Annotated in this window: 99 protein-coding genes and 4 pseudogenes; 55 read left to right on the top strand and 48 right to left on the bottom strand. The window is 68.8% G+C overall.

The window, feature by feature from the left end:
* The first annotated feature begins 37 nt into the window (after positions 1-37).
* Complete coding sequence (locus ABZV58_RS17180; protein ID WP_355001075.1) at positions 38-430, top strand: nitroreductase/quinone reductase family protein; 393 nt, start codon at positions 38-40, stop codon at positions 428-430.
* Between the two features lie 3 nt (positions 431-433).
* Positions 434-643 (top strand): annotated as a pseudogene (locus tag ABZV58_RS17175) (NUDIX domain-containing protein); the annotation flags it as partial.
* Positions 644-673: 30 nt separating this feature from the next.
* On the opposite strand, the gene ABZV58_RS17170 reads toward ABZV58_RS17175, so the two are convergent.
* Positions 674-889 carry a DUF4377 domain-containing protein gene (locus tag ABZV58_RS17170; RefSeq protein WP_355001166.1) on the bottom strand — a complete coding sequence of 72 codons (216 nt, stop codon included), beginning with the start codon at positions 887-889 and terminating at the stop codon, positions 674-676.
* Positions 890-1,107: 218 nt separating this feature from the next.
* On the opposite strand from ABZV58_RS17170, the gene ABZV58_RS17165 reads away from it, so the two are divergent.
* The 11 genes and pseudogenes from ABZV58_RS17165 to ABZV58_RS17115 all read left to right on the top strand — a co-directional run.
* Entirely contained in the window at positions 1,108-2,199 is a 1,092-nt protein-coding gene (locus ABZV58_RS17165) for an ionic transporter y4hA (RefSeq protein WP_355001074.1), read from the top strand.
* 197 nt (positions 2,200-2,396) lie between these two features.
* Positions 2,397-3,242: an ABC transporter permease gene (locus ABZV58_RS17160; protein WP_355001073.1), complete on the top strand. Its 846-nt coding sequence runs from the start codon at positions 2,397-2,399 to the stop codon at positions 3,240-3,242.
* The gene (locus ABZV58_RS17155; protein ID WP_355001072.1) at positions 3,243-4,109 is read left to right on the top strand and encodes an ABC transporter permease; all 867 of its coding nucleotides are present in this window, start codon (positions 3,243-3,245) and stop codon (positions 4,107-4,109) included.
* Positions 4,110-4,112: 3 nt separating this feature from the next.
* The gene (locus ABZV58_RS17150) at positions 4,113-5,147 is read left to right on the top strand and encodes a mammalian cell entry protein (protein ID WP_355001071.1); all 1,035 of its coding nucleotides are present in this window, start codon (positions 4,113-4,115) and stop codon (positions 5,145-5,147) included.
* Positions 5,144-6,148, top strand: coding sequence for an MCE family protein (locus tag ABZV58_RS17145; protein WP_355001070.1), 1,005 nt, complete (start codon positions 5,144-5,146; stop codon positions 6,146-6,148). Before ABZV58_RS17150 ends, ABZV58_RS17145 begins: the two co-directional genes overlap by 4 nt.
* Positions 6,136-7,179, top strand: coding sequence for an MCE family protein (locus ABZV58_RS17140; protein ID WP_355001069.1), 1,044 nt, complete (start codon positions 6,136-6,138; stop codon positions 7,177-7,179). The genes ABZV58_RS17145 and ABZV58_RS17140 overlap by 13 nt, the downstream gene beginning before the upstream one ends.
* Positions 7,179-8,282, top strand: coding sequence for an MlaD family protein (locus tag ABZV58_RS17135; RefSeq protein WP_355001068.1), 1,104 nt, complete (start codon positions 7,179-7,181; stop codon positions 8,280-8,282). The genes ABZV58_RS17140 and ABZV58_RS17135 overlap by 1 nt, the downstream gene beginning before the upstream one ends.
* Positions 8,279-9,352: an MlaD family protein gene (locus ABZV58_RS17130; protein WP_355001067.1), complete on the top strand. Its 1,074-nt coding sequence runs from the start codon at positions 8,279-8,281 to the stop codon at positions 9,350-9,352. Before ABZV58_RS17135 ends, ABZV58_RS17130 begins: the two co-directional genes overlap by 4 nt.
* On the top strand, positions 9,349-10,305 hold the full coding sequence (locus ABZV58_RS17125; RefSeq protein WP_355001066.1) for an MlaD family protein: 957 nt from the start codon (positions 9,349-9,351) through the stop codon (positions 10,303-10,305). The genes ABZV58_RS17130 and ABZV58_RS17125 overlap by 4 nt, the downstream gene beginning before the upstream one ends.
* 226 nt (positions 10,306-10,531) lie before the next feature.
* The gene (locus tag ABZV58_RS17120; protein ID WP_355001065.1) at positions 10,532-11,326 is read left to right on the top strand and encodes a hypothetical protein; all 795 of its coding nucleotides are present in this window, start codon (positions 10,532-10,534) and stop codon (positions 11,324-11,326) included.
* 480 nt (positions 11,327-11,806) lie between these two features.
* A pseudogene (locus tag ABZV58_RS17115) lies at positions 11,807-12,199 on the top strand (cytochrome P450); the annotation flags it as partial.
* 253 nt (positions 12,200-12,452) lie between these two features.
* On the opposite strand, the gene ABZV58_RS17110 reads toward ABZV58_RS17115, so the two are convergent.
* Positions 12,453-12,833, bottom strand: a complete 381-nt coding sequence (locus ABZV58_RS17110; RefSeq protein ID WP_355001064.1) for a DUF5313 family protein — start codon at positions 12,831-12,833, stop codon at positions 12,453-12,455.
* Positions 12,830-13,312 (bottom strand): MarR family transcriptional regulator, encoded by a 483-nt coding sequence (locus ABZV58_RS17105; RefSeq protein ID WP_355001063.1) that lies wholly within the window; start codon positions 13,310-13,312, stop codon positions 12,830-12,832. The genes ABZV58_RS17110 and ABZV58_RS17105 overlap by 4 nt, the downstream gene beginning before the upstream one ends.
* 255 nt (positions 13,313-13,567) lie before the next feature.
* On the opposite strand from ABZV58_RS17105, the gene ABZV58_RS17100 reads away from it, so the two are divergent.
* Positions 13,568-14,590 (top strand): DUF418 domain-containing protein, encoded by a 1,023-nt coding sequence (locus ABZV58_RS17100; protein ID WP_355001062.1) that lies wholly within the window; start codon positions 13,568-13,570, stop codon positions 14,588-14,590.
* A gap of 10 nt (positions 14,591-14,600) precedes the next feature.
* Here the strand turns inward: ABZV58_RS17100 and ABZV58_RS17095 are convergent, their stop codons facing one another.
* Positions 14,601-15,764, bottom strand: a complete 1,164-nt coding sequence (locus ABZV58_RS17095; protein WP_355001061.1) for a cytochrome P450 — start codon at positions 15,762-15,764, stop codon at positions 14,601-14,603.
* A gap of 985 nt (positions 15,765-16,749) precedes the next feature.
* Between ABZV58_RS17095 and ABZV58_RS17090 the strand changes: the two genes are divergently transcribed.
* Positions 16,750-16,887: a hypothetical protein gene (locus ABZV58_RS17090; RefSeq protein ID WP_355001060.1), complete on the top strand. Its 138-nt coding sequence runs from the start codon at positions 16,750-16,752 to the stop codon at positions 16,885-16,887.
* Between the two features lies 1 nt (position 16,888).
* Here the strand turns inward: ABZV58_RS17090 and ABZV58_RS17085 are convergent, their stop codons facing one another.
* Positions 16,889-17,083 carry a hypothetical protein gene (locus tag ABZV58_RS17085; RefSeq protein WP_355001059.1) on the bottom strand — a complete coding sequence of 65 codons (195 nt, stop codon included), beginning with the start codon at positions 17,081-17,083 and terminating at the stop codon, positions 16,889-16,891.
* Between the two features lie 158 nt (positions 17,084-17,241).
* On the opposite strand from ABZV58_RS17085, the gene ABZV58_RS17080 reads away from it, so the two are divergent.
* The 3 genes from ABZV58_RS17080 to ABZV58_RS17070 are packed head-to-tail and all read left to right on the top strand — an operon-like array spanning position 17,242 to position 18,069.
* On the top strand, positions 17,242-17,679 hold the full coding sequence (locus ABZV58_RS17080; RefSeq protein WP_355001058.1) for a hypothetical protein: 438 nt from the start codon (positions 17,242-17,244) through the stop codon (positions 17,677-17,679).
* Positions 17,680-17,716: 37 nt separating this feature from the next.
* Entirely contained in the window at positions 17,717-17,872 is a 156-nt protein-coding gene (locus ABZV58_RS17075) for a DUF6131 family protein (RefSeq protein ID WP_221639457.1), read from the top strand.
* 8 nt (positions 17,873-17,880) lie between these two features.
* Positions 17,881-18,069 carry a CsbD family protein gene (locus ABZV58_RS17070; protein ID WP_355001057.1) on the top strand — a complete coding sequence of 63 codons (189 nt, stop codon included), beginning with the start codon at positions 17,881-17,883 and terminating at the stop codon, positions 18,067-18,069.
* 60 nt (positions 18,070-18,129) lie between these two features.
* Here ABZV58_RS17070 and ABZV58_RS17065 read toward each other — a convergent pair whose 3' ends face one another.
* The 4 genes from ABZV58_RS17065 to ABZV58_RS17050 all read right to left on the bottom strand — a co-directional run bounded on the left by ABZV58_RS17065 (position 18,130) and on the right by ABZV58_RS17050 (position 21,782).
* On the bottom strand, positions 18,130-18,795 hold the full coding sequence (locus ABZV58_RS17065) for a phosphoribosyltransferase family protein (RefSeq protein WP_355001056.1): 666 nt from the start codon (positions 18,793-18,795) through the stop codon (positions 18,130-18,132).
* Between the two features lie 87 nt (positions 18,796-18,882).
* A complete protein-coding gene (locus tag ABZV58_RS17060) occupies positions 18,883-19,608 on the bottom strand; it encodes a VIT family protein (protein ID WP_355001055.1) in 726 nt (241 codons plus the stop codon).
* Between the two features lie 60 nt (positions 19,609-19,668).
* The gene (locus ABZV58_RS17055; RefSeq protein WP_355001054.1) at positions 19,669-21,273 is read right to left on the bottom strand and encodes a GMC family oxidoreductase; all 1,605 of its coding nucleotides are present in this window, start codon (positions 21,271-21,273) and stop codon (positions 19,669-19,671) included.
* A 131-nt stretch (positions 21,274-21,404) separates the two neighbouring features.
* Positions 21,405-21,782 (bottom strand): hypothetical protein, encoded by a 378-nt coding sequence (locus tag ABZV58_RS17050; RefSeq protein ID WP_355001053.1) that lies wholly within the window; start codon positions 21,780-21,782, stop codon positions 21,405-21,407.
* A 184-nt stretch (positions 21,783-21,966) separates the two neighbouring features.
* Here ABZV58_RS17050 and ABZV58_RS17045 point away from each other — a divergent pair, with 184 nt between their 5' ends.
* Complete coding sequence (locus ABZV58_RS17045; protein ID WP_355001052.1) at positions 21,967-22,683, top strand: hypothetical protein; 717 nt, start codon at positions 21,967-21,969, stop codon at positions 22,681-22,683.
* Here ABZV58_RS17045 and ABZV58_RS17040 read toward each other — a convergent pair whose 3' ends face one another.
* Positions 22,684-23,685: an AraC family transcriptional regulator ligand-binding domain-containing protein gene (locus ABZV58_RS17040; protein WP_355001051.1), complete on the bottom strand. Its 1,002-nt coding sequence runs from the start codon at positions 23,683-23,685 to the stop codon at positions 22,684-22,686.
* 70 nt (positions 23,686-23,755) lie between these two features.
* Between ABZV58_RS17040 and ABZV58_RS17035 the strand changes: the two genes are divergently transcribed.
* From ABZV58_RS17035 to ABZV58_RS17015, 5 genes are all read left to right on the top strand, one after another.
* Positions 23,756-25,264: an NAD(P)/FAD-dependent oxidoreductase gene (locus tag ABZV58_RS17035; protein ID WP_355001050.1), complete on the top strand. Its 1,509-nt coding sequence runs from the start codon at positions 23,756-23,758 to the stop codon at positions 25,262-25,264.
* A gap of 86 nt (positions 25,265-25,350) precedes the next feature.
* On the top strand, positions 25,351-25,764 hold the full coding sequence (locus ABZV58_RS17030) for a hypothetical protein (RefSeq protein WP_355001049.1): 414 nt from the start codon (positions 25,351-25,353) through the stop codon (positions 25,762-25,764).
* 24 nt (positions 25,765-25,788) lie between these two features.
* Positions 25,789-26,895 (top strand): crosslink repair DNA glycosylase YcaQ family protein, encoded by a 1,107-nt coding sequence (locus ABZV58_RS17025; protein ID WP_355001048.1) that lies wholly within the window; start codon positions 25,789-25,791, stop codon positions 26,893-26,895.
* Positions 26,896-26,941: 46 nt separating this feature from the next.
* Entirely contained in the window at positions 26,942-28,006 is a 1,065-nt protein-coding gene (locus ABZV58_RS17020; RefSeq protein WP_355001047.1) for a MerR family transcriptional regulator, read from the top strand.
* Positions 28,003-28,494 (top strand): hypothetical protein, encoded by a 492-nt coding sequence (locus tag ABZV58_RS17015; RefSeq protein WP_355001046.1) that lies wholly within the window; start codon positions 28,003-28,005, stop codon positions 28,492-28,494. Before ABZV58_RS17020 ends, ABZV58_RS17015 begins: the two co-directional genes overlap by 4 nt.
* Before the next feature lie 54 nt (positions 28,495-28,548).
* Here ABZV58_RS17015 and ABZV58_RS17010 read toward each other — a convergent pair whose 3' ends face one another.
* On the bottom strand, positions 28,549-28,923 hold the full coding sequence (locus tag ABZV58_RS17010; RefSeq protein ID WP_355001045.1) for a MerR family transcriptional regulator: 375 nt from the start codon (positions 28,921-28,923) through the stop codon (positions 28,549-28,551).
* Positions 28,924-28,989: 66 nt separating this feature from the next.
* On the opposite strand from ABZV58_RS17010, the gene ABZV58_RS17005 reads away from it, so the two are divergent.
* Together ABZV58_RS17005 and ABZV58_RS17000 are read left to right on the top strand one after the other, a co-directional pair.
* The gene (locus tag ABZV58_RS17005; RefSeq protein WP_355001044.1) at positions 28,990-29,448 is read left to right on the top strand and encodes an SRPBCC family protein; all 459 of its coding nucleotides are present in this window, start codon (positions 28,990-28,992) and stop codon (positions 29,446-29,448) included.
* On the top strand, positions 29,352-30,041 hold the full coding sequence (locus ABZV58_RS17000) for a carotenoid oxygenase family protein (RefSeq protein WP_355001043.1): 690 nt from the start codon (positions 29,352-29,354) through the stop codon (positions 30,039-30,041). The genes ABZV58_RS17005 and ABZV58_RS17000 overlap by 97 nt, the downstream gene beginning before the upstream one ends.
* 80 nt (positions 30,042-30,121) lie before the next feature.
* Here the strand turns inward: ABZV58_RS17000 and ABZV58_RS16995 are convergent, their stop codons facing one another.
* Complete coding sequence (locus tag ABZV58_RS16995) at positions 30,122-31,030, bottom strand: cation diffusion facilitator family transporter (RefSeq protein WP_355001165.1); 909 nt, start codon at positions 31,028-31,030, stop codon at positions 30,122-30,124.
* 403 nt (positions 31,031-31,433) lie between these two features.
* On the opposite strand from ABZV58_RS16995, the gene ABZV58_RS16990 reads away from it, so the two are divergent.
* Positions 31,434-32,243, top strand: a complete 810-nt coding sequence (locus ABZV58_RS16990; RefSeq protein WP_355001042.1) for an SAM-dependent methyltransferase — start codon at positions 31,434-31,436, stop codon at positions 32,241-32,243.
* Between the two features lie 13 nt (positions 32,244-32,256).
* Positions 32,257-33,540, top strand: coding sequence for a sensor domain-containing diguanylate cyclase (locus ABZV58_RS16985; RefSeq protein WP_355001041.1), 1,284 nt, complete (start codon positions 32,257-32,259; stop codon positions 33,538-33,540).
* 4 nt (positions 33,541-33,544) lie between these two features.
* On the opposite strand, the gene ABZV58_RS16980 is transcribed toward ABZV58_RS16985, so the two are convergent.
* Complete coding sequence (locus ABZV58_RS16980) at positions 33,545-33,709, bottom strand: hypothetical protein (RefSeq protein ID WP_355001040.1); 165 nt, start codon at positions 33,707-33,709, stop codon at positions 33,545-33,547.
* Between the two features lie 25 nt (positions 33,710-33,734).
* Between ABZV58_RS16980 and ABZV58_RS16975 the strand changes: the two genes are divergently transcribed.
* A complete protein-coding gene (locus ABZV58_RS16975) occupies positions 33,735-34,235 on the top strand; it encodes a CGNR zinc finger domain-containing protein (RefSeq protein WP_355001039.1) in 501 nt (166 codons plus the stop codon).
* Positions 34,236-34,252: 17 nt separating this feature from the next.
* Here ABZV58_RS16975 and ABZV58_RS16970 read toward each other — a convergent pair whose 3' ends face one another.
* Positions 34,253-34,681 (bottom strand): hypothetical protein, encoded by a 429-nt coding sequence (locus ABZV58_RS16970; RefSeq protein ID WP_355001038.1) that lies wholly within the window; start codon positions 34,679-34,681, stop codon positions 34,253-34,255.
* Between the two features lie 353 nt (positions 34,682-35,034).
* Positions 35,035-35,691, bottom strand: coding sequence for a TetR/AcrR family transcriptional regulator (locus tag ABZV58_RS16965; protein WP_355001037.1), 657 nt, complete (start codon positions 35,689-35,691; stop codon positions 35,035-35,037).
* A gap of 99 nt (positions 35,692-35,790) precedes the next feature.
* Here ABZV58_RS16965 and ABZV58_RS16960 point away from each other — a divergent pair, with 99 nt between their 5' ends.
* The 4 genes from ABZV58_RS16960 (at position 35,791) to ABZV58_RS16945 (ending at position 40,080) form a co-directional block, all read left to right on the top strand.
* A complete protein-coding gene (locus ABZV58_RS16960) occupies positions 35,791-37,260 on the top strand; it encodes a cytochrome P450 (protein ID WP_355001036.1) in 1,470 nt (489 codons plus the stop codon).
* Positions 37,257-37,451, top strand: coding sequence for a ferredoxin (locus ABZV58_RS16955; RefSeq protein ID WP_355001035.1), 195 nt, complete (start codon positions 37,257-37,259; stop codon positions 37,449-37,451). The genes ABZV58_RS16960 and ABZV58_RS16955 overlap by 4 nt, the downstream gene beginning before the upstream one ends.
* A gap of 2 nt (positions 37,452-37,453) precedes the next feature.
* Entirely contained in the window at positions 37,454-38,884 is a 1,431-nt protein-coding gene (locus ABZV58_RS16950; RefSeq protein ID WP_355001034.1) for a DUF1254 domain-containing protein, read from the top strand.
* A gap of 71 nt (positions 38,885-38,955) precedes the next feature.
* A complete protein-coding gene (locus ABZV58_RS16945; protein WP_355001033.1) occupies positions 38,956-40,080 on the top strand; it encodes an acyl-CoA dehydrogenase family protein in 1,125 nt (374 codons plus the stop codon).
* Between the two features lie 6 nt (positions 40,081-40,086).
* On the opposite strand, the gene ABZV58_RS16940 is transcribed toward ABZV58_RS16945, so the two are convergent.
* Positions 40,087-42,132, bottom strand: coding sequence for an alkyl sulfatase dimerization domain-containing protein (locus ABZV58_RS16940; protein WP_355001032.1), 2,046 nt, complete (start codon positions 42,130-42,132; stop codon positions 40,087-40,089).
* A 171-nt stretch (positions 42,133-42,303) separates the two neighbouring features.
* Between ABZV58_RS16940 and ABZV58_RS16935 the strand changes: the two genes are divergently transcribed.
* The gene (locus ABZV58_RS16935) at positions 42,304-42,921 is read left to right on the top strand and encodes a TetR/AcrR family transcriptional regulator (RefSeq protein ID WP_355001031.1); all 618 of its coding nucleotides are present in this window, start codon (positions 42,304-42,306) and stop codon (positions 42,919-42,921) included.
* A 75-nt stretch (positions 42,922-42,996) separates the two neighbouring features.
* Positions 42,997-43,500: an Rv3235 family protein gene (locus ABZV58_RS16930; protein WP_355001030.1), complete on the top strand. Its 504-nt coding sequence runs from the start codon at positions 42,997-42,999 to the stop codon at positions 43,498-43,500.
* Positions 43,501-43,654: 154 nt separating this feature from the next.
* Here the strand turns inward: ABZV58_RS16930 and ABZV58_RS16925 are convergent, their stop codons facing one another.
* Positions 43,655-44,674 carry a pyridoxal-phosphate dependent enzyme gene (locus tag ABZV58_RS16925; RefSeq protein WP_355001029.1) on the bottom strand — a complete coding sequence of 340 codons (1,020 nt, stop codon included), beginning with the start codon at positions 44,672-44,674 and terminating at the stop codon, positions 43,655-43,657.
* A gap of 112 nt (positions 44,675-44,786) precedes the next feature.
* On the opposite strand from ABZV58_RS16925, the gene ABZV58_RS16920 reads away from it, so the two are divergent.
* Positions 44,787-46,100 (top strand): hypothetical protein, encoded by a 1,314-nt coding sequence (locus ABZV58_RS16920; RefSeq protein ID WP_355001028.1) that lies wholly within the window; start codon positions 44,787-44,789, stop codon positions 46,098-46,100.
* Positions 46,101-46,110: 10 nt separating this feature from the next.
* The gene (locus ABZV58_RS16915) at positions 46,111-46,950 is read left to right on the top strand and encodes a DUF72 domain-containing protein (protein WP_355001027.1); all 840 of its coding nucleotides are present in this window, start codon (positions 46,111-46,113) and stop codon (positions 46,948-46,950) included.
* 97 nt (positions 46,951-47,047) lie between these two features.
* Here the strand turns inward: ABZV58_RS16915 and ABZV58_RS16910 are convergent, their stop codons facing one another.
* Complete coding sequence (locus ABZV58_RS16910; RefSeq protein WP_355001026.1) at positions 47,048-47,599, bottom strand: TetR/AcrR family transcriptional regulator; 552 nt, start codon at positions 47,597-47,599, stop codon at positions 47,048-47,050.
* A gap of 309 nt (positions 47,600-47,908) precedes the next feature.
* On the opposite strand from ABZV58_RS16910, the gene ABZV58_RS16905 reads away from it, so the two are divergent.
* The 3 genes from ABZV58_RS16905 to ABZV58_RS16895 all read left to right on the top strand — a co-directional run bounded on the left by ABZV58_RS16905 (position 47,909) and on the right by ABZV58_RS16895 (position 51,037).
* Entirely contained in the window at positions 47,909-48,598 is a 690-nt protein-coding gene (locus ABZV58_RS16905) for a hypothetical protein (protein WP_355001025.1), read from the top strand.
* Between the two features lie 112 nt (positions 48,599-48,710).
* A complete protein-coding gene (locus ABZV58_RS16900; RefSeq protein WP_355001024.1) occupies positions 48,711-49,349 on the top strand; it encodes a TetR/AcrR family transcriptional regulator in 639 nt (212 codons plus the stop codon).
* Complete coding sequence (locus tag ABZV58_RS16895) at positions 49,346-51,037, top strand: FAD-binding dehydrogenase (protein WP_355001023.1); 1,692 nt, start codon at positions 49,346-49,348, stop codon at positions 51,035-51,037. The genes ABZV58_RS16900 and ABZV58_RS16895 overlap by 4 nt, the downstream gene beginning before the upstream one ends.
* A gap of 31 nt (positions 51,038-51,068) precedes the next feature.
* Here the strand turns inward: ABZV58_RS16895 and ABZV58_RS16890 are convergent, their stop codons facing one another.
* Positions 51,069-52,787, bottom strand: coding sequence for a GMC family oxidoreductase (locus tag ABZV58_RS16890; protein WP_355001022.1), 1,719 nt, complete (start codon positions 52,785-52,787; stop codon positions 51,069-51,071).
* 121 nt (positions 52,788-52,908) lie between these two features.
* Positions 52,909-53,517, bottom strand: coding sequence for a TetR family transcriptional regulator (locus ABZV58_RS16885; protein WP_355001021.1), 609 nt, complete (start codon positions 53,515-53,517; stop codon positions 52,909-52,911).
* A gap of 103 nt (positions 53,518-53,620) precedes the next feature.
* Between ABZV58_RS16885 and ABZV58_RS16880 the strand changes: the two genes are divergently transcribed.
* Complete coding sequence (locus ABZV58_RS16880) at positions 53,621-54,760, top strand: acyl-CoA dehydrogenase family protein (RefSeq protein WP_355001020.1); 1,140 nt, start codon at positions 53,621-53,623, stop codon at positions 54,758-54,760.
* A gap of 13 nt (positions 54,761-54,773) precedes the next feature.
* On the opposite strand, the gene ABZV58_RS16875 is transcribed toward ABZV58_RS16880, so the two are convergent.
* A complete protein-coding gene (locus ABZV58_RS16875) occupies positions 54,774-55,913 on the bottom strand; it encodes an alpha/beta fold hydrolase (protein ID WP_355001019.1) in 1,140 nt (379 codons plus the stop codon).
* A 270-nt stretch (positions 55,914-56,183) separates the two neighbouring features.
* Between ABZV58_RS16875 and ABZV58_RS16870 the strand changes: the two genes are divergently transcribed.
* Positions 56,184-57,422: a helix-turn-helix domain-containing protein gene (locus tag ABZV58_RS16870; RefSeq protein ID WP_355001018.1), complete on the top strand. Its 1,239-nt coding sequence runs from the start codon at positions 56,184-56,186 to the stop codon at positions 57,420-57,422.
* 124 nt (positions 57,423-57,546) lie between these two features.
* On the opposite strand, the gene ABZV58_RS16865 is transcribed toward ABZV58_RS16870, so the two are convergent.
* Positions 57,547-58,845, bottom strand: coding sequence for a diguanylate cyclase (locus tag ABZV58_RS16865; RefSeq protein ID WP_355001017.1), 1,299 nt, complete (start codon positions 58,843-58,845; stop codon positions 57,547-57,549).
* Between the two features lie 386 nt (positions 58,846-59,231).
* Here ABZV58_RS16865 and ABZV58_RS16860 point away from each other — a divergent pair, with 386 nt between their 5' ends.
* Positions 59,232-61,712, top strand: coding sequence for an MFS transporter (locus tag ABZV58_RS16860; RefSeq protein ID WP_355001016.1), 2,481 nt, complete (start codon positions 59,232-59,234; stop codon positions 61,710-61,712).
* A 10-nt stretch (positions 61,713-61,722) separates the two neighbouring features.
* Here the strand turns inward: ABZV58_RS16860 and ABZV58_RS16855 are convergent, their stop codons facing one another.
* From ABZV58_RS16855 to dpgA, 10 genes and pseudogenes are all read right to left on the bottom strand, one after another.
* Complete coding sequence (locus ABZV58_RS16855; RefSeq protein WP_355001015.1) at positions 61,723-62,622, bottom strand: STAS domain-containing protein; 900 nt, start codon at positions 62,620-62,622, stop codon at positions 61,723-61,725.
* Positions 62,623-62,739: 117 nt separating this feature from the next.
* Positions 62,740-62,892 (bottom strand): annotated as a pseudogene (locus ABZV58_RS16850) (metallophosphoesterase); the annotation flags it as partial.
* 48 nt (positions 62,893-62,940) lie between these two features.
* The gene (locus ABZV58_RS16845; RefSeq protein WP_355001014.1) at positions 62,941-64,089 is read right to left on the bottom strand and encodes an MFS transporter; all 1,149 of its coding nucleotides are present in this window, start codon (positions 64,087-64,089) and stop codon (positions 62,941-62,943) included.
* Positions 64,090-64,644: a cytochrome b gene (locus ABZV58_RS16840; RefSeq protein ID WP_355001013.1), complete on the bottom strand. Its 555-nt coding sequence runs from the start codon at positions 64,642-64,644 to the stop codon at positions 64,090-64,092. It lies immediately after the preceding gene.
* Positions 64,645-64,649: 5 nt separating this feature from the next.
* The gene (locus tag ABZV58_RS16835) at positions 64,650-65,723 is read right to left on the bottom strand and encodes a catalase family peroxidase (RefSeq protein ID WP_355001012.1); all 1,074 of its coding nucleotides are present in this window, start codon (positions 65,721-65,723) and stop codon (positions 64,650-64,652) included.
* A 52-nt stretch (positions 65,724-65,775) separates the two neighbouring features.
* Positions 65,776-67,578 carry a thiamine pyrophosphate-binding protein gene (locus ABZV58_RS16830; RefSeq protein WP_355001011.1) on the bottom strand — a complete coding sequence of 601 codons (1,803 nt, stop codon included), beginning with the start codon at positions 67,576-67,578 and terminating at the stop codon, positions 65,776-65,778.
* Positions 67,579-67,623: 45 nt separating this feature from the next.
* On the bottom strand, positions 67,624-68,430 hold the full coding sequence (gene dpgD, locus ABZV58_RS16825; RefSeq protein ID WP_355001010.1) for an enoyl-CoA-hydratase DpgD: 807 nt from the start codon (positions 68,428-68,430) through the stop codon (positions 67,624-67,626).
* Positions 68,427-69,755: a (3,5-dihydroxyphenyl)acetyl-CoA 1,2-dioxygenase DpgC gene (gene dpgC, locus ABZV58_RS16820; RefSeq protein WP_355001009.1), complete on the bottom strand. Its 1,329-nt coding sequence runs from the start codon at positions 69,753-69,755 to the stop codon at positions 68,427-68,429. Before dpgC ends, dpgD begins: the two co-directional genes overlap by 4 nt.
* On the bottom strand, positions 69,752-70,453 hold the full coding sequence (gene dpgB, locus ABZV58_RS16815) for an enoyl-CoA-hydratase DpgB (RefSeq protein ID WP_355001008.1): 702 nt from the start codon (positions 70,451-70,453) through the stop codon (positions 69,752-69,754). The genes dpgC and dpgB overlap by 4 nt, the downstream gene beginning before the upstream one ends.
* A 36-nt stretch (positions 70,454-70,489) precedes the next feature.
* On the bottom strand, positions 70,490-71,635 hold the full coding sequence (dpgA, locus tag ABZV58_RS16810; RefSeq protein WP_355001007.1) for a 3,5-dihydroxyphenylacetyl-CoA synthase DpgA: 1,146 nt from the start codon (positions 71,633-71,635) through the stop codon (positions 70,490-70,492).
* A 512-nt stretch (positions 71,636-72,147) separates the two neighbouring features.
* Between dpgA and ABZV58_RS16805 the strand changes: the two genes are divergently transcribed.
* The gene (locus ABZV58_RS16805; RefSeq protein WP_355001006.1) at positions 72,148-72,621 is read left to right on the top strand and encodes a MarR family transcriptional regulator; all 474 of its coding nucleotides are present in this window, start codon (positions 72,148-72,150) and stop codon (positions 72,619-72,621) included.
* Between the two features lie 32 nt (positions 72,622-72,653).
* Here ABZV58_RS16805 and ABZV58_RS16800 read toward each other — a convergent pair whose 3' ends face one another.
* On the bottom strand, positions 72,654-74,033 hold the full coding sequence (locus tag ABZV58_RS16800; RefSeq protein ID WP_355001005.1) for a metallophosphoesterase: 1,380 nt from the start codon (positions 74,031-74,033) through the stop codon (positions 72,654-72,656).
* A 168-nt stretch (positions 74,034-74,201) separates the two neighbouring features.
* On the opposite strand from ABZV58_RS16800, the gene ABZV58_RS16795 reads away from it, so the two are divergent.
* Positions 74,202-74,471, top strand: coding sequence for a DUF2277 domain-containing protein (locus tag ABZV58_RS16795; RefSeq protein ID WP_067788783.1), 270 nt, complete (start codon positions 74,202-74,204; stop codon positions 74,469-74,471).
* 113 nt (positions 74,472-74,584) lie between these two features.
* On the top strand, positions 74,585-75,226 hold the full coding sequence (locus ABZV58_RS16790; protein ID WP_355001164.1) for a class I SAM-dependent methyltransferase: 642 nt from the start codon (positions 74,585-74,587) through the stop codon (positions 75,224-75,226).
* A 137-nt stretch (positions 75,227-75,363) separates the two neighbouring features.
* Here ABZV58_RS16790 and ABZV58_RS16785 read toward each other — a convergent pair whose 3' ends face one another.
* The gene (locus tag ABZV58_RS16785; protein WP_355001004.1) at positions 75,364-76,509 is read right to left on the bottom strand and encodes an acyl-CoA dehydrogenase family protein; all 1,146 of its coding nucleotides are present in this window, start codon (positions 76,507-76,509) and stop codon (positions 75,364-75,366) included.
* Between the two features lie 154 nt (positions 76,510-76,663).
* On the opposite strand from ABZV58_RS16785, the gene ABZV58_RS16780 reads away from it, so the two are divergent.
* Positions 76,664-77,371, top strand: a complete 708-nt coding sequence (locus ABZV58_RS16780) for a TetR/AcrR family transcriptional regulator (protein WP_355001003.1) — start codon at positions 76,664-76,666, stop codon at positions 77,369-77,371.
* Positions 77,372-77,383: 12 nt separating this feature from the next.
* Here the strand turns inward: ABZV58_RS16780 and ABZV58_RS16775 are convergent, their stop codons facing one another.
* Together ABZV58_RS16775 and ABZV58_RS16770 are read right to left on the bottom strand one after the other, a co-directional pair.
* A complete protein-coding gene (locus tag ABZV58_RS16775) occupies positions 77,384-78,106 on the bottom strand; it encodes a Mut7-C RNAse domain-containing protein (protein WP_355001002.1) in 723 nt (240 codons plus the stop codon).
* Between the two features lie 211 nt (positions 78,107-78,317).
* Positions 78,318-79,070, bottom strand: coding sequence for a PaaX family transcriptional regulator C-terminal domain-containing protein (locus tag ABZV58_RS16770; RefSeq protein ID WP_355001001.1), 753 nt, complete (start codon positions 79,068-79,070; stop codon positions 78,318-78,320).
* A 109-nt stretch (positions 79,071-79,179) separates the two neighbouring features.
* On the opposite strand from ABZV58_RS16770, the gene ABZV58_RS16765 reads away from it, so the two are divergent.
* Both ABZV58_RS16765 and ABZV58_RS16760 read left to right on the top strand, forming a co-directional pair.
* The gene (locus ABZV58_RS16765) at positions 79,180-80,808 is read left to right on the top strand and encodes an acyl-CoA dehydrogenase family protein (RefSeq protein WP_355001000.1); all 1,629 of its coding nucleotides are present in this window, start codon (positions 79,180-79,182) and stop codon (positions 80,806-80,808) included.
* A 27-nt stretch (positions 80,809-80,835) separates the two neighbouring features.
* Complete coding sequence (locus ABZV58_RS16760; RefSeq protein ID WP_355000999.1) at positions 80,836-81,876, top strand: crotonase/enoyl-CoA hydratase family protein; 1,041 nt, start codon at positions 80,836-80,838, stop codon at positions 81,874-81,876.
* Positions 81,877-81,880: 4 nt separating this feature from the next.
* Here the strand turns inward: ABZV58_RS16760 and ABZV58_RS16755 are convergent, their stop codons facing one another.
* The 3 genes from ABZV58_RS16755 to ABZV58_RS16745 form a co-directional block, all read right to left on the bottom strand.
* On the bottom strand, positions 81,881-82,093 hold the full coding sequence (locus ABZV58_RS16755) for a hypothetical protein (RefSeq protein WP_355000998.1): 213 nt from the start codon (positions 82,091-82,093) through the stop codon (positions 81,881-81,883).
* A 97-nt stretch (positions 82,094-82,190) separates the two neighbouring features.
* Positions 82,191-84,827 carry a LuxR C-terminal-related transcriptional regulator gene (locus ABZV58_RS16750; RefSeq protein ID WP_355000997.1) on the bottom strand — a complete coding sequence of 879 codons (2,637 nt, stop codon included), beginning with the start codon at positions 84,825-84,827 and terminating at the stop codon, positions 82,191-82,193.
* Between the two features lie 253 nt (positions 84,828-85,080).
* Positions 85,081-85,512: a GAF domain-containing protein gene (locus ABZV58_RS16745; RefSeq protein ID WP_355000996.1), complete on the bottom strand. Its 432-nt coding sequence runs from the start codon at positions 85,510-85,512 to the stop codon at positions 85,081-85,083.
* 769 nt (positions 85,513-86,281) lie between these two features.
* Between ABZV58_RS16745 and ABZV58_RS16740 the strand changes: the two genes are divergently transcribed.
* Positions 86,282-86,488, top strand: a complete 207-nt coding sequence (locus ABZV58_RS16740) for a hypothetical protein (protein ID WP_355000995.1) — start codon at positions 86,282-86,284, stop codon at positions 86,486-86,488.
* A 7-nt stretch (positions 86,489-86,495) separates the two neighbouring features.
* On the opposite strand, the gene ABZV58_RS16735 is transcribed toward ABZV58_RS16740, so the two are convergent.
* The 3 genes from ABZV58_RS16735 to ABZV58_RS16725 form a co-directional block, all read right to left on the bottom strand.
* Positions 86,496-87,224, bottom strand: a complete 729-nt coding sequence (locus ABZV58_RS16735; RefSeq protein ID WP_355000994.1) for a hypothetical protein — start codon at positions 87,222-87,224, stop codon at positions 86,496-86,498.
* Positions 87,225-87,396: 172 nt separating this feature from the next.
* Complete coding sequence (locus ABZV58_RS16730; protein ID WP_355000993.1) at positions 87,397-87,687, bottom strand: M3 family metallopeptidase; 291 nt, start codon at positions 87,685-87,687, stop codon at positions 87,397-87,399.
* A gap of 16 nt (positions 87,688-87,703) precedes the next feature.
* Positions 87,704-88,852: a transposase gene (locus ABZV58_RS16725; RefSeq protein WP_355000992.1), complete on the bottom strand. Its 1,149-nt coding sequence runs from the start codon at positions 88,850-88,852 to the stop codon at positions 87,704-87,706.
* Positions 88,853-88,887: 35 nt separating this feature from the next.
* On the opposite strand from ABZV58_RS16725, the pseudogene tnpA reads away from it, so the two are divergent.
* The 3 genes and pseudogenes from tnpA to ABZV58_RS16710 all read left to right on the top strand — a co-directional run bounded on the left by tnpA (position 88,888) and on the right by ABZV58_RS16710 (position 91,869).
* Positions 88,888-89,293: pseudogene (gene tnpA / locus ABZV58_RS16720) on the top strand (IS200/IS605 family transposase).
* 325 nt (positions 89,294-89,618) lie between these two features.
* On the top strand, positions 89,619-91,649 hold the full coding sequence (locus ABZV58_RS16715) for a TerD family protein (protein WP_355000991.1): 2,031 nt from the start codon (positions 89,619-89,621) through the stop codon (positions 91,647-91,649).
* A gap of 61 nt (positions 91,650-91,710) precedes the next feature.
* Positions 91,711-91,869, top strand: a complete 159-nt coding sequence (locus tag ABZV58_RS16710) for a hypothetical protein (RefSeq protein WP_355000990.1) — start codon at positions 91,711-91,713, stop codon at positions 91,867-91,869.
* A gap of 354 nt (positions 91,870-92,223) precedes the next feature.
* Here the strand turns inward: ABZV58_RS16710 and ABZV58_RS16705 are convergent, their stop codons facing one another.
* Positions 92,224-93,108 carry a bile acid:sodium symporter family protein gene (locus ABZV58_RS16705; protein ID WP_355000989.1) on the bottom strand — a complete coding sequence of 295 codons (885 nt, stop codon included), beginning with the start codon at positions 93,106-93,108 and terminating at the stop codon, positions 92,224-92,226.
* 194 nt (positions 93,109-93,302) lie between these two features.
* Positions 93,303-93,509: a hypothetical protein gene (locus ABZV58_RS16700; RefSeq protein ID WP_355000988.1), complete on the bottom strand. Its 207-nt coding sequence runs from the start codon at positions 93,507-93,509 to the stop codon at positions 93,303-93,305.
* Positions 93,510-93,664: 155 nt separating this feature from the next.
* On the opposite strand from ABZV58_RS16700, the gene ABZV58_RS16695 reads away from it, so the two are divergent.
* Together ABZV58_RS16695 and ABZV58_RS16690 are read left to right on the top strand one after the other, a co-directional pair.
* On the top strand, positions 93,665-94,402 hold the full coding sequence (locus ABZV58_RS16695) for a glutamine amidotransferase (protein ID WP_355000987.1): 738 nt from the start codon (positions 93,665-93,667) through the stop codon (positions 94,400-94,402).
* 220 nt (positions 94,403-94,622) lie between these two features.
* Positions 94,623-111,191 carry an amino acid adenylation domain-containing protein gene (locus ABZV58_RS16690; protein WP_355000986.1) on the top strand — a complete coding sequence of 5,523 codons (16,569 nt, stop codon included), beginning with the start codon at positions 94,623-94,625 and terminating at the stop codon, positions 111,189-111,191.
* A gap of 51 nt (positions 111,192-111,242) precedes the next feature.
* Here ABZV58_RS16690 and ABZV58_RS16685 read toward each other — a convergent pair whose 3' ends face one another.
* The 4 genes from ABZV58_RS16685 to ABZV58_RS16670 all read right to left on the bottom strand — a co-directional run bounded on the left by ABZV58_RS16685 (position 111,243) and on the right by ABZV58_RS16670 (position 114,694).
* Positions 111,243-111,491: a hypothetical protein gene (locus ABZV58_RS16685; protein WP_355000985.1), complete on the bottom strand. Its 249-nt coding sequence runs from the start codon at positions 111,489-111,491 to the stop codon at positions 111,243-111,245.
* A gap of 108 nt (positions 111,492-111,599) precedes the next feature.
* Positions 111,600-111,974: a hypothetical protein gene (locus ABZV58_RS16680; protein ID WP_355000984.1), complete on the bottom strand. Its 375-nt coding sequence runs from the start codon at positions 111,972-111,974 to the stop codon at positions 111,600-111,602.
* Between the two features lie 267 nt (positions 111,975-112,241).
* A complete protein-coding gene (locus ABZV58_RS16675) occupies positions 112,242-113,423 on the bottom strand; it encodes a DUF4041 domain-containing protein (RefSeq protein WP_355000983.1) in 1,182 nt (393 codons plus the stop codon).
* Positions 113,420-114,694: a hypothetical protein gene (locus ABZV58_RS16670; RefSeq protein WP_355000982.1), complete on the bottom strand. Its 1,275-nt coding sequence runs from the start codon at positions 114,692-114,694 to the stop codon at positions 113,420-113,422. The genes ABZV58_RS16675 and ABZV58_RS16670 overlap by 4 nt, the downstream gene beginning before the upstream one ends.
* Positions 114,695-114,952: the final 258 nt, after the last annotated feature.

Here is a 114,952-nt window from a genome sequence, read left to right as displayed (position 1 = left end):
ACCGCCGCCCGCCGCCGCACGGTGTTACGGTCGGCGTATGCCGAAGAAGGACGATGTGCAACACCGTCTGGTGACCACCTTCCAGCGACTGGTCGGAAATCCCCTCCTGCGCAGACTGCCCAGCCAGCAACTGCTCGAGACGACCGGCCGGGTGAGCGGCGAACCGCGCATCACCCCGATCGGCGGCCGCCGAGTCGGCGACAGCTTCTGGCTGGTCTCGGAGTTCGGCGAACGCTCCCAATACATTCGGAATATCAAGGCGAACAACCGGGTTCGCGTCCGCTTGCACGGCCACTGGCACACCGGCACGGCCCACCTGCTCCCCGAGGACGACGCCCGCGCCCGCCTGCGCGAGCTGCCGCGCGCCAACAGCGCCGCGGTCCGGCTCGTCGGCACCGACCTGCTGACCGTCCGGGTGGACCTGGACTGAGTCGTGCCCGACTACATCCGCTGGCTGCGCGAGCGGGTCGGTCGCGACCACATCCAGCTGGCGTATGCCGCGGCGTGTGTGGTGGCCGACGGACGCGTGCTCATGCAGCGCCGCAGCGACGACGGCCAGTGGGGATTGCCCGGCGGCGCCATCGAACTGGGCGAGTCCGCCGCGGCCGCCGTCGTGCGCGAGGTCGCCGAGGAGACCGGCGTGCGGGTGGAAATCGAAGCGCTGCAAGGTGGGCTACGCGGGCCGCTTCTCCAGAACCTCGACCAGCCGCCACGAGGCGGACGGCGCATCGGCCGGTGGATCCACGGGCGTCTGCTCGATACGCAGCCGGTAGTGGTTGCCGGACTGAAACTCGAACCCGTCGATCGAGCCGTAGAACAACTCCCACGGCCCGTTCTGGTCGCGGCGGATCTGTAGGCAATCCCTCGGGGCGACCCCGGTGCACCGCATGGTCCGTGGTGCGACCTCGATTACGAAGGTCCCGGGGATTTCCACGGATTCGCTGGTAGTGGACGTGGAGAGGAGTGTCGGGCCCTCCGGCACGGTGGTGCAGGCGCCAAGCAGCGGGACGAGCAGGATGCCCGTGGCGACGGCCGCGCGGAGTCGTTGCTGCATCCCGCCGATGATACCGATCTAGGTGCCCTGAGATAGCTGGGACGATGGAGGGCATGATCGGTGCGTTGACAACCCGCTGGACCGTGTTCGCCCCTCTCCTCGCCGCGCTCGCCCTGGTCGCCACTTGGGGACGAAGTCTGCCGACAGTGGGAGTGATCGTGGTCGCGGTGTTTCTCGCGGGCGCGGTGCTGGCCGCGGTGCAGCACGCGGAGATCGTCGCGCATCGGGTGGGGGAGCCGTTCGGATCGCTTGTCCTCGCGGTCGCGGTGACCGTGATCGAGGTGGCGCTCATCGTGACGTTGATGATCTCCGGCGGTGAGAAGTCCGCGACCCTGGCCCGCGACACCGTCTTCGCCGCGGTGATGATCACCTGCAACGGCATCTTCGGTCTGGCGCTGCTGGTCGGCGCGCTGCGCAGACGCCTCGCGGTCTTCAACGCGGAGGGCACGGGCGCGGCGCTGGCGACGGTGGCGACGCTGGCCACGCTGAGCTTGGTGCTGCCGACCTTCACCTCGAGCGTGCCGGGCCCCGAGTTCTCGCCCGCGCAGCTCGCGTTCGCCGCCGTCGCCTCGCTCGCGCTGTACGGCTTGTTCGTGATGGTTCAAACGGTGCGCCACCGCGACGACTTCCTTCCGGTGGAAGAAGGCGGTGTGATCACCGACGGCGGCACGACCGCCGAGCGGCCCTCCGTCCGCGCGACGTCCACCAGCCTGGGTCTGTTGCTCGTCGCGTTGGTCGGCGTGGTCGGTCTGGCCAAGGTGGTCTCGCCCGCCATCGAATCGGCGGTGGCCAACGCGGGCATGCCGCCCGCCGCGGTGGGCGTGGCGATCGCGCTGCTCGTCCTGCTTCCCGAGACACTGGCGGCGGTGCGGGCCGCCCGCCGCGATCAGGTGCAGATCAGTCTGAACCTGGCGTTGGGTTCGGCGATGGCGAGCATCGGGTTGACCATCCCGGCCATTGCTGTGGCAACTATCTGGCTACAGGGTCCCCTGGTGCTCGGACTGGGTGCGACGCAGATGGTGCTGCTCGCGTTGACGGTCGTCGTCGGCGTGCTGACCGTGGTTCCCGGTCGGGCGACGCTGCTGCAAGGCGGCGTGCATCTGGCTCTGTTCTCGGCTTTTGTGTTCCTGGCCGCCAGTCCGTAGTCATCGTGATGCGTCTCACGAATAACTGAAACCTGTGTCATGAACACCTGTCCAGTGGCGAGGGTCACAGCACGCCAATTTTGTTGTGACGCGGAGTACCGATTAGCTTGACGGATGTTGGCATCGACGCCGGATTCGGAGAGCGCCATGAATTTCGACATCTCCCGTGCGGAAAGCACGGCACACGGGTCTCGTCTATGACGCCGGAATTGCACACGGCCACCCGGGAATCCGCTACCGCGATCGTCCGCAAGAATTTCTCGGACACCGTCACGTCGTCGTTGCGGACCTTCGGTCGTGCGGTGGGTATCGCGCAGGAGTCGGTGGTCGGCGCGGTGGGGGATGTGGTGCGCCGGGAGTTTCAGTGGCGTGAGGCGATCTTGCAGGCGTGGCGGTTGATCACGGTGACGACGGTGCCCGCGATTTTGATGGCGATTCCGTTCGGGGTGATCGTGTCGATCCAGGTGGGCAATCTGATCCACACGTTGGGTGCGGATTCGTTGTTGGGTGCGACCGGTGGTTTGGGGGTGATCAAGCAGGGTGCGCCGATGGCGACGGGGTTTCTGTTGGGTGGTGCGGGGGCGGCGGCGATCGCGGCGGATTTGGGGGCGCGCACGATTCGGGAGGAGATCGATGCGTTGCACACGATGGGGATCTCGCCGGTTCATCGGTTGGTGATTCCGCGGATGGTGGCGATGTTGGTCGTGGCGCCGTTGTTGAACGTGTTGATCATTTTCGTGGGGGTGTTGGCCGGGTATGCGGTGGCGATCGGTGGTCAGGGGGTGACGCCGGGGTCGTATTGGGCGACGTTCGGGTCGTTCACGACGGCGGGGGATGTGTGGATGTCGTTGGTGAAGGCGTTGATTTTCGGGTTTTTGGTGGTGGTGATCGCGTGTCAGCGGGGGTTGGAGGCCAAGGGTGGTCCGCGGGGTGTGGCTGATGCGGTGAACGCGGCGGTGGTGTTGTCGGTGGTGTCGATCGTGTGTGTGAATCTGTTGTTGACGCAGGTGACCGCGATGTTCCTGCCCACGAGGCTGGCGTAGATGGCTGTCTCTTCCTACGTCCCCAAGGGATTCGCTCCCGTCGCGCGCTACTTCCGGCGCGGCAGCCGCGTCCTGCGCGCGATCGACTCGTTCGGCTTCGTCGCCGTGTTCGTCTGGCAGGTGCTCTCGGCGATTCCGCTGACGCTGCGCCGGTACCGCGCCGAGACCATGCGCGCCATCACCAACATGACCTGGGGCCGCGGCTCCATCGTGGTCGGCGGCGGCACGGTGCCGATGATGATCGTGCTCGGCCTGGTGATGGGCGCCTCGGTCGGCGTCGAATCCTTCGCCACCCTCGACATGCTCGGCATGGGCCCGGTCACCGGCATCGTCTCGGCCTACGCGACCACTCGCGAGCTGGCCCCGATCGCGGCCGCCGTCGGCTTCGCCGCGCAGGCGGGCTGCCGCATCACCGCCGAGATCGGCTCCATGCGCATCTCCGAGGAGATCGACGCGATCGAATCGCTCGGCCTGCGCTCGGTGCCGTTCGTGGTGACCACCCGGGTCATCGCGGGCGCGCTGGCCATCGTCCCGACCTTCCTGATCGCGCTGATCCTGTCCTACCTCGCCTGCCGCGGCCTCATCACGATGGTGCACGGCCAGTCGGCGGGCGTCTACGACCACTACTTCTTCCAGTTCGTGTCCGGATTCGACGTGATCGCCGCGGTGATCAAGGTCGCGATCTTCGGCACCGTGGTGATTCTCGTGCACAGCTATTACGGCTTCTTCGCGAAGGGCGGCCCCGAGGGCGTCGGCATCGCGTCGGGCCGCGCGGTGCGCACCAGCTTCGTGGCGATCATCGCCATCGACATGGTGCTGTCCATCGTGCTGTGGGGTTTCAACACGGCGATCAGCTTCACGGGGTGAACATTGCCTGAATACGGTTTGCCCGGCGTCGCCGCGGACAAGAAACGTTCGCGCACGGTCGGTTCGGTGATCGTCGCGCTGATCGCGGTGGTCGCGCTGACCACCGCGCTCTACCGCGATCTGCGCTCGGAGGACGGTCTGCGCATCGCGCTGCACACCGAGCAGATCGGTGACGGCGTCACCGAGGGGACACAGGTGCGCCTCGACGGTGTGCTGGTCGGCGAGGTCGACCGGATCGCGTCCGCCCCGCGCGGTACTCAGCGAATCACCTTGCGGCTGGACGACTCCCGGCTGCACGGCATCGACGACTCGCTGCTGATCGACTACGCGCCCGCCAACCTGTTCGGCATCAGCGAACTCGAACTGCGCCGCGGGCCAGGCGGTTCGCCGCTGCGCCAGGACACCGAGATCGACCTGACCGGCCCGCGCGCCGTCGGCGTCTACGACGCCACGATGGGCAGCATCCTGCGCAGCCTGTCGCAGGTGGGCGCGTCGGTCTTCAGTCCGCAGCTGGCGACCGTCATCGCGCAGGTCTCCGCCGACTTCAAGGCGTTCACGCCGCTGGTGCAGGCGCTGATTACGGTGGCGCGCACCATCGCCGACAACCAGACGATGCCCGCCTCGGAACTGCTCGGCAGGCTGGGCCCGGCCTTCGACGGCGGTGGTGATTTCGCGGGCGCGACCATCCAGATCCTGGACCAGATCCACGACATCCGGATCGTGCAGACCGACAAGGATCGCTACGACGTGGGCGTCGCCGCCCTCACCGGCCAGATCCTGCCGGGCCTCGCCACCACGGTCAGCAACGCGGGCGGCCAGCTCGCGGAGGCTACCGACATGCTGGCGCCGCTGCTCAGCGTGCTCGCCCAGATGGTGCCCCGGCCGCAGCAGTCGGCGGCCGAATCGCGCCTGCTGCTGGAGCGTTTGCGCGCGGCGATGCCGGATTCGCCGGACGGGCCGGTGCTGAATCTGGAGGTCGACTTGCAAGGAGTGCCGGGTATCGCGGTGCCGCTGCTCGGCCAGGGAGGTATCCGATGACGGTGCGCGGCGCGGCATGGCGCCTCGGTCTGTTCGCCGCGGTGATGGCGGTGGTGCTCGCACTGGTGCTCACCGCGATCGAGCGGCCGGTGTCCGGTGACACCCAGGCGCACGACGCGCTGTTCACCGACGCCAACGGCCTGAAGGTCGGCGACGACGTGCGCATGTACGGCGTGCAGGTGGGCAAGGTCGAGAAGATCTCGCTGGACGGGGTGAAGGCGAAGGTCCATCTCACCGTCAAGACCGCGACGCCGATCTACGACAACAGCACGCTGGCCATCCGGTACCAGAACCTGACCGGTCAGCGGTACATCGATCTGCAGCAGCAGCCGAATCCCGGTGTGCGGCTTCCTGCCAACGCGGTGATCGGCGCCGACATGACGGTGCCCTCGTTCGATGTGACCAGCCTGTTCAACGGTCTGAAGCCGGTGCTCGCGACGCTGTCGCCGGAGGCGGTCAACCAGTTCACCGAGAGCATGCTCGCGGTGATCGAGGGCGACGGCACCGGCATCGGCCCCGCCATGGAGGCCATCGGCAAGCTCAGCCAGTACGTCGGCGATCGCCAGCAGGTGATCGGTCAGCTGGTGAAGAACATGTCCGACATCGCCGACCGGGTCGGCGGACGCGTGCACTACCTGGTGCCGCTGCTGGCCCGGCTCAGCGACGTCTTCCAGTCCCTACAGGCCAATATCGGCGGGCTGGCCGATTTCGCGATGTCCGCGCCCGCGGTGCTCGGTCCGCTGGACCGGCTGCTCGCGACACTCGGGCTCGACCCGCGGAGCGGCCAGGACATCGACGCGATGATCCGCGGCCTGTTCCCCGATCCGCAGCAGGCGGTCGAGGTCTTCGGCAGGCTGCCCGGCCTGCTCCAATCGGTGGACAACGCGCTGCCGCGCACTGTCGCGGGCTGGCAGCCGGAGTGCAGCAAGGGCGCCGCCGAGCTGCCCGCGCCGGTGCGCGTCCTCGTCGCCGGACAGAAGGTGGCGATATGCCAGGCGTGATTTCCCGCTGGTTCGGTGACCGGCCGATCCTGGATGACGCGGCCAAGCGGCGCAAGGAGATTCGTTTCGGCATCTTCGGCGCGGTGCTCGTCGCGCTGGGGATGCTGGCCGCGGCCGTCCTGTACGCGGTGCCGTTCGGCAAGACCACCTACACCGCCGAACTGTCCGAGGCGCAGTCGGTGAAGGAAGGCGACGACGTGCGCCTCGCCGGTGTCTCGGTGGGTTCGGTGGAATCGCTGGAGCTGAAGCCGGATCGGGTGGTCATGGAGTTCACCGTGAAATCCGATGTGTTCCTCGGTGATCAGACCTCGCTCGACATCCGCATGCTCACCGTGGTCGGCGGGCACTACGTGGCGCTGTTCCCCGCGGGAAACGCGCCGCTCGGCGACAAGCCGATCCCGGCGGATCGAGTTCGCCTGCCCTACAGCCTGATCCAGACCTTCCAGGACGCCACGACACCGCTGAACGAGCTGGACGGCGACACCCTGCGGCGCAACCTCGCAGCCCTGGACGAGTCGCTCACCTCCGCGCCGGAGACGCTGCGCACCACCCTGGACACCGTCGGCGGCTACATCGACGCCATCGATCGCCAGCGCTCCCAGGTCTCCAATGCCATTGCGGTGGCCGACGAATACGTGACCATGTACGACGGCGCGAAGACCGATCTGGGCAGGCTGATGGACAACGTCAACCTGCTGGAGACCGTGCTCATCGACAAGCGCGCGGAGCTGCGCGAGGCCGTCGCCCTGCTGAACAGCGTGGTGCAGCGGCTGACCGCCCTCACACCCGCCTGGGAGTCCACGCTGAAGCCGAGGGCGCAGCAGCTGGCCGACGCCCTGCCGCGGCTCGAGGATATGGGCGGCAAGCTCGAACCGATCATCGCGAGCACCCAGCAGCTGAGCGAGAAACTGCGGTCGCTGGTGATCCCCGAGGAAGGTTTGGTTCTGGACCGCTCGGGGCAGACCGTGCCCGCGCCCTCGGGGCTGGATCTGTCGTCGGTGTGCGTGCCGTTGCCGGGGAAGGAGTGCTGATGTTGAAGAAGCTGCTCGGCACCCAGGCGTTCATGTCGATCGCGGGGGCCGTGGTCATCGCGGCGCTCGGGTTAGTCGGCTACATCGTCGGCTTCGATCCGCTGAAGAGCACCGAATCCTATTGCGCGATCATGCCCGACAGCGTCGGCCTGTACGAGGGCAACCAGGTGACCATGCGCGGCATCACGGTCGGCAGCGTGATCTCGGTGCGCAACCAGGGTCCGAACGTGCGGGTCGACTTCGAGGTCGACGCCGACCATCCGGTGTACGCCGACGCCTCGGCCACCACGGTGTCCGACACCGTCGTCGCCGACCGGGAGCTAGCGGTGCTGGCCAGCGGCACGAACCTGGAGCGCTGGAACAGTTCCCAGTGCATCACCAAGACGCTGACCCCGAAGAGCCTCACCGAGACGCTCACCGCGCTCGCCCAGCTCTCCGATCAGATCGTCGGACCCGATCCATCCCAACCGAATTCGCTGGCGAACGGACTCACCGCGCTGGACCGGGCCACTGCGGGCACCGGGCCGCAGATCAACGAGCTGATCCGCAAGCTGGGTTCGGCGCTGAAATCGCCCGATGCCGACATCGGCCATCTCGCGGGCATTTTCGACGCGTTCGCCTCGGTCTCGCAGAAGGTCAACCAGTACTGGGGCGACCTGCAGACCATGCTGGTGCGCGTCGGACCGGTGCTGAACCAGGCCAGCGAGGACCTGCTGCTCCCCGGTGCGCAGCTGTTCGACGGCCTCGCCGAGGTGCTGCCGATGCTCAACGACATCACCACCTCCTTCGGCGACGAGATCCTCACCCTGCTCGACCGCGCGGTGCCGATGCTGAAGCTGCTGCGCGCCAATGTCGGTTCGTTGCGCGAGATCGTGCTCACCACACCGGTGTTCGCCTCGGCGCTGCGCAGCGTCGCCGATCCGGAGACCGGCGCGGCGAGCCTGACCTACGCGCCACCGAAGGTGGCCATCCCGCAGCGCAACGCCGAAGAGGTGTGCGTGGCCGTGAACGTGGTGGCGCCCGGCCGGTGCGCGGGCGCCGAGAACGGCATGGTGAACGTGGAATTGGTCCAGCTGGTATTGGGATTGGCGGGTGCCCGATGAGCGAGCGAATTCGGTCGAAATCCTTGCGGCGCAGTGGGATCGCTATCGCACTGGCGGCCTCGATCGCGCTCGGCGGCTGTGCCTTCGATCCGTCCTCGGTGCCGGTGCCCGGCACGTCGATCTCGGGGCCGAGTTACCACGTGCAGATCCAGTTCGCCAATGTGTTGAATCTGCCCGCCCGCGCGAAGGTCATCGCCAACGGCGCGCAGGTCGGCACGGTCGAGAAGGTGACCGTGGTGCCCGCCGCCGAGGCGCTGCAGGGGCGCGGCGGGTACGTCGTCGTGGACACCGAGATCTCGAAATCGGTGCAGCTGCCCGCGAACACGATCGCCGAACTGCGCCAGAACACCGTGCTCGGTGACATCCACATCGCCCTGACCACCCCGCCCGACGGCTTCGACAAGCTGCTGGGGCCGGGCGGCACGATCGACGTCGATCACACCAAACCTCCTGTGCAACTGGAGGACACGATGGCCGCGATGGCGTTCTTCGTGCAGGGCGGCGCGGTCGGCCAGTTGCAGGACATCGTCAACCGGTTCAATGCGGTGCTGCCCCAGGATCCGAAGGAGACCGCCCGCATCGCGGGCGTCATGGGCGCCGACGCCGCCGACCTCGCCGCCAACCTCGACCAGGTCGACAAGCTGCTCTACGGCCTCGCCAACAATGCCGAAGTGCTGCACAAGGTTCAGCCCGAGCTGGACAACATCCTCAGCGCAGCCTCCGTGGACCGGCTCGGCGCCGCGACCCAGTCCATCGACGGCGTGACCGAGATCTTCAGCGGGCTCGGCCCAGTCGGTCAGTCGCTGGCGTGGCTCGAACCGCTCGTGCGGTCCGGTGACGCCGCGGCCATGGCGTTCGTGCCGCTGGCCACCGGCGGACCGCTGGATCTGCGCGATCCGTCGAACCTGGCGATGCTCGTCGCGCTGTTGCGGGACAAGATCATTCCGTTCGTCGAGCGGGGGCCGAAAGTGAACGTCACCGGTGTGCGGGTGGACGCGAGCCCGGTGGCGGAGCAGGAACAGGTCGACCGGATCGTTCAGACCCTGCGCATGATCGGAGCCGTCCGATGAAGATCGGTTCGCTTGCCTCGCTCGGCGGCATCGCCGCCATCATGATCCTCGGCGCGGCCTACCTGACCTTCGGCGTGGTGCGGGTCGATCCGTTCGCCGATTACACCCACGCCACCATGGTGTTGAAGAACTCCGGCGGACTCGGCGTCGGTTCGCCGATTCTGTTGACCGGCATCGAGATCGGCGACGTCACCTCGGTGGACAGCACCGCGGCCGGTGTCGAGGTCGCCTTCCGTGTCGACGCCGACCACAAGGTGCCCACCGCGAGCGTCGTCACCATCGAGCATCTGTCCGCGCTCGGTGAGCCGTACGTGCAGTTCGTGCCCAAGGTCGACGGCGGACCCTACCTGCGCGACGGGCAGCGCCTGGACACCGAGGACGTCCGGACGCCGCTGTCGATCGCCGAGGTGGCGCGCATGGTCACCAAGACCATGAACCAGCTGGACCCGGCGGTGGTCGGCTCGCTGGTGGAGACCATGAGCAAATCCGTCACCGGCACCGAGTCGGTGATGCCCGAGCTCGCCAGGTCCGGCGACCTGCTCGCCTCGACCATCATGACCAGGGCCCCGAAGATCGCCGAGCTGCTCAACAGCTTCCAGCTGGCCGCCGCCGACATCGAATGGGCTGGCCCGGCCACCGCGGCGGGCGCGCCCGGCCTGGTGAAATTCGGTCAGGCACTGGACGAACTCGTCGAGGCGGTCGGACGTCTGGTCACCGCGCAAGGCAGCCCGGAGATGTACCTCGACGGCAACGGCGTCGTGCCGTTTCTGGAGAAGCTGACGGCCTGGCTCCGCGAAGCGGGCCCGGAACTGAAGGCGCTCATCCCCGGCCTCCAGCCCCTCGCGGACGCGGCGGTCTCGGCCGCACCCCAGCTGGACCTGAGCACCTTGATCGGCCAAGCGCTGCACAGCACCGACGACGACGCCGTCCAGATCCGCGTCGCCATCAAATAGACCCGTCTCACGATCGCAGGCCCCGCGAGGGGTACGGCGGCACCGCGGAGTTCGCTTTTGCGTTGGCGTGCGGGCAGATTCGTAGTAATCCGCGGGTATGCCTGTTGCGCAGTGCGAACCCTGTTGCGGAGAGTCGATCTTCGAATCAGCGACCTTCGGGTAACCTCCGGAGAAGATCGGCTACTCGTGACGGTGTTCTCTGTTCGGCAGTGAAGGCGGTGCGATAGTGGAATCCGGTGGTGGACCGGCGCCCTACGGCGATGACGATGGCCAGAACAACAACACTCGCGTCCTCACCATCGCGGCGGCCATCGCCGCGACGCTAGCGGTGGTGGTGGCGATCGGGCTCGTGTTGCGTTCGAGCCAGGAGTCGGAGAACGCGACAGCGCCGACGCCCTCGTTCACCACAGCCGCCAGCCCGACTCCGCGCACGATGCCGATAAGCACCACCGTCCGTCCGCCGGTCTCCGCATCGGCGCCGCTGGCCGCACGCAGGATCGGCGACGACTGCTCCGCGGGCGGCATCACCGCGCAGTGGGATCTGCGCGAGGGTCAGTGGATGTGTGTGCCGCAGGGGCAGGGTCTCGAGCCGCACCGGATCGGTGACGATTGTTCGCACGATGGCATCACGGCCCAGTGGGGCCGAGATCCCGACGGCCAGTGGATCTGCGTGCCACCGGAGCAGGTTCGCGAAGACCACCAGGTCGGTGACGATTGTTCGCACGAAGGCATCACGGCCCAGTGGGGTCTCTCACCGGATGGCCGGTGGATCTGCGTGCCGCAGGAACAGGGTGCCGGCGTGCCGGTGCAACCTGCCGCACCTGCCCTGCCCGCCCCACCTGCACCTGTGCCTGCCCCGCCCGCCGCACCTGCCCCGCCTGCGCAGCCCGCCGCACCCGCACCGCCCGTCGGCCCCGCACCTCCGCCCGCCCCTGCCCCGCCGATCGTGCCCGCGCCGCCGATCGTGCCGCAGCTGTTCCCGCTCCCGCCGATCGTGCCCGGACTGCCCGCCGGTCGGTGAGCCGGTGGGCGTCACCGCTCGTCCCGCCGGTGCTGCCGGTATCGCCTGCCGCGCCCCGCGCCAGCTGTGCCTGCGCAGCCGTCGTGCCCGCACCGTCCGTCGGACCTGCGCGGAGGGGTGCGGTGGAATTCCTGTCGAAACCGTGGCCGCCAGACCTCCGCCCGCGTCTGCCCTGCCGCAGACGAGCGGGCCGCAGACGCAGGTCAGCCCGTCGGCCACTACTGAGCCGCTCGGCGCGCTGGCACGCGGCGGACTGCCCCCGGGTCGAGCCGGTGTCGTTGACGGCGTCGAACGCTGACGCGGTGGTGATCCGGCAAGTGGCCGGGGCCGCCTGACGGGGGAGGTCGTCCCTAGCTCGTGGCGAGAACGCCTGTGGAGGTAGGTCTGGTCTGTGTTGGACGGACTGCTGGGGGAGCGCGTCGTCTCGGCGGAGGTGGGCGTCCACGGGTGGGATGCCGGGCGGTTGCCGGGTGCGGAAAAATGCCCGGCTTTCTCGAGGAGGTGCTGCGGCTGGAATCGCCGTTGCGGGCCCACCACCGGCACGTCGTCGCCGACACCACGCTCGGCGTCGACCTGCCAGCGGGCGCGCACCTGCTGCTGCTCTGGGGCGCGGCCAACCGCGACCCGGCGGTCTTCCCCGAAGCCGACCGGCTCCGGCTGGATCGCGCGGTGCGACGCGGTCACCTCGCGTTCGGCAAAGGTGTCCACTTCTGCGTCGGCGCCGCGTTGGCGCGGCTGGAGGCGCGGGTCGCGCTCGAAGCGCTGCTCGGCGCTACCGAGTCGTTCGAGTTGGCACCGGAACCAGATGCGGCCCAATGGGTTCCGAGCATATTCGTACGACGGCACGCGCGCCTGGAGCTCGTGCTCCGCTGAGTCGTCTCGAGCCGGTTACTCCGCTGCGCTGTCTGGAGCCGACGTTCCGCCGCGCTGTCTGGGGCCGGTGCTTCGTTGCGCTGACTGGGGCCGGTGCTCCGTTGCGTTCGGCTCGGTTCCGTTGTGTCGTCTGGAGCTGGCGTTCCGCCGCGCTGCCTGGAGCTGGCGTTCGGCTGTGTTGTCCGGAGCTGGTGCTCGGCTGTGTTGTCCGGAGCTGGTGCTCGGCTGTGTTGTCCGGAGCTGGTGCTCCTGCTCAGTGCGGGTGCTGGGCGGCGTAGCGGGCCCGCTCCAGCTCGCGCTTGCGCGCACGTTCCGGGTTCTCCAGATCGGCGGGCAGCCCGTGTTTGGTCAGTCGGTGCGCGCGATTCATCGGCATGAAGGCCGCGGTGTAGAACAGCGCGAGCAGCACGGCGAGCAGCACCATCGATCCGCGCAGCCACAGCGCGCCAGGGAAGAACATGAATACCGCGAACAGCGGCGTGAACGGCACCAGCCCGCGCACCAGATGCCTTGCGACGGCGTACTTTCCGGTCAGGTCCTCGCGCACCCAGTCCTGCAACGAATCGGGCAGCCTGCGCCCGAAGGCGTAGCCGATCCACTCGACGGGGTTGGGGCGGCGACGGGCGCGGGTCATGCGTCGGCTCCTGACGTTGGGTGCGGTTCGGCGAGCGTCGAGCGGCGGGCGGCTTCGTTGACCCTGGTCAGCACGTCGCGCAGTTCCTCGAGGTCGGCGAGAGTGACACCGAGGCGCTGCACCACCGCGGGCGGGATGCGCTCGGCCTGCGCTCGCAGCGCCGCGCCCGCCTTGGTCAGGTCGATCACCAGGTTGCGTTCGTCGCGCGGGTCGCGGCCCCTGCTGATCAGTCCGGCCGACTCGAGGCGCTTGAGCAGCGGGGAGAGGGTCGGTGAATCGAGCTGGATGGCCTCGGCGATCTCCTTCACCGACATCGGCGCCTCGCCCCACAGCGCCAGCATCACCAGGTACTGCGGATGGGTGAGGCCGAGCGGTTCGAGCAGCGGGCGGTAGACGGCGAGCACCGCGCGATTGGCCACGGCCAGTGCGAAGCACACCTGCCGGTCCAGGCGCAGCGGGTCCTCGATCTGGGTGTCCACGGTTCCTCCTCGGGTCCCGGCTAGGTTAACGCACAAATAGTTAGTGCGTGAAGCAAATGTGCGCGACGTCATCTGAGAGCTGTTCAGCGCCGCGGCTCGCCTGCGCCATTACGCGTACCTCCGCCTTCGCTTCGGCCGTGCGCGAGTTGTCGACGGACTTCGTCCCCCTGCGCCATCAGGCGTAACTCGGCCTTCGCTCCGGCCGTGCGCAAGTTGTTGACGGATTTCGTCCGCCTGCGCCGTTACTGTCGGGGCATGTACGACGTCGCCGCGCGCGAGCGCATTCACGAATTAGACGCCGTTCGCGGGTTCGCGCTGTGCGGAATCCTGGTGGTCGACATTTGGCAGATCACCGACATGACGGCCACCGTGCCCTCCGGCGGGGCCATGGACCCGGTCCGGCACGTGCTCTCGGTGGTGGTCGAGGAGCGCTTCTTCCCGATCTTCTCGTTCCTGTTCGGCCTGAGCTTCGCGCTGTTCCTGGACGGCGCCGCCGAGCGGACCGCACGTCCGCGAGTTGTCTTGGCCCGCAAGCTGGTCGCGCTCGGCGCGCTCGGACTCGTGCACCAGCTGTTCCAGCCGGGCGAGGCGCTGCTGCCGTACGCGGTCGTGGGATTGGTGATCCTGCTGCCCGCTTCCGCGTTGCCGTCGTGGCTCGTTCTTGTCGCGGGCCTGGTGGGCACGGTGGGTGTGGCGCTCACCCTCGGCGGCGGCTTGGCCTTGGTACCCGGTCTCTTCCTGCTCGGCTCGGCGGCCGAACGTTTCGGTCTCGTCGACGTTCTGCGCGGTCGCACCTGGCCGATCGCGGCCGTCTTCGTCATCGCAGTGCCCGCCGCGATCGCGACCGCGGTATGGCAGTGGCGCACACCGTATCTGGAGTTGTGGACCAGCTCGATCGAACCGATCGCGGGCCTGCTCGGCGCGGTCGCCTATGCGACCGGGCTACTGCTCGTGCTGCGCACCGGGTTCGGCGAGGTGCTCACCGAAGTACTCGAGCCGATGGGGCGCATGGCGCTGACGAACTACGTTTCCGCAACGGTGCTGATCCTGCTCGCGGAAGAGCGTCTGCATCTCGGCGGCACCACCCGCTATCCCGCGCTGCTCGGCTTGGCCGCGGCGATCCTCGTGCTCCAGGCGTTCGTCAGCTACCTGTGGATGCACTGGCTTCGATACGGACCGCTGGAGTGGGTGTGGCGGTGCGTCACGTGGTGGCGCATCGTCCCGATCCGTGAGCCGGAGCCGGAAGGCGTCGCATCGATCGGCTTGCCCCGCAGGTGAGTCGAGGTGCTCAGGCGAGCGCGACGGGAAGCAGGAGCGGCCCGCGGTGCCGGAAACCGCAGCGCCACGGAACTTCTCGGGCGGGCGTCGTCAGCGTCGTCTCGGGCCATTTGGCGAAGAAGTGCTCGAGGACGGCGTCGGCGACACTGTGCACGAGCGCGGCGCCGAGACAGGAGTGGGCGCCGTGGCCGAGGCCCAGCTGGGCGTTGCGGACGCGGGTCGGGTCGAACCGGTCGGGCCGATCGAACACCGCCGGATCGCGATTGGCGCCCGCGAGGCACAGCAATACGGTCTGCCCGGCTTGCACGGTGTAGCCGCCGATGTCCAGATCCGTTGTCGCGAAACGGGCTCCGGCGAGCACCTGCGGCGAAAGGTAGCGCAGCAGCTCGTCCACGGCGCGCCGCCGGTCCGTGGCCGCCCGAAAAGCCCTGCGGTGCGCGGGTTCGGCGATCAGCGTGAGCAGCGCGCCCGCGATCAGGTCTACGAGCACCTCGTACCAGACGAACAGCAGATAGAACAGCACACCGGCGAGTTCGTCCGCGGTCGGTGAGCCGGTCTCGCCGCTCGCGGCGACCAGCCGCCCGACCGGGCTGTCGGTGCTTGCCGTTTCGATCGTGGCGTCGACGAACGCGCGCATGGCGGCGAGAGTGTCCCTGGCCCGCGGCGCCGACCCGCCGGGCAACAGCGTCGAATTCGCCCAGTCCAGCAGGGTTTCTCGTTCGGAATCGGCCAGTCCGAGCAGGTCGCCGAGCACTTCGGTGGGCAACGGAACCGCGAGACGCTCGATCAGATCCACCTTCGGGTCCGCCTCGGCGCCGCGCAGCAGCGAATCGACCAGATCGGCCGCGCGCTCGTCCCACCCGGTCAGGCGGCGCGGTGTCAGCTCGGTGGTGATCAGGCGGCGCAGGCGGGCATGAGCCTCCGCGTCGGCCACGAGCAGTGCGTTCAGCGGGGGCGGGACGGCGAATCCGGCGTAGTCCACCGGTCCGGCCCTGTTCACGTCGGTGGTCAAGCGCTTGTCCGACAGCGCGGCGCGCACATCGGCGTACTTGGTCACCAGCCAGGCGGGCGGACCGTCGGGTGTGCGGACACGGTGCACGCCGCCCTCGCGGCGCAGTGCGTCCAGCACCGGCCACGGATCCGCCGCGAAACCGGCATCGAAGATCTCTCGCATCCCAGCCCCCATCCGCTTGTCCGCCAACACTTCTCGGCGCGTTCGGTGCGCACCAAAGTACTCCGCGCGCGCCGAATGCGCCGTGCGGGCTGGTGGCGGCGTTCGCCACGGGTTGCCCGGCGCGCGACAGGACGGCAAACGCGGCACGGTGACGCTTTTGGCCGCTTGTGTTGCTGCCACGGCTGTACGCGGTCGCGCGTCGCGCCTTCTGGCGGCGGTGCGCGCAGAGCTGGGGCTGAATCGCGCTGCGCGCCGTCGGGTTGATCGCCATCGCGGCGGCAACGCACGGCCCGCGCCGTCGCCCGCCGTGCCGCCGCGTGGTCTTCGCCCTGCCGTGCCGCCGCGTGGTCTTCGCCCTGCCGTGCCGCCGCGTGGTTGTCGCCCTGCCGTGCCGCCGCGTGGTTGTCGCCCTGCCGTGCCGCCGCGTGGTCGTGCCGTCGCCGTGCCGCGCCGCCGCGTGGTCGCGCCGTCGCCCCGCCGCGTCGTCGTGCTGTTGTGCCGTGTGCCGTCGTGTCGCGTGCCGTCGTGCTGGGCGGATAAAGGCTGTTCGACGACTTGCCGCCATCGTCAGCTACAGAGCGGCCGTGCAAGCCGTGGCCACCGGCCATCCTCCGCGTACGGGGCGGTGACGTGGTCGCCGCGCGGTCGTCGCTGTGCGCTGTCGGGTTGGTACCAGGCGGCGCGGGGCGCGGTGTTCGCCGCCGTGCTGTTCCCTGCTGCCACATGATCCGACACTGCCGCTGGTCATGCGGTCGACCGGCGTGCACGCCGACACGAGGAAGGAAACGCGAGCTGGAACAGCGGCACTGGGACCGCGTGGTGCAAGGCCGAGCCAACCTGAATGGAGCAGCTCGCGGAGACGGAGGGGCCTGTACGGCGAGATCTACGAGCGGCCGCGCGTCCAGTTCAGCGACTGACCCGCGACGATCCCTCGACCGCCGACCAAGACGCCAGCGCATGAGCCGCGCGAGGACCTGAAGGTGATGTGGAGACGACCGTCATCCGCACGGAGGTGGTCGAGGCGGGCCGCGGGGAGGCGCTCGCGGCGCGACGCGACCCCGGCATAGCGCCGGGGCTGGTCGACCGGATGACCGAACGCCTCGATCTCGGCCCGACTCGCTGAGCTACTTCGCGGGGACGCCCGACTGCCTGATCGCGTCGAGGACCTCGCCGTAGCTGAGGGTGGTGGAGTTCACCGTGATGGTCTCCGCGACCCGGTCCACGTCGACGGAATCGACGCCGCCGAGTCCGCGCAGCGCGTTCTCGGCGACGACGGCGGACTCGTCCGAGTAGTCGGTGAGATCGAAGGTGTAGGTCATGATGCTCGACTCTCCTTGGTGCTGATCGACCGGTGATGGTCAGTTCTGCGCATACACCGAAACCGCGCGGCGCAAACGTTTCCGATCGTGTTGTTTGAGCCCGTCGGAACCGGGAATAGCGGACTCGTAATAGAACATTTCAGCGCACCAGGATTGTCATGATCATTCTCCTAGGGCTGATCGTCCTGATCGGCGCGGTGGTCGTCGGCGTCGCCGCGGTGGCGGCGAATACCGGCGAGCTACGCACGTCGACGGGCGACTTCGCCGTATTCGACTATCAGTTCACGGCCTCGGCCGGAGAGGTATTCCTCTACGGCACGGTGATCGGCGCGGCGGGCGCGCTCGGATTGGTGCTGTTGCTGACCGGGCTCTGGCGTACCTCCCGCCGCGGCAGCGAGGCACGCAGGGAACTGCGCAGGTCGCGCAGGGAAGCCGCGGCGGCTCGTCGCGGCACGGCTCCGCCACAGGCGCCGCCCGTCGCGCCGCCGCCCGCAGGGAAGCCCGCCTGGAGCCCGAACCGCTTCCTGCGCCGACCATCCGGAGCCCCGCCGATCGCTGGCGCTCGCGGCAAGACTCAGGCGCCTACTACCACCTGACACGTCAACGGTTTACCGGAAAGAAAGGGATGTGACCGTGATTATCCTCGGATTGATTCTTCTGATTGTGGGCTGGTTGCTCGGAATCGGATTGCTGACGACCGCGGGCATCATCGTGCTGATCATCGGCGCGGTGCTCTGGATCGCAGGCTCGGTGGGCCGTCCGATCGGCGGCCGCAGGCACTATTACTGAGGCCATCGATGACTGCCGACAATTACCGACGGAACAGTCGTTTCGATCACCGCATTCAAGCCGCGCGGGGTCGCGTGAAGAAATTCTTCGGACGCGCGACCGATAACCCGAGGCTGACGGCGGAAGGTCGGCGGGACCAGTTCCGCGGCAACATGAAACAAGCCGCCAACAAAGTGCGGGACGCGTTCCGGCGCTGACCGATCGCCGATGTCGGCCGAGAGCAGCCTCTCGGCCGACATCGGCGTGCGTTGGTGTGCCTAGCCGGATTCGCCGGAACGCTGGCGCAATTCGGCCGCCGCACCGTCCAGCAGATCGCACACCTGGGCGTCGTCGACCGGGGCGAAATCCCCGTACCATCGCGCGATCGAGGTGACCACTTCCGCGCCCTCCAGGCAGACCACCTGGTCGACCCGCCCGCTCAACGCCCGGATCGCCGAGGCCGCGCCGACGGGCGCCGCGAGCGCGATGCGTTCGGCCCCCGCCGCCCGCACCACCGCGACGGCCGCGCGGGCGGTGACGCCGCTGGCGATGCCGTCGTCGACGATCACCGCGGTCCGCCCGTGCAGCGCGAGGCCGGACGTGCCACCGCGATAGCGAATGGCGCTGCGCGCCAAGTCCGCTCGCTGTTCGGCCTCCACCTCGGCCCGCCCCGATTCGGAGACGAACGCGCGCGCCAGGATCTTGTCGTCGATCACCCCGACGCCGCCCTCGCCGATCGCGCCGAACGCCAATTCGGGCCGATAGGGCACCCGCAGCCTGCGCACCATCGCCACCGTGAGTGGCGCGTCCAGCGCGCGGGCCACCTCGTAGGCGACCGGAACGCCACCGCGCGGCACCCCGAGCACCACGGCGTCGGCGTCGCGAAAGTCGGTCAACCGCACGGCGAGTCGCCGACCCGCCGCCCGGCGATCACGGAAGGGCATGTTCGGCCTCCGGACTCGGACTTCGGAAAGCATCGAAGTCTACGCCCGGCCGAATCCCCCACGGCGGGTGGGAGCTCGGTGACCGCCTCAGATTCCGGAGACGTCGGCCAGCTGCCCGATACCGTAGGTGACCAGCATGGCCAGCGCACCGCCGAGCACCACCCGCAGCACCGCGCGCCGCGGATCGCTCCCGCCGAGCCGCGCGCTGACCGAACCGGTGAGCGCCAGCGCCACCAGCACCGCGGCGACCGTGACCGGGATGCGCGCGGTGACGGGCGGCAGCAGGATCGCCAGCAGCGGCAGCAGCGCACCGAGGGTGAACGCGACCGCGGAGGACAGCGCGGCCTGCCAGGGATTGGTGAGTTCGCGCGGGTTCAAGCCGAGTTCGGCCTCGGCGTGCGCGGTGAAGGCGTCGTACGCGGTGAGTTCCTCGGCGACCTTGCGCGCGGTCTCCGGCGTGAGTCCCTTGGCCCGATAGATGTCGGTGAGTTCCGCGAGCTCGTACTCGGGTTCGTCGGTGAGCTCCTTGCGTTCCTTGGCGAGCAGCGCGCGCTCCGAATCCCGCTGGGTGCTGACGGACACGTACTCGCCGACCGCCATCGACAGCGCACCGGCCGAGAGACCCGCGATGCCCGCGGTGAAGATCGCGCTTGTCGTTGTCGTCGCCGCGGCGACGCCCACCACCAGGCCCGCCGTCGACACGATGCCGTCGTTCGCGCCGAGTACCCCGGCGCGCAACCAGTTCAGCCTGGTCGCGAACCCGCCCGCGTGCGGCTCGTACGGATGGGAACCGCTGGTCGTCGAGTCCTCCATGTTCCGCACCCTAATGCTTGTCCGCCTTCGCTCATGGCTCGAAGGCGGCGGACTGACCCCTCAGCCGCTCGGCACGACCTTTCCGCGCAGGTGATCGGCCAGCCGGACAGCCAGCGCGACGATCGTCAGCGTCGGATTGGCGTGGCCCGTCGTGGGAAACACCGAACTGCCCGCGACGAACAGGTTGTCCGTGCCGTGCACCAGGCAGTCGGTGTCGACGACGCCCGCGCGCGGATCGGCCGACATCCGGGTGGTGCCGGTCGGATGCGCCCAGTCGGTGAGTTCCAGCGGCAGCGCGCTGTCCGGCGCGGCCCACTCGAACAGCGTCGGCGTCGGCAAGCCGAGCCTGGCGAACTCCGCGACCGCCAGCGCGGCGGCCCGGCGCACCGTGGCGTCCTCCTGCGCGTGCACCCGCCAGTCCACCCGCACGGTCGGCACGCCGAGCCGATCGGCGCGGTCGGTCAGGGTGACCCGGCTCTCCGCGTTCGGCGCCTGTTCGACCATGCAGCGCAACTCGATTCGATCCAGCTTGTGCGGTAGCCCCGTGTGCTGGACGAGGCGGCGTCGCGCACCGGCGAACAGCAGTCCGGCGTTGGTGAGCGCGACCTTCGCGTCGTGGCGGTCGCCGCGCCCGCGCAGCAGCTGTTTCACCGAGTCCCACGGATCGTCCGCCGCGGGCACTTCCTGTAACCACAACGCGCAGTTGAGCAGACCCTCCTTTGCCTGGATCTCGGGAGAGAGAGCGACACCGTGCAGGAAGGTATGGCGGCCGTGCGGCGTCTTCACCACGTACTTGCCGAAGCGCTGCGCGACCGACTCCGCCGCACCGGGTTCCAGCACGCCGACGGCTCCGCAGCGGTGGTCCATCAGGTAGCGGCCGACCAGGTCGTGCCGGTTGCCGAGGCCCTCGGGCACCGTCCGCCGGGAGGCGAGCAGCAGGCGGGCATTGCCGATGCCGCCGGTCGCGAGCACCACCGCGCGGGCGCGCACCGTTCGCGGTCGCGGGTCGGCGCCAGCCACTTGGAGGGTCCGCACGTGCGCGCCATCGGGATCGGTGTCGAGATGGGTGACAGTGGTGTTGATCAGAATCAGAACATTTCGCGCGACAAGGCTTTCCACGTGGGCGCCGAAGCGTTTGCAGTCGAACGGATCGGACGGATCCCGGCTGATCTGCCAGAAGTAGGGGCGGAAGCGCTCGGGGTCCAGCGCGTCGGCGGGGCGGGTCCGACCGGCCAGGTCCCAGAAGCCGTCGTCGGTGAAGCCGCTGCCGTGACCGATGCCGATGTGGCAGGCCGCGCGGGTCAGGTAGGGCTCGAGGTCGCCGGGGCCGATGGGCCATCCGGAGCCGGGAACCCAAGGGCGAGCGCAGAAGTCGAGCTCGTCGAGCAGCGCGCAGCGTCCGCTCCAGGTGTGCGAGTTGCCGCCGAGGATCCGGTCGCCCGCGAGGCGATCGGGCTGTGCCCGGCGCGCGCCCACGTTGTCGTAGTCGTCGAGCGCGTTGGCGGCGTCCGACGATTCACGCCCGCCGCTCTCCAGGACCAGCACGCGCAGCGCTGAATTCGCCAGCTCGGCGGCGATGGTCAGTCCGGCGGGACCCGATCCCACCACGCAGACGTCGGCGGACAGTTCCTCGTCCCCGACCGTTCGCAAGTCCTCGATCCGCACGGCCGTCCTCCCGCAAGCCAGCAACCCCGACCGGCGGGCCGTCGGACGATCCCGCACGTCCGGTTCACTGTACGAGGCGCGCGCCGATCACACGCCGAAAAGCGTTGGGGCCGATGAAGTCCGGTGGCGTGTCAGTGCCGCACGCGGCGCGGGCGGCGGATCGGCATCGGGTGCGGTATCAACTTGCGGTGCGCGAACTGCATGCCGCCGAGGAGCGCGAGCGCGAGCATCGCGGCGACATAGTCGCCGAGGGCGAGCGAGAGCACGGCGAAACCTCCGAGCAGCGGTAGTTCGAGTAGGGCGCACCAGCCGAGGAACCGTAGTCGGGTGGCATTGGCGTCCAGCCACCGCACGCCGTCGTCGATGATCTCGCCCGCCGTGACCGGACAGACCATTCCGTCGCCCACCTGAACGAACCGATGCACCGCGTCGTCGCGAGTGAGCTCGCCGAGCCAGGCCAGGTCGATGAGCCGCTTACCTTCTTCGGCTACTTCTCGAACCGTGTCCATGCGACCCCTTCCGAGTCGATATTCGCGCCGAAGTCTATGCCGACCGATCCCGGTCTCCTAGAGGTGATCCCCGCCGCCTGACCTTGTCCGCGCCGCGCCGTCGGCGGAACAGGCCGCTTGCTCGTCGCGCGCGTAGCACGGACCGGTGCTGCCGCGCGGTACGGGTACTGGCATGCTGACCGGCATGATCACACTGCGGTACCCAGGGGCACGCCTGCTGGCGGGGATTTCGGCGGGCGTCTTGCTGCTCGCCGGTTGTGGCGGGAACGACGACGCGGCGTCGAATTCGGCCGCGCCGACCACCCCCCGCGACCAGCTACTGCTGTCGGAATCCGAATTCCCGGCCGGTACAAAGAAAGTCGATCTGCCCAAGGACCGGCTGGAGACTGCGGCCGCCGATCTCGCAGGCACGCAACAGAGTTCGACCATCACCCCGGCGGAATGCGCGGACACCCAGCAGGACCTCGGCACGGCGACCAAGGACCTGCTCGCCGACGCCGCCGTCGCGGGCGCGACCGACGAGAAGGCCGGGCTGATGTTCGTCGAGTTCGTCGCGGGTCGCACCGCCGACCTGGCGAAGATCACCGACGGCAACAAGAAGTGCGGTGAGGTGAGTGCGACCTCCACGGTGGAGGGCAAGCAGATCACCTCGGTGGTCAAGGTGGAGAACCTGGACGCGCCCGCCGGGCTGAACGGCGCCGAGGCCATCGTCTACAAGTCGGTGAGCACCTCGACCGTCGGCGCGGGCAAGCCGCTCACGTCCACCGCCTACCAGGGCATGGCCGTGCTGCGCGGCACCACCGTCGTGGTGCGCGTCGCCGCGCTGAAGGACTCGCTGGACGAGGCCGCTTTCGAGAAGTTCTTCCTCGACGCCGTGGAGAAGGTGCGCAAGGCGTCGTAGTCAGCCCGCCCGGCGCAGGGCGGTCGGCGTGCACCCCCACCAGCGACGGCAGGATCGGGTGAAGGTCGCCTGCTCGGCGAAACCGAGGAGCGAGGCGATCTGGCTCATCGGCATGTCGGTGGTGGTGAGGTAGCGGCGGGCTTCGTCGCGGCGCACGTCGTCGAGCAAGGCGGCGAAGGTGGTGCCCTCCGCCGTCAGCCTGCGCTGCAAGGTGCGCGGATGCGTGGTGAAAAGCCCTGCCACCGCGCCGATTTCGGGCGGCGTCGTGCCGAGCAGCTGGCGCAGCGCGGCGCGCACCCTCGGCACGATCGACGTGCCGCCCTCGGCGGTCTGCTCGGCGAGGAAGGCCATGGCCAGCCGGTGCAGGTTCTGGTCACCGCCCGAGAGCGGCCGGTCGGCGAGGGCGCACGGCATCCGCAGGATCGCCGCGGACCGGCCGACCCGCACCGGTGCGCCGAAGAACTCCTCGTAGGCGCTCAGCGGTGCGGGCGGGTGGTACGGCAGTTCGACCGAACGCAGCCCGTAGCGCTCCTCGGCCAGTCGCTGGATCGCGCGGTGCACGAAGCCGAGGCCCAGATCGGTGCCCTGGACCGGGGCGGGCAGGTCCGGCGGGCCGCCGTAGCGCAAGGCGATCACGCCGCGGTCGCCGTACGGGTCCTCCGCCAAGGCCAGGCTCAGTGAGCGCGCGTGCACGAACAGGTAGCGCGAGGAGCATTCGAGCGCGTCGGCCAGGGTGGGGGAGTTGCGGATCGCCAGTGCCAGCGGGCCGAGCATGTCGAAGTCCTGGCGGTGGGCGATGCGCAGTCCGAGATCGGGGCAGGCGAGTCGATGGGCGGCCAACTCCAAGACCGCCGCCACGGCCTGGTCGGGGACGAGCAGATCGTCGGCGTCCAGCGCGGCGGCGGGCAGGCCTACCGCCGCGGCGTACTCCTCGGCATTGCCGCCCAGTTCCGCCACGGTGGCGCGGAAGCCGCGCAAGCCTGCGGACCGGATGACGGACATGTCGTCCAGAATCAAATAGTTGTCGCGTGAAGTCAAGAAGGTGGCCGATCGGATCCGCACACTGGAGGCCATGACCGACACCGCAGTCGTACCGGACCACCTTGACGTCGTGATCGTCGGCGCGGGCCTGTCCGGCATCGGCGCCGCCTACCGGCTCCAGACCGAATGCCCCGGCAAGAGTTACGCCGTGCTCGAGGCGCGCGACGGGCTCGGCGGCACCTGGGATCTGTTCCGCTACCCGGGAATCCGCTCGGATTCGGACATGTTCACCCTCGGCTACCCGTTCAAGCCCTGGCGCGACGCGAAGTCGATCGCCGACGGGCCCTCGATCCTGCGCTACATCAGTGAGACGGCGTCCGAAAACGGCATCGACCGTCACATCCGCTTCCGCACCAAGGTGCTCTCGGCCGACTGGTCCAGCGCCGAGTCCCGGTGGACACTCACCCTCGCCGAGCGCGACGCAGCGGGAAACACCGTCGAGCGCACCCTCACCTGCGGCTTCCTCTACGCCTGCGCGGGCTACTACGACTACGAGCGCGGCCATGCGCCGGAGTTCCCCGGCGCCGACAGCTTCGCCGGGCGGATCGTGCACCCCCAGTTCTGGCCGGAGGGCCTCGACTACGCGGGTAAGCGGGTCGTGGTGATCGGCAGCGGCGCCACCGCGGTCACGTTGGTGCCGTCGATGGCCGAGCAGGCCGAGCTGGTGACGATGTTGCAGCGCAGCCCGACCTGGATCAGCGCCGTCCCCGGGCGTGACAAGCTGGCCGACAAGATCCGCGAACTGCTGCCGCCGCGCCTGGCGCACCGGGTGATCCGCACCAAGAACATCCTGTTCAGCACGGGCTTCTATCAGTACTGCCGCCGTCGTCCCGAATCCGCGCGCAAGCTGCTCATCGGTCTCACCAGGCGAATCCTCGAAGACGAGCAGGCCGTCGCCGAGCACTTCACACCCAGCTACGACCCGTGGGACCAGCGGCTGTGCGCTGTACCGGACGCCGACTTCTTCAAGGCGATGAAGAAGGGCAAGGCGGAGGTCGTCACCGACCACATCGACAGTTTCGTGCCCGAAGGCATCCGGCTGAAGTCCGGCCGGGTGCTGGAGGCCGACATCGTCGTCACGGCGACCGGGTTGCGGCTACTCGCCTTCGGCGGCATCACGCCGCACGTCGACGGCGTGCCGGTGCGGCTGTCCGAGCAGTTCGTCTGGCAGGGCGCGATGCTCACCGGCGTGCCCAACTTCGCGGTCTGCATCGGGTACACCAACGCCTCGTGGACATTGCGCGCCGACCTGTCCTCGCGGCTGGTCTGCAAGGTGCTGCGACACATGGACGCCAACGACTACGCGGCCGTCGCCCCCGAGCCGGATCACGTTCTCACCGAGCATCCGCTGCTCGATCTGGCCTCCGGCTACGTCCAGCGCTCCATCGACGAGTTCCCGCGCCAGGGCGAGCGGCACCCGTGGAAGGTCCGCCAGAACTATCTGCTGGATTCGGCCACGACACTGCGCACGAATCTGAACAAAACGCTGAAGCCGACGCCGCGCGCGCACCGCGTGCCGGTGTCCGCCGCGGCGCGCTGATCCCGAATCCTCACCCGAAACGGGTGAGGTATTCCGCCGGTGCACCCGCTGGGATGGACATCCAGGTTTCTCCTTCGCGGAAGGGAATGCAGATGACCACACCGGACACCCGACACCCGGTTCGCCAGGGCATCGCCGCGGGCACCTCCATCGGCGCCGCGATCCTGCTGCTGACCGTGGGCGTACTGCAGATCTTGGAGGGCATCTCGGCCGTCGTCGACGACGAACTGTTCGTCGTCGGTCCCGAGTACGTGTACCAGTTCGACATCTCGACCTGGGGCTGGATCCATATCGTGATCGGCGCCATCCTGGTGGTCTGCGCGATCGGCCTGATGACCGGAAGCACCTGGGGCAGGATCGCGGCGATCGTCATCGCGGCGATCGCGATCATCGCGAACTTCGCGTCGCTGCCGTACTACCCGTACTGGTCCATCCTGATCATCGCCCTCAGCATCGTGGTGATCTGGGCGGTGTCGACCTGGCGAACCGACGAATACTGACGGTCGCGGCTCTATGGTGGGGCGATGGCCAAGGCGATCGCCGTCGGCCGCGCGCAGTGGCTCGGCTACCGCTGGCGCGGCCACGGACTGAACGGGCGAACCAACGGCGGGTTTCTGGACGACCTGCTACTACTCGGCTTCCAGGACGGCCGCTTAGGCGGCGCCGCCTACTCGCTGCGCCAGCGCACGGACCGCATCGGGTCCACGTCTTTGGCGCGAGCCATCGACCCGTCCGGACCACTGGTGAGCTGGTGGACGTTGCGCGGCGCCCCGCACGCGCACCGGGTCGCCCAGCTGGACGTGCTGCACGACGCACTCGCGCCGCGCGTCTCCGACGAGGGCGGCGCGGCGCACGCCGAGGCCGTCGCCGAGATCGCCGCGGCGCTGCGCGCCGTCGTCACCGGACCGACCCCGAAATCCGCCGCCAGCACCGCGGTGACCGCGCGCGTGTCACCCGCGCTGACACGGTGGTGCGACCGCTGCCGCGCGACGCATGTACCGGACGGACTGTTTCGCGCGGCGGGCTGCCACGCGCAGATCGTGCTCGGCCCGGAGGTGAACCGCGCGACCATGCTGTACCCGACCCCGGATCACCCCGCCGTCGGCGTCCAACAGCCGCGCCTGGCCCTGCTGCGCGCGTTCTTCCGGGTGAACGGCCCCACCACCCGCCCACTCTTCCGCGATTGGCTCGGCGTCGGCGTCGACGAGGCGTGGAGGGAGGTGGCGGGCACGCTGGTGCGCGTGCAGGTGGACGACCGGCGGTACGAGATGCCGGAATCGCTGGTCGACGCGGTGTTGGGGGCGGTTGCGCCGGAGGGGGTGGTGCTGGTTCCGCCCGGGGATCCGTATCTGCGGCAAGCCGATCGGGCCTTGCTCGTTCCGGATAGTGCTCGGCGTCGGGAGGTGTGGCGGGCGTTGTCGGCGCCGGGGGCGGTGCTGGTCGATGGGGAGGTGGTGGGGGTTTGGCGGTATCGGCGTGGAGAGCATCGGATGGTGGTGAGTGCGTTCGAGAAGCTGGAGCGTAGGCGTCGGGGGGAGGTGGAGGAAGGTGCGGTTGAGTTGACCGGGGACCAGCGGCTGCGGTTCGAGTGGAATCAGTTGTCGGCAGCTCGACCACCCGCCGCTCGGTAGCTGGCGCGGTTGACCTTCATGTTGGTTGAGACTCCATGATGGCCCGGTGCGGAGTTCCAGGATCGAGGAGTTGATCACCATCGGGGCGTTGGCGCGGGCCAGCGGGCTGACGGCGAGCGCTCTGCGGTTCTACGGTGACTGCGGACTGCTGGTACCCGCCGAGGTCGACGCGGTGACCGGGTACCGGTATTACACGCGGTCGCAGTGCGAGCGGGCGGTGCTGATCCGGCGGCTGCGAGGCATCGACCTGTCGTTGGAGACGATCACCGAGGTGTTGTCCGGCGATCCGGGCCGCGCCGAACGTTTACTCGACGCGCACGTCGCCGAACTGGCGCGCCGGGCCGACACCGCTGCTCGGGTGGCAGCGCAGGTCAAGCGGGCCCTCGGCGCGGGGCGCGGCATCGCGGTGCCCGCGGCCGAATTGGCGCGCTCCATAGGACAAGTCGGCACGGCCGCGGCGGTCGATGACACCGCGCCGGTGCTCGCCGGGGTACTGCTGGAAGCGGATTCGACCGCACTCACCCTCACCGCGACCGACCGCTACCGCCTCTCGACGCGCACCCTCGCACCGCTGCGAGACGGCGGCGAGGAGTGGTCGGTGGTGGTCGAAGCCGCGAAGCTTGCGCCGCTGTGCCCATGGCTGGACACGATCGAGGAAGTGGTTCTCGCACCGAGCGAATCCGGAATCGCCCTCACTTGCGGAGAAATCGAGCACCACTGCACCGGAATCGAGCAACCCTTCCCCGACTACCGCGCGGTGCTCGACGGACTGCCCCCGGTCCGCACCCGAATGCTGGTGGCTCGCGCCGCCCTCATCGAGCTGCTGGAAGCGGCGGGCGACATCGTGGTGTGCACCATCGACGCGTCCGGTCTCGTTGTCGCGAGTGCGGCCACCACCCGGCTGTCCGCTGTCGTCACCGGCGCACCGATGAAACTCGCCTTCCGGTCCACGGTGCTGCGCTCCGCCGTGGTGAGCGCGCTCGGGCCGGACCTGATGTTCGATCTCGCCGCACCCGACCAGCCCGTCGTCGTCCGTTCGGCGACCGACGGTGATCTCACCACCCTCGTCATGCCTACATTCGTCCCGAGCACGGAGGACCACATCCGATGACCGATCAGACCGACGCCACCATGGACGCCATCACCCATGCTGTCGAGCTCGGCCGAGCGGGCGACCGCGATACCGCTCGCACCACGCTGACCGCACTCTGGACCGAACTCGGCCCCCAGGGCGATCCCCTGCACCGCTGCACTCTCGCGCACTACCTCGCCGACCTGCACGACGACGCCGCGCAGGCCCTCACCTGGGACCTCCGCGCGCTCGACGCCGCGGACAGCCTCACCGACGAACGCGTCCGCCGCCACCACGCGGGCCTCGCGGTGCGCGGCTTCTACCCCTCCCTGCACCTGAACCTCGCCGACAACTACCGCCGCCTCGGCTCCTTCGAAGCCGCCCGGCAGCAGATCGACGCCGCCCGCGAATGTCTGCACACGCTCGGCGAGGACCAGTACGGCACGATGGTGCGCACCGCGGTGGAGGAAGTGGCGCAGGCGATCCGGGATCGTCGCACCGAACCGCGAGCATCCGCTCCCCGGTGAACCGGTGGTTCGGTTGGGATCGCCTCATACCGATCGCACTGTGGTGACCACGCGCTACCGGGGCAGCTTGCCGTGGTGGCGTGCGTTGTCCTCGAGGCGTTTCTGTTCTCGCTCGAGTACGCGGCTCACTCCGCGCAGGGCGGTGATCTGTTCTTCCACGCGGACTCGTTTGGCGGCCAGCAGGCGAGCGCCGTCGGCGCAATCGATGTCGCGGGCGCGTATTCCGTCGAGGATCTGCCGGATTTCGTCGAGCGAGAATCCCAGTGACTGCATGTTGCGCAGCAGCCGCACTTCGCCGACGAGGGTCTCGGGATACTCCCGGTAGTTGTTGCTGGAGCGGTGCACGTCGCCGAGCAGTCCTTGGCGTTCGTAGTAACGCAAGGTATGCCTGCCCACGCCGGTGCGTGCTTCCAGTTCGCCGATACGCATCAGAGCTTGACTGTAGACCTACCTCGACACTTTAGCCTTCGGCCAGCACTATCTCGAGGAGCCCACATGTACCTGCTGGCCAGTGCCGAGACCACCGTGTCCTGTTCGTGTGCGCGGGCATTCGCCTACGCCGCCGATTTGGAGAACTTCGCGGAATGGTTCCCCGGCGTACTGGGTATCACCGCGCACAACGATCTGTCGTTCTACGAGCCAGGAAAGCAGTACCTCGAGACGGTCGCGGTGCCGTTGCGTGGACGTCGACAGGTCCTGATTCGGATCGAAGAAGCAAACCCACCACACCGCCTGGTCACCGAAGGAAACCTGCCACTGTTGTTGCCGCGCATGGAAATAGACCTCGAAAGCGCCGGACCGGAGACCTGCACGATCCGCTGGCGCATGTTCAGCCGCAAAGACAACCCAGTTGCCCGGTGGCTCGTGCTACCGCTGGCCCGGCGGACGATGCGCGGGCGAGCCGACGCGGCACTGCGCAACCTCGCCCGCCGGTTGGACGACGCCTCGGCGTAACTGCCGACGAGCGGTGCGAGCGACACCATCCATTGTGCTGCGCGTTCACGACCATGAACGCTTTCGAGGCGGACGGCATCGTCACGGTCACCGGCTGCCGGGTACCCACGCTGTGGCGAGGTGGACCCGATGACGTGGGTGGCGGACTGCCCCGCCTACACCGCTGGCGGCTCGACCTGACTACTGGCGCCGCCACCGAGCAGGCGCTCGACGACGCGGCGATCGAATATCCGCGAGTCGCCGACGCCGATGTGGGACAGTGCAACCGCTTCGGGTACGTCACCAGCTTCTCGATGGAGGCCGAACCGAACCACTCCGAGATATACAAGTACGACTTCGCCGGGGAAGTCTCGCGCCGAGTACATCGATTGCCCGCCGGACACACCTGCGGTGAAGCGGTTTTCGTCGCACGCCGCGGCGGGTCGGACAGCGACGACGGATACCTGATGACTTTCGTCCACGACCGTTCCCACGGCACCAGTTACCTGGCGATCCTCGACGCCGCCGACCCGGCCGCCCGACCGATCGCGCAAGTGCACCTGCCCGTCCGGATTCCGACCGGATTCCACGGAAACTGGCTGCCCGACCACTGATCCCACGCGGCTGAATCGACGGTGGTCGCGCGGCGGCTGACCAAGATCGACAAACGACCATTCGGCGACCATCGACTACCTCAAGACCGATGCACCCGCCCATGCGGCTCAGCGCAATGCAGATCCGCCGCCACCGAATCCAACTCCGAAACATGGTCGACCTGCAACGTCGTGTGTTCCAACCCGAACTCCGCGAGCAGCACCCGCTCGATGCCCAACCGCACGGCATGGCAGTCGGCTCGATCGTCGACCAGGATGTGCGCCGACAGCGACGGCTCGCCCGAGGTGATCACCCACACGTGCAAATCGTGCACCTCGGTGACTTGCGGAAGGGTGACGATGCGTGCGCCGATGGCGTCGGGATCGAGGTGGGCGGGCGCGGCCTCCAGGAAGATCCGACCCGATTCGCGAACCAGCGCCCATCCCGCCTTCACCATCAGCGCGGCGACCACGAGCGCGGCGATGGCGTCGGCGCGGGGGTAGCCCGCCAGCCACACCACCGCGCCCGCGATGGCCGTGCCGATGAACGCGTACAGGTCGTTGAGGATGTGCTGGAAGGCGCCTTCGACATTGAGGCTGGTGCGGTTGGCGCGGCTGATGCACCACGCGGCGATGATGTTGACGACGATGCCGATCAGCGCGGTGACGAAAACCAGCGGGCCTTCCACGTCCGGCGGGTGGATCAGCCGGTTGACGCCCTCGTAGACGAACCACGCCGCGAGCAGCAGCAGGGTGATGCCGTTGGCCTGCGCCGAGAGGATCTCCGCGCGCTTGTACCCGTAGGTGTACCGCCCGCGCGCCGGTCGTTTGGAGAGCCGGATGGCTATCAGCGCGAGGACGATCGAGGCGGCGTCGGTGAGCATGTGCGCGGCATCGGTGATCAGTGCCAGCGAGTGCGCGAGCAGACCGACCACCACCTCCGCCGCCATGAACGCGACGATCAGTGCCAGCGCGATGCTCAGCCAGCGCGGGTCGGAGTCCGCGGACACGCCGTGGTCGTGGTGGTGCCCGCTGCCGTGGTCGTGGCTGTGATCATGGGAATGCCGACGATCCTCCGCGCACGCACGCTCTTCCGCCGCGGTGTTCGTCGGTCGCGGCGACCCGCACTGGTCTCCCATGGTCGTACGTTCCTTCCGTTTCGGACGGCTGCCGTCGCATAGCCTAACCTACCTTGCAGACATGCGCATGTCTGCATCCATAGGTGTAAAAGGGCTGCCTCGCGGGTATCCGCATCGGGCGCGCCACCGCGGTGCGCAACTGTGATCTTCTGCGGTGCACTGTCGTTCGGACCTGCGGTTACGATGCGGACGCATCTCTCGGGTGATCGACCGAATCATCCGCGCGGTGCGCGCCTTCCGGTCACTCGGAAGGCCCGACACAAAGGGGTATTCGATGGACAGGCCGGCGTGGGCGCCCGAGGGCGTGGATATGCAGCAGGCGAGCCCGGCACGGATGTACGACGCGCTACTCGGGGGCTCGCACAACTTCGATGTCGACCGCAAAGCCGCCGAACTGGGCAAGCAGCTGGTTCCCGACCTTCCGCGAGTCGCCCTGAGCAACCGGGCCTTCCTACGCAGGGCGGTGCGCTTCCTGGTAGAGGCGGGCGTTCGCCAGTTCCTCGACATCGGCTCCGGCATTCCCACGGCGGGCAACGTGCACGAGGTGGCGCAGAAGATCGACCCCGAGATCCGCGTGCTCTACGCCGACATCGACCCCGTCGCCGTCGCGCACTCGAAGGCGATCCTGCGCGGCCACGATCGCGCCGCGGCGATCGAGGCCGACCTGCGCAAGCCCGAGGAACTGCTCGGCAAAGCCCGCGACACCGGATTGATCGACTTCGAGCAGCCCGTCGGCGTGCTGATGGTCGCGGTGCTGCATCTGCTCTCCGACGACGACGCGCCCGCCGAGCGGGTCGCCGCGGTGCGCGACGCCGTGCCGAGCGGTTCCTACCTGGCGATCTCGCACCTGACCTCCGAGCTGCGGCCCGAGGACGCCGCACAGCTCGGCGCCAACGCGGCCCAGCAGAACAAGGTCGGGATTCATTTCCGCCCCGCCGCCGCGATCGCGGCTATGTTCGACGGATGGGACCTGGTGGAACCGGGCGTGGTCGAGCTACCCGCCTGGCGCCCGGAATCCGAGCGCGATCACCACGAGGCGCCCGGCCGATCGCTCGGTCTCGCGGGCGTGGGTCGCAAGGGCTGAGGCGGGAAGAGTAGTGGGACTGCGTGAGCTGGCGTTGCGATGGGCGGACGCGCTCGACGGCGTCGTCGCCCCCACGCTCACGCGGACCGAGACGGAAGCGATGCTCGCCGATCTCGCCGAACTCCTCGTCGCCGCCATCCGCGGCGACGCCGACCTGCGCAACGCGCACGACGCGGCCGTTGTGCTGGTCGCCGCGAACTATCGCGACTCGCTCGTCGTCAGTCGTTCGATCGCGGTGATCTGCCACGACATGGTCGAGGAGGTCTGCACCCCGGACGGCCTCGATTACGACCAGGTGCGCGATCGCGCCGTCGCCGTGGCCGCGGAGTTCGCCGCGGGCTGTACCGGCGCGCTGCGCGCCGCCGCGCTCGTCGAACAGGAGGCGACCCTCGGTGCGGCGCTGGCCGCGGCACGGGACGCCGAGGTGCGGCGGCAACTGTCGGAGGCCCGATTCGAGGCGGTGTTCGCGGGCGCCTCGGTCGGTATCGGCACTGTCGACGTCAGCGGGCATGTCCTCGCGGTGAACGCCGCCTTCGCCGAGATGCTCGGCCTGCCACAGCAACACATGCCGGGCCGTCCGGTGGCCGACCTGCTCGGTCCGGCCAACATCGGCCACGCCTACGGTCAGTTCCGGCGCATGCTGGCGGGGGAAACCGATCGGTTCCGCTTGGAGACCCCGCACGTGCGCCCCGACGGCGGATTGGCCCACATCGACCTGTCGATGTCGGCCGTGCGTGACGCCGAAGGGCGGATCCAATTCCTGATCGGCGTGGCCGTCGACGTCACCGAACGCAAGCAGCTGGCCGACCGGCTCTGGCACGACGCCCACCACGACGACCTGACCGGCCTGCCCAATCGGCTGTTGTTCTTCGACCGGCTCGCCGGCGCCGTGCCGCCGATCGGCCTGTGCTACCTGGACTTGGATGGCTTCAAGGCCGTCAACGACGAGTGGGGACACACCGTCGGAGATCGGGTGCTGCACGAAGTGGCCCAGCGCCTGCGGGCCGCCGCCGAGCCGCGCGCGGGCCTCGCGGCCCGTATCGGCGGCGACGAATTCATCGTGCTGATCGAGCGCTGTGCGGGAGAGCCGCAGCTGGCGGCGGTCGCGAACGAACTGCGCGCCGCACTGGCGACACCGTTGCGGGTGGCCGGGCATCCCGTGCACGTCGGCGCCAGCGTCGGCACGGTGTACGTGGTCGACCGGCCGAGAGCGGTCGACGCGCTCATGCACGCGGTGGATACCGCCATGTACCGGGACAAGGCGGGTCGCTCGCCGCGCGGGCCGCATTCGGCCTGACGGATCACCTGGCTGGTTCGGCCAGCGAACTGTCGCCCGCCGCGGCGATCACCGCGCCGTCCTGGCTGATCAACCATCGCCCGCACACACAGCGCAGATAGCGGACGGCGCCGTGCGCGGACACGACGGTGGGGGAGGGCCAAGCGCAGGAAGGGCAGGTGGCGGACATGATCTCAGCCTGATGTAATGACTTTGTGCATTTCAACCCTTACGGCGGCACGGCGGCGGAACTGGCCGCCCGGCTGGTGAACGCCGATCCGGAAACGGACCTGCTCGAGGTGCTCGACGCGGCGGGATACAAGCCGCTGGGTTCGCTCGACGCGGAGCAGGCCGCGGATTTGCGTCGCTGGATCGCGCGGCTCGCCGAGGTGTTCGACGCGCCCTCGGTGCCGCAGCTCAACGCGCTATTGGCCGAAACGACCAGTCGCCCTTACATTTCCACGCACGACGGTCGTCCGCCGCACCTGCACTACGCGCACGAGGACGCGCCGACCGACGAGCGGGTGAAGGCCTATACGGCGGCCGGTCTCGCGGCGCTGTTCTGCGAAGACCCCCAACGCATCGGCCGCTGCGCACGCCAGGGCTGCGCGGTGGTCTTCGTGGACACCTCCCGCAACGGCCGGCGTCGCTTCTGTTCGCCGCGCTGCTCCAACCGGGTGCACGTGGCCGACCACCGGATGCGGCGCTCGGCGTGAACCCGCCGGGGCCGCGCTCAGTTGGTGACGTGCGGTCCGTGCAGCCGGAAGTGTGGATGCTCCTCGGCGCGTGTCCAGCGCCCGTAGGTCGCCTGGCCCGTATCGTCGTCGCGCTGGATCGGGCTGACCCAGGTGCGGCGCGGAATCTGGCCGCCGCTGCGCGGACCGTGCGTGACCAACGGGACCTGCCTGGCCACCAGGTAGTAATCCTCGTCGGAGCCCGTCTCGGGCAGGTACTCACACAGCTGCTCGGCCGCGTCGCCGAGGTCGGCGCCCGCGACCACGCCGTGGCGTGGACTCGGGCCGTCGGCCTCGACGACGACGGCCGAGACCGTCCACATGCGATTGCCCCGCAAACGCTCGCCAGGGCCGTCGGGGTCGGTAATGGTGCGATGGCGCGGTTCGGTGGTGTCTGCCGCCTCGGCCGCGTACGCGCTCTCGATCATCCTGCACCTCCGGTGGGGACGCGGGTCGGCCGGACCGGTGAGCTGTGATCGATCATCTTGCCTCCCAACGTAATCAGAAGAGAACAGCCGGTCATAGGTCGGGACATCTTGTGTCCGGGGTCAATTCGGCAATTACGAGGAGAACTGACCTGTAAAAGAGTGTATAGCCAAGGCTCGGCCCGTGTGGCCTAACCGTCCGGTCGACGTGGTGAAACACATTCGCCAGCATCAGGATTCAACCGCCGGAGGGCCGTAGGACGTTACGTCTCGGCGGCGAATGCCCCCAGGCGCAAATCGCAGGCAACCACGGCGGGTGATCGAATATGCTCCGTTTGCTGCGCGATCATGCGCGATCAGGCGGTGCCGTTGAGTCGACCGGCCACCCCGGGCAGTCGATCGATCATCGCGATGGTGAAATCGGCGAGCAGATCGATCAGGCCGTCCCGGTCGATGTCGAGCCCGCCGTCCAGCCAGACGAGCACCAGTTCGGCGGCGCCGCCGGTGATGAGCTGGGAAGTCGCGGCGACCGCCGTTTCCTGCCCCTCGGGGAGATCCAGGACGATGCGGGTCTGCTCGATGATGGTGGCGGCGACCGTGCGCATGCCCGCGAAGCGGGTGCGCATCAGCGCCTCGTTGCCGTATGCCTGAGCGAAGACGATCTTCGCTCGGCGCGGGTCGTCGGTGAGTTCGGTGATGAGCGCGGCCACCCCGGCTCGGATGCGCCGCGCGGGCGGGCCTTCGGTCTCGGCGATGGCCGTCCGGGCGCGGTCGAGCGCGGAACGCTGCACCTCGAGCAGGAGTTCGGAGGCCAGTGCGTCGAGATCGGGGAACGCCTCGTAGAAGAACCTCGGACCGACTTTGGCCTGTTCACAGACCCCGCGCACGGTGAGCGCCGCGAGGCCCTGCGTGCCGACGATGGCGAGCGCGGCGTCGAGCAGCCGCCTGCGCCGATCCTCGCGACGCTCGGCGCTCGACACCCCGCGGTAAGTGCCGGTGAATGCGCGAGTCACCCGGCCAGCTTGGCACAGCACAAGTTGGGAAACAAACGTTTACGGAAACGTGCGTTTCCGATAATGTCGATCCATCGCAGCGTCGCGAAGGGATGGGCCATGAGTCTTCTCGTTCCACCAAGAGTCAGCGCGGTATCCGACGGGGCAAGGCGGCTACGTACTCGGCTGTCCTGGCGGGTGCAGCGCGTCGGCGTCCGCTTGGTGCGCCGCTATCCGACCAGGGTGCGTCCACTGGCCGAGCCGCCGGCGGACAGCGGATTGCGCCCGACCCTGGGCGATTTCGGACCGCCGGGCATCGGATACACCTTGCACACCCTGGCCGATCCGATCGAGTTCGCGCGCTCCCGCTTCGAGCGGTTCGGCCCGGTGCAGTGGATGGGCGTGCTCGGCAGGCCGGTCGTCACGGTCGGGAGTCCCGAAGCGTTCGAGGTCGTCATGCTGGACCGGGACAAGGTCTTCTCCGCGCAGCGCGGCTGGGAATGGCTCATCGGCCCGTTCTTCCGCGGCGGCCTGCTGCTGCGCGACTTCGACGAGCACCTGTTCCATCGCCGGATCATGCAGCAGGCGTTCACCCGCCCCCGCCTGGTCGGCTATCTCGAGCTGACCACGCCGCTGCTGCGCGACGGCATCCAGAAGTGGCGTCCGGCCACGGACTTTCCCGTCTACAGCGCCATCAAGAAGCTGCTGCTGCGACAGGCCACCGAGGTGTTCGCGGGCGCGGTGCTCGGGTCGGAGGGAACCAAGCTGGAGCATGCCTTCGAGGACGCGGTGCACGGCGGCACGGCGTTGGTTCGCGCCGATCTGCCCGGCGGGGTGTGGGCGCGCGGGCTGCGCGGACGCCGGGTACTCGAGGAGTACTTCCGCCGCGAGCTGCCCGTCAAACGCGCGGGCCGAGGCAACGACCTGTTCAGCGTGCTGTGCCGGGCCAGCACCGTGGAGGGGCACACCTTCACCGACGACGAGGTCGTGCAGCACATGATCTTCGTGATGATGGCCGCGCACGACACCAGCACGATCGCCTCCGCCATGCTGGTGCACGAGCTGGGCAGGCATCCGGACTGGCAGGAGCGGCTGCGCGCGGAATCCCTTGCGCTCGGAAAGGATTCGCTCGACTACGACGATCTGGACCGGCTGCCCGCGCTGGACATGGCGTTCAAGGAGGCGCTGCGGATGTACGCGCCGGTCGCCCAGCAGGCCCGGGAAACACTGCGCGACACCGATATTCTCGGCCACTACGTGCCGAAGGGAACGCTGATCATGTGCGGCCCGTACACGATGATGCGCACCGACGAATTCTGGCGCGACCCAGCGGCTTTCGACCCCGAGCGGTTCGCGCCGGAGCGTCGCGAGGACAAAGCGCACCGCTTCGCCTGGTCGCCGTTCGGTGGCGGAGCGCACAAGTGCATCGGGCTCTACTTCGGCGGGATGACGGTCAAGGCCGTGCTGCACCAGATGCTCCTCCGGTACCGCTGGACCGTGCCCGCGGACTATCAGGTGCCGCTGGTGGCGGGGACCGGTCCGACACCCGCCGACGGGCTGCCCATCCGGCTCGAACGGATTCGGCCGTGAGACTCGCGGCCGACCGCGGCAGGTGCGAGGGGCACGGCATGTGCGAGGCGCTGGCGCCCGCGCTCTTCCGCGTCGGCGCGGACGGGGTCGTCGTGCCACTCGTCGAGTCGGTGTCGCCGTCGGATGCCGAGGTGGCGGCGCTCGCCGTCGACAGCTGTCCTGTCCAGGCGTTACGGTGGGGCGAGGACTAGGTATGAGCGAGCGAGATGATGTTGTGTCGTCGTCGGGCGCTCGACGCGTGATCACGCGCCGCACGATGCTCGGCTGGGCGACGACGGCCGCCATCGGCCTCGCCGCATGCGGCCGCTCGGACGACGAGGATGCTGCCGCCACCGATGAAACCGCCGACATCGCGAACGAGGCATTCGTCTTCGGTTATCCGCTGATGCTGATGCACGAGATGCGTACGGCGGCGCTGGCGAGCACACCGGTCGACCATTTCCAGCACGACGACTCGCTACCGACGCCGGATCGGCGCGACGTAGTGCGGCTCAACCTCGACACCCTGTATTCCAGCGCGTGGCTGGATCTCTCGAAGGGCCCTGTCGCGCTGCGGGTTCCGGCGATGAATCCGGACCGCTACTGGCTGATGACGGTCACGGACGCCTGGAGCAACACCGTCCACAATCCGAGCAGCGTGCGCCCCGGGGTGCGGCCGGGGGTGACCGCGCCGCCGTTCGACTACGTGATCACCGGGCCGTCCTGGTCCGGCGCCTTGCCCGAGGGGCTGACCCCGCTGCCGATGCCGACACCCACCGTGTGGCTGCTCAGCCGCATCGAGGTCGACGGCGCCGCCGACATTTCGGCCGCGCAAGCGATCCAGCGGGGGTTGCGGCTGGTGTCCCTCGACGACTGGGTCGCGGGCCGCGCCGCGCCCGCCGAGCCGACCCGGCGGCCCAAGGCGTCGCAGCCGCCCGCCGAGCGGGTCGCGGACATGGGCGCCGGGCACTACTACGAGCGGCTCTGCGAGCTGATGGAAACCGATCCGCCCGCACCCGCGGACGAACCGGCGATGGCGCGGTTTGCCGAGATCGGGATCGAGCCCGGCGGCCGGGTCCGCGGAGTCTCGGATGCGACACTCACGGCCGCGGCGACCGAGGCGAAACGGTCGATCGCCGTCTACATAGACCCCGACACCAGGATGGACAACGGCTGGACCTTCGATCCGGAATTCGGCGCGTACGGCACCGAGTATCTGCACCGGGCGGCATCGGCGTACCAAGGGCTGGGCGCCAACCTCGCCGAAGACACGATCTATCCCACCTATTACGGGAACGCGGACACGTACGGTACGCCCAACCGATTTCGGCTGCGCTTCCCCGCCGGACAGACCCCGCCCGTCGACGCGTTCTGGTCGCTCACCACGTATGGGCCGGACGGCTTCCTGGTGGCCAACCCGGCGGGCATCTACGCTGTGGGCCATCAGGTGCCGGTCGTGCCAGGGCCGGACGGCTCGGTCGAGCTGGCGATTCAGCACGCGGACCCGGGACCCGCGGTGCCGCAGGGCAATTGGCTTCCGATTCCCGCCGAAGGGGAGTTCGAGCTCGAGATGCGGCTGTACGCGCCGCGGCCGGAAGCGATCGACGGCCGCTGGAAGCCGCCCCCCGTCACGCGTGCGCGGTGAACGCACCGAATACGGCCTCCGCTGCGTAGGCTGGTCGCGACCCGTCCGCCGATCCGCGACCGGAGCGCCCCGTGACCGAACCAAGTCCTTTTCCGGTGCGTGCGAGCGAGCGCCGCGCGCTCGACCACGTCGGCGAACTTGCCGTGGAATTCCGCTCTGCCGCAGCCGATTACGACGAACGCGCCGAGATCGCGGTCGATCACCTGACCGCGTTGCGCGACGCCGAGGTCGATCGCGCGGTACTGCCGGAGCGGGTCGGTGGCACGGGCCTGAGCTACCAGGTGTTCGGACAGCTGGTGCGCACGCTGGCGAAGGCGGACCCCTCCACCGCGACCATCTGGACCATGCACGCGGGCGCGGGCGTCGCGCTGGCGGAGATCACCGCGGAAACGCTCGGCCCCTTCTTCGCCGAGGAGTTCCTGGCGGGCAAGCGATTCGCGAACGCGCTGTCCGAACCCGCCAGCGGCAATCGCTTCCTCCAGCCGCAGCAGGAGGCCCTGCCCGCGCCGGGCGGGTGGGAGCTGACCGGCGCCAAGCGGTTCGTCTCCGGCGCCGAGATCGCCGACTACCTGTTCGTCAACGCCCTGGTCGACGGCGTGCCGACCTTCTTCGGCGTGGCGCCGGACGCGACCGTGTCGATCATTCCGATCTGGGACACCCTCGGACTGCGCGCCACCCGCAGCCAGCTGCTCTCCTTCGAGCGGACCGTGCTGCGCGCCGAGTACCGCGGAAGACGGCCCGACGCGAGCGATTTCGCGGTGATCCCCGCCGGGCTGCCCGCCCTGTCGCTGGGCATCGCCGACGCGGCGCTGGACGCCCTGGTCGAGCACGCCGCGTCGCGGGTGATCCTCGGCGCGCCGCTGTCGCACCAGCAGTGGGTGCAGCACGAGGTCGCCGACGCGCAGACCAGGCTGGCCGCCGCGCACGCGCTGTACGAGCGTGCACTGTGGCAGGCGGACAACGGGATTCCGGCGTTCCTGCCCACGCTCGGGCGGGCCAAGTACCTCGCCAACAAGGTCGCCGTCGACGTCGCGCAGCTCGGCGTGCGGGTCGGCGGCGCCTCCGGATACCTGAAGCGCTCGCCCATTCAGCGGCACCTGCGCGATGCCGAAGCCGGTCAGCTCATGGCGTATTCGACCGAGGTGCTCGCCGGTGTGATCGGCAAAGAGGTGCTCGGCGTGGTCGACGCGGACTGATCCGTATCACGGCGTGACGATGGCGAAGCCGGGATCCGGCTTGTCGAACAGACCGGGCAGCTGCGCCAGCGCCGCGGCGTTGCCCTCGATCGCGATCTCGCCGTTGCGCACCGCCTCGCGCAGATCGCCGCCCGCGAGGAATGCCCGCAACAGCGTGGCGCGGGTGAGGACGATCGTGGCGTCCGGCGCGGGAAGTCCGTCGTCGGGGCGGCGGTCGTAGTGCACCAGCACGCCGTTGCGCAGTTCGACGCGGTGCGTGCGATCGCTCTCGTCGCGAAACCGCCAGTCGGTGACCAATCGGGTGTCCCACGCCTTCGGTCCGTCGACGCGCAGTGACATCGCGTCGAACGCCTGCTCCACGCTGAGCGCGGTCAGCAGGCCCGTCGAATTCGCCTGGGTTGGTGTGCCGAACGAGCCGTTGCGCAGTTCGTGCGCGCCGCTGAGATAGAAGTTGCGCCAGGTGGCGTTCTCCGCGCCGTAGGCCAATTGTTCGAAGGCGCTGGCCTGCAAGTGTTTTGCCGTCGTATCGGCCGGGTCGGCGAAGACGACGTAGTTCACCATCTGCACCACCCACCGGTAGTCGCCCGCGTCGTAGGCCCGCTGCGCCTTCTTCAGCACCTCCTTCGCGCCGCCCATCGCCTCGACGTGGCGTTTGGCGGACTCGACCGGCGGATGTTCCCACAGGTGCGCGGGATTACCGTCGAACCAGCCCATGTAACGCTGGTAGATGGCCTTGACGTTGTGGCTGACCGAACCGTAATAGCCCTGGGTGGACCAGGTTTTCGTCAGATTCGGCGGCAGCTGGATCATTTCGGCGATCTCGGCGCCGACATAACCCTTGTTGAGCAGTCGCAGCGTCTGGTCGTTGAGGTAGCCGTACAGATCACGTTGTGCCGAAAGGAATTCCACGATCCGGTCGGTGCCCCAGACCGGCCAGTGGTGGGAGGAGAACACCATGTCGCTGGCGCGGCCGTAGCGGTTGATCGATTCGGTGAGGTACTTCGACCACACGTGCGGGTCCCGGACCAGCGCGCCGCGCAGGGTCAGGATGTTGTGCATGGTGTGGGTGGCGTTCTCGGCCATGCACAGCACCCGGCGGTCGGGGAAGTAGAAGTTCATCTCCGACGGCGCCTCGGTGCCCGGCGTCAGCTGGAACACCATGCGGACGCCGTCGATCGTCTCCTCTTGATCCGTGCGGACGATGTCGAGGGTGGGCAGGATCAGGGTGACGGTGCCGAGCGAGGTGGTCTGGCCGAGGCCCGCTCCGATCTGCCCCTTCGGGCCGCGCGGCAGGGCGGCGCCGTACATGTACGCCGCGCGGCGCGCCATCGCTGTCCCGGCGTAGATGTTCTCGGCGACAGCGTGTTCCAGGAAGCCGACGGGCGCGAGCACGGGGCAGCGACCCTCGGCGACGTCGCGCTGGGTGGTCACGCCGAGCGCACCGCCGAAGTGGTCGACGTGGGAATGGCTGTAGATCAGACCGGTGACCGGACGGTCCCCGCGGTGCGCGCGGTAGAGCGCCAGTCCGGCGGCCGCGGTCTCGGCCGAGATCAGCGGATCGATCACGATCACGCCCGTGTCGCCCTCGACCAGCGTCATGTTCGACAGGTCCAGACCGCGAATCTGATAGAAGCCGGGCGCGATCTCGTACAGCCCCTGCTTCACGGTGAGCTGGGAATGCCGCCACAGACTCGGATGCGCCGACTGCGGACAGGGTTCGCGCAGGAAGGCGTAGGAATCGTTGTCCCACACCGCCTTTCCCTGCTCGCCGGTGACCACGCCCGGTTCGAGCGCGGCGAGGAAGCCGCGGTCGGCGTCGGCGAAGTCGGCCGTGTCGGAGAAGGGCAGCGTCGCGGCGGCCCGCTGGTTGGCAGCACGGATGTGATCGCTCGGGTCGGTCGGCGTCGCGGAGGGACGCACCTGGTCGTCGTCCGCGCAGCCGCCGAGTCCCACGCCGACGCCCGCGGCCGCCAGCGCCGCCGCGCCGACGCCGAAGACGCCGCGCCGGGACACCCGCGGGCCCGTGGTGTCGCCGTTCTCTCGCTCGACCATGCGCGCTCCTAGCCTTTCGCGGGCGTTCGCCCCGTAGTTGCCGCCCCTCGGCGGGTTCGGTCGACCTTACGCACTATTGCAGCGATACTGCAATAGTGATTCAGCCTCGGGATGTCGGCCTGACACGGGCCGGTCCACGCCCGTCCGCGCGACCTGTGATCGGATGCGACCATGGCTGACGGCACGACCGGCGCGCGACGGCGCCGCAATCCGGAACAGACCCGGGGTGCGATCATCGACGCCCTGCTGGCCGCCGTGAAGGAGGGCATCTTCGCGCCGACGGCCAAGGACATCGCGCAGCGTGCGGGAGCCTCCGAGCGCAGCATCTTCGTGCACTTTCCCGGTATCGATGATCTGCGGATCGCCGCCGTCGACCGGCAGTCCGAACAGGTCGAGGCGCTGATCAGGACCATCGATCCCGCGCTTCCGCTGGACCGGCGCATCGACCTTGTCGTCGAGCAGAGCGCCGACATCTTCGCGCTCCAGCGCAACCCTCGCGTGCTCGGTCTGCTGGAATCGCATAACCTGCCCGCCCTCGATGCTCGAATGCGCCTGACCGACAGCCGGATTCGCGCCGCGCTCGCGCAGGCATTCGACGCCGAACTGACCCGTGACGGCGAACGCGACGAGCAGCTGCTCGACACGATCGATGCCACCGTCGGCTGGCCTTTCCGGCACCACCTGGTGGAACGGCGCGGACTCTCCCGCGCGGCCGCCTCCGCCGCCGTCCGGCGCGCGCTGGTGGCGCTGCTGACCGCGGACCATCCCGGTCGGTCCGATTTCGGGTAGTCGACTACTCGAGCAATTCGGTCCCGCGGTCGGCAGGATCGGCCAGCAAACATGCCGAGTTCACGGGGGTCCCAGATGTCCGACGAGCGCAAGGCGTTGTCGCCCGCTCCGCACAGCGAGCCGCCGCTGCGCGGTTTTCACACACCACGGCGATCCGAGCCCTTCCGGGTGCGCCCGCGTGGTGCGTCGGGTGCCGGAACGGGCGTTCAGCGCGTCGTCCGGGAGTCGCACGCCCCAGTGGAAACCGACGAGCTGATCCGCTCGGCGCGCAAGTTCGCCGAGCGATCGCTGCGCCTCACGCTGGAGGTGCTCGACCAGCGCAGACCGATCGGACAACTGGCGTCCATCGCGGAGCCCGCGGTGGTATCGGCGGTGCGCACCCTGATCGCGGGCGACCTGGCGCCGGGCCGAACTCTGGGCGTCGCCGTCCTGGCGCGCGTCGCGGTGACACCGGTCGACGCGCGCACCGCGGAAGTCTTCGCGGGCTACGACCGGGGTCCCCGACGCTTCGCCCTGGCGGGCCGCATCGTGCACACGCGCGCCGCAGGCTGGCGCCTGACCGCATTACGCGTCCGGTGAGCTCAGGCTCGACACCGCGCTCAAAGCGCTGCCGTGGATCCCGACCGACGGCGCGCGCTGGCGGTCCGGCCCCGGACGGCGCTCACGTCTTGCGAAAACGAGTAGTCGGCTACTCGAGATTTTCGGCCGCTTCTGACAATCGGCCGATCAATGATCAGCGCGGCCCGTTGGTGTTCAGGAACAGCACGGGACCCGCACCGAAACCGCCCTCGGCGTTGCGGGAATGCAGGGCGGCCAGGGCCTTGGCGGTGTAGACCGGCTCCAAGACGAGGCCCTCGCGTTCGTGCGCGATCGCGGCCGCTTCGGTCGCGGCGGGGATCGGGTGACCGTAACCGGGGCCGAGCCAGTCCGTGCTGATCTCGAGATCGTCGGCCGTGAGCACCGGTGGGTCGAAGACCGCGCCGCGCTTGCGCAGCAGGGCGATGGTGCGGTCCGCCAACCGCAGCAGTGTCGGGGCGTCGAGGCGGAGGGTGTCGTTGACGACGACGCCGAAGACCTTGGTGCGCAATCCCGCGAGACGCAGGCCGAGTACCAGCCCGGCCGCTGTCCCCCCGGAGCCGATCGCGGTGACGACGTGCGAGGGTTCGGGCAGGTCGCCCGCGCGGACCTGGGCGGCGATCTCCAACCCTGCCTCGACATAACCGAGTACGCCGAGCGGTGCGGAGCCGCCCGCGGGCAGGTAGTAGGGGGTCGCGCCCGGTCGCCAGTGCTTGGCGTACAGCAGCGGAGCGGTGAGGACCGTGCGCGCTTTGGTGTGCGTCCGGTGGATTTCGGCGCCGGAGGCCGCGAGCCGGACCAGTTGCGCTCGCACGTGCTCGTCGGCCGGTTGGTCGATCAGCGCGAGCACCGTGTGCAGCCCGAGATCGCGCCCGTACAGCGCGGCCGCCAAACCCCAGTTGGTGCCGACGCCACCGACCGTGAGCAAGGTGCGGCGACCGGTCCGCAGCGCCTCCGGCAGCAACCATTCCAGCTTGCGCACCTTGTTGCCGCCCCAGCCGCCGTCGCCGTAGGCGCTCTCGTCCTTGAGCCAGACCGGAGCGGCGCCGGTCGCGAGCCCGTCCAGCGGCCGCACCGGTGTCGGCGCGGCGCCGAGCCGTTGGAAGGGCAGGGTGTCCGCCACCTCGGGAAGGCGAGCGTGCAGTAGCGACGAGTTTGGTCGATCGTCCAGTTCCATGGCGCCTTCAGCGTACGACGCCGTGGTCGTCGGCGCGGTCGAATCCGCCGCTAGCGAGACTCGCATCCGCTAAATCGACCAGCGGGAGGCCTGGTCCACTACCTTTGACCTGGTGCGACACTGCACAGGTGCGGTCGAGCTGATCACGGCGTTCGTCGCCGCCGTGGTCGGTGGACTGGCGCTCACCACACCGATCTCGCTGGCGTGGGTCAGCGGGACGGCGACAATGGAAATGCAGCTGCTCGCCCACAACATGCCGAGGGCCACCGCGATCGGCTTCATCGTCGCCGTCATCGCCGCTGCCTTCTCGAGCAGCGCGGACTCGGACGTAGTGGCGTGGCTGGTCGCGTTGTTCGGCACCGTCGCGCTGCTGATCAACCACCTGCTTGGCCGCAGCTTCGCCGCGCTCGCCCCGCTGACCACGCTCAATGACATCGATTCGATGGCGGGCGGAATGCTGCTCGGCGGGCTGATGACGGCGGCCCGGCTGCACACGCCGTACGCGGGCGCGGCGACCCTCGGCGCCCTCACCAGCATCGTGGTCGGCGATCTGAGCGTGCCCGGCATCGGTCATCCGACGGCACCGGAATTGCCCGCCGATATCATCACGGGCTCGCCGCCGCTGTGGCTGCTCTGGCCGACCGTCGCGCTGGTGCTGGCGTCGACCTTGCTGAACAGGCATCGGCGGCACGAATCGGCGATCGCGGTCGAGCTGCCGCTGCGACCGATCGTCGCCGTGCTGCTCGCGATGCTCATCACCCTCGGCAGTGCGGAGTGGCTGGCCACCCGCGGCTCCACGCTGTTCCAGGTGCTGTTCGCTGTCACAGTCACGGTGGTCACGGTGCTGGCTGTAGCGCTGTTGCTGCCCGGCCGCGACGGCGTACTCGTCGCCCTCAGCACGGCCATCGCGGCGGTGGGCGGCGCGGTCGTGGTGACCGGGCTGTCCGGGTGGACGGTGCCGCTGCTGCTGGGCGTCACGGTGGGTGGCATGGTGCTCGGAGTGGCCCGCCCGATGCCGGTTGCCGCATTGGCGGCGATCGCGGTGCTCGGTGCGTTCGCCGCGGCGACCGCGCGGCCCGAAGGTCCCACGCCCGCGGCTACCGTCACCGGCAGTATGGCGCTTGCGCTGGTCACCGGCTACTGCTTCGGCACTGCACAGCCGAACCACAGCCCGAGCAAGGTGCTCGGTTTGTCGCTGTTGTTCGTGCCCGGCGTGGTCGTCGCCCTGCGTGGACGCATCTTCGGTGGCGAGCTGGACATCCCGCGCGGCTACGCCGATCCCGACCGATTGCTCTCCATGATGCCCGGCCTGACGGCGATCTTGATCACCGGCGGTTGCACGTTCGTCGTGTTGCTGCTGCGCATGCTGCGGCCAGAGGAATCCGAGACCGAGTCCGCCGACGACTCCCGCCCCGCCGCGCGCTAACGTCGCGGGCATGCGGCTTCACGTGGGATGTGCGATGTGGACGCACGCGGCATGGCAGGAGCGGCAGCTTGGACCCGCGGAACGGTTGCGCTGGTACGCCGAGCGCTGCACCGCGGTCGAGGGCAACACCACGTTCTACGCGACCCCCGCGCGCCACACCGTCGAATCCTGGGCCGAGCAGACCGCGCCCGATTTCCGTTTCGTGCTGAAGCTGCCCAAGCCGATCACCCATGAGCGCAGTCTCACCGGCGCGGACCAGGAATTGCGGGCGTTCCTCGGCGCGATGGAGCCGCTCGGGCCGCGCCTGCACACGCTGTGGGTGCAGCTGCCCGGCTCGTTCGGTCCGACCGATCTCGGCGCGCTGGCGGCCTTCCTGCGCGAGCTGCCCTCGGCATACCGGTGCGGGGTCGAGGTCAGGCACCCGGCCTTCTTCGAGGACCGGCGCGCGGGTCAGGCGCTGGAGCGCGTGCTGGCCCGGGTCGGCGCGGAATGGACAACCTTCGACACCACAGTGCTTTTCGACGGCGTGGCGGCGAGCCCGGCGGAGCAGGAGGCGCGGTCGAAGAAGCCGCGAGTGCCGCGGCGCACCGAAGCACTCACCGAATACCCGATCGTGCGGTACCACGGTCGCGACGACGTCGAGCGCACGGTCGCCGGGTGGCGTCCTTGGCTCGACACAGTGACCGCCTGGCTGCGCGAAGGCCGCTCGCCGACGGTATTCCTGCACACCCCCGACAACGCGGGCGCGCTGGACTTGGCGCGGCGCTTCCACGACGAGGTCCGCGAGCGGCTCCCGGAACTCGATCCGCTGCCCGAACCGGTGGCGGACGAGCCGATGACGCTGTTCTGATTCGGCACCGTCGCCGCGGTCGGCCGAGCGATTGCCATCAGCAGCCGAGCGAGCGCGGTCAGCCGAGACCCAGTGTTCAGCAGCCGAGACCTTGCGTTCAGCCGTTCAGGCCCAGCACCGTCGACGCGAAATCCACGAACAGCGGGGCCAATTCGGGCACTCGCTCCGGCCCGTCGGAGACAATGGTGCGACGGGTCCGCTCGCCGATCGCCTCCGGTATCAGCGCGATCAGATCGTCCGCCAGTTCGGGCAAGCTGGGGTCGGCCGCCCGCTCGTGCCGGTAGAAGACGCGGTACAGCTCGGCGAAACGGTCGACGGCGAGGTCGCGGTAGGCCACGGCCGCCTGGTCCACCTTGAACGACTCCACGAGCACGACGCACGCGAAATCCGGTTCGGTGACGATCATTTCGCAGTAGGTGTGCACGATGGAGCGAATCTTGGCGCGCGCGTCGGCATCCGGCGGGAGCTGGGCGAGTTCCTCGGCGATGCGAGTGGCGACGATGTCGATGCCGGTGTGCACGGCCTCGACGAAGCACTCCTCTTTGTTGGCGAAGTGTTCGTAGAACGTGCTGCGCGACACCCTGGCCCGGCCGACGACGTCGGAGAGCGTCGTCGCGGAATAACCCTTGGCCTGAACACTTTCCACCATCGCGGAGATGATCCTGCCCCGCTGCGAGGCCAAGACCGCTTCCCGGGTCGCGCGGTGCCGCTCGGCGAAACCGCTTCTCGGTAACACCGTCGGACGTATGGTCGCCTGCTCTCGGCGCATGTGTGCCTCTCTGTAGGAACGATCGAGATCGGACACGGCCCCGCCGATCGTGTCGCCTCGGGTCCCACCCAGGGCGACATTATGCCGTGTGGTCTTCGGCCTCTCTCCGTCATTCATCCGTCATCTTCGGCGCATCTGTGCAATCTTGTTATTGCGCAATGGCATTGATACGGAGGGTGCGGCGGAGTCATGGCGTCGAACGCGTTCGATCTCGGCAGCCGCACTGTCGCGCGCCGCGGCGCCCTGCGCCGTGGCCGGGATGCGGCGACCGTGCCGTTGTGGCCCGGCATGATCCCGCCGCAGCAGGTCGGACAGCCGCTCCGGGCGCAGCAGCGCAGACGACCGCCGCGGCGCAGGCGACCGCGAAACCGACGGCGTCCCTGGCTCGTCGGCGGCGCGGCCGTCGGCGCGTCGCTCGCCGCGGTGGCGGTGGTGCTGGTGTACGCCGCGGAGGTGACCGAACCGCGTCAATCGGCCACGGTCGCCGACCCGGTGCTCGGGGGAGGACCGGGCTGTGAGCCGACCCGATCCGATCAGTTGGTGCGCGGCAACGGCACCGGCTCGGTCGCCAGCGGACCCGACGCGATCCTCGCCTTCCAGCACGCCTACTACGTGACCAAGTCCGGTGTCGCGGCGCGAGCGGTGACCACGCCCGACGCGGCGGTGTCGCGCATCGACGTCATCGACGCGGGCATCGCCTCCGTCCCCATGGGCACCAGCCACTGCGTGCTCGTGCTTCCGCTGCCGGACGGCCGCTTCGACGTGGTGATCACCGAGACCCGCCCCGACGCGGCGGTGCGCACCTATCGGCAGTTCGTCACCGTGACCCCGCGCGACGGGGACGTCCTGATCAGCAAGATCGCCCCGCCGGACCGGTAACACCTCTCGGCGTTCCGCGCCGTTTCCGGTTTCGGCACGCGCTAGGTTTGATACATTTTCGTATCGAATACATCGGTGTATCGAACCGGCCGTCCGGCGAGAGGAGTCCACGATGGCGTCGTCCACCGCGGGAACGCCGGCGCGCCCGGCGACTCGCAGACGGGTCGCGACCCGCAAACGCCTGCTCACCGCCGCGTACGAGGTCTTCGCCGAGGACGGGTTCGGCCGGGCCACGGTCGAGCGGGTCTGCGAGCGCGCCGGTTTCACCCGCGGCGCGTTCTACTCGAACTTCACCTCGCTCGACGAGCTGTTCCTCGCCATGTGGGAGGAACGCTCGGCTGCCATGCTCGCCGATGTCCGCACCGCCCTGGACGACATCTCCGTCGAGGGCGTCGCCGACCTCCGCGATGCGGTGGACCGGCTGCTGCGCGCCGTCCCGCTGGACGAGGCGTGGTACCGGATCACGGCCGAGTTCACCAGCCACGCGCTGCGCACACCGACGCTGCGCCGGGTGATGGCGGCCCGCGAGGAGGCGATCGTCGCGGCGCTGATGCCGACCGTGGTCGCCGCGCTCGGCCGGGTCGGGCGCGGCGTGCCCGACCCGGAGGCGCTCGGCCAGGCCATGGTGGCCGTGCACGACGGCACCGCGGTGCAGGTGCTGATGGAACCGCGCAGCCGCATCGCCCTGCGGCGGCGCACCGACCTCTTCTGTCACGTCGTGCTGGCCTACAGCACGCCAATCGAAGGATGAACATGACCAACTGCAGTCCCGAATTCGCGCGCGAGGCCGATGTCATCGTGGTCGGCGCGGGCCTCGCCGGCCTGGTCGCCGCCCACGAGCTGGTCAAGGCGGGCCGCAAGGTGCACCTGCTCGACCAGGAGAACCGCAACAATCTCGGCGGGCAGGCGTTCTGGTCGCTCGGTGGATTGTTCTTCGTGGACAGCCCGGAGCAGCGGCGCCTCGGCATCAAGGATTCCTACGAACTGGCGCTGCAGGATTGGCTCGGCTCGGCTGGCTTCGACCGCGACGACGAGGATCTCTGGGCGCGCCAGTGGGCCGAGGCGTACGTGCGCTTCGCGGCCACCGAGAAGCGGGATTACCTGCACGCCTTGGGCTTGCGGGTGACGCCGCTGGTCGGCTGGGCCGAGCGCGGCGGCGCGGCCGCCGACGGCCACGGCAATTCGGTGCCGCGTTTCCATCTCACCTGGGGCACCGGTCCCGAGGTCGTGCGGGTCTTCCAGGAGCCGGTGCTGGAGGGCGAGCGGCGCGGGCTGGTCGGCTTCAGTTTCCGCCACCGGGTGGACGAGCTGATCGTCGAGGACGGCGCGGTGGTCGGTGTGCGCGGCGCCGTCCTGGAGGACACCGACCTCGAACGCGGCAAAGCGTCGTCGCGAACAGCGGTGGGGGAGTTCGAGTTCCGTGCCAAGGCAGTCGTGGTGACCTCCGGCGGCATCGGTCACAACCACGAGATGATCCGGCGCAACTGGCCCACCGAGCGACTCGGTCCCTGCCCGGAGACGCTCATCTCGGGCGTTCCGGCGCACGTCGACGGCCGGATGCTCGCCATCTCGGAGAGTGCGGGCGGCGCGATCGTGAACCGGGATCGCATGTGGCACTACACCGAAGGCATCCACAACTGGGACCCGATCTGGCCCGACCACGCCATCCGCATCATCCCAGGGCCGTCCTCGCTGTGGTTCGACGCCAACGGAAAGCGTTTGCCCGCACCGTGTTTCCCCGGATTCGACACCAACACCACGATGAAGGCGATCCTGGCGACCGGCTACGACTACTCCTGGTTCGTGCTGACTCAGTCGATCATCGAGAAGGAGTTCGCGCTGTCGGGTTCCGAGCAGAACCCCGACATCACCGGCAAGGACCTCAAACTCACCCTCAAGAGCCGGGTGGCCAAGGGCGCGCCCGGCCCGGTGGAGGCGTTCAAACAGCACGGTGTCGATTTCGTCGTCGCCGACACGCTGCGCGAGCTGGTCGAGGGCATGAACAAGATCGCGCGCGGACCCCAGCTCGACTTCGACGACCTGGAGCGGCAGATCGTCGCCCGCGACCGCGAGATCGACAACAAGTACGGCAAGGACGCCCAGTTGATGGCGATCACCAACGCGCGCCAGTACTTCGGTGACAAGGCGGGCCGGGTCGCCAAGCCGCACCGCATCCTCGATCCCAAGGCTGGTCCGCTGATCGCGGTGCGGCTGAACATCCTCACCCGCAAGACCCTCGGCGGACTCCAGACCAATCTCGACTCCCAGGTGATCCGTCCCGACGGCGCCCCGCTGCCCGGCCTGTACGCCGCGGGCGAGGTCGCGGGCTTCGGCGGCGGCGGCGTGCACGGCTACAACGCGCTGGAAGGCACCTTCCTCGGCGGCTGCATCTTCTCCGGTCGCGCCGCGGGCCGCGCGCTGGCGAAGAAGCTCGCCTGACGTTCGCCGCGAACCCGGTCGCCGGTGCGGGTCAGCGCACCGGCTCGATCGGCAGCTGCCGCGCGGCGGCCGAAAGGCGCAGCGCCGCAGGGGCGGTCGGCGGGACGACCGGGTGACGCGGCGCGATCGGGCCGAGTCGCCGGTACGGTGCGCCGAGGACGGGGCGCGGATCGGCCTCACCTTTGTTGGGCCACAACGAGACCGCGCGTTCGGCCTGCGCGGTGATGGTCAGCGACGGGTTGACCCCGAGGTTCGCCGAGATCGTCGAGCCGTCGATGACGTGCAGGCCGGGGTGGCCGTAGAGCCGGTGGTACGGATCGACGACGCCGGTCTCGGCCGAGTCGCCGATCACGCAGCCGCCGATGAAGTGCCCGGTCATCGGGATGTTCAAGACGCCGGACGCGGTGCCGAGGGGAAAGCCGTCGATCTTGCCTGCCACCCGCCCCGCGACTTCGTGCCCGGCGGGCACCCAGGTCGGATTCGGCTGGCCCGCACCCTGTTTCGTGGTCATCGTGCGGCGTCCGAACCAGCCGCGCTTGGTGTAGGTGGTGATGGAGTTGTCCACCGATTGCATCACCAGCAGGCCGATCGTCTGTTCGGACCAACGCCGTGGGTTGTGCGCGCGCAGCAAATCGCGGCGGGCGCGCCACAGCGCGCGCAGCCACAGCCCGAGGCGCGGGGTGTCGCCGCTGACCATCACGGTCGCCATCAGCGCGAAGGCGTTGCTGCCCTTGCCGTATCGCACCGGTTCGACGTGGGTGTCCGCGTCGGGATGGATCGAGGAGGTGATGGCGACGCCCTTGGTGAAGTCGGCGTCGGCGCGGCGGCTGCGGGCGCCGAGCAGTTCCTCGGAGTTGGTGCGCGAGAGCTGTCCGAGCATGCCCGAGACGGCGGGCAGCGAGCCGGTGTCGCGCAGGCGGTGCAGCAGGCGCTGGGTGCCGAGGGCCGCGGCGGCGAAGACCACCTGCTCGGCGGTGAACTCGCGGCGCTGCTTGCGTACGGTGCGGCCGGTGCGCTGCGTGGCGATCGTGAAACCGCCGCCTTCGCGTGGTCGCACGTCGGTCACCGTCGTCAGTGGATGCACTGTGGCCCCGGCCTTTTCCGCAAGATACAGGTAGTTCTTGACCAAGGTGTTCTTCGCGTTGTGGCGGCAGCCGGTCATGCACTCGCCGCAGTGTGTGCAGGACCTCCGGTCCGGTCCGACGCCGCCGAAGAACGGGTCGGGCACGTCCTGTCCCGGCTTGACGCCGGGGCCGCCGAAGAAGACGCCGACCGGCGTGCTGCGGTAGGAGTCGGCGACGCCGAGGTCTTCGGCGACCTCGCGCAGCACCCGGTCGGACTGGGTCGTCGCGGGATTGGTCGTCACGCCCAACATCCGCGCGGCCTGGTCGTAGTGCGGTGCGAGTTCCGCGCGCCAGTCGGTGATGTGACCCCACTGCCGGTCGGTGAAGAATCGTTCCGGGGGTTCGTACAGGGTGTTCGCGTAGACCAGCGACCCGCCGCCGACACCCGCGCCCGCCATCACGAACGTGTCCTTCAGCAGCGCGAGGCGCTGGATGCCGTAGCAACCCAGTCGCGGCGCCCAGAGATATTTCCGCAGCCGCCAAGAGGTTTCGGCGAACTCGTCGTCGGTGAAGCGGCGACCCGCTTCCAGCACCGCGACGCGGTATCCCTTCTCGGTCAGCCGCAGCGCGGTCACGCTGCCGCCGAACCCCGAACCGACGACCACCACGTCGTAGTCGAATGTCATGGACCTACGCCTTCCGCTCCCGCCGATGTCGTGGAACAACGCTAGGAGCGGACGACGCGCTGACAGGACAGACCTGCGGCCAAGAAATCCACATTTCCGGCCAGCCGTGCCGGTTCGTGGCTCACTCCCGCCGCAGGGCCAGCTCGGCGAGCACGGTCCAGTCGGCGAGCACCTGCTTGCGACGGGCGCGGTCGCGGCCGACCATCTCGTCGAGGGTCGCGCCGCGCACGAGGTTGATGGTGAGCCAGAAGGCGGAGTCGAGGCGGGCGCGGGGGATGTCCGGCCCGATGAGTTCGGCGCAGCGGTCGAGCAGTTCGACGGTGAGATCGTGTTGCACGCGCAGCATTTCGCGGCGCAGCTCGCGGTCGTTGGCGATGCCGACGTAGAGCTCGACGCAGGCGCGGCCGAGTTTGCCCGCGAAAGTGGCGGTCACCAGCTCGACGAGGATTGTCCCTGCGGTGAGATCTTCGGCCAGCGTGCGCAGGCGGCGGTGCAGCGCTTGGCGCTGGCGCTCGGTGAGGTGCCCGATGGTCTGGGCGAACAGCTCCTGGCGGGTGTGGAAGTGGTGCAGCTGGGCGCCCCGGGTGACGCCCGCGCGCGCGGTGATGTCGGCGATGGAGGCGCCGCCGTAGCCCACCTCGGCGAGGCTGTCGATCGCCGCGTCCAGCAGCAGCGCCCGCGTCCGCAGACTCTTCTCCTGGTGCTTGTTCGGCGGCAGATCGGAAACCATTCGTGCAGTATAACGGCTGGAAAGTACATGCTGCCTTGCATGCAATTGGATGTTGGTCATAATGTGTTGGCAAGCCGACCACCCCCGCCGCGGAGATGATGAGATGCCTGTCGACCGACTGCTGCCCACCGAGGAAGCGCGCGATCTGATCGAGCTCACCAGGGAGATCGCCGACAAGGTGCTCGAGCCGAACGCGGCGGAGTTCGAGAAACAGCAGAAGTACCCTGAGGAAGCGTTCCGCGCGCTGGGCGCGGCCGGGCTGCTCAGCCTGCCCTACCCGGAGGCTTTCGGCGGCGGCGGTCAGCCCTACGAGGTGTACCTGCAGGTGCTCGAGGAGCTGGCCGCGCGGTGGGCGGCGGTCGCGGTGGCGGTCAGCGTGCACAGCCTCTCCTGCCACCCGCTTTTCGTCTTCGGCACGCCCGAGCAGCAGCGGCGGTGGCTGCCGGAGATGTTGTCCGGCACCATGATCGGCGCGTACAGCCTCTCCGAGGCGCACGCCGGTTCGGACGCGGCGGCGCTACGCTGCAAGGCCACCGCGGTCGAGGGCGGGTACCGGATCGAGGGCACCAAATCCTGGATCACCAACGGCGGACGGGCGGATTACTACACCCTGTTCGCGCGCACCGGCGAAGGGTCTCGCGGCGTCTCCTGTTTCCTGGTCCCCGCGGACACCGAGGGTCTGAGCTTCGGCAAACCCGAGGAGAAGATGGGCCTGCGCGCGGTGCCGACCACGACAGCGGCCTACGACGGGGCGTTCCTGCCCGCCGAACGATTGATCGGCGCCGACGGCCAGGGTCTCTCGATCGCGTTCAGCGCCTTGGACTCCGGACGTCTCGGCATCGCCGCCGTGGCGACCGGCCTCGCGCAACGCGCCCTGGACGACGCGGTGGCCTACGCCAAGGAGCGTGAGGCGTTCGGCCGCCGCATCATCGACCATCAGGGCCTCGGCTTCGTCCTCGCCGACATGGCCGCCGCCGTGGACTCCGCCCGCGCCACCTACCTCGACGCCGCCCGCCGCCGCGACGCGGGCCTGCCCTATTCGCGGCAGGCCAGCGTCGCCAAGCTGGTCGCCACCGACGCCGCCATGAAGGTCACCACCGACGCGGTGCAGGTCTTCGGTGGCTATGGCTACACCCAGGACTTCCCGGTCGAGCGCTACATGCGCGAAGCCAAGATCACCCAGATCTTCGAGGGCACCAACCAGATTCAGCGCTTGGTCATCGCCAGGGATTTGGCGTCGTAAGCTACCGGCCAACTCAGAGGCTGCCGCCACCGCCGATAAGCCACGGGTTGAAGGTGCACGCCAGGTCCGCCGGGGCGGTCGGGTCGAGTGCGCGCAGCGCGATCGAGGTGGAGCGGGGGGAGTACATCATCGTCAGGTGGTCGGAGACGTCCTGCTCGCAACCCGCCTGCAAGGTGATGTTGTCGACCGTGGCGTCGGGGCCGGGGCGCAGGAAGGTCCAGTCGTAGGGGTTGGTGACCTCGTCGTAGCGCGAGCCGACCGCGGTGTAGGCCACCCCGGGGACGGTGTCGCCGTTGGCGTTCAGTGCCGCGTAGAACGCGGAACCGACGGCCTGCTGGATGTTGGAGAGCCCGACGATGGGCTCGTAGAAGCCCAGGATGTTGACGCCGAGGTTGTTGATCGCGCGCCCGAGCGAGGCTATGCCCATCAGCGAGGTGCCGTGGTGGGTGGCGCCGAAGGTGATCAGCTTGTCGACCTTGCCCTCGCCGCCGTCGAACTTCAGGTACCGGTTGGCTACCGTGCCACCTTGTGAGTGCCCGATGATGTCGACCTTCTCCGCGCCGGTCGCGGCGCGCACCTGCTCGACGAATTGGGCGACCTGGCGCGAGGATTCCTCCATCGGGCCCACGCCGAAGCGACCGGGCAGCACGGTACCGAGGCCGCCGCCCTCCATCAGCCCGGAGCGGCCGAAATTGAAGGCGAAGACGCAGTATCCGGCCTGCGCCAGTCGTGGCGACATGTAGGCGAAGGTGTCGTAGGCGTTGAGCCAGGTGCCGTGCAGCAGCACCACCGGGCGGGGATGCGCGGCGCTCGGCTTGCAGTCCCACCGGTTGGCTCCGGACGGCGCGGCGTCGGGATGGGTGAGCCCGTAGGCGAACGCGGCGAGCGCCGCGGACATCTGCGGGCCCTCCCCGACGGCCGCCGAGGAGGTGCTCTTGGCCCAGCCCGAGCCACTGCTGCCGGTGTCGACGATCGCCTTCGGCTGCCTGCCGTCGGCCGCGGGCAGGAGCCCCGCGGTGATGGTGTCGGCCAGCGCCTGGGCGGCGGACTCGGCACTCCCCTCCACGGCCGGGTCCGCCATCGTCACCCCCGCGCCGGATCCCTGGGCCAGCGCCAGACCCGCGATCATCGCGGCGCAGGCGAGCGCGCGCATGCCTCGTTGCTTCGTTGCAAACATTTCCGTACTTCCCATCCGCTCGGATCCGCCCCCGGTGAATCGATGTGGCGCAGAACACAATTGAACCCACGGTGTGACGCGTGCCATCTCGCGGAGGCGATAATGAAAATTAAAGACCGGATGGTCCAAGTCGTCACTGCACGGCCGGAAAAAGAAAATCGAGAGGCCCTTGTCGTCAGCGACAAAGTTCTTGGCGGTCGCGACCGATACGTTGTCGCGAACCCTGTCGTCGGCAACAATCGGCCCATGGCTGTCGCTTCACCCCCGGTGACCGGGGACCTCCCCCTGGTGGCCCGATTGCTGACCAGGTGGCCCCAGATCGCCGAGCGGATGCTCGCCGCGGGCCTCGGTGCCACACCTCCCGCCGCCGAGCTGCCCGCTGGTCATTTCACCGCCGAAGTACTACCCACCATCTACGCCTGCGGACGCGCCGTGCTTCAGGCCATCGGCGAGGAGCGCGCGTTCAGCAGGGCCGAGGTCGCGGCGTTCGTGGTGCCGGTCGCCGAACGGCACGCCGAGGACCGCTTCCCGCTGGCGATCCTGATCGAGGCCATCCACGGCTCCGCGCAGTCGGTGCTCGCCGAGGCCGCCGCGCTCGCCAGCCTCGACGAGAAAGACGAACTGGTCGTCGTCGGCTCGCGGCTGCTCGACCTGCTGATGCACATCAACATCACCGTCGTGGAGACCTACACCGAGGTCGAGCAGTCCATCTACAACGCCGAGCGCGAGGCGCGCCGCGAACTCTGCGCCGCCCTGCTGCGCGGCCAACCCGCCGACGAACTCGCCGCCCGCGCGGACACCCCGCTGACCGACCGCTACACCGTTCTCGCCATCCACCTGCGCCCGGACGAGCAGCACAACTCGGTCGCCGACCTGCTCGCCCGCCGCCGCATTCGCATCCTGCACCGCACGCTGGACTCGCTCAGCAACGGCACCGCACTGGTCACCTTCGACGGCGGGACCGGAATCGCCTTGCTGCCCAACCACTCCGAGTCCGCCGCTGCCGATGCCGCGCGCCATCGCGGACTCGCCACCGAGCTCGCCGAGCAGTTCGGCACCCCGGTGTATCTCGCCGAGTCCCGCGGCGTCCTCCGCGCGGATCTGCCCGGCTCCGCGGAGCAGGCGGCCGAGGTGGCGACCCTGGCCCGGCTGCTCAACCGCCCGACCGGCCGTTACCACCTGGACGACCTGCTGCTCGAGTACCAGCTCACCAGGCCGGGCGCGGCGCGCGACCGGCTCGCCCAGCGCATCGCCCCGCTGCTGAACAACCCGCACCTGCTCGAGGCGCTGGAGGCCCACCTGGAGTACGGCTCGGACCGCAAGGCCGCCGCCGCGCGCCTGCACGTGCACCCGAACACGTTCAGTTATCGGCTGCGCCGCATCGCCGAGCTCACCGGCATCGATCCCGCCGACCCCACCAACTCGCGGATGCTCGCCGCGGCGCTCACCATCCACCGGCTCTACCCGGCCAACGACACCGCCTGACCGGTCACCCGCTCGCCACGGGCGTACCCTACGCCTTCGCTCCGGCCGCGCGCGGGCTGTAGACGGACTGCGTCCGCCTGTGTGGAATCGGCGTGCCTCCGTCTTCGCTCCGGCCGTGCGCGGGCTACCGGTGGACTGCGTCCAGCTGCGTGGAATTGCCCTTCTGGTGGTACATCGCGGTGTCGGCGTCGTGCAGGATCTCGGTGGCGGTGCGCGGATCGCCGGGCACGATCATCGTGACACCGATCGAGGCCCGGACCGTGAGCCGATGTCCATGGGCGACAATCGGTTCGGCCACCGAGGCGGCGAGCCGCTGAATGACCGCCTCCGGGCCGACGTCGCGTTCGCCGAGCAGGACGAGGAACTCGTCGCCGCCGAGCCTGCCGACCAGATCGCCGCGGCGCACCGCGCGGAGCAGTCGCTGGGCGACGATTTGCAGGACGACATCGCCGACCACGTGCCCGTGCGAGTCGTTGATGGCCTTGAACCCGTCGAGGTCGACGAACAGCACGGCCGACAGGGGGCCGCCCGCCGGATGGGCGAGGGCCGTGTCGAGATCGTGCAGGATGGTCGGCCGGTTCAGCAGCCCGGTCAGCCCGTCGTGCGTTGCCTGGTACTGCAACTCGCGTTGACTGGCCCTGGTGGCGGTGATGTCGGTGAACGAGCTGACCACTGGTGATTTCCGGTCGGTCGGATTGAGCAGACGGCAGTTGCCGGCCAGCCAGCGGCGGTGATGGTCGGTGCCGTCCACGCCGAAGACGAAGCGGCTGATCGGCTCGCCGGTCGCCATGGTGCGCGCGACCGGATGACGAGTGGCGGGCAGCGGAACACCGTCGGTGTCGACCATGCGCAACGGCAGCGCGTCGAACCGGGCGCCGACGAGTTGCACACCGCGACAACCGAATATGCGCAGCGCGGCGGGGTTGATCGACTCGATCATGCCCTGCCTGCTTATCACGACGACGCCCTCCTCCAGTTGCGAGACGATCGCGGTGAAGTGCTGTTCGGCCCGGCGCTGGGCCTGCTCGGCCGCGTGCTGGGCGCTCAGATCGTGCAGCACCACCTGGTAGGCGCGTTTGCCCTGCCAGATGGTGAGCACCGAGACGGTCTGCACCGGGATGCGGGCCCCGTCGGCGCGCAGCAAGGTGAGGACCGCCCGCTTGGACGCGTCGCCGGTACTGCGCGAACCCTCGATCCTGGCCAGTGTCGAGGCGACCGAATCGGGTGCGACGAAGTCGCTGACCTGGCGTCCGACGATCTCGTGCGCGGACTTGGCCGCCAGCAGGCGAACCCCGGCCGGATTGAGATAGACGACGACGCCGCCTTCGTGTACGCATATGGCATCGGGGGAGTGTTCGACCAGCGAACGGTACCGCTCGGCCGCCTGCTCCGGATCGCCCACCATGGTGTTGTTCTCGTCCATGCGAATCCCCGTTCGACGAACGACGCGCGGTCGGTGTCCACATTGCTTGGAACCCGCCGAAACCGGCGATCGCCCACCCTGCCGGTCCGAACGGGGTTTGGTGCTGCCATCCACTAGCCGAGAGCGAGATTATGAGACTCGTTGGTATCGAAGGTCAAGGATACCGCCTGCGGCGAATGAACAGCAATCGCCGCGCCCGCGTCACGACGCGGACCGCTCGGCCTCGATAGCGAGCCTGCGCGGCCCACCGGTAAGCTCGCCGGGTCGCAGCATCCCCTTGATCTATCAGTACGACAGAGCAGATCGCTTGTGGCGCAGGGCTTGGTCGCGCGCGGGACGCGTGCGGTCGCCGGATGCGCTTTGTTCCGAACGCAAGATCGCAACCGTTGGACGATCAGAACCAGGGCATCTACATGACCAATACGACCACCCAGGCTCCGGCGCCGAAGCCGGACCTGGCGGCCGAGGCAGGCGCGCGACTGTCGCATCGGCAGATTCTCACCATCATCTCCGGCCTGCTGCTCGGCATCTTCCTCGCCGCGCTGGACCAGAACATCGTGAGCGTCGCGATCGTGCCGATCGCCAACAGCCTGAACGGATTCGACGAACAGGCCTGGGCGACAACGGCTTATCTGATCACCGCGACCATCACCACGCCGCTCTACGGCAAACTCGCCGACATCTACGGCCGTAAACCGTGGTATCTCATCGCGATCGGACTGTTCGTGATCGGCTCGGTGGCGTGCACGTTCGCCACCTCGATGTACGAGCTCGCCGCGTTCCGCGCCTTCCAGGGACTCGGCGCGGGCGGCCTGATGTCGCTGGCCTTCACCATCGTCGGCGATATCGTCCCCGCCCGCGAAAGGGTCCGGTATCAGGGCTATTTCATGGTGGTGTTCGGTGCCTCCACCGTGCTCGGGCCGGTGCTCGGCGGGCTGTTCTCCGGTTACGACGAGCTCGCGGGCCTGGAGGGCTGGCGTTGGGTGTTCCTGGTGAACGTGCCCATCGGCATACTCGCGTTCGTGGTGGTCGCCAAGGTGCTCGATGTGCCGCACCAGCGCCAGCCGCACCGCATCGACTGGTTCGGCGCGATGACGCTCACCATATGCGTTGTGCCGCTGCTGATCGTCGCCGAGCAGGGCAGGGAATGGGGCTGGAACTCGGACCGCGCGCTCGTCTGCTACGGCGTCGGCGCGGCGGGGCTGGCGCTGTTCGTGCTCGTCGAGTTCCTGATGAAGGACGCGGCGCTGATCCCGCTGCGGTTGTTCCGTAACTCCACGTTCAGCGTGTCCATCGTCGGTGGCTTCGTCGTCGGCATCGCGATGTTCGGCGCGATCGTGCTCGTGCCGCTGTATTACCAAGTGGCGCGCGGATATTCGCCGACGAAGGCCGGTCTGTTGATGCTGCCGCTCGTGGTCGGCATCATGATCGGCGCGCAGATCGCCGGAATCATCACCAAGCTCACCGGCAAGTACAAGATCCTGCCGGTCGCCGGGTGCTTCCTGATCGCGCTCGGCGCGGCGTTGCACGGCAGGGTGCTCTACGACAGCCCGCTGTGGGAGCCGCTGCTGTACGGCGGCGTGATCGGCTGCGGCCTCGGCGCGTGCATGCAGACGCTGATCATCGCCGCGCAGAACGCGGGACCGCGCACCGACATGGGCGTCTCGACCGCGGCCGCCACCTTCTTCCGGCAGATGGGCGGCACGCTCGGCGTCGCGATCTTCCTGACCATCCTGTTCAACTTGCTGCCCGGCCGGATCGTCGACGCCTTCGGCGGGCAACTGCCGGAGGGCTTCGACACCGCCCGGCTCGGCGAGTTGCAGAGCGACACCGGAGAACTCGCCGCCATGCCCGAGGACCTGCGCGCGCCGATCCTGATCGGCTTCACCGACGCGATGGCGGGCGTGTTCTACGTCGCCGCGGCGGTCGCGGTGTTGGCGGGCGTTGTGCTGATGTTCATGAAAGAGATTCCACTGCAAGACGATCCGATCGTGCCCGAGCCGGGTCCGGACGGTTCGTCGAGCTGGGAGGAGTCGCAGGTCTGGGCGGGCGCGGCGGAGGTCTTCTCCGAACCGGAACCGGTGCTCGCCGCCGCGGCGGAATCCCGCTCGCTGTTCGGCCGCATCCAGCACGAGGACGGGCATCCGGTGCCCGAGGCCGCGCTGACGCTGATCGACAAGGGCGGACGTCAGGTCGCCAGGGCTGTGGGCGACGCCAAGGGCGGCTACTCCATCGACGTGCCCGACGCGAGCACCTACGTGCTGATCGCGGCAGCGGCCGGGCACCAACCGACGGCGGTCAGCGTCGTGGCGGGCTCCTGGCCGCAGGAACTCGACGTGAAGCTGATGGGGTCGGGCACCGTCTCCGGAACGGTCAGATCGGCGGTCAGCGGCAAACCGCTCGGCGGCGCCACCGTGACGCTGACCGATCGGCACGGCGAGGTCGTCGGGGCGACGGTCACCGCGGACGACGGCGCCTTCGTCTGCCACGGGGTGGTCTCCGGCACCTACACGATGGTCGCGCTCGCCGAGCACATGCGCCCGCACGCGACCACGCTCACCGTGCCGGACAGCGGCCTGCTCCGCCACGACATCGACATGGAACCCAACGCCGTGCTCGCGGGATCGGCGCTGGCCGACGGCCGGGTGGTGCCGGATGTGCAGATCATGCTGCTGGACATGGCGGGCGATCTGACGGCCACCGCGCGCACCGACGCCGACGGCAGGTACGTCGTCCCCGATCTGGCGGAGGGGCAGTACACCGTTGTCGCGCGTGGATATCCGCCGGTGACCAGTCGGGTGACGGTGTCGGGCGGCGAGGCCGTGCACGACGTGCGGCTCGGTTACGGCCGCGACGGGGATGGCTGACCGCGACCGGTCAGTTCGCGGGCGCGGCCTGCTCGCCGCTGCGGCTCACCTCGTAGCCGAGCAGGCGTTCGGCTTCCTCGATACCGCCTTGGAGGTCGCCGACCGCGTTCATCTTCGACAGGTCCAGGCCGATGGTGACCAGGGTCAGCGCGATCTCCGAGGACAGGCCGGTGATGATCACGTTGGCGCCCATCAGGCCGGAGGCGTCGACGGTCTGCACCAGGTGGTTGGCGACGGTGGAGTCGATCGTCGGCACACCGGTGATATCGATGACAACCACCTTGGCGCGGTTGTTCCTGATCGCGCGCAGCAGCTGTTCGGTGAGCTGGCGCGCGCGCTGACCGTCCAGCACGCCGATGATCGGCAGGATCAGCAGCTGCTCGCGGACCTGGAGCACCGGGGTGGACAGCTCGCGAATGGCTTCCTGCTGCTGGCGGATGATGCGCTCGCGTTCCTCGACGAACGAGATCGCCACGGTGCTCGCGATGCGGTTGGCCGCGGGCTCGTAGGCGTCCAGCACCCGGTTCAACAGGTCGAAATCGGACTGGTACTTCTCGAACAGCGAGCGGGCCAGCACATCTCGCAGCAGCAGCACGATACCGAGCACTTCGTCGGTCTCGACCCCGCGCGGGATGATGCGCTCGGACAGGTCGCGCGCGTAGTCCTGGAGCGCCTCGACCGAGCCGGTCGCCAGCACCGCCACGTAGTTGTCGTAGACCGAGGTGACCTCGGAGAACATCTCCTCGGCGGTCATCGCGGTCAGCAGCTGAGCCTCGGTGATCAGCCGCGCCCACTCCTCGCGCAGCGCCGTCCTGTTCTGTCTGAGGTGCTCCACCAGCTCCGAGAGCAGTCCAGCCCCGCCACCGTTCGCGCCGAGATCGGTCGCGACAGGGTCGAACACATCGGACACGTGGTCCTCCATCGATCCTCGCGCCGCGTGCCTTTCGCGGCGCCTGCCGAATCGTATACCTCGCCCGTGCGGTGCGCGGGGTTTCCTCGGCGACGCGCCATCTCCGACGGCGGTGTGTCAGGCATGTGCGGCGGCCAGCTCCACGACGGTGATGTCGGAGGGCGCGCCGACCCGCACGGGCGGACCCCACGCGCCCGCGCCGCGCGTCACGTACAGCTGGGTGTCGCCGTACCGCTCGAGCCCCGCGACGGTCGGATTCCACAGCGTCGCAGCGTGATTCGCCGCCCGGGCCGGTAGCCGGGGAGTGCCAGGGTACGCCTAGTGCCGCACGGTTTCGTGGCGTCCCGCGCCCGCGGCTGTGAACGCCTGCAGGGCCGTGGCGGCGGCGAGGGCGAGCAGGGCGGGACCCCAGCTTCGGGTGTGGTCGCGGAGGACGCCGAGGAGGACCGGTCCGAGGGCGGCGAGGGCGAAGCCGACGGTTTGGGCCATGGCCGCGAGGGCGGTGGCGTCGCCCGCGTCGGTGGCTCGTTCGCTCTGGAATGCCATCGCCGAAGCGAGGCAGGCCCCGGACCCGATGCCGAGCAGACCGATCGCCAATGGCGTCGCGCCGGGCGCGAGCGCCAGCAGCAGGAACCCCGTGGCTTCGACCGCGCTGGCCGCCACCGCGAGGCGCCGTTTGGCCGAGACCGTGCGGGCCAGCCACGGCATCGCGTTGATGGCCGCCAGACCGAGGATCTGGACGGCGAACAGCGCGAATCCGGCCGCGCGCGGCGATATCCCGTTGTCGTGCAGCACGCTCGGCAGCCACGCGAGCGTGGTGTAGAACCCCAGCGCCTGCAGCCCCATGAATATGCTGACCTGCCAGGCCAGCGCCGAGCTCCATGGCATCGGCACGCGGGCGGCGGGCCGCGGCATCGGCGCGGATCCCGTGATCGGCCACGCCCGTAGAGCGGCAATCACCAGCAGCGTTCCCGCGGCGAGCGCGGAACGCCATCCGCCAGGCAGATTTTCGGCCAGGGGCACCGCGATCCCGGACGACACGGCGGCCGCCGCGGTCATCGCCGCGATGTAGCCCGCGGTGACCGTCATGATCCGCGCCGCGGGGACGGTGCCGCGGACGATCGCGGGCAGCAGCACGTTGGCGTACCCGATCGCCGCCGCGATGACCACGGTCCCGGCGAACAGACCCGACGAGCCGGGCATCGAGCGCAGCACGATCCCCAGCAGCAGCGCGGCTAAGGCGAGCCGCACGAGCTGTTCGGCCCCGCGATGCACGGTGTGTAACACCACCGCGGGCACCGCCGCGAAAATCAGCAGCGGCAGCGCCGTGAGCAGTCCCGCCGTCGCGGCCGACAGCCCGGTGTCGTGGGCGATGGCCGGTACCAGCGGTCCGACGCAGGTCAACGGCGCCCGCAGGGTCGCACCGGCCAGCACGATCCCGGTGACCGGCCGGACCGCACCGCTCATCTACCGGCGGTACGGGAAGGTCATGCGACGAAGCAGTCCGTCGCGTAAGACCAACGCGTGGAACAGGACCGCGCAGATGTGCGCGGTCAACGCGAACAGAAGCAGGTAGGCCAGCGCACTGTGCGCGGTGCGCAACAACGCGTACAGCTCGGGATCGGCGGGGGCGATCGCGGGAACACGCAGGTTGCCGAGCACACGGTTCGGGACGCCGGACGCCGACACCAGCGCCCACCCGACGATCGGCTGGAGCAGAAACAGCGCGTACAGGAGGATTTCGGAGCCGGTCGCGACGAGTCGTTCCGGGCGGGACATGGTGTCGATCTGGGGTGGCGGCCTGCGACGGACGCGGTAGGCGATGCGAATCACGGCCAGCGCCAGGATCGCCAAGCCGATGGTCTTGTGCCAGCTCAGCAACCGGCTGTAGTCGCCGAGATAGCCGACCATCGCCGCGCCGATGCCGAGCATCGCCAGGATCAGGACGGCCATGAGCCAGTGCAGTACCCGGGCGGTGTGGCCGAATCGGGTGGTATCGCGCTTGAGTTGGTCGAGCGTCATCGTCGTCAGACCTTTCGCACCACCACCGCGCCGGTGGGTTTGGCTTCGCCGGCGCGGCGACGGAAGGACTCGCTGTAGGCCGCGGAGCGTGCTTGCAGCAGCGGATCGTCGGAGGGCTCGATTCCGTTGGGCAGCACCAGCGGATCGAAGTTGACGTCCTGGACGTTGTCGGCCGATTCGGTGTCGACGCGGTCCAGCACGACCGTGCCGACGTGCACGGCACGGCGGTCGTTCGGCCACATCCGGGTCGCGTCGTCGGTGGGATCGCCTGGCTCCCCGACGATCACGACGAGCTGCCAGCGCAGCGGCCCTGCCTTCAGGTCGGCGACGAGGCCGTCGAAAAGGGCGCTGTCACCGCCGCTAGGTCCGGTCGCCGGAGGCGGACCATCCGGTTCGAGCCGCCAGCGTACGGAGACGGTGCTGCCGTCGCCGTCGGTGAACCGGAACGCGTTGAGTCCGAAGAAGGCCGAGGCGGCGAAGGTCGGCGCCGGCGCACCTTGCTCGATGATGCCCAGCGCGGCAGCGGTTCTCGGGTGCCTCTCGAGGTACTGCTTCATCGTGGCCGGGTCGGGCTTGCCGGTGGCCGGGTCCGGGGCGAACGCCAGGGTTCGGTCGTAGAAGTCTTGCGCGGTGGCGTCCAGGAAAACCGGCACGTTGATCATCGCCATCCGCCACTCCTCGCCCCTGGGCAGGAACAGCCGCAGCCCGAGTCCGCGCGGAGCGGTCGGCGCGTCGGGAATATGCGGGTTGCCGCCCGCGAGGGAGAACCGTCCGGTCAGGCGATAGCGACCGGCACGGAACACCGAAGCCTTCGACAGCTCGACACCGCTGCCGTTGCTCTCGAAGTATCCGGCGACGGCCACTCCTTTGGCATGGTTGCGGCGGCAGCCGGGGAAGGAGCCGCCCGCGGTTTCCTGTAGTCGGTCCACCACGCTGCGCGCGGTCAGCCGCCACGGACCGATGCGGTTCTCGGCGAACAGGAACCCGCCGATGCCCGCCGCTCCGAGCGCGGCGACGGCCGCGCCGCCGAGCAGGGTGCGGCGGTTCAGCGGTATGGAACTCGGCTGCGCGTCGGTCATCGGTCGTCCTTCTTCGTGCGCTGGTGTGGCGGATTCGGGTGTTCGGCGCGGATCACGGCGGACCCATCGCCTGGAGCCGGTCGATCAGCACCGGATCGATGTCGGGCCTGTCGGCCAGCAGCATGTCGATGGGCGGCGCGGGCGAGGACGCGATGCGGATGTCGACGACGTACGGTTCGCCGTTGTCGAGCGACTCGAATCCGCGTTCCAGCGCGTCGCGGAGTGTGCCGGTCTTGGTCACCACCTCGCCCGGAATGTCGAAGGAGGCGGCGATCTCGGCGAAGTCCTGGGCCGGGCGACCCAACCGCAGGTACCAGGCGTCGTTGGTCGGTTGCCAACCGTAGATCTGCCCGATCGCGGACAGCCCCGTCATCAGGGTCTTGTATTCGTGGTTGTTCATCACCAGGTACAGCACCGGAAGCTGGAACTTGCTGATGGTCCACCACGAATTGGTGTGGAACAGCGCGGAACCGTCGCCGACGATCGTCACGACGTAGCGCCGGTCGCCGAGGGCGAGCGAGATGCCGATGGACGCGGGCAGCGAGAACCCGAGCGAGCCGCCGGAGGTGCAGAAGTACGCGTCGGGGATGTCGTAGGCGATCGCCTTCTGAATCGCGGCGGAGATCGCGAAGTCCTCGTTGATCACCGTGAGGGGTTTGCCGAGGGTCTTCTGCACTTCGGCCAGCACCATCGGCACAACGTGGTCGGGGATCGGCTCCTTGCTCAGTGCGGTGGCCGCGGCGGCGGTGAATTCCTCGTCGCGGCGGGAGTCCAGTTCGACGACCCGCCGATTACGTTGTGCGACAGCGGCTTCGTCGTACTGCGCGTGGCCGGTGACAGCATCGATGATCAGCGGCAGGGTGCGTTTGATGTCACCGAGCACGCCGACCTCGGCGTAGGCGTTCTTGCCGATCTCCCACGGATCGTTGTGCAAGGTCACCTGTGTGAGCTCGGCCGGGATGATCGGGCCCTTCTCCCAGCGGAACACCAGGATCTGCGCCTGGGAGTTCACCCCGATTTGGAAGATGGTGTCGAAGTCGGCCAGCTGCATGTGCACACCGTCCTGGGTGGGCACTAGTTCCCCCTGCCAATGCGGCAGGTCGTTCGGGTAGTTCATCCGGCTGGCTTGGTTCTCCGAGTAGACCGCGGCGCCCAATATCCGCGACAGTCGCTCGATCTCCGGCCAGGCATCGGCCTCGCCGACGCCGTCACCGACCAGAACCACCGGGTTCTTCGCCCGCGCGAGCTGCTCGGCGGCGGCCGCGATGCCGTTCGGATCGCCCGCCACCTTGTGCGCGACGCGAGTCACCCGGCCACGCTGCTGCATGGCGGGCGCCTCGATCAGGAAGTTCCACGGCAGCGAAACGAAGACTGGCCGGAACGGCGGGACCAGGAGTTCCTTGAACGCGCGATGCAGGACCAGCGGCAGCTCGTCGACGCTGCGGATCTCGTAGGCCCACTTGGTGTATTGCTCGGCCGTGTGGACGAGATCCGAGGCCAGGATCGGTTCCTGGACTAGCAGATCGCTGTGTTGCTGTCCGCAGAACACGATGAGCGGGATGTTGGATCGGTAGGCGTTGAACAGGTTGCCGATGATGTTGGCCGTGCCGGGGGTGATGTGCACGATCGCGGCGCCGGGGCGTCCCGACATGCGCGCGTAGCCCATGGCGGCGCCGAGGGCGATGTTCTCGTGCAGACACGGTACGTACTCGACACCGTTCTCGGGGATGGTCGTTCCGTCGAGCAGCGGGATTTCGTGGGTGCCCGGCACGCCGAACGCGTACTCGATGCCCACCTCGCGCAGGTAGTCGAAGATGATGTCGCGGCCGAGCCGGGGCGATGTCGGTGAACTCATAGGTCCTTTGTTTCTGGCAGATCGGTTCCGGGGCTGGTCGGTAGTTCAGTGACCGGTCCAGTTGGGCGGTCGTTTCTCGATGAACGCGCGCGGGCCCTCCTGTGCGTCGGCGGAGTTGGCGCGCAACGTTTCCCAGTGGTAGGTGGCGGTGAAGGCGTCCGGCAGCGGCGTCGTCAGCGACGCGGCGGCAGCCTCCTTGATGGCACGCACCGACAGCGGCGCGCAAGCGAGGATGTCGGCCACCCAGGTTTCGGTTCTCGCGTCCAGGTCGGCGACCGGAACGACCTCGTTGACCAGCCCGAGCTCGGCGGCGCGTGCGGCGCTCATTCGCCGCCCGGTCAGCAAGTGCCCCAGCGCGATCCGATAGGGCGCTTGGCGCGGCAGCCGGAACACCCCGCCCGCGCCGGGGATCAGGCCGAGTCTGGCCTCGGTGAGCCCGAATTCGGCAGTGTCGGCGGCGATCACGATGTCGCAGGCGAGTGCCAGTTCGAAGCCGCCGCCGAGCGCGTATCCGGCGACCTTGGCCACGAGCGGCTTGGGGAATCCGAACCGCTCGGTGATGCGGGGATACCCGGGTTTGCCCGCGCTGCCGAACGTCGAGTGCCCTTCGCCACGGGTATCGCGCTCGGCCAGTTCCCTCAGGTCCTGCCCGACCGAGAACGCGCGCCCGCCGCGGCCGCCGAGGACGGCCACCCAGATGTCGTCGTCGCGTTCGATGTCATCCCATACCCGCGCCAGCTCCGCGTGCATTCGCAGGTTCATCGCGTTGAGGACTTCGGGCCGGTCGAGTTCCACGGTGGCGACACGGCCCTGCTTGCGATAGACCACGGTGGACAGGTCCCCGAGCGTCACCGCCGCGCTCCGACCTCGGGTTTCGCCGCGGCACCGAACCGGGACACTTTCGCCAGCACATCCTGGCCGTAGAGCCGCAGCGCTTGGTGCAGCGCGAACTCGGACATGTAGCGGCGGAACGCGTCCTGCGATTCCTCGGCGGTTACGATCATGTGCTTGTTCGCGATCACCGCATCGGCATCGAGTTGTTCTGCGGCCCTGGCGATTTCGGTGTCGAGTTCGCCGGGTTCGACGACGCTGTCGAAGATGTAGCGCGCGTCGGGTTCGGTGGCGCGAATCTTCCTGCCCCACAGGATCACCTCGCGCGAAACCCGCGATGTCGCCGCGCGCCCGAGCCGCAGGTTGCCCGCGCCCGGCACGATCCCTTCCTGTGCGGCGGGGAGGCTGAAGTAGCTGTCGGCGGCGGCGATCACGCGGTCGAAGACGAGCAGCAGTTGTGCGCCGCCGCCGATCGCGAACGTGTCCACCGCGGCGACCCACGGTTTCGTGCGCGGTGCGGGCGGCCAGTCGTCGCCGTCGTCGGAGAGTCCGCGCAGAATCTTCGCGATATAGCCGGTTTCGCGCCCGAGGAGGAACTCGAGGTAGGAGATCTTGCCTCCGTGCAGCTCCGCGAGATTGATGCCCGCGCTGAACACGCGCTTGCCGCGATAGCGGGGATGGGTCATCTCGCCGCCGCGCACGACGCCGACCTTGGATCTCGGGTCGAGCAGCACCAGGTCGACCGCGGTTTCCATGTCGGCGACGTGCTGGTTGTCCTCGGCGTTGAGGCAGTGGACGTTGGTCATCGTGAGTGTCGCGGTGTGCCCGGAGCGGGTCAACGTCACCGCGGGCAGCGTCACCCGGCCGGTCGCCTCGTATTCAGGCAGGAGTACAGCGGCGGTGAGCGTCGGTCGGCGCATGGCGTCGAGCAGGTGCTCGCCCGCGACCGGATCGGCGAAGACCGCGTGGAAGAAGATTCCTTGATCGATCTCCCACCCTTCCTTGTGTGCCTGGACGACCGCGGCGTCGGCGGCTAGCCGCGCGGGCTCGGGCAGCAGGCCGGGGAACCGGGCGGTCGCCGCGGCCGCGAGATCGGTCAGCCGCGGCGAGTCGCGCAGATCGTCGGTCGCCCGCCGGTACACCGCGGACACGTGCCTGCGCAGGAATGCCCGGCGCAGCGTGCGCACCGCCCGATGGGCTCGTTCCGCCCGCGCGGCCCGGTCGGCGTCTCGCTCCGCGACCGGACCGAGCTCGTGCAGCGTCCGGTCGCATTCGGCGGCGGCGTCCCGCAACACGGCGCTGTCGTGGGCGAGTTCTCCGGTGAACGGTGAGCGCGGGGTGGTCACGACGCCGCCCGGAGACGCCGCAGCGACCGGTCGGCGGCCGCCAGGTGCGCGCCGAGCGCGTCCTCGAAACGCGTGGTGGTCGCGTCGAGCAGCAGCCGGCGGCGGATCGCGATTTCCGTACCGGCGGTCGACTCGAACAACCTGAGTCCCGCTTGCACTGTCGTGGTCTCGGATCGAGCGTCGTGATCGATCACCGCGTCGACGAGACCCTGCGCGTGCGCCTCGGCGGCCGAGAGTGTGCGGCCCTGCACGGCGAGTGCCCGCGCCGGACCGGCGCCGTATTGGGCGACCAGGCGATGCAGCGCCATGGACGGCCAGACGCCCAGAGCGGTGGCGGCGAAACCGAAAACACTGCCGGACCGGAGGATGCGGTAGTCGGCGACGAGCAGCAGTTCCGCGGCGGGTCCGAAGGCGTCCCCGTCGACGACGGCGATGATCGGCGCGGGCGCCTGTTCGAGTCGGCGCAGCGCGGATTCCCACTTGCCGACGACGCCGATATCCACCGGGCCGGGCCACGAGAACTGCTGCCCCGAGCGGGTTCCCGTGACATAGAGGACCACGGTGTGCGGCTTGTCCGGCGGCGCGTCCTCCGCGCGCACCGCGATCGCGGATACCGCTGCGAGTAGTTCCTCGGTCAGCGGCTGGTCGGCGGAGATCACCGCGGGCAGTACGTGAGTAGTGGATTCGTAACTGGTCATCGAAAACCCCCTGGAGTCGAATCGACTTGGACTGCTTCAGAATTGGAGAAGCGCGGACTCGATCTGCGAACCGGGACCCATGGTCATGAGCACACCGTGGTCGCCGCGCCGAACCTTGCCCTCCTCGAGCAGCCGTTGATAGGAGAACAGGAACGAACCACTCGAGAGGTTGCCGAAATCACGCATCACGCTGGAGGTGTGCCGCAGGTCGTTGGCAGTCAGGCCGAGGTTGATCTTCACCGCGTCGATGACCTTCTTGCCGCCGGAGTGCACCGTCCAGTGCGCGATGTCCCTGCGCCGCAATCCGGTACCGCGCAAGAGCTTGTCGATCACGATCTCCGCGTGCGCGCCGACCTCGTAGGGCACTTCTTTGTCCAGGTAGAAACTGAACTTCCCGGCGTCCTCGTCCCAGTCGTAGCGCATCGCGCCGACCGCGTGCCGAATCATGTAGCTGCTGGTCGTCAACAGCGCGGGGGCCGGAGCCGAGCCTGGGCCACCAGGCGCGCCGGTGTCGCCGCCCGATCGGACCGCCAACGCCGCGGCCCCGTCGCCGAAGAGGCTGTTGACGACCGCCGTACGCATCGTTCCGTCGAACACGTACGCCGCCGAGCACGCCTCCGCGCAGACCAGCAGCGCCAGCTCGTCCGGATGTGTTGCCGCCCAATTCGCCACGGCGGCAAGGCCGTTCAGGCCCGCGTTGCATCCCATTCCGACTACGTCGAGCCGGGCCGTATCCGGGTCCAGCCCCAGCTCGTCGATCAGCAGCGCGCTGAATCCGGGTGTCAGGAAACCGGTGGTGGTGACGGCGACCAGATAACGCACGTCGCGGATATCGCTGCCGATGCGACGAAGGCACGCGCGGACCGCGGCCGCACCGGTCCGTACGCCCTGGGTCCGGTGCTTGGCCAGCAGTTCACCCTGGGTCTCGACGCGGAACGCGCCATCTCGATCGCGAGGCGGCAAGGTCAGGTACCGCGTCTCTATTCCGCCGTTGAGGAAGACGCCGCGGATCTTGGCGTCGGTGATGTTCAACAGGTCGACGAGTTCGCGTTGGCTGTAGCGGTCGGGTGGATTGGCGGTGGCTACGCCGAGCAGTCGCGGAAGCGCGGACGGTGCCGACCGGGGTTCGGGCCGTAGCTCGTGGTCGAGTCTCTCGATGTCGATTGTTTTCGAGGCGGTCATGCTCTGGTTCCTTTGATTATTCGTCAACCCTGTTTCGCGGTCCGGCCGATTCTTCGGACGCGATCGATCGCGCGTTTTTACGCTCGACCTGCCGCTTGCGGCGGCACCGGTCAGAATTGTCGGTGAGCACCCAGATAAAGCAGTTATCCAGCGGTATGAATTTCGATCACGAGTTGTCGAATACCCCCGTAGTCCGGCAATCGATACACGTACGTAGATCCCCAAGGCGGCGAATTCGTTGCGACCCCCGTCGATCCGTCGCCGCTTCCCGCACCGATTTCGAACGCTACACCAGCGCGCTGTATGGCGACAACCCCAAAAACAGGGGCGCACGCCGTGAAGTGACTCGGTTCTCCATCGAAATGCGCTGGAGTACAACGTATTTCGGTTGCTACCGCCTCGGTGGTAGATAGTACGTACACGTATGGATGTGGCGGAAATCGGCCGCAAAGATCTTGGACGAACGACTAGATCGGCCTTGTCGTCGGCTCGGATCGTGGTCTAATCGGCGGATGGAATCACTGACCTCGCGGCTGGTGCCCCACGTGTTCGCGGATACACCTGGACATCTGATCCGATTGCTCTATCAACGCCACAACGCACTCTGGCACGCCACCGTCGGGGATTCGATCACGCCAACTCAGTTCGCCATTCTCAACGTCGTCTATGCGCAGGGGCCGCTGACCCAGCACGAGGTCTCCGTACGAATCAGCACGGACACTTCGACGATGGCGCAATCCGCCGGTGTGCTCGAACGGAAGAATCTGATCAAACGGTCGGTCAACCCGGCCGACAAACGCGAACGCCGGATCGCCCTCACCCGCACCGGCCGCCGCGAGTACGCCCAGCTCCTGCCGAAAGCCGACGAAGTGCAACGACTCCTGTTCTCCGTCGTGGCTCCCGATGGCCACGACGGCGCCCTCACGGTCCTCCGCACACTCGCCGGTATCAGCGCCGACGGCGCGGGCGGTCTCGAGATCCAGTGACGGGGTAGTCCTCCGCCGATTCCCGCAGGGCGTCAGGCTCGCGTGGCGGCCAGCTCCACGACGGTGATGTCGGAGGGCGCGCCGACTCGAACGGGCGGACCCCAGGCGCCCGCGCCGCGCGTCACATACAGCTGGGTGTCGCCGTAGCGCTCGAGCCCCGCGACGGTCGGATTCGCCAGTTCCGCAAGGAGATTCCCCGGCCAGAGCTGGCCGCCGTGGGTGTGCCCGGAGAGTTGGAGGTCGACGCCGTGCGCGACGGCGTCGTGGATCTGGATCGGCTGGTGCGCCAGCAGCACTGCCGTGCGGGCCGGATCGCGGTCGCCGAGCGCCTTGCCGAAATCCGGTCCCTGCCCGACCTGTTCGCCCTGTACGTCGTTGACGCCCGCGAGGTCGAAGCCGGGCAGCTCGGTCCGATCGTTGGCCAGCAGGCGCAGTCCCAGATCCTGCACGTGCTCGATCCATTCCTCCGCGCCGGAGAAGTACTCGTGGTTGCCGGTGACGAAGTACGCGCCGTGCCTGGCGCGTAGACCGGCGAGCGGTTCGACGGCGTGGCGCAGGTGCTCTACGCTGCCGTCCACCAGATCACCGACCACCGCGATGAGATCGGGCTGGGTGTCGTTGATCGTGCGGACGACGCGCTCGGCGAAACCCCTGCCGAGGATCGGGCCGAGGTGCACGTCGCTGACCACGGCGATCCGGAATCCATCGGCCGAGCGGGGGAGTTTGGCCAGCGGGATGGTCAGCCGCTGGACCTGCGGTCCGTTCAGCACCCCGTGGGCGCCGACGCCGACGGTTGTCGCCGCGGTGAGCGCGGCGGTTCCAGCGATTGCGCGGGAGACGAAGATTCGCCGCGAGATCGGTCCGGAGTCTCGGCCTCGCGCTGCCGAAGGACTTGGTGCCGAGCGCTTTTCGCCACTCGAAGCCGCAGCGAGGAGTTCACCGGCTCCGAGCGGAGTGCTTGGTGTGTCGCCGGATTCTTGTCCCTGCCGCACCGGAGTGTTCGGTGCGGCCACGCATTCCGGCATCTTCTCCGTCGCCGTGCCAGGAGCTTCCGGGGCCTCTTCTCTCTGCTCGGTCGAAGTGGCTGTGTTCATTCCGGTTTCGCGCGCGAACAGGCGCAGCAGCACCGGCCGCAGTACCTCGCCCGCCAGCAGCGCCAGCAAGAGGTAGACGAACAGCGCGCCCCAGAAATAGCCCGGCCACGCGATGGCCCGCACCAGCGGGAACGGCAGTCCGGCCGATTCGGCGAAGAACGCGCCGAGCAGCAACAGCGGGGCCGTCACCAGCACCGCGGTCCCGAGCCGCCGCCCGGCCGACCCCGGTGCGGTCGTGTCTCGTACCAGGCGCCGCCACAGATACCAGTGCAGCCCGGCGAAGACCGCGAGCACCGCGACGCCGATCAGTACCACCACAACGATCACCGCGAAGCCCTCTCGACCAACCGAACGGAGCCCGCCGACAGCCGCGCATGGCCGTGGCGGAGCGGGACACGCCCTCTCCCGAACCGACCGTTCCGACCTTACGCGGGAGCGTGCGGTGGAGCGGGGAACGATGTCACCCCACCTCGGTAGCCTCGAAGCATGTGCCGAAACATCACAGCCCTGCGCGGGTTGGAGCCCGCGGCGACACCGGAGGAGATCCAGGCGGCGGCGCTGCAGTACGTGCGCAAGGTCGCGGGCATCTCCAGCGTCTCCGCCGCGACGCGTCCGGTCGTGGAGGCCGCGGTGGCCGACATCGCCGCGGTGACGACCCGCCTGCTCGCCGAGCTGCCGGACCGCAAGGTGCCGCCGAAGTCCGTGCCGCCGCTGCGCCGCCCCGAGGTGCAGGCCAGGATCGCGGCGCGCGGCTGAGCCGCCCGCCGGAAATTCGGATGCGCCGCCGGACGCGTCCGGTTACTGTCGCGCCCATGCGAATCGTCAGCGGCAAGAAGATCCGCGATGTGGACATCGGTTAAGCCCGAGAGCTGATCGGACGCCATTCGGCGGTCCGGATCGACCTCGGTACCGGCGACGGACGCACGGTGCTCGCCGCGGCCGCCGCCGACCCCCGCCGATTGGTGATCGGCGTGGACGCCAACGCGGCGGGCATGTTCGAAGCCTCCCGCAAGGCCGCGCGCGGCAAGCTCGCGAACGCGCTGTTCGTGGTGGCCGCCGCCGAGCGCCTGCCCACGGAACTGGACGGCGTCGCCGACGCGGTGACCGTGTACTTCCCGTGGGGTTCGCTGCTGCGCGGCGTGGTCACCGCGGATCCGGTCGTCGTGACGGGTCTCGCCCGGTTGCTGAAGCCCGGCGCTGCACTGTCGATCCTCGTATCGGTCATCGAGCACGATCGCGGTTCCGGTCTGCCGCCGATCGACGAGAACGACCTGCGCGGTCTCGCCGGACCCTACGCGGCGCACGGTCTCACGATCACGGAGATAGCGCCCGCTACCGCCGCCGAGATCGCCGCCACTGGTTCCTCGTGGGCCAAACGCCTCGGCGCGGGGTCCCAGCGCAGCGCCTGGCGAATCGCGGCGCACCGATCGAACGCGCAGCGCGCGCCGGAACTCGCGGCCGAGCACCGGACGGGGACGGCCTGCGCGGAGCCGGCCGGAGACGCCCGGTAGCCGACGGCCGCGCACCCGGTGGATCCGCGGGGCGGGCGGCCACACCCGGCGGCTCCGTCGGTGACCGTCCGCCCGCGGGCGTGCGCCGCTGTGGAAACCTTTGCATCGCAATCGAACTGCGAAGCAAAGGCTGCGGCTCACAGTGACCGGGCGATGATCTCCTTCATGATCTCGTTGGTGCCCGCGTAGATCATCTGCACCCGGTTGTCCACCCACATGCGCGAGATCGGGTATTCGGTCATGTACCCGTAGCCGCCGTGCAACTGGAGGCACTCGCTGGCGACCGACATGGCCTTGTCGGTGGTCCACCACTTCGCCATCGCGACGGTCGGGATGTCGAGTTCGCCCGCGATGTGCTTTGCGATGCAGTCGTCGGTGAAGACGCGCGCGATCTTCGCCTCCGTGGCGACCTCGGCCAGCTTGAACTTCGTGTTCTGGAAGCCGAAGACCGGGCGGCCGAACGCCTCGCGCTCCTTGGTGTAGCGCAGCGTGTGCTCCAGCGCGGTCTCCATGCCCGCCACCGAGCCGACCGCGATGATCAGGCGCTCCTGCGGCAGCTGCTGCATGAGCTGGACGAAGCCCTGGCCCTCCTGCGTGCCGAGCAGGTTGCTCACCGGGATGCGCACGTCCTCGAAGAACAGCTCGGAAGTGTCCTGACCCTTCTGGCCGATCTTGTCCAGCACCCGGCCGCGGCGGAAGCCGGGGCGGTCCGCCTCGACGAGCACCAGGCTGATGCCCGCCGCGCCCTGGGAGGTGTCGGTCTTGACCACGACGATGATCAGGTCGGCCTGTGCGCCGTTGGTGATGAAGGTCTTGGAGCCGTTGACGACGTACTCGTCGCCGTCGCGGACCGCCTTGGTCTTGACGCTCTGCAGGTCCGAGCCGGTGCCGGGCTCGGTCATCGCGATCGCGCCGACCACCTCGCCGCTGGCCATCTTCGGCAGCCAGTGCCGCTTCTGCTCCTCGGTGCCGTAGGCGAGCAGATAGTGCGCGACGATGCCGTTGTGCAGGCTCTGGCCCCACGCGGTGTCGACCACCCTGGCCTGCTCCTCGATCAGCACGGCCTCGTGCGCGAAGGTGCCGCCGCCACCGCCGTACTCCTCCGGGATGGACAGGCAGAGCAGCCCGAGTTCGCCCGCCTTGTTCCACAGGTCGCGGTCGACGTGGTGCTGGGCGATGTACTTGTCGACGTTGGGCGCGACTTCCTTCTCGAAGAAGGCGCGCGCGAGGTCGCGCAGCGCGTCCAGGTCGTCGTTCATCCAACACGACCGGTAGGCGGCCATCGAGACTCCTTAGGCTCGGCGTATTACTGGCAATACTTGTGACCAGTGTTTACGGGTACAGTGTGTACCATTGGTTGCGCTGGGACAAGACGGAATCTCGAGCGGCCGCACGGATCGGATACAGTGCCCGTGGAGGTCGGATACGGTGAGCCGCGTGGGACGACAGGGCTGGACCGACACCGCCGAAACCCGCCGCTCGGGCGCGCGCGGGCCCGGCGGCGACGAACGGCGCCGCGCGCTCGTCGCGGCCGCCGTCGCGGCGATCGAGGAACACGGGCCCGATGCCTCGATCGGGCAGATCGCCGACCGCGCCGGGCTGGTGCGCACGCACGTCTACCGGCACATCGCGGGCAAGGAAGAACTCGATCGCGCCGTCGCGCGGCACGCGCACGCCGAGCTCACCGCGCGCATCCGCGCCACCTTCGACGTCGACGGGACGCCGATCGACGTCATCCGCGCGCCCATCGCCGAACACGTCGCCTGGGCGGGGGAGCATCCGAATCTGTACCGCTTCCTCGTGGAGCGCAACTATCGCAGCGGCAACGACGAACCGCGCATCGGCGGCAGCGCCTTCGCCTCCGAGATCTTCATCGCCGCAACGCGATACATCCCGCGCTTCGGTTCGGACCGAGCCGCGGCGGAACGGCTCATCATCGCGCTGCTCGGGCTGATCGATGCCTCCGTGCGCTGGTGGCTGACGCACCGCGAGAGCACCAGGGAGACGCTGGTCGACCAGCTGACCGCCGAGGCGTGGCTGTTGATCGATCATCGCTTGCGCGCCCTCGGCATCGAACTCGATCCCGCGGCGCGACTGCGGGATCTGCTCGTCGCGGGCGAGGCGTACCGCGGCGAGGCGAGCTGAGCCGGTGCCGGTCTAGGAACCGAACTTTCGCTGCGCGTGCGCGACGATCGCGTCGAGTCGCGCGTGGTGCGCGCCCTTCCAGTAGGTCTGGCCGCAATCGACGCACTGGGCGAAGGTGTCGTAGGTCTGTTCGGTCTGGTTCGGCAGCCGCTCGAGCACGGTCGCCTTGTCGGTCTCGCGCAGCAGGCCGTTGCAGGTGGTGCACCTGGTCCACGGGGCGAGGGGAGGGGCGAAGCGGGACAGCACGTCGTCGAGTTGCTCGGTCGGCTTGTGGCTGTAAATGTATGCGCCCGCGTAGATTTCGCGCCGCCGCAGCAGTCCGCGATCCCGGGACAGCAGGATGCGGCGCTCGGCCGCCGACCGCGTCGCCAACGCGGCGTCGCCGATGTCGGGGTTCTCGTAGGCGGCGTCGATACCGAGCAGGCGCAGCCGCCGCACCAGGGTGCCGAGGTGGATGTCGAGCAGGAAGCGCACCGGGTCCGGCATTCGTTGCGGACGGGTCACCGCGCGTACCGCGAGCGAATCGCCGTCTTTGGGCACATAGGCAGGTCCCACCGTCCGCGCGTTCACCACCAGCGCGCCCGCCTCGGTGAGGGGCACCCCGAGCGACTCCACCACGTGCCCCACGGTCGACACCCCGTCGACGCGCACGCTCGACGGACCCCCGCGCAGCCCTGCGGCCACGAACAATTCCAGCTCGGTCGCGAATTCGACCGTGATCTCCCCGGTGCCCACCCGGCAAGCATGCCAGGACTCACATCCGCTGACCAGCGCAATTCTGGCGGCGTGCGCGACGCATCGCCGCTTCGTGTGAACCGCAGGCCGATCGCGCACGGCGGTGAATACCCCGGAGCGGCAGGCGAATCTGGTCGACCCGCTCGCCGACCAGCGGCATACCGTGCCGTGGTTCGCCAGGCAGCAGGCGTACCCGCGCGAGCACCGGCCATCAGCTTCGCTGTGCTGAAGTCCTCATCAACGCCTCGGCGAATGCTGCGAACTCCGCCCGGAAATCCAAGTACGCCTCGCGCAATTCGTGGCCCGGCCAGCGGTCGGGTAGCAGTTCGGCGGGCAACATCGGGTCGTTGAGGATGTGCCGCACGGTCGCGGCGGCGACCTCGAACCGGTCGCCGATGGAGTCCGCGGCCGACATGGCGGACAAGAGCAGTCGCGCGTCGTCGGCCCAGTCGTCCGGCTGGAAGAGCCGTTCGGCGAGCTCGCTGTCCGGTTCGCCGGGGTGGCCGGTGAAGATCGTCAGTCGGCGCGCCGCGGCGACGGGGAACTCGGTGCCGAGATTGTCCGGCCGGGTCCACACGCCCTCGCGGAGTTCGCCGAACTTCTTGGCGCGCAACACTTCCCGGAACGCGGCCCGGTCGGTGGAGTCGTCCGCACCGACCGTCACGATGGCGAGCCGCCACGTGCGGTCCCATTCGCCCGTCGGTGGATGCATGGCCTCGTCCTGGCGATGCTGCCGCTCGATCAGCCGCGGCGAGAGCCGGTAGGCGCTGTCGCGGCGCTCCAGGTCGCCGACCGCGACCATCCTGGTCAGCGCCGCGCGCACCGCCGACTCCTGGAGTCCGAGCCCGGTCGACACCCGCACGATCCATCTGACCGGCGCCTCGGCCGGATGCGCGCCGAGCAGTGCGCTCAGGATCGCCGACCGCGCGGTCAGCTTCCTTACCGGCGCACCACGCGAATCCATGCCCCGATGCTAGCCACTCGCCGCACGGCCACCGCGGGGGCGAGGCGGGGTATTGCAATTCTCTGGCGCGTGACGCAGGCTTGTAATAGAGCTGGGAGGATGGACGGTTATGCCCACACACGAGGTGACGAATCAGGTTCCGCCGATGGTGGATTTCGACGCGGCCGAGCAGCCGGTGATCCTGGAGGCGTTGCGCAGAGCGGGGGCCGAATCGGCCATCGACGACGTGCGCGCGGTCGGCAAGGTCGCGGGCAGCGCCGAGGCGCAGGCGCTCGGCGACCTGGCCGAGGCGCACCCGCCGGTGTTGCGGACCCACGACCGCTACGGGCACCGGATCGATGAGGTCGAGTACGACCCGAGCTATCACCGGTTGATGGAGTACGCGGTCGGCTTCGGCCTGCACGCCGCGCCGTGGGCGGACCGCGGCCCGAGCCCGCACCTGGTCCGCGCGGCGAAGATGAGCGTGTGGAGCCAGGTCGACGCGGGCCACGGTTGCCCGATCTCGATGACCTACGCCGTGGTCCCCGCGTTGCGCGCCAACCCCGAACTCGCGGCGCAGTACGAGCCGCTGCTCGTCGCCAAGGAATACGACCCCGGTCTGCGCGTGCCGTCGACCAAACGCGGACTGATCGCGGGCATGTCGATGACCGAGAAGCAGGGTGGCTCCGACGTCCGCGCGAACACCACGGCCGCGGTGCCGAACGCGGACGGCACCTACCGCATCACCGGGCACAAGTGGTTCACCTCGGCGCCGATGTCGGACTTCTTCCTCGTCCTCGCGCAGGCGCCGGGCGGACTGTCGTGTTTCTTCGTCCCGCGCGTGCTGCCCGACGGCACCCGCAACACCTTCAACTTGCAGCGCCTGAAGGACAAACTCGGCAACCACTCCAACGCGAGCAGCGAGGTCGAGTACGACGACACCGTCGGCTGGCTGGTCGGCGCGGAAGGCCGCGGCGTCCCGACGATCATCGAGATGGTGAACCTGACCAGGCTCGACTGCACGCTGGGGTCGGCCTCCGGAATGCGGGCGGGCGTCGCCATGGCCGTGCACCACGCCACCCATCGCCGCGCCTTCGGCGCGCACCTGATCGACCAGCCGCTGATGCGCAATGTGCTCGCCGACCTGGCGCTGGAGGCCGAAGGGGCGACCACGGTCGCGCTGTGGCTCGCCGAGGTGACCGATCGGGCCGTGGCCGGTGACGAGACCGCCGACCGACTGCGCCGGATCGCGCTGGCGGTCAGCAAGTACTACGTCTGCAAGCGCGGTCCGATCCACGCGGCCGAAGCCCTGGAATGCCTCGGCGGCAACGGGTACGTCGAGGAATCGCGGATGCCGAGGCTGTACCGGGAGGCGCCGCTGATGTCGGTGTGGGAGGGCTCGGGCAACGTCGCCGCGCTCGACACGCTGCGCGCGCTGGCCAAACAGCCGGAGGCCCTCGGCGTCTTCTTCGACGAGGTCGAGCAGGCTCGCGGCGCGGACGCCCGGCTCGACGCCGCGATCGGCGCGCTGCGCGACCAGTTCGCCGACTTCGACACGATCCAGTACCGCGCCCGCCGTGTGGTCGGCGAGATGGCGCAGGTGCTGCAAGGCTCGCTGCTGGTGCGCTACGGACATCCCGCCGTCGCCGACGGCTTCGCCGCCAGCAGGCTCGGCCGCGATCACGGCGACGTCTTCGGAACACTGCCGCACGGCGTCGACACCGGGTCCATCATCGAACGCGTGACGCCCAAGCTCTGATTCCCCCAATCGAAAGGGACTTTCCCGTTGCCCGACTACACCGACCACGCCGGTACTCGCCCCGCCGCCTGGTACGAAGGCCTGACCGAAGGCAAGGACTCGCTGTTCGCCGACCGGGAACAGGCGCCCGCCGACATCCGGTATCGGACGCTGACCTACGAGGTCACCGACCGGGTCGCCCGCATCACCTTCGACCGTCCCGACCACGGCAACGCGATCACCGCGGACACCCCGATCGAACTCGCCGCGGCGGTCGAGCGGGCAGATCTGGACCCGCGCGTGCACGTGATCCTGGTGTCCGGGCGCGGCAAGGGCTTCTGCGGCGGTTACGACCTGTCGATCTTCGCGGAGAACGGCTTCGCACCGGACGCCGGCGCGGCGCCGGTGGACGGCACGGTCCTCGATCCCGCCGTGCAGGCGCGCAACCACAATCCCTGGGGCACCTGGGATCCGATGGTCGACTATCAGATGATGAGCCGCTTCAACCGCGGCTTCTCCAGCCTGCTGCACGCCAACAAGCCGACAGTGGCCAAGCTGCACGGTTTCGCGGTGGCGGGCGGCACCGACATCGCGCTGTTCGCCGATCAGATCATCTGCGCCGACGACACCAAGATCGGCTACCCGCCCACCCGCGTCTGGGGCATTCCGGCGGCGGGCATGTGGGCGCATCGGCTCGGCGATCAGCTCGCCAAGCGGCTGCTGTTCACCGGCGACTGCATCAGCGGCAAGCAGGCCGCCGACTGGGGCCTGGCCGTCGAATCCTGCCCCGCCGACGAGCTCGACGAACGCACCGAAGCGCTGGTCGCCCGCATCGCCAGGATGCCGGTCAACCAGCTCATCATGGCCAAGCTCGCGCTCAACAGCGCGCTGCTCGCGCAGGGCGTGGCCAACTCGGGAATGGTCAGCACCGTGTTCGACGGCATCTCCCGGCACACCCGCGAGGGCTACGCCTTCCAGTTGCGCTCGGCCACCGTCGGCTTCCGCGAGGCGGTGCGCGAGCGCGACGAACCCTACGGCGACTGGAAGCGCGCGCAGTTCCGGTCCGGCGAGGAGAGCGCCGAGGGCTGACACCTCAGTCCGGCAGTTGGCGCATCTCCAGCAGGGTCAGGCCGAGGTTGTCGATCATCGCGAGAACCGCGCGCATCGCGGTCGGATCGGGCACGGGTCCGAACAGCGAGGTGGTGCCGCTGCGCGACGGTGCGACGTCGAGGTCGGGAAAGGCGGCCAGTGCGCGGTCGGACAGTTCGCCGTCGATGATGAACTGGTACCTGGTCAGGACCGCCATGGCTCTCCTTCCACTGCGCGATGGTCGAGTCTGGCGCGCCGAGCGCGCGGCTGGCCTCACACGCCGCGGATGAGATTTCCGGAGACCGCAGGGGTCCTCAGAGCACGCCGCTGCGCCGTGCGAAATCCAGCGCGGCGACGCGGGAATTCGCACCGAATTTCGCGTAGATCGAACGCAGATGCGTTTTGACGGTATTGATGGAGACCCCGAGATCCCCGGCGATCTGCTGCGCGGTCCGGCCGGACGGAAGGTGTTTGAGGACGGTCAATTCGGCATCCGTCAGCGCCGGGTGAGTCGAGCGCCGGGCGGTATTGCGATTTCGCCGGACGAGATCACCGAATTCGTCGAGCCGACCCCATCGGCCCGCGTAGACATCGAGCAGTTCGATCGCGTTCGGAACGTCGAGAAAAGGACGGACCAGGTGATCGGCGGCGGCGTGCCGCAACGCGTTCTCCAGGCCGGTCCGCGCCTTCGCGCGATTGCCGCTCGCGTGCTGCGCGGACGAGTACAGCAACCAGCCGGTGACCAGGGTGGAGGGACGCGCGTCGTTCGCACCGTCGAGCAACGGTTCGACGAGCGCCAGCACGGCCTGACTGTGCCCGGCCGCCTCGGCGACCGCCGCGCGCGCCACGGTGACATCGGGCAGGTCGCCGAGCAGCCGCTGCCCCCGCTCGGCGAGCAGCTGCGCGGCCAATGGCTCGGACACGCTCAGCAGCGCCCACACCACGTGCGGGACGACGGTGGCGGTCGCGGCGGGGACGGTGTCCTTGTCGAGCAGCAGCTGTGTGGCGCGGCGCAGGTCGTCGACGGCCGTGCGCCGGTCGGCGCCCTGTTCGACGGCGAGCAGCAGCCCGACCACGTAGCCGTGCCAGCCGGCGAGCGGGCTCTCGGATCCGTCCTGCACCGCGTGCTGGGACAGGGCCGCCGCGATATGGCTCGGATCCGGTTCCTCGCCGCGCAGGTAGGCGGCCAGTCCGGCGGCGGTCATGGCCTGCGCCGCGTCCGGTGTGCCGAGCAGGCCGTGCTCGGCGGCCAGAGCCAGCGCCCGACCGGCCCGGTCGCGCATCGCGGCAGTGGCCTCACGTCCGCAGGCGATGAAAGTCAGGCGGGTCAGTGCGCGCAGCGCGAGCCGCGGGTGGCCCGCGTGCAGTGCCAGGGCCAGTCCGCGGGACAGCACCTCCTCGGCTCGGCCGAGCTGTTCGCCGACCATCAGCGCGGTGGCCGACTGAATCGCCAGATAGCAGTCGATATCGGGATTGCCGGTCGGCGGCGCGGCGGCCACGGCGAGGTCACCCGCCACCATCCCGGTCGCGGCCGCCGCGTCCACCGTCGCGGCCACGGTGAGCGCGTCGATCCAGTGCGCGGGCACGAACGACGGGCGGCTGCCGCGCGAGCCGGCGACGTCGAGGTAGGCCTGCGCGTCGGCGGCGCTGCCGTGGAAAAGCGCGTCGAGGACGCGGAGCAACCAGACGAAAGGGTCGTCCAGCATGCTCGGCCGGGCGCGCTGAAGCTCGCCGAACAGCGCGGCGCCGTCCCCGTCGAGGACCATCGTCGTCCCGTGTTCGACGAGTAGATTGCGCAGGTGTCGTGGGTCGCCGACGGCGAGCAGATGGGTCAGCGCCTGGCGTGGCAGCCCGGCGCGGCGCAGCGCGTTCGCGGTCCGCAGGTGCAGTTCGGCGCGGGCCTGCGCGCCGAGCCGGTTCACCTCGGCGAGGAAGTACGCCCGCAGCATCGGGTGGTAGCTGAACCAGACCTCGCCGCCGCGCACGATCGAGCTGACCGGGAAGTTCATCCGGTCCAGCTCGTAGAGCGTGTGCGTGGCGCCGCCGCCGATCAGCTCGTCGGCCATCTTCTCGGTGAACGAGGCGGGCACGCTGGTGTAGGTGACGAACAGCCGCACGGACGTCGGCAGGGCGCCGATCAGCTCGCCGACCAGGAAGTCGGACACCGCGCGCGGCGGCCGGGCCAAGACGCCGAGCGCCGCGGCGCGGTCGGGGTTCGCGACCAGGCACATCGCGGTGATGCGGACCAGCGCCGCCCACCCGTGGGTCAGGTCGAGGACCGTGGCGAGCTCGGCGTCGTCCAGTTCGCAGTGGTGTTCGCGGCACAGCGCGGCGACCTCCGTGCTCGTCATCGCGAGGTCGGCGGCGCCCCACCGGGTCGATCGTTCGGTCAGCCCGAGCAGATGCCAGTGCAGCGGCGGATCGAAGCGACCGGAGACCACGGTGGTGACCGTCGGCGGCGCGTGCAGCAGGAAGTGTTCCAGCCCAGCCAGTGCGAGCGGCTCGGCGACCAGGTGGGCGTCATCGATGACGATCACCGTCGGCGTTCCGCGCGCGGTCAGAGCCTCGACGAGATGGGCCGCGTCGAAATCGGGAGCGTCGACGGTTCGGCGCTGCGGCGGGTTCGGCAGACCGAGCTGATCGCGCAGCGTCTGCCACAGCGAGAGGCCGGGCGCGGGATGCTCGGACACCGAGATCCAGCCGAGCGCGGGTCGTCGCGACGTCCGCGCCCACAGTCGGCTCGCCCAGTCGGCGAGCAGGACGGTCTTGCCGCTTCCGGCGGGCGAGCAAATCAACAGCACTCGGTGCTCGTCGCTGTCGACGATGGCGTCGAGTCGCTCGATCAGCGTCGTCCTGGCGATCTGCGCGGATGAGAACGACGGCATTTCCGCGGGAATTCCGTCGCCGTCGGCGGAGTGTGAACGTAGATCGGGCCCGTGCGAGATGGTCACCGTGCCTCCTGGACCGACTGCCACTGGCGTGTCATTGCCGCGGTGTGATGTGTATCACCGGCCGCGTGCGAGGCTTGCGTTGTTCCCCAACGGAAGAGGAGACACGATGGAAATCCTCGATCTCGGTTCCGCCATCTTCGACCTGGTCGACACGGTGGTCGGAGCCGTCGCGGATCTCATCGCCATTGCCACCGGCTCGGCGTGAACGAGTTCCCGGAGCGCGGGGAGGGGTGCGCCCCTCCCCGCGTCCGCGTCACTCCTTCGCGCGGAAAGCGTTGGTGCGGTGGGAGTACAGGTTCAACAGGCCGAGCACCTGCCCCTCGGAGACGAGCGGGTGACAGTACACCGACCGTATGTCGAGTTCGCGCAGGTGGGCGCAGTAAGCGCGCCAACGCGATTCCGCGGCGAGGTCGGCGATCGAGATCCTTTTGTGCCGCCGGATGACGTCCATGCCCGGCGAATCCGGAAAATCGACGAGGGCCTGCTCCACTGTCGCGGCCTGTCGATCCGAGCAACCGACGACCTCGAAGCCGTCGAGTCCCCAGGCCGAGATGCCGACCAAGGGGTGATCGGGCAGCAGGCGCGCTATGTTCGCGGCGGCCTGCGCGGGTATCGCCGAGGTCTTGTTCGGGAAAAGAGTGACTGAACCGGGGAAATTCGTCGTGATGGGTCGGGTATCGAGCATTCGGACACCTCACTCCACGGCGCGCACCGGCGGCAGGGCCCAAGGGGCCGACCTGCTGGTGTCTCCGGACGCGCCGACTTGCTGACCACCTGTGCAGCTGCCGCGTTGGCAGCGTCGCATCGCCCGTCCCCCGAACGGGCGCCTGCCACCGGTGTTCGACCGGTGGCGGCGTGAACGGTTGCGCGCCTGGGTTTCTCGTAACCGCCGCCCAGGTTTTCCGGAGAGAACCGTTCACCTTCACGCGGGCCACGTGCCGCCGAGCGGCCTTGTGACGGCCACCACATTAACACCGGCTGGTCGGTTCGAGTCGAGGTTTTTCACGTTCGATTCTGGACGGCCGGTTCAGGCGGGTGCCCCGGCACGATTACCCGCGGCCCTGCGTCATCTGTCTCAGTCAGGTCGCCCCAGGGTTCCTCGAACAGGCGCGAGGGGTCGCGGCGTCGGCCTGGTCCCGCGGCTGGTCGCGCCACGTCTGCTTCGCCGCGCCGCCGGACCGGATTCGGGATGCGCTGGAAGGCGGTCGTCTCTTGGCGGGCTCGGGCTGTTGGCCTTGTCACGGATGAAAAGGGCTGTGCCACAACGGGAAACAACGTATTCTGCTGGTCAGGTCCCGCGCGGCCGACCGCAACGAGGCGTTTGTATCCAGTAACCAACTTTCGGTCGTTCTTTCTCGCGATTGCCCAGTGACAGCGCCCGCTCCGCCGCCCGATACTCGCAGCATCGGTTGATGGCTACTGCACGGCAACGTTGCTGGCGGAACGGAGTGGACATGTCGCTCGCACACCCCTGTCCGGACAACGGGCCGCTCGGCCACGGCGGTGACGCCGGAGTAGTCGCGAGATTCACCGACCGTGCCCTGCGCCGCTTCGCCCAGACCGTCGAAGGGCTTCCCGAGGCCACGATGGAAGAGATTCTCGCGGTGGTGGACCTGTTCCGTATCGCCGAAGGTGTGCACGTCGGCGTGCGAGACGTCTGAGGTCCGACTACGACGCCGGGTGACGCGCGCCATCGGCGGGCGAGTGCGGGCGCGCGCTATCGCCTCCGTTCGGGGAAGCGCCGACGGGCGGGCCGTCACCGATGGCAGTCGCGACGAGCCGTTCGCCATTGGGTGGATCGAGTTCCGCGGGCACGCCGAGAACAGGGGACAGGTCGATGCTCTGCCCCGGCCCCAGGACTCGGAAGCCGCGGTCGGTGCAGAAACGGTCGAAATCGGTAGCGGCGGTGAACGATCCGTACATCAGCCGGACTCGACCGGCGGCCGCTCGATCGGCGGCGTACCGCAGCAGGCTCGCGCCGACGCCCGCGCCACGGAACTCCGGCTCCACCGCGAGCACGCCCACCTTCATCAGGCCGACGAGCGCGCGCGCCTGCGCGGCGGTGCCCCACGGCTGGAAGCGGTGCACCACCAAGGCGTCGGGCCCGGCGAAGAGTCCGCCGATGACGACGCGATCGCACTGGGCCACCAGGACCAGGCTGCGCGCGGCGACCGCACCGGCCAGCTCGCCCTTGCCCGCGGCCGCCGAGATCGCGCGAACGCCCGAGGGCGCCATGGCGGAGGCGAGCAGACCGCGCCGCTGTGCCTGCGCCAGCTCCCGGCCGTAGCCGCCGAGCGGAGTGTCGCCGATCCCCGCCAGTGCGCACCACCGCGGGTAGTTGGCCTCGATCTCGGCCGCCGACGCGTACGAGATCGTCACTCGCGCTGGTGAACCCATGTGCACAACCCCTTTTAGCTCCGTGGGACCGGCCGTCGGCGCCGCGAGGACCTGATCTTCGCCGGGCGCGTCGCACGGTGCGCGCTCGGTCACGGTGTAGACCGCTTCGGGTCGTGGCGCCGACCTGGCGCCACTCAGTGTACGGTTGTGCACCCACTCCCGCGCATGCGGGTCAGCTCACCAGTCCTCGGCGGGTCAGCAGCGGTTCGATCTCCGGGGCGCGGCCGCGGAAGGACGCGAAGGCCGCGAGCGGATCCACCGAACCGCCGCGGGACAGCAGTTCGCGCCGGAAGGTCTCGCCCTTCTCACGGATGGGTGCGGCGCCGTCCTCGAACCACTGCACGGTGTCGGCGTCCAATACCTCCTCGCTCCAGATGTAGGAGTATTGACGTCCTCTCCGGTCTGAAGGTCGGAGATTCCTGCCAGCGCCATCGCGGGCACTCTGGGTGGGTTCCTGTTTCACGGGGACTTGCTTTCCGCTAGGCGGAAAGGCTGAGGGTCCCTCCGCAGGCGTTTAGCCACTCCGCCCGTCCGGCGGCGTGGATGTTTGCGGCGGCATTCACATCCCGGTCGTGGGTTGCGCCGCACGCGCACCTCCACTCCCGCACCGATAGTGGTTTCGGCCCGTCGATCGCCCCGCACTGCGAGCACAGCCGACTCGACGGGAAGAACCGATCCACTTTCCCGAAATACCGACCGTATCGGGCGGCTTTCTCCTCCAACATCCGAGTGAACATCGCCCACCCGGCATCATGCACCGACTTCGCCAACCTCGTGCGGGCCAGACCTTTCACGCACAGGTCCTCGACGAACACCGCTTGGTTGTCGCGGATGATCGTCGTGGACTGCTTGTGCGCCCAATCCCGGCGCCGGTCGGCCACCTTCGCATGCGCCTTGGCCACCCTTCGCCGTGCCTTGGCGCGGTTGGCGGAGCCCTTCCGTCTGCGCGACAAAGCTTTCTGCGCCTTGCGCAACCGGCGTTCGGCTTGCCGCAGGAACCTCGGCGAGTCGATACGTTTGCCGTTCGACAGCACAGCGAAGGTGGACAAGCCCAGATCGATACCGACCTCACCGTCGGTCGGCGGCAGCGGCTGATCATCAGTCGCCACCACGAACGACGCGAAATACCGTCCCGCGCTGTCTTTCACGATCGTCACCGAGGAGGCCTCCGATGGCAGGCCCCGCGACCAGCGCACAGAGACGTCCCCGATCTTCGGGAGCCGCAGCTTGCCGCCTGTTGTGACCGTGAACCTCGCGTTGCGCGTGAACCTGATCGCTTGCCGGTTGTCCTTGCGGGACCGGAACCGCGGTGATCCGATCTTCGGCCCCTTACGTCGGCCAGTGATCGAGGCGAAGAAATTGCGGTAGGCGGTGTTCAGGTCTGCGACCGCTTGTTGCAAAACCACCGACGACACTTCCGACAGCCAGGCCCGCTCCGGTGTCTTCTTCGACTCGGTCAGCTGTTTCGACAGCTGGGCATCCGACACGGGCGGCAGCCCCGCCCGGTGCGCGGTCATCCGAGCGGCGAGCGCGTCGTTGAACACCACCCGCGCGCACCCGAACGCCTTCGCCAACGACCGCTGTTGTCCCACGGTGGGGTAGAGGCGATAGTTGTACCGCAGCTGCACACCCCCACCTTTCCGTCGGCCGATGACCGAACACGATAGCCATACGCACCGGCAGATTCTGTGGTTTCGTGCTCCACGCCCATTTGGTTTCGTCACCAAATATCGGAATCGCGCGTTCACCGACCAGCACCTGGCCCGGATCGCGCAGAACATGCGGGACGTGTGCGCCGACTGCGAATGTGAGCCGGTGGGATTCAACGGTGAAACCGACCATGTTCACCTGATCGTGAACGTGCCGCCCCCAAGCTCGCGCCCTCGAAGCTGGTGAACCTCCTCAAAGGCGTCTCCTCGCGCATGCTGCGGCAAACAGTTCCCGACCTGGCTCGCCACTACTGGCAAGCGAAACGCCTGTGGTCGGGGTCCGGCTTCGCCGGATCGGTCGGTGGCGCAACAATTTTCGTTCTCCGCCAGTTCATCGAACAGCGGCAACAACCGGTTTAGAGCACGCTCAGGCCCTGGCAGCCCTCCCGCGTGAGCCTTCACCAACGCCCTGAAGGGCGGCACACTGGCCCACGCCTGGTAGCCCGCCGAAGTATCCCCCGCAACGGTTTTCGATGTCACCTGCCGCAGACGGTGAGTCGCGGGGTCGGTCGGCCGTAGTGATACGAGTTCTAGTCGGATGTGAGGTGTGTAACAACTGATCGCTTCCGGTCGAATAGCTCTGCGGCGCCGCTGGATTGCGGTGCGAAGCAATGGGGTCGGTATCCGAATCAGCTGAACCCGGTTGCCTGTCATGAATGTTGCGATCAGGAAGGGGCTGTCAGCTGTGACTTCTCCGATGCTGTCGAAGGGCCAGAACGTTCCGCTGCCAGACGATGTCGATCGCATCGATGTCGTGATCGGATGGACCGAATCGGAGATCGAAGTCGATGCGTCCGCGCTATTGCTCGGAGCCGACCGACGGGTCGGTTCCGATGCCGACTTCATCTTCTACAACCAACCGGAGTCGACCGATGGGTCGGTCCGGTTCCTCGGTACCAGTGCGACCGAGGAGGGGGCGCAGGCTCGGATCGCGATCGATCTGTCGGCTGTGCCGGTCAACGTCCACACGGTTGCGCTCGCGGGCAGCGTCGGCATCGGGACGTTCGGGGATCTCGGCAAACTCGCTCTCCGGGTGGTCGACGCTGCCGGATTGTCGCTGGCGGAGTATGTGACTGCGGACGCGACCATGGAGTCGGCCTTCGTCTTCGGCGAGATCTACCGCCGCGGCGGCGAGTGGAAGGTCCGCGCTGTCGGGCAGGGGTGGGAGTCGGGACTGGCGGGTCTGGCCAAGGACTTCGGTGTCGACGTCGATGACGCCGAACCCGAAACGGGCGACGCCGAACTGGATGCCGCACCGGCGAGCGAGCCGGAAACTGCCATGCCCGTCGAACCAGTTTCCGCTGAGCCCGGGGGCCAGCCGCAGCAGGCACCCGCAGCAGGAGCCCGGACCAGCGGAAGGGGTCGAGGTGTAAGAACGGCTAAACGGGCGTTGAAGAAGGCCAAGCCCCTCGAGTTCAAGCTCGCTGAGCTCGACACCTGGCAACCGGCTCGACTGTTCTCGGTGGTCGGTGTCGGCGCGGGGGAGGAGCAGGAGCGCCGCGCCACATCGGCACTGATCGGTACGATGCAGGCTGTCCGGCCGTTCGCACGCGCGGTGTGCGCCAGGATGGGCGCCCCGGTCGGCGCGTTCGAGGGGTACGTCGAGGTGCAATACGAACGCGGTGAATCGAAGGTGATACCGGACGCCGTCCTGAAGGTGTCGCGAGGTAGTCGGGTGTGGACCGGACTACTCGAGGTCAAGACCGGAAACGGCAAGCTCAAACGTGATCAGCTCGAGAGCTACCTGGATGTGGCGCGCAAAAAGAAGTACGACGCGGTAGTCAGCTTGTCGAACGACGTCCCTGCAAGCCCGGGTGAACTCCCGGTCGAGGTCGACCGCCGCAAGCTGGCCAAAGTGGCCTTACGGCACCTGTCTTGGGCGGAAGTGGCGCACGAAGCCCGAATGTTGCTCTCGCACGGCGGCATCGACAACGAGTTGCAGGCCTGGCTGCTCGGTGAGTTCTTGCGCTATCTCGACCACCCGCGCTCAGGGGCGACCGAGTTCGTCGACATGGGTCGGCACTGGGTGGCGGTTCGGGATTCGGTGACGGCGGGTACTTTGCGCGCGGGTGATCAGAAGGCCTTGACGGTCGCGGACACGTGGGTGTCGTTGTCGCGGCACCTCGCCCTGCGATTGACCGCCGAACTCGGCGTCACGGTCAAGCACGTCCTGCCCCGGCGTCACCGCGCGGATCCGGCCGCCCGCAACGCCGCTGTCGCGGAGCGGCTCGCGGCGGACGGCACGTTCGAAGCCGTGCTGCGCATCCCTGATACCGCGGGAGATCTGGTCGTCATCGCCGACGTACGCACGAACAAGGTTCGCTGCCGCACGGTTCTCGACGCGCCGAACGAGGGGTCGTCCGGTCGCCGCATGTCGTGGTTGATCAGGCAACTGGAGGATGCCCCCGGCGACGTGCAGGTCGAGGCCGTGTTCTCGGAGCGCGGCAACGAGGCCTGCGAGCACCTCGCGACGGTGCGCGCGAATCCGAAAGCGCTGACCGACGGTCGTTCGGGTTCGATCGTGTCGTTCTCGTTGGAGCAGACCTTCCCGATGGGCAACCGGCGAGCCGGTACCGCGGCCAGTTTCATCTCCAGCGTCACCTCGGCGACCGACGCGTTCTACGGGTCGGTGGTGCAGCCGTTGCGCGGATGGGTGCCCGCCGCACCCAAACAGCCGGAGCAAATGCAGTCCGAGGCCGCAGTATCCCCAGAGTGATGCGTCTGGCCTCGGAACGACAGCGCCGTCGGGTGTGGGGACGCGCGGCTATCGTGGAGGCGTGGGCATCATCGGCGAGCTGTTCGGCAACAAGCTGAACGACGAGGGCAGTGAGGACAGCGACGGGCAGCTGCACGAGCCGCGCGTCGCCGTGGATCTGGACGCGGGCGTGATCCGGCTGTCCGCCGCGCGGACGAACGAAGACGAGACCACCGACTGACTCCGCTGGTCCGCCGCCGAGCTGTGCTGGTCGGCTGGCTCGCGGTGGACGCACTCTGGCGGCCCCGCGCCTCACGCCCCTCGAGCTGAGCACAGTTGAGGGCAGTTGTCTGCCTCGGCGCACTGGCCGTGCCGTCGATCTGCCGATGGGTCTGCCGTCATTCTGCCGACTATTGCGCCGTCGATCTGCCGACGCTGTAGCCGTTGATCTGCCGACGGATCTGCCGTCATTCTGCCGACCGCTGCGCCGTCATTCTGCCGACGACTCTCCGTTCGGTGGACGCAGCGCGACCCTCACCCGGATGGGAGACCGGCGGCCGGCGCAAGGTCGGTGTGGTCGAGGGGCGTGGGACTCTCAGGTGGTTTCGGCGAGGGCGGGGCGGGGCTGGCGGCGGGTGAGGAGCCAGCCGACGGCGGTGGCGAGGGGGAACATGAGGACGCCGTAAACCGCTGCGGGGACGGCCATTTCGGTGCTGTCCAGGACGCTGATGGCGATGGTGATCGCGATGGTGCTGTTGTGGATGCCCACTTCCATCGAGCAGGCGATGGCTTGGCGGTCGGAGACGCCGAGCCAACGGGGGAGGAAGTAGCCCGCGGTCAGGCTGACGAGGCAGAACAGGGTGGTGACCGCGCCGACGTCGACGGCGTAGTCGACCAGGTTGTCGCGCTCGGCGACCATGGTGCCGACGACCACCAGCATCAATGTCAGCGCCGAGCCGATGCGCACCGGCCGATCCATCCGGTCGGCGAACCCGCTCGACAGCCGCCGCACCACCATCCCGATCGCGACCGGAACCAGCACGATCGCGAACACTTGCACGACTTTGCCGAATTGCAGGCCGACCGTGCCAGCGCCCTCGTCGGGATCGAAGTAGTCGATGGCGAAGTTGGTCACCAGCGGCACCGTGGCCACCGCGATGATCGAATTGACCGCGGTGAGAGACACATTCAGCGCGACATCGCCGCGGAACAGATGGCTGAAGAGGTTCGCGGTGGTCCCGCCCGGCGAGGACGCGAGCAGCATCATGCCGACCGCGAGGATCGGCGGCAGGTCGAACAACAGCACCAATCCGAAGGCGACGATCGGCAAGACCACGAGCTGGCAGGCGAGCGCGATCGCCACGGTCTTCGGGTTTCGGGCGATGCGGGTGAAGTCCGCGACCGTCAGCGACAGCCCGAGGCCGAACATGATCACGGCCAAAGCCACTGGCAGACCGACGGATACGAGCGGAGAGTCCATATTCTTCCTCAGCATTCGCGGGCCGAAGCCCACATCTGAGACCAATTCGTCTCAGAATGAATGGAGGGTAGCGGTCTGTGACCTAGGTCGCAACCAATTCGGCCGCGCCGACCCCGCCACGCCGGTCGACGGACGAACCCCTCCCGACCGGTCGGAAGGGGTTCGCGACAAGGCCAGCGGCGCGGCCCGAATTCCTACTTGGACGAACCGCCCGCCGAGAGCGACGACAGCAGGCAGTCCCAGTGCGGAGCGCCGCCCGGGCAACCCGGGTTCGCGACCTGCTCCGACTGCGGCGCGGGTGCGGCTGGTTCCAGCGGGATGGCCGAGGCCGGGACAGCGCTGGCCAACGGAGCCAGCAGAAGTGCGCCGACGAGCATTCCGGCGCGAAGGTGCTTACGCATCGAGAAAGTTCCTTTCGGGCGGCACGGGGTGGCCGCCGCCGGAGACGGTATCGACGGCTCCGAGGGCGCGGACAGACGTGGAAAGGTGGGCCACCGAAACTCGGGGCCGTGCGGACCTCCCCCTGCGGTGGTCACCGATCTTGCACAATCGGTATATGGCCAAGCCCTGCCTGCTCTTGCAGTTGCGGCCCGAGCGTGCCGCGGCGGACGACGAGTATCGCGCGATCCTGCGCGCCGGCGAGCTCCAAGCCGACGACGTGGTGCGGGTGAAGATGGACGAGGAGTTCCCGCATATCGAGCTCGACGCCTATTCGGCGGTGATCGTCGGTGGCGGCCCGAGCAACGTCAGCAGTCCGGAGGACGACAAGTATCCCTACCAGCGGCGCTTCGAGCCCCGCCTGAAGAAGTTGATGACCGAGATCGTCGGCCGCGACTTCCCGTACCTGGGCGCCTGCTACGGCCTTGGCGTGCTCGCGGACGTCCTCGGCGGGAAGGTCAGCGGCGACCGGTACGGCGAGACCGCGGGTGCGCAGACCATCGAATTGGCCGATCACGCGGACGAAGACCCACTCCTGCGCGACCTGCCGCAGTCGTTCCGCGCCTTCGTCGGCCACAAGGAGGCCTGCCAAGAGGTGCCGCCGGGCGCGACCCTGCTCGCGGGGTCGTCCGGCTGCCCGGTGCAGATGATCCGAACCGGCCAGCACGTGTACGCGACCCAGTTCCACCCCGAGCTGGACGGCAACGGCCTCGCGATCCGCATCGATGCCTATCGCCATGCGGGGTACTTCGCGCCCGAGGAGGCGGACTATCTCACCGAGCTCGGCCATCGCGAATCGATCACGGTCCCGCCGGAGATCCTGCGCCGATTCGTCACCCGATACCGCGTCGAGTAGGCGGGACTTCGTCCGGCGGTGATTCGCCTCTCTCCCGGCTGGTGATCCCGCCGCGAGACCGCCTCGGAACTCGCCGAAGCAATCACCAGGCGATCTTGATACAACCTTAACAAGGTGTCTCGAACGAGCCCGGCTGTCATCGCGTCGCGGCGCGATGAGGTATGGGCGGGTCTCTCGGTGAAGGTCTGCCTACCGCCGGGTGTCTGGGTCACGTGCTGCTGTGGCTAAGATCTGGCAATCGCCCGGGCAGGCCCCTGCCTGGGCGAATGTGGCTGACATCTCATCACGCCGCGACCTGTGGTCTGATAGGGGCCGAAGTTGCCCCTGTGAATCGATTCCTTCTCGCTTTGTTAGACACTGTCCCGCTCCCAGGCGGGTCGTCCGACCGGGTTCGTGGGTCTCGACGAAACCTGCGGGCTGGACGCGAGAGGGATGTAGTACTCGGATGGATGGAGTTCGTCGTGCTGTTCGGGGTCGAATTCGTCGCAGGTCGAGTAACCCGCTTTTCGTCCAGCTGCTGACCGCCGCGGTCGAGTCCGCGGCCGACTCGATCGCCATCAGCTATGACCCGACCGGCGAGCCCGGCGATCGGCGCGAACTCACCTACACCGAACTGGACGAATCCTCCTCGCGCCTGGCGCGCGAACTGATCGAGCGCGGCGTCGGCCCCGGCGACGTCGTCGCCATCGGCTTCACCCGGTCGATCGAGTCCGTGCTGGCCGTCTGGTCCATCGCCAAGACCGGCGCGGCCTATGTGCCGGTCGATCCGACACTGCCCGCGGACCGCATCGCCTACCTCGTCGCGGACTCCGGAGCGGTGCTCGGCCTCACCGCCTCGACGCACCGCCAGCGCCTCGGTGACGGCATCGAATGGCTCGTGCTCGACGATCCCGCGCATCGGGAGCGGATCGCGGCCCGGCCCGCGCACCCGATCTCGTACGTCGACCGGGTCCGCGCGCTGACCGAACAGCATCCCGCCTACGTCATCTACACCTCCGGCTCGACCGGTCGGCCGAAGGGCGTCGCCGTGACCCACGCGGGTCTGGCGAGCTTGGTCACCGCCGTCCGGGAGCGCTACGGGGTGGACGGCGGCGCCCGGGTGCTGCACGTGTGTTCCCCGAACTTCGACGTCTCGGTGCTCGAGCTGCTGCTCGCCTTCGGGTCCGGCGCGACGCTGGTGGTGTCGCCGTCGACGGTGTTCGGCGGTCTGGAGCTGGCCGACCTGCTGCGCCGCGAGCGCGTCACGCACCTGCTGATCACACCGGCCGCACTGGAGTCGGTGGATCCGGCCGGGCTGGTCGACCTGCGGGTCGTCGTCGTCGCGGGTGACGCGTTCGGTCCCGCGTTGGTCGCGCGGTGGGCGGACGCGGGACGGTCCTTCTACAACGGCTACGGCCCCACCGAGGCCACCATTCTCGCGACCGGCAGCGCCGCGCTGGCGCAGGGCGAGCCGATCACCATCGGCGCCGCGCTGCCCGGTATCGGCGCGGTCGTGCTGGACGCGCGGCTGCGTCCGGTGCCCGCCGAAGTGACCGGCGAGCTCTACCTGTCCGGTCCCGCGCTGGCGCAGGGCTACCTCGGGCGGCCCGCGCTCACGGCGGAACGGTTCGTGGCCAATCCCTTTGGCGCCACGCCGGGTTCGCGGATGTATCGCACCGGCGACTTGGTGCGCCGCACCGCCGACGGCGACATCGAGTACTTGGGCCGCACCGATTTCCAGGTGAAGATCCGCGGTTTCCGCATCGAACTCGGCGAGATCGACGCCGCGCTCACCGCGCACCCCGATATCGAGTACGCCGCGACGCTCGGCAAGGTCGCACCCTCCGGTGCGACCGTCCTGGTCTCCTATGTCCTTCCGCGCGAGGGTGTTTCGCTCGACTTCGGCAAGCTGTCCCGCTTCGCGGGAACCTCGCTGCCCGGCCACATGGTGCCGTCCGCGTTCGTCGCGCTCGACGCGATTCCGTTGACCGCCAACGGAAAACTCGACCGGCAGGCATTGCCCGAGCCGGTGTTCGAGGCGGCGGTCTCGCGAGCGCCGGAGGGGCCGGTGGAATCCCGGATCGCCGAGTTGTTCGCGCAGGTGCTCGGCGTGCGGCGGGTCGGCGCGGAGGATTCGTTCTTCGCCGCGGGCGGGGACAGCATCCTGTCGATCCAGCTGGTCTCGCGGGCCAGGGCGGCGGGAATCTCGTTCACGCCCCAGGACGTGTTCGAGCACCGCACCGTCGCGGGTTTGGCGCGGGTCGCGGTGCTCGGCGGGGAATCCGCGCCCGTGCTCACGGAGCTACCGGGCGGCGGCGTCGGTGAGATGCCGCTGACGCCGGTGCTCGCCGCCTACCTGTCCGGCGGCAAGCCGTTCGGCCGATTCACCCAGCACATGGTGCTCGAACTGCCCGAACACATCGATCGGGCGGCCCTGGTGGCCACGCTCGCCGCGGTGCTGGATCACCACGACATGCTGCGCGCCCGAATCCGATCCGTCGAAGGGCAGTGGCGACTGCACGCCCTGCCGTCCGGCTCGCTGGATGTGGACGCACTGCTGACCCGCGTCGACGTCGCCGCGAACCTGGACATCGACGCACTGCGTGAAGCGGCCGGCGCCGCAATGGATTCGGCGGTGGACACGCTGGACCCCACGGCGGGACGGATGATCGCCTTCGCCTGGCTGACCCGCCCGGACGGCAGGGACGCACTGATCGTCGCCGCGCATCACTACGTCATCGATGGCGTGTCCTGGCGAATCCTGGTTCCGGATTTGGTGACCGCCTGGGCGCAGCGCGCCGCCGGGCAGCGGATCGCCCTGCCGGGTGTCGGCACCTCGTTCCGGCGGTGGGCACACGGTCTGGTCGAGGCCGCCGAGGGACGCACCGGCGAATTGCCTTACTGGCGGCGAACTCTCGCCATCGCCGATCCGCCGTTGGGCGCGCGAGCGCTCGACCCGGCCGTCGACACGGCCGACACGGTGCGGCGCTTCACCGTCGCGGCGCCCGCCGAGGTCACCCATGCGGTGTTGACCGAGCTGCCGAAGTTGTACCGGGCCGGAGCCAACGACGGACTGCTCGCGGCGTTGGCGCTGGCGACTCGCGCCTGGCGGGCGAACCGGGGTGTCGATGCCGCGGCGACCAGGGTGCGGCTCGAGGGACACGGCCGCGAGGAAAGCACCGTCGACGGTGCCGATCTGACCCGTACCGTCGGATGGTTCACCACCATGTATCCGGTGGCGCTCGATCTGTCCGGCGTCGACGCCGAGGCGGCTTGGCGCGGCAGCGACGCGACCGCGGCGTTGCTCAAGGCGGTGAAGGAGCAACTGCTCGCCGTGCCGGACAAGGGCATCGGCTTCGGCATGCTCCGGTACCTGAACCCGGACACCGCTGGGGAACTCGGCGGTGCGCTCGGCCAGATCGGCTTCAACTACCTCGGCCGGATCTCCGCGGGCGATCTGCCGGAGGGGCTGACCGACCGGAGCTGGCTGCCGACCGCCGACTGGGGCGACCCCGACGCCACGCACGATCCGGACATGCCCGCGGCCGCCGTGGTGGACATCAACGCGCTCGTCACCGACACCGACTCCGGCGCGCAGCTGTCCGCGTCCTTCGCGTACGCGTCCGAGATCCTCGACGAGGCCGCCGTCCGGGAGCTGGCCGAATACTGGGTCGCCGCGCTCAGCGTGCTCGCCCGGCACGTGCATGACCCGTCCGCGGGCGGGCTGACACCGGCGGACGTCCCGCTGGTGCGGGTCACCCAAACGGAGCTCGACACCTGGCGGCGGGAGCGGCCGCGTCTGGTCGACGTGCTGCCGCTCTCGCCCCTGCAACTCGGATTGCTCTTCCTGACCCAGCTTTCGCCCGGCGCGGACCCCTACCTGTTGCAACTGGCGGTGGAGCTGTCCGGCGACATCGATCTCGATCGGCTCCGCAGGGCGGCGCAGGCGATGCTGGATCGGCACGCGATCTTGCGCTCGGCGTTCGGCTCCTCGGCCGAGGGCGCACCGGTTCAGTTCGTGAGCGAGGGACTCGACGTGCCGTGGCAGGTCGTCGACACACCCGACGCCGACGTGGCGACGCTGTTCGCGGCCGAACAGCGCCTCGGATTCGACCCGGCGACGCCGCCGCTGCTGCGATTCACGGTGTACCGCACCGATTCCGGGCGCACGCACCTGGTGCTCACCGCGCACCACATCCTGCTGGACGGCTGGTCGATGCCGTTGCTGATGAAGGATCTGCTGATCTTCTACGCGACAGACGGTGATTCGACGCCGCTGCCGCGCATTCGGCCGTACCGCGACTATCTCGCCTGGCTGGCGCGCTACGACCGGGACGCCACGCTGGGCACGTGGCACGACGCGCTGGCCGGTACGACGCCGACCATGCTCGCCGCGTCCCTCGCGCCGCCGGTGCACCCCGCCGACGGCTACGGTGACTGCGCCGCGGACTTGTCGCAGGACGAGACGGCCGCGCTGACGGCGTTCGCCTCGGCGGCGGAGGTCACCGTGAACACGGTGGTGCAGGCGGCGTGGGGTCTGGTGCTCGCCGCCTGCGTCGAGCGCACGGACGTGGTCTTCGGCGCGGTGGTGTCCGGCCGTCCGCCGCAGCTCGACGGCGTCGACGAGATGGTGGGTCTTTTCGCGAACACCATCCCGGTTCGGGTCCGGTTCGACTCCGACATCTCGGTGTGGCAGCTGCTGAAACAGCTCCAGTCCGAACAGGCTTCGCTGCTCGAAGGACACCACGTCGGACTCGCCGATATTCAGCGCGCCGCCGGAGCGGGGGAGTTGTTCGACTCGATCCTGGCGTACGAGTCGTATCCCGTCGACGCCGACGGCTTGCGTGAGGCGTACGGGACGATCGACGGGCTGGAAATCGTCGACCTGCAGGGGGTCAACTTCACCCACTACCCGGTGGCGATCCAGGTCGAACTGGGCGCCGAGCTGCGGCTACAGGTGCAGCATCGCAACGACGCCGTCACTCCCGCCACCGCGCGGGCGCTCGCGGACCGGTTGCGTTCGCTGCTCGGCGAATTCGTCGCGGCGCCCGAGCGCACGCTGGCGGAGACGATGGAGTCGCTGGATGAGCGCGACGATCTGATCGCGCAGACGCGGTACTGGCGCAGCGCGCTCGCCGGGCTGCCGGAGGAACTGAACCTCCCCACGGATCGGCCGCGGCTCGCGGCACCGACGGCCGCGGACGGCCGGGTCGACTTCGAGATCGATGCCGAGCTGCACGACCGGCTGCGACACGTCGCGCGTGCGGCGGACACGACGGTGTTCACCGTCGTCCACGCGGCTTTCGCGGTATTGCTGGCCCGACTATCGGGCACCGACGACATCGCGATCGGTACACCCGGTGTCGACGGATCGGCCAACACGCTGGTGTTGCGCACCCGAGTCCCGGGCGGCATGTCCTTCGCGGATCTGCTATCGCAGACGAAAGACGTAGACCTACAGGCATTCCGACACGCGGACCTACCGTTCGACGGCCTGGTGGCATTGCTGAACCCGGATCGGTCGGATGCGCGTCATCCGCTGGTTCAAACGATGTTCTCGGCGGGCGACCGTCCACTCGAGTCCGAAAACAACACGGCAAGAACGCATCTCGAATCGACTGTCGACGCATCGGCAGCGAAACCCGATCTGTCCCTGCATATCAGCGAACGCGCCGCGGGCATCGCCGCGAACTTCACCTTCTCCAGCGCACTCTTCGACGCCCACACCATCAGCGTCTTCGCCGAGCGCTTCCTCCGGCTACTGACGGCCGCGACGCTCCGAACGGAGACTTCCGTCGGTGACCTCCCGCTGCTCGACGCCGACGAACACGCGCTGCTGACCCGCGTCGCCGCCGACGACGCCATCGCCACCGGCCTGCTGCCCGACCTGCTGACCCGCGGCGTCGACCTGGGCCGCGACCGCGTCGCGGTGCGCTACCGTGGCCGGTCCATCGGCTACGGCGAATTCGACGAGCGCACTTCGCGTTTGGCGCGGGCGCTGATCCGGCGCGGCGTGGGCCCGGAGCGTCTCGTCGCCGTCGCCCTCCCGCGCTCGGCCGACATGGTGCTCGCGGCCCTCGCGATCGCCAAGGCGGGCGGCGCGCACGTGCCGATCGATCCCGGCTATCCCGTGGAGCGGGTGCGGCACATGGTGTCCGACTCGGGGGCGATGCTCGGCATCACCGTCGCGGAATACGCCGATCGGCTCCCCGGCGGCGTGGACTGGCTGGTACTCGACGATCCTGCGACCGAAGAGCTCTGCCGCGCGCAGTCGGCGGACCGGGTGACCGACGCGGATCGCCTTGCGCCACTGCGTATGCGGCATCCCGCGTATGTCATCTACACGTCGGGTTCGACGGGCGTGCCGAAGGGCGTCACCGTGACCCACGGCGGCCTCGAGGCCCTGCGCGAGGAGTCCGTTCGCCGCTACGGGCTGGAGCCACACCACCGATTCCTGCACCTCTGCTCGCCATGCTTCGACCCCTCGGTGCTCGAGTGGCTGTGCACGTTCTCCGTCGGCGCGACGCTGGTCATCGTGCCGCAGACCGTGGTCGGCGGCTCGGAGCTCCGCGATCTGCTGCACACCGAGGCGGTCACGCACGCGATCTTCACCCCGGCGGTCCTCGGCACCGTCGATCCGGAGGGGTTGGACGCGCTGGAGCTGTTGTGCGTCGGCGGCGACATCACGACCACGGAACTGGTGGCGAAGTGGCAGCCCGGTCGCCGCTACCTCAACGCCTACGGTCCGACCGAGGCGACCATCGCCGCGTCGTACGCGGAACTCACCGCAGGACAGCGCGTGACGATCGGTTCGCCGTTGCACGGCATGTCCGCGCTGGTGTTGGACGCGCGGCTGAACCCGGTGCCGCCGGGTGTCGCGGGGGAGCTGTATCTGGCGGGCGGCGGACTGGCCCGCGGCTATCGGAACCGCGCGGGGCTGACCGCCGAGCGTTTCGTCGCCAACCCGTGGGGCGCTCCCGGCGCGCGGATGTACCGCACCGGTGACGTCGTGCGCTGGCATGCCGCATCGCCCTCGGCGCACTGGGAGCTCGAGTACGTGGGGCGCGTCGACACCCAGGTCAAGGTGCGCGGTCTGCGGATCGAACTCGGCGAGGTCGACGCGGTCCTCGGCGGACACGACGACGTCGAGTTCGCGGTCACCGTCGGACGGAAGATGGCGTCGGGATCGACGGCGCTCGTGTCGTATGTGCTCGCGGCGCCGGGCCGCACGGTGGACACGGCGCGGCTCACCGAGCACGCGGAAACGATTCTCCCTGCGCACATGGTGCCGTCCGCGATCGTCGTCCTGGACGAAGTGCCGTTGACCACCAACGGCAAGCTGGATCGAAAGGCGCTGCCGGAACCCATTTTCGAGTCGACGCCCACCCGCGCGCCGTCGAGCCCTGTCGAAGCGCGGCTGGCCGAACTGTTCGCCCAGGTGCTCGGTGTCGCGACGGTCGGGGTGAACGATTCCTTCTTCGCGATCGGCGGCGACAGCATCATGTCGATCCAGTTGGTGTCGCGGGCCAAGGCGGCCGGGATCGTCTTCACCGCGCGCGACGTCTTCGAACACCGGACCGTCGCGGGGCTGGCGCGCGTCGCGACCGTCGGCGGCGATGCTTCGCCACTGGTGTTGGCGGAGTTGCCCGGCGGCGGTGTCGGTGAGATTCCGCTGACGCCGGTGCTCGCCGAATTCCTCGCCAACGGCTCCTGCGACCGGTTCGCCCAGACCGCGGTGCTGGCGCTGCCCGAGGGCATCGATCGCGCCGGAATCGTCGCGACCATCGCGGCGGTGCTGGACCGGCACGATGTGCTGCGTTCCCGCGTGTGGCAGGACGGTGGCCGGTGGCGGTTCGAGGCGCTGCCGAGTGATGCGGTCGATGCCGACGCATTGGTGACCGAGGTCGACGTACCCGTCGTCGAAGATGCCGAGTTGACCCGAATCGGCAGCGCGGCGATGGCTTCGGCGATGGCCGCGCTGGATCCGGCGGCCGCGAGAATGATCGCCTTCACCTGGTTGCGCAGGTCCGGCGCGCGCGACGTGCTCGCGGTCGCGGCGCACCACTACGTCATCGACGGGGTGTCGTGGCGCATCTTGATTCCCGATCTGGTGCTGGCCTGGGCGCAGCGCGCGGCGGGGCAGGAGATCGCACTGCCCGCGGTCGGCACCTCGTTCCGGCGCTGGGCGCACGGACTTTCCGACGCCGCCACCCGCCCGGAGCGGGCCGCCGAGGTAGGCCACTGGCAACGGGTACTGGCCACGCCGGATCCGTTGCTCGGCGCGCGCGCCGTCGATTGCGCGCTCGACACCGAGCCGACGATGCGGTCGATCACGGTGCGGGTCCCCGTCGAGGTCACCGAGGCGCTGCTGACGACGCTGCCCGCCCTGTATCGCGGCGGCGTCAACGACGGCCTGCTCGCCGCGCTGGCGCTGGCTGTGCGCGCGTGGCGTGCGCGGCGCGGTGTCGACTCCCCGACGACCCGCATTCGCCTCGAGGGCCACGGACGTGCGGAAACCGTCGTTCCTGGAGCGGATCTCACGCGCACCCTCGGCTGGTTCACCAGCGTCCACCCGGTCGCGATCGACCTGTCGGACATCGACACCGCGCACGCGCTCACCGACGGCGCGGTACTGGCCGATGTCCTGAAATCGGTCAAGGAGCAACTGCTCGCGGTGCCGGACAAGGGCATCGGCTTCGGCATGCTGCGCCATCTGAACCCGGACACCGCCGAGCTGCTCGCCGGTGCGATGGGCCAGATCGGCTTCAACTACCTCGGCCGCGCTTCGGCGGGCGGCCAGGTCGACCAGACCGACGGAAGCTGGTTGCCGACAGCCGATCTCGGCGAGATCGACGTCGAACACGATCCGGCCCTGCCGGTCAGCGTGGTGATCGACATCAACGCGATCGTGGCCGACACCGCGACCGGCCCGCGCATGCAGGCGAGCTTCCGCTACGCGAGCGGCATCCTCGACGAGGCGGCGGTGCGGGAGCTGGCCGACGACTGGACGGCCGCGCTGACCGCCGTCGCCGACCACGTGAAGCACCCGGCCGCAGGCGGATTGACGCCCTCGGATGTGCCACTGGTGCGCGTCTCGCAGATCGATCTCGACCGCTGGCGCCGGGACTACCCCGGCCTGTCGGACGTGTTGCCGCTCTCGCCGCTACAGTCCTCGCTCCTGGTGCTCATCGAACTGCTGGCCGGGTCGGTCGACGCCTACATCATCCAGTTGGCGGCCGAGCTGACGGGCGAACTGGACACGAACCGCTTGCGCAGGGCCGCGCAGACCATTCTGGACCGGCACGCGAACCTGCGCTCCGCCTTCGTCACCGCGGCCGACGGGACGCCGGTGCAGCTGGTGGTGGACGACCTCGACATGCCTTGGCGCATCATCGACGGCGTCGCCGACGCCGACCTGCCCGGCCTGCTGGCCGCCGAGCAGCGCACCGAATTCGATCCGGCCGTGGCTCCGCTGCTGCGATTCACGCTGTACAGCACCGATTCCGGCCGCAACCACCTCGTGCTGACCGGTCATCACATCCTGCTCGACGGCTGGTCGATGCCGCTGCTGATGAAGGAACTGCTCGTCCTGTACGCGACCGGTGGCGACGCGTCGCCGCTGCCGCCGGTCCGGCCCTATCGCGACTACCTGCGGTGGCTTTCGCAGCAGGACCGCTGCGTCGCGGAGCGGGCCTGGTCGGAGGTGCTGGCGGGCGTCGCCCCGACCATGCTCGCGCCCGAGCTCACCTGGCCCGCGCCGACGGGTGGCGGGTTCGGCCTGCGCGAATTCGAGCTGTCGACCGAGGAGACCGCCGCGCTGACCGCGTTCGCGTCGGCGGCCGAGGTCACCGCCAACACGGTGCTCCAAGCCGCGTGGGGTCTGGTGATCGCGGCGGGCACCGGACGCGACGACGTCGTCTTCGGCGCCACCATCTCCGGGCGACCGCCGCAACTCGACGGCATCGGCGAGATGATCGGCCTGTTCGTCGACGCGATCCCGGTGCGCATCCGGTTCGATCACGGCACGACGGTCCGGGCACTGGTCGAAGGCGTACAGGCCGAGCAGGTCTCGCTGTTGGACCACCACCACTTCGGGCTCGGCGCCATTCAGCGCGTCGCGGGTCAGGGCGAGCTGTTCGACACGATGCTGGTCTTCGAGTCGTACCCGGTCGATGTCGAGGGCCTGCGGCAGGCGAGCGGCGCGCTCGACGGATTGCGGGTCGAAGGCTTGGGCGGCGGCGATTACACGCACTATCCGATCACCGTGCTGGTCTTCCTCGGCAGCCGAACACTGGTGCAGGTGAAGTACCGGCGCGACTTGGTCGCCGACGAGACGGCGGGAGCCGTCGCCGATCGGCTTCAGCGCGCCCTAGGCGAGCTCGTCGCGACGCCGGACCGGACCGCCGCCGAGACCGTGCTGCTGCTCGACGTCGAATCGGACGACACGATCACCCGATCCCGCTACTGGCGGACGGCTTTGGCGGGGCTGCCCGAGCTGGAGCTGCCGGGCGAGCGGCCCGCTGTGCCGTCGAACGACCGTGGGCTGGTGCAGTTCTCGGTACCGGAGCAGGTGCGGCATGGGCTGCGCGAGCTCGCGGGCACGGCCGGGGTGACCTGGTCGTCCGTGGTGCGCACGGCTTTGGCTGTTGTGCTCGCGCGTCTTTCCGGCGTCGACGACATCGCGATCGGCTCACCCGTGCCCGGTGGTCGTCGCGCCGAGGTGGTGTTGCGTACCCGAGTCGATCGGTGCGCGCGGTTCGCCGACCTCCTGCCGGACGCGCACCGTGTCGAGCTGGAAGGATTCGCGTACGCCGGTATTCCGCTCGACGAGCTGGTCGCTCTGCTGGGGCGGTCGGCTCGGCATCCGCTGTTCCAGGTCGCGTTGTCCTTCGAGGGACAGCCGGAAGCGGTGGGAGACCTCGCCATCTCGTTCACCGAGGATGGACACGGCGAGATGTCCTTCGCCCGTGCGCGTTTCGGCGACGCGGGGCTGATCGCCGAGAGGTTCGTCCTGGCCATGACGGCCATCGCGGACCGGCCCGACACGGTCGTCGGCGACCTGCCGCTGCTGGTCGCGGACGAGTACGAGCGGCTGACCCGAATGGGCGGCGGCGACCCTGTCGACGTCGCCACGCTGCCCGAGCTACTGGTTCGCGGCGTGCGTTTCGGCAGGGACCGGATCGCCGTGCGCGACGCGGGGCGCAGCTACACCTACGGTGAACTCGACGACCAGTCCTCGCGGCTGGCACGCGTCCTCATCGAGCGCGGTGTCGCACCCGAAACGGTGGTGGCACTGGCGATGCGGCGCTCCTACGAGCTGGTGGTCGCGGTGTGGGCGGTCGCCAAGGCCGGTGGCGCTTACCTGCCGGTCGACCCGACCTATCCGGTGGACCGGGTTCGGTACATGATCGCCGATTCCGGTGCGGCGCTGGGCATCACCGTCGCGGACCAGGCGACAGGACTGTCCGATGCGGTCGATTGGCTCGTCCTCGACGATCCCGCCGTACAGGCCGGATGCGCGGCTCAGGCAGCCACGCCCCTGTCCGATGCAGATCGGCTTGCGCCCCTGCGTCTTTCGCATCCCGCGTACGTGATCTACACGTCCGGATCGACGGGTCTGCCCAAGGGTGTCGCGGTGACCCACGCCGGTCTCGGCGGACTGGTCGGCCACACGGTCGACATGCTGCGGCTCGCGCCGGAACACCGGATGCTGCACGTGTGTTCGCCCAGCTTCGACCAGTCGGTGGAGGAGTTGTCCAGCGCTTTCTACAGCGGGGCGACGCTGGTGATCGCGCCGCCGGACACCGTGGGTGGCGCGGAATTGCACGAACTGCTGCGCGCGGAGCGGGTGACGCACACGATCATCACGCCCGCGCTGCTCGGCACGATCGATCCGTCCGGCCTGGACGACCTGGCGGTGGTGTCCGCCGGTGGCGAGGCCACCACGCCCGATCTGCTGGCCAAGTGGCAGCCGGGACGTCGATTCATCAACGGCTACGGTCCGACCGAGGCAACGATCGGCGCCACCTATACGACTCTGCTTGCGGGACAGCGGGTGACGATCGGCCGTCCGGTGCCCGGAGTGTGGGCGGCGGTGCTCGACGAGCGGCTGCGTCCGGTGCCCGTGGGCGTCACCGGTGAGCTGTACCTGGCGGGCCCGGCGCTCGCACGCGGCTATCACGGCCGCGCCGGTGTCACGGCGGAACGTTTCGTCGCGAACCCCTGGATGCCCGGCGAGCGGATGTATCGGACCGGCGATCTCGTCCGGTGGGTGCCGGAGACCGAATCGAACGGCGGGGAACTGGAGTGCCTTGGTCGCACGGACTTCCAGGTGAAGATCCGCGGCTTCCGTATCGAACTGGGGGAGATCGACGCGGTGCTCTCCGGGCACCCCGAGGTCGACTACTCGGTGACCGTCGGACGCGAGAACCCCAACGGCGCAGTCGCTTTGGTGTCGTACGTGACCGGTCGCGTCGATCCCGACCGACTGACGTCGTGGGCAGCGCGGGCACTGCCGTCGCACATGGTGCCAGCGGCGATCGTCGTGCTCGACGAGATCCCGCTGACCGCGGGCGGCAAGCTCGACCGAAACGCCCTTCCGGAACCGGAGTTCGCGGCGCGCACCTACCGGGAGCCGTCCACGGTGTCGGAGCGGATCGTCGCCGAGGTCTACGCCGAGGTGCTCGGCATCGAGCGGATCGGCGCCGACGACCACTTCTTCGAGCTCGGCGGCAACTCGCTGCTGGCCACCCGGGTGACCGCGCGCCTCGGCGCGGCGGTGAACGCCAGGGTCCCGGTGCGTCTGCTGTTCGCCGCGCCCACCGTCGCGGGTTGCGCGCGCGAGCTCGCGAAGCTCACCGGGGGCGGTCGTCCCGCCTTGGTGGCGGGGCCACGGCCGGAACGCATTCCGCTCTCGCCCGCGCAGCAGCGCATGTGGTTCCTCAACCGGTTCGACACCGGATCGGCCGCCTACAACATCCCGGTCGCGATCCGGCTGACCGGTGAGCTCGACATCGACGCGATGCGGCGGGCGTTCACCGAGCTCGTCGCGCGGCACGAGATTCTGCGCACGGTGTACCCGCAGTTCGAGGACGGTCCGGTGCAGGTCGTCCTGCCTCCCGAACATCCCGATGTGCCGGAGCTGCGCGTAAGCGACGTGGACGACGTCGAATCCGTTGTGGTGGAACTTCTTTCGACCGGATTCGACGTCACCGCCGAGGTGCCGGTCCGCGCCGCCCTGTTCCGGGCTGATCGCGAATTCGTTCTCGCCATGGTCGTGCACCACATCGCGGGCGACGGCTTCTCGGGCGGTCCGCTGACCCGTGACCTGGCGGCGGCGTACGCGGCCCGCTCGGTGGGGCAGGCTCCGGCGTGGGCACCGCTGCCCGTGCAGTACGCGGATTACGCGCTGTGGCAGCGCGCGCTGCTCGGTAGCGAGGATCAGCCGGGATCGATGGCGAACGAGCAGATCGCCTACTGGCGACAGGCGCTCGCCGATCTTCCGGATCAGCTGGAGCTGCCGAGGGACCGGCCGCGGCCCGCGGTGCAGTCGTTCGTGGGTGGGCGGGTACCGCTGCGCATCGAGGCCCCCACCCACGCGGCGCTGGCGGAGCTGGCCCGTGCGAACGGCGCGACCCTGTTCATGGTCGTGCACACCGCGCTCGCGGTGCTGCTCGCCCGGCTGTCGGGCACCGACGACATCGCGATCGGCACCCCCGTGGCGGGTCGCGGCGAGGAGGTGCTGGACGATCTGATCGGCATGTTCGTCAACACCCTGGTGTTCCGCACGAGGGTGGATCCGGACGCGACCTTCACGGAATTGCTCGCGCGGCAGCGCGACACCGACCTCCAGGCCTTCGCCCACGCCGACATCCCGTTCGAGCGCCTGGTCGAGGTGCTGAATCCGGCGCGGTCGACGGCACGGCATCCGCTGTTCCAGGTGGGTCTGTCGTTCCAGAACCTGGCCAAGGCCAGCATGGAACTGCCGGGCTTGACGATCGCCGCGTGGGAGACGGATCGGCAGCTGGCGCAGTTCGATCTGCATGTCATCGTCGCCGACAGCTACGACGCGGCGGGCGCGCCCGCCGGTATCGGCGGCGTCTTCACCTACGCCGCCGACCTGTTCGACGAGTCGACGGTGCGCGGCTTCGCGGACCGGTTCGTCCGGGTGCTGGACGCGGTGGCCGCCGAAGCGACGGTGCCGGTGGGTGCGATCGATCTGCTCGCGCCCGACGAGAGCACTCGAATTCTCGCGACCTGGAACGACACCGCGCACCGGGTGGATACGAGCGCCACGCTGGTGTCCCTGCTGGACGCGGCCGTCGCCGCCGCGCCGGAGTCGGTAGCGCTGATCGCCGCGGACGGCGCTCCCACGAGCTACGCGGAGTTGGATGCGCGCGTGAACTGCCTTGCGCGCTATCTGATTTCGCTGGGCGTCGCGCCGGAGTCGCGGGTAGCGCTGGCCCTTCGGCGGTCGGTGGATCTGGTTGTCGCGATGTACGCGGTGAGCAAGGCAGGCGGTGCGTACGTGCCGGTGGATCCGGATCAGCCCGCGCAGCGGACCGAGTACATCCTCGAGACGGCGGCGCCGGTCTGCGTGCTGACCGACGCCGACGCGGATTTCACCACGTCCGCCGCGCCGGTGGTGCGCCTGGATCGGCTGGACCTCTCGGCGGTGGACTCGTCGGTGCTCACCGACCTGGATCGCCTCGCGCCGTTGCGCGCCGAGCACACCGCGTACGTGATCTTCACCTCGGGTTCCACCGGTCGCCCGAAGGGCGTCGCGGTGTCGCACGGCGCGATCGTGAATCAGTTGCTCTGGAAGACAGCGGAATTCGATCTGTGCGCCGACGACGTCGTGCTGTTGAACACGGCGTCGACGTTCGACGTGTCGGTGTGGGAGTTCTGGTCGCCCGCGGCGGGCGGCGGCCGGTTGGTGATCGCCGCACCGGACGGCCATCGGGACCCGGCGTATATGAACGACCTCATGGCGCGCGAGGGTGTGACGACGCTGCACACCGTGCCGTCCAAACTGGAGGCCTTGCTGACGGGTCGCCTGCCGGATTCCCTGCGCCGGGTGTTCGCCATCGGTGAGGCGCTGCCCGCCGCGCTGGCGCGCCGGTTCGCGCTGGCCGCGCCGGGTACAGCGCTGTTCAATGTGTACGGCCCGACCGAGGCTGCCGTGTCGATCACCAGTCACCCGGTGCGATCGGCCGACGAGGTGGCGGTGCCGATCGGCGTCCCGGTCTGGAACAGTCAGGTGTACGTCCTGGATTCGCGGCTGCGGCCGGTGCCGGTCGGTGTCCCCGGTGAGCTGTATTTGGCGGGTGTGCAGTTGGCCCGCGGCTACTTCGGCAGGCTGGACCTGACCGCGGAGCGATTCGTGGCGAACCCCTTCGACGCGGGCACACGGATGTACCGCACGGGCGACCTCGTGGCGTGGAACGTGGCGGGGGAGTTGGAGTGCCTGGGCCGCACCGACTTCCAGGTGAAGATTCGTGGGTTCCGCATCGAGCTCGGCGAGATCGACGCCGTACTCGTCGAGCACCCGGAGGTGGACTTCGCCGTCACGATCGGCAGGGAGAACGCGGCCGGGGCAACCATTTTGGTGTCGTATGTGATGGGTGTACTCGGTCTGGACTCCGGTCTTTTGATCGAGTGGGCCGCGCGGACGCTGCCGTCGCACATGGTGCCCGCGGCGATCGTGGTCCTCGACGAGATCCCGCTCACCTCGTCCGGCAAACTCGACCGCGCGGCGCTGCCCGAACCGGAATTCGCTGTCGGCGCTTACCGCGCTCCGTCGACGGCGCTGGAGACCGCCGTTTGCGCGGTGTTCGCGGAAGTCCTGTGCCTCGATCGAATCGGCCTGGACGACAACTTCTTCGAGCTCGGCGGCAACTCGCTGATCGCGACCAAGTTGTCGGCGCGGTTGAGCGAGGCGGTGGCCGAGACGATTCCGGTGGCGTGGGTCTTCACCACGCCGACCCCGGCGGGCATCGTCGCCCAGCTCCGCGCGGAGGGCGCCGGAAGCGCGGCAGCGGCATTCGACGTGCTGCTCCCGCTGCGCACCTCCGGGTCCGCCGAGCCGCTGTTCTGCGTCCACCCGATCGGTGGCATCTCCTGGTCCTTCGCCGGGCTCGCCGCGCACCTCGACACGGACCGGCCGATTTACGGCCTTCAGTCGCCCGCCCTGAGTTCGGACGAACCGCTTCCGGATTCGATCGAGGACTGGGCGCGGCTCTACGTCGAGCACGTGCGCTCCGTGCAACCGGAGGGGCCGTACCACCTGCTCGGCTGGTCGCTCGGCGGTGTGCTCGCGCACGCCATGGCCGTTCAGCTCCAAGAAGAGGGCGAAAAGGTGGCGCTGCTGGGCATGATGGACAGCCATCTGCGTTCCACCGCTGATTCCGACGCCGCCGTCTCGGTGCCGGAAGTGCTCGGTGGACTGCTCGGCGATCGAGTCGCGGAATTCGGCTTGGACGGGACGGTGGAGTTGTCGGAACTGGCCCAGAGATTGAGCGCGCTGCCGGAGCCGTTCGCATCCTTCGGAGCCGAGCGGATCCAACGAGTCGTGGACTCCGCGGTTGCTTCGATCGACCTCGACGCGGCCTATCACCCACGCGCTTTCGATGGACCGTTGGTGTATTTCACTGCCGCTGAGGGTGATCCGACGGGCTCCGCCGGTGCGTCGACCTGGACGGCCGCGGTCACCGGCCCCGTGCGGAACCACCCGGTGGACACCACGCACTGGCGAATGACCACCGACTCGGCTCTCCGGCAAATCGCGGAGGTCCTGCGTACCTGGTTGTGAGGCCTGTTCGGCGGGATCGGCATAGTGTGCACCCGATCCCGCCGTCCCTGGCTATCGCCCGGCCTTCAGCGCGGCCCCGCGCGCCTTCAGCTCGTCGGCCATCTGCTTGCCCAGCGCCCGCGCCTCCGCCCGCACCTGCTGGAGCTCCTCCTTGCTCGGCCGAACGAACCCGTTCGCCTCCTCGATCCGCACCCCGGCCCGCACCTGCGCCGCCTCGGCCGCCTCCATCCGCCGATCCGCCTTCGCCCGAGCGGTCTCCATGTGAGCGGCGACCAGATCCGAGATGTTGTTCTGCGACATTGCCTTCTCCTTCTGTTGTGCCGGAGCCCGTGCTCCGGCTGACAAGAAGAACAATGACCCCCACCGCTGACAGCCCACCGACAACCGGCTGACAGCATCGTCAGCGGCTCAGTAGTCGCAAAGCTTGATCCAGCGGTTCTTGCGGCTGTTGTCCTTGAACCACAAACCGGCGCCCGCGCTGTAGGGCACTGCGACGTCGTAGCGGCCTTCGCGGTAGATGACGTGCTTGTCGTCCCAGGTGATCCGGGCCGACTGGTTGTCCACCTCGGTCAGAAACCCGTAGAAGTAGAGGTAGCTGTATTCGCGTTCGATCTCCCCGTCGTCGAACTCGACCTCCAGGTCGGTGTCCGCCTCGAACCACCCGTACCCGGCCACGTCCCCCTTGCATTTCCCCACCACCCGATACGACTTCGCCTGCGCCGTCCCCGCCACGGTGACCACGATGGCGGCGAACACGGCCAGTACACACAACAGCTTCTTCACGTCGACCTCCCCAGATTGCGTTGGCACCGTTGACATTACGACGCCCGCACCTGGTAGAAGCTGAAGAAATCCTTGCAGTAGCGCGCCTTCGACACTCACCTCCCGGCCGAACAGGACGCCACGCGCGCCGGTCCTGCGCTGATCGTGGACTGTTCATGGCTGGGCGGCGCAAGTTCGCGTATGCCGCGCTCGTCCTGGGAATACTGCTCGGGATTCATGCTCGGCGGCGCCATGGCAGCAGCCAGAAGTGCCTGGACGCGCTCAATCTCACCGCGTAGGCCAGTAGCGTTTCGATTGGAAGTACTGTGTCGCCTCGGGCGAGTCGTTGTAGTCGAGCAGGTTCCCCACCTTCTTGGCCAGTACCCGGCGTACTTCATCGGGGCTGGCGAAAAAGAACTCCCGCCGCGGGTTCGCGTGGTTCAGCCGCGCCGAGGCGAACTCTTTGTGCAGCTCATTTTCGAGTGTGACTGCATCGTCGGAGAAATACACAGCGTGGACATCGAACGGGAAGGGAACGGAGGCGCCACCGAGCTCACGGACTCTGTCGAGTGGCTCCAGGCGACGTGTGAGTCCGATCTTGACGACATTGGGGCCGAACGCGCCGATGTTGGAGATGACATAGACGTAACCTGCGCGAATGTTCGCGGCACGGAAGTCGTTCTGTGCGATCGCGTCTGCGATCCGGCCGAGCTGTTCTTCGATGTCACGCGTGTCTTGCCCTGCAGCAGCAAGCCGTTCCAGAACAGCGCGGTAGTGAGCCTGCTCCTTCTCGAGACGTTCTCTTTCCGCCGCGAGCTCTTGTTCGACTTTGCGTTCTTCGCGCAGTCGCTCACGTTCCTCGCGAGCGACTTCCCGCTCTTCCTGCACTTTCATCATGTAGTCGGCAGTGAGTTCGAGCTCCTTGATCCGCAGCGCGTGGTATGCATGCGAAACATGCATCTGCATTGCCGTGCCCAGCTTCTCGATGTCTTTGGCGGCCTTGTCGAGCCGTCGTTTGGCGGTGTCCAGGTTGCCGGCACGAATTGTTCGGACGCAGTTTTCCGCTTCGGCGTTGTATGCCCGGAGCATGAGCTTGGACAGGTCCGCGGTCAACCGGCGTCCTTCGGCCAGAGAGTTGTTGAAGCTGAATTTCTTCGCCACGACGATCGCGTCGCTAGCCTTGACGGCTTCGCGCACTTCTATTCGAAGCCCGGCGAGAGCGTCTTTGTAGCTCTCGGCGTTTTCCAAGGGATGGTGGTACTCGTAGATTCCCACATCCTGCAGGACCAGTGCGTCGTCCACTGTGATGAGCCGAGGGTCATCTGCTGGTTCGGGTCTGGCTTGTGCGGCTGGACGAGCATCCAGCCGTTCGGTGAGTTCTCGGACCCGATCTTGCAGGTCGGCGGCTTCGCGTTCCTTGACGATCAGCATCTTCCGCAATCCGATGATCACCGCGTGAGAATCGTTCATCCGCGCACTCCGTGGTTTGCCAACGGGACCAGCCCGTAGGGGTTCTTCGATACCGCGGCAGCCAGATGGGCCAGAGTATCTGTCGCTTCCACTCGTGCGAGTTCGACCGGCAAGAAGTCTGCGCGATCGGTAGCAAGGCGGACAAGGTCGATGCGGGTGTCGTGCCCGGTCGCTCTGTCGACCGTATCGACAGCGACAGCAAGGGAGATGCTTTCGATGATCTCTTCGCGATCAGCTTCGAACACCTCATGCGTTGTCCGCAACGCGGTCTTGGCGATCGCCGACGCATAGCGGCGCTTCACATCGGCAGCAGCGAGCCTGGACTCGGTGATCTCATCGTTCGCTTTGTTGTAGCGGAACGCTTTCGCTGTCGGAAATGCGTCGGGTGGCGGGGCGAGGACTGTGATGTGGAGTTCGCGATCATTCGCGTCGAAGGAATGTTCGTAAGACACTTCGAAGGCCTCCGGATAGATCGAATTCGCCAGCACGATGCCGACGTACTCATCCATCGCGGCGGGCTGGCGCTCGCGTAATCCGGCGATCAGCCTGTCCAGGTGCGCGTTCGACTCGGCGATCTGTCTGCGATGATCAGCGATCGCTTGCTCGTGTCGACTGCGCGCGTCTGCCAATTCTGCTTGGCGCGCGGCCTCCTGCTCTCGCCATGCTGCGCGAAGCATGGCGTTCAAACCGCACGTATGAGCAAGAGCCTGCTGCCACTGCTGTAGGAGGTCGAAATATGCCCGCTGCGCCGCCTCCACTTGGGCGGCATGTCGGCGGTTTCCGCCCAGTGCGCCGCTCAATCCCGTTGGGGGCGCGAGCGGCACGAAGATTGGTCGATCCGGCACAACGTGGTAGCGGGGAGCCGGAGATGGTACAAGCAATTCGGGCCGATCGAATGGGAGGTCAACGGCCGCTTCACGGAGCGATTCCAGGTCCACCCAGTCATCGACCTCGAGGGTTGCGGTGAGGAGGTTGTCGATCGCGTCATGGGCGGCCGCCAACTGTGCATTCTTCTCCTCGGCTTCCGCCTCCCGGGCGGCAATGTGGGCGAGTTTCGCGGCTCGGTCCGCGGCTGCGCGTTCTGCTGCCGAGGCACGCATCGCCGCTTCCGCAGCGCGTTGCTGCTCGCGCGCGAACCGTTGCGCTTCCCGTACAGCCATGTTGTGTGCACGTATCGCTGCTCGCTGCTGCTGTGCTTGGCGTTGTTGCACCAGCCGATGCTGGTGCTGCAGTTCAGCCAAGAACCCCCTGCGCCGCGCCACCGACTTCACCCCTCTTCCTGATACGTCGACACGGTCGGGCCGGTACCTACGGCCCGCAGTACCTGTCGTGCGAGGGTGAATTCCGTTACACGGATCACAGTTGCGCGCGCAGATCGCGTTTCCACGCGGCGAATGAGCAGGTTACCGGCGCACGACGCGGAACGTGCGTACGGCGAGGAAGGTCACGGCAGGTCCAGCGCATCTGTGCGGCTTGCGATAGTGCGGAATACCTTTGCGGTACAGGCCTACTCGCTGTTCGGCGGGCCG

The sequence above is a fragment of the Nocardia sp. NPDC004654 genome, from assembly GCF_040609595.1.
Taxonomy (GTDB): Bacteria; Actinomycetota; Actinomycetes; order Mycobacteriales; family Mycobacteriaceae; genus Nocardia.
Note: the sequence above shows the minus strand (reverse complement) of the source record. Positions and strands in the feature narration are given on the sequence as shown.

Bases quoted from the DNA above. Each gene is read 5' to 3' on its own strand.
- ABZV58_RS16840 (WP_355001013.1), bottom strand. From the start codon at position 64,644: ATGACGCTCGACCAACTCAAGCGCGATACCACCCGATTCGGCCACACC.
- ABZV58_RS16950 (WP_355001034.1), top strand. From the start codon at position 37,454: ATGAGCGAGCGAGATGATGTTGTGTCGTCGTCGGGCGCTCGACGCGTG.
- ABZV58_RS17155 (WP_355001072.1), top strand. From the start codon at position 3,243: ATGGCTGTCTCTTCCTACGTCCCCAAGGGATTCGCTCCCGTCGCGCGC.
- ABZV58_RS17125 (WP_355001066.1), top strand. From the start codon at position 9,349: ATGAAGATCGGTTCGCTTGCCTCGCTCGGCGGCATCGCCGCCATCATG.
- ABZV58_RS16990 (WP_355001042.1), top strand. From the start codon at position 31,434: ATGGACAGGCCGGCGTGGGCGCCCGAGGGCGTGGATATGCAGCAGGCG.
- ABZV58_RS17145 (WP_355001070.1), top strand. From the start codon at position 5,144: ATGACGGTGCGCGGCGCGGCATGGCGCCTCGGTCTGTTCGCCGCGGTG.
- ABZV58_RS16830 (WP_355001011.1), bottom strand. From the start codon at position 67,578: ATGAGTTCACCGACATCGCCCCGGCTCGGCCGCGACATCATCTTCGAC.
- ABZV58_RS17165 (WP_355001074.1), top strand. From the start codon at position 1,108: ATGATCGGTGCGTTGACAACCCGCTGGACCGTGTTCGCCCCTCTCCTC.
- ABZV58_RS17045 (WP_355001052.1), top strand. From the start codon at position 21,967: ATGATCACACTGCGGTACCCAGGGGCACGCCTGCTGGCGGGGATTTCG.
- ABZV58_RS16930 (WP_355001030.1), top strand. From the start codon at position 42,997: ATGTCCGACGAGCGCAAGGCGTTGTCGCCCGCTCCGCACAGCGAGCCG.
- ABZV58_RS17040 (WP_355001051.1), bottom strand. From the start codon at position 23,685: ATGTCCGTCATCCGGTCCGCAGGCTTGCGCGGCTTCCGCGCCACCGTG.
- ABZV58_RS17140 (WP_355001069.1), top strand. From the start codon at position 6,136: ATGCCAGGCGTGATTTCCCGCTGGTTCGGTGACCGGCCGATCCTGGAT.
- ABZV58_RS16870 (WP_355001018.1), top strand. From the start codon at position 56,184: ATGGCTGTCGCTTCACCCCCGGTGACCGGGGACCTCCCCCTGGTGGCC.
- ABZV58_RS16755 (WP_355000998.1), bottom strand. From the start codon at position 82,093: ATGGCGGTCCTGACCAGGTACCAGTTCATCATCGACGGCGAACTGTCC.
- ABZV58_RS17080 (WP_355001058.1), top strand. From the start codon at position 17,242: ATGATCATTCTCCTAGGGCTGATCGTCCTGATCGGCGCGGTGGTCGTC.
- ABZV58_RS17160 (WP_355001073.1), top strand. From the start codon at position 2,397: ATGACGCCGGAATTGCACACGGCCACCCGGGAATCCGCTACCGCGATC.
- ABZV58_RS17085 (WP_355001059.1), bottom strand. From the start codon at position 17,083: ATGACCTACACCTTCGATCTCACCGACTACTCGGACGAGTCCGCCGTC.
- ABZV58_RS16805 (WP_355001006.1), top strand. From the start codon at position 72,148: ATGGAATCACTGACCTCGCGGCTGGTGCCCCACGTGTTCGCGGATACA.
- ABZV58_RS16970 (WP_355001038.1), bottom strand. From the start codon at position 34,681: ATGATCGAGAGCGCGTACGCGGCCGAGGCGGCAGACACCACCGAACCG.
- ABZV58_RS16845 (WP_355001014.1), bottom strand. From the start codon at position 64,089: ATGAGCGGTGCGGTCCGGCCGGTCACCGGGATCGTGCTGGCCGGTGCG.
- ABZV58_RS17070 (WP_355001057.1), top strand. From the start codon at position 17,881: ATGACTGCCGACAATTACCGACGGAACAGTCGTTTCGATCACCGCATT.
- ABZV58_RS16785 (WP_355001004.1), bottom strand. From the start codon at position 76,509: ATGGCCGCCTACCGGTCGTGTTGGATGAACGACGACCTGGACGCGCTG.
- ABZV58_RS16740 (WP_355000995.1), top strand. From the start codon at position 86,282: ATGTCGCTCGCACACCCCTGTCCGGACAACGGGCCGCTCGGCCACGGC.
- ABZV58_RS16905 (WP_355001025.1), top strand. From the start codon at position 47,909: ATGGCGTCGAACGCGTTCGATCTCGGCAGCCGCACTGTCGCGCGCCGC.
- ABZV58_RS16835 (WP_355001012.1), bottom strand. From the start codon at position 65,723: ATGACCGACGCGCAGCCGAGTTCCATACCGCTGAACCGCCGCACCCTG.
- ABZV58_RS16980 (WP_355001040.1), bottom strand. From the start codon at position 33,709: ATGTCCGCCACCTGCCCTTCCTGCGCTTGGCCCTCCCCCACCGTCGTG.
- ABZV58_RS16940 (WP_355001032.1), bottom strand. From the start codon at position 42,132: ATGGTCGAGCGAGAGAACGGCGACACCACGGGCCCGCGGGTGTCCCGG.
- ABZV58_RS17030 (WP_355001049.1), top strand. From the start codon at position 25,351: ATGCAGATGACCACACCGGACACCCGACACCCGGTTCGCCAGGGCATC.
- ABZV58_RS16900 (WP_355001024.1), top strand. From the start codon at position 48,711: ATGGCGTCGTCCACCGCGGGAACGCCGGCGCGCCCGGCGACTCGCAGA.
- dpgA (WP_355001007.1), bottom strand. From the start codon at position 71,635: ATGACCGCCTCGAAAACAATCGACATCGAGAGACTCGACCACGAGCTA.
- ABZV58_RS17015 (WP_355001046.1), top strand. From the start codon at position 28,003: ATGACCGATCAGACCGACGCCACCATGGACGCCATCACCCATGCTGTC.
- ABZV58_RS17095 (WP_355001061.1), bottom strand. From the start codon at position 15,764: ATGCGAGAGATCTTCGATGCCGGTTTCGCGGCGGATCCGTGGCCGGTG.
- ABZV58_RS17110 (WP_355001064.1), bottom strand. From the start codon at position 12,833: ATGACCCGCGCCCGTCGCCGCCCCAACCCCGTCGAGTGGATCGGCTAC.
- ABZV58_RS17005 (WP_355001044.1), top strand. From the start codon at position 28,990: ATGTACCTGCTGGCCAGTGCCGAGACCACCGTGTCCTGTTCGTGTGCG.
- ABZV58_RS16885 (WP_355001021.1), bottom strand. From the start codon at position 53,517: ATGGTTTCCGATCTGCCGCCGAACAAGCACCAGGAGAAGAGTCTGCGG.
- ABZV58_RS17100 (WP_355001062.1), top strand. From the start codon at position 13,568: ATGTACGACGTCGCCGCGCGCGAGCGCATTCACGAATTAGACGCCGTT.
- ABZV58_RS16880 (WP_355001020.1), top strand. From the start codon at position 53,621: ATGCCTGTCGACCGACTGCTGCCCACCGAGGAAGCGCGCGATCTGATC.
- ABZV58_RS16685 (WP_355000985.1), bottom strand. From the start codon at position 111,491: ATGTCGCAGAACAACATCTCGGATCTGGTCGCCGCTCACATGGAGACC.
- ABZV58_RS17060 (WP_355001055.1), bottom strand. From the start codon at position 19,608: ATGGAGGACTCGACGACCAGCGGTTCCCATCCGTACGAGCCGCACGCG.
- ABZV58_RS16915 (WP_355001027.1), top strand. From the start codon at position 46,111: ATGCGGCTTCACGTGGGATGTGCGATGTGGACGCACGCGGCATGGCAG.
- ABZV58_RS16865 (WP_355001017.1), bottom strand. From the start codon at position 58,845: ATGGACGAGAACAACACCATGGTGGGCGATCCGGAGCAGGCGGCCGAG.
- ABZV58_RS16745 (WP_355000996.1), bottom strand. From the start codon at position 85,512: ATGCTCGATACCCGACCCATCACGACGAATTTCCCCGGTTCAGTCACT.
- ABZV58_RS17170 (WP_355001166.1), bottom strand. From the start codon at position 889: ATGCGGTGCACCGGGGTCGCCCCGAGGGATTGCCTACAGATCCGCCGC.
- ABZV58_RS16925 (WP_355001029.1), bottom strand. From the start codon at position 44,674: ATGGAACTGGACGATCGACCAAACTCGTCGCTACTGCACGCTCGCCTT.
- ABZV58_RS17180 (WP_355001075.1), top strand. From the start codon at position 38: ATGCCGAAGAAGGACGATGTGCAACACCGTCTGGTGACCACCTTCCAG.
- ABZV58_RS16675 (WP_355000983.1), bottom strand. From the start codon at position 113,423: ATGAACGATTCTCACGCGGTGATCATCGGATTGCGGAAGATGCTGATC.
- ABZV58_RS16960 (WP_355001036.1), top strand. From the start codon at position 35,791: ATGAGTCTTCTCGTTCCACCAAGAGTCAGCGCGGTATCCGACGGGGCA.
- ABZV58_RS16890 (WP_355001022.1), bottom strand. From the start codon at position 52,787: ATGACATTCGACTACGACGTGGTGGTCGTCGGTTCGGGGTTCGGCGGC.
- ABZV58_RS16735 (WP_355000994.1), bottom strand. From the start codon at position 87,224: ATGGGTTCACCAGCGCGAGTGACGATCTCGTACGCGTCGGCGGCCGAG.
- ABZV58_RS17035 (WP_355001050.1), top strand. From the start codon at position 23,756: ATGACCGACACCGCAGTCGTACCGGACCACCTTGACGTCGTGATCGTC.
- ABZV58_RS17130 (WP_355001067.1), top strand. From the start codon at position 8,279: ATGAGCGAGCGAATTCGGTCGAAATCCTTGCGGCGCAGTGGGATCGCT.
- ABZV58_RS17065 (WP_355001056.1), bottom strand. From the start codon at position 18,795: ATGCCCTTCCGTGATCGCCGGGCGGCGGGTCGGCGACTCGCCGTGCGG.
- ABZV58_RS17135 (WP_355001068.1), top strand. From the start codon at position 7,179: ATGTTGAAGAAGCTGCTCGGCACCCAGGCGTTCATGTCGATCGCGGGG.
- ABZV58_RS17050 (WP_355001053.1), bottom strand. From the start codon at position 21,782: ATGGACACGGTTCGAGAAGTAGCCGAAGAAGGTAAGCGGCTCATCGAC.
- ABZV58_RS16705 (WP_355000989.1), bottom strand. From the start codon at position 93,108: ATGGACTCTCCGCTCGTATCCGTCGGTCTGCCAGTGGCTTTGGCCGTG.
- ABZV58_RS16765 (WP_355001000.1), top strand. From the start codon at position 79,180: ATGCCCACACACGAGGTGACGAATCAGGTTCCGCCGATGGTGGATTTC.
- ABZV58_RS16875 (WP_355001019.1), bottom strand. From the start codon at position 55,913: ATGCGCGCGCTCGCCTGCGCCGCGATGATCGCGGGTCTGGCGCTGGCC.
- dpgB (WP_355001008.1), bottom strand. From the start codon at position 70,453: ATGACCAGTTACGAATCCACTACTCACGTACTGCCCGCGGTGATCTCC.
- ABZV58_RS16910 (WP_355001026.1), bottom strand. From the start codon at position 47,599: ATGGTGGAAAGTGTTCAGGCCAAGGGTTATTCCGCGACGACGCTCTCC.
- ABZV58_RS17025 (WP_355001048.1), top strand. From the start codon at position 25,789: ATGGCCAAGGCGATCGCCGTCGGCCGCGCGCAGTGGCTCGGCTACCGC.
- ABZV58_RS16935 (WP_355001031.1), top strand. From the start codon at position 42,304: ATGGCTGACGGCACGACCGGCGCGCGACGGCGCCGCAATCCGGAACAG.
- ABZV58_RS16695 (WP_355000987.1), top strand. From the start codon at position 93,665: ATGGCCAAGCCCTGCCTGCTCTTGCAGTTGCGGCCCGAGCGTGCCGCG.
- ABZV58_RS17010 (WP_355001045.1), bottom strand. From the start codon at position 28,923: ATGCGTATCGGCGAACTGGAAGCACGCACCGGCGTGGGCAGGCATACC.
- ABZV58_RS16770 (WP_355001001.1), bottom strand. From the start codon at position 79,070: ATGGATTCGCGTGGTGCGCCGGTAAGGAAGCTGACCGCGCGGTCGGCG.
- ABZV58_RS16700 (WP_355000988.1), bottom strand. From the start codon at position 93,509: ATGCGTAAGCACCTTCGCGCCGGAATGCTCGTCGGCGCACTTCTGCTG.
- ABZV58_RS16795 (WP_067788783.1), top strand. From the start codon at position 74,202: ATGTGCCGAAACATCACAGCCCTGCGCGGGTTGGAGCCCGCGGCGACA.
- ABZV58_RS16895 (WP_355001023.1), top strand. From the start codon at position 49,346: ATGAACATGACCAACTGCAGTCCCGAATTCGCGCGCGAGGCCGATGTC.